Source organism: Aeromonas sp. L_1B5_3, assembly GCF_963866575.1.
In the GTDB taxonomy this organism is placed as follows: Bacteria; Pseudomonadota; Gammaproteobacteria; order Enterobacterales; family Aeromonadaceae; genus Aeromonas; species Aeromonas jandaei.
On sequence record NZ_CAWMDN010000118.1, the window covers coordinates 1 to 107,364 of the forward strand.

The window sequence follows — 107,364 nt, forward strand, 5'->3', positions numbered from 1 at the left end:
GGAGATGTGTATAAGAGACAGGTGTAACCCCGCCCAGCACAAGCTCGCTATGAAAAACCGGCACTTATTGTGCCGGTTTTTTTGTGTCCCATGTTTATGGCGACTGATATGGCTTACGGCTGCCCAGCGATCACAGAGAGCAAGGAGCAAGGAGCAAGGAGCAAGGAGCAAGGAGCAAGGAGCAAGGAGCAAGGCTTGATTATCCCCCTCGCCCACAGATAAAAAAACGGCTCCATCATGGAGCCGTTTTCACTGGATTGAACTGACGATTACTCGACAGTCGCTTCCACGCTGGTGAAGTACTCGATCTTGGCCGCTTTACGCAACTCGTCGATCAGAGACTTGTAATCAACCTGGGCTTTGCCCTGACCCAGCTGACCTTGCAGCATGGTAACCATCTTGGAAGGCTCGGCAGGTATGTTCACCTTGTCCAGCGCCACCACTACGCGGTCACCGTTGCTCTCGGCAACCAGTGCCACGCTCGGCTTGCCATCCTTGGGATGGGGCAGCGTGAAGGCTTCGGTAACCAGATTCTGATCCATCTCGCGATCGAAACGGGACACCCCTTTGTGGGTTTGTACCTTCAGACCCAGCGCAGCCAGATCGCCATCGATGCTCTTGCCAGCCTTGAGCTTGTCCAGCAGGCCCTGAGCCTTGCCACGGGCCACTTCACCGGCCTTGTCATGCTTGATGGCGGCAATCACCTGCTCTTTCACCTCAGCCAGCGGCTTGACCGCTTTGGGCTTGTGACCGGTGATGTGCAGCACCAGCGCCTTGCCGTCAGCCAGCTCGATCACGTCAGAGTTGGTGTTGTCATCACGCAGCTGCTCTGAGAACGCCACGGAGAGAACCTTGGGATCGTTAAGCGGAGCAGGAGCAGAACCCTGGCTGAAGTAGTCGGAGGATTGCACCTTCAGACCCATGGCCTCAGCGGTCATGTCCAGCGAGTCCGGGTTTTCGAAGCTGTTGTCAGCCATCTTCTGCTGCTCGGCAAAGAAGCGCTCTTTGGCCTTGTCGCTCTGCAGACGGTTGATGGTCTCTTCCTTCACATCGGCAAACGGCTTGGTCTGAGCTGGCTCAACACCCAGCAGCTTGATGATGTGGAAACCGAACGGGCTCTTGACGACAGCGGAGAGATCGCCCGCCTTGTTCAGGGTAAAGGCAGCCTTCTCGAAGGACGGATCCATCACCCCTTTCTCGAACCAGTCCAACTCGCCGCCTTTTTTGGCGGAGAAGGTATCGGAGGAGTCTGCCTTGGCCAGCGCGGCGAAATCATCGCCCGCCTTGGCTTTGGCCAACACGGCTTCTGCTTTCTGCTCGGCCGCTTTCTCATCCTTGCCAAACGGGATCAGGATATGGGCAACATGACGACGCTCGGGACGCTGGAACAAGTCCTGATGCTGGTCGTAGTAATCCTGGGCATCCTGTTCGGTGACCTTGATATCCTTGGCGAGGTTGGTCGCATCCAGCAGCAGGTAGTCTACTTTCACCTGCTCGTCATTCATGAAGTGAGCGCCATTGGCCTTGTAGTACTGCTCCAGCTCGTTGTCGGAAACCTGTACGTCAGCCACGTAGTTGGCAGCCGCCAGACGCACCAGACGCAGATCGCGAGTCTGGTTGTAGAGCTTGTCGAGCTGCTCGGCTTCACCCTTGAGGGAGAACTCGGTACCCAGCAACGCACTCATCAGCTGTTGGCGCACCATGTCCTGGCGCAGGGAGTCGCGGAACATTTCGGGAGTCATACCGGCACGACGGATCAGCTGCAGGTAACGATCATTGTTGAACTTGCCGTTCTCGGCAAACTCGGGCATGGCAACGATGGCCTGTTTGATCTGCTCATCGCTGACCCGCAGACCCAGCTCGCGAGCCTTGCTGTCCAGCAGCGCCTGATCGATCAGGCGATCCAGCACACCGCGGCGGAACTGTTTCATATAATCGGGGTTCGCGGCCAGCTGGCTGAATGCCTCTCCCATCTGGGATTCCATGCGGGCGCGCTCGTTGCGGTAGGCGTTCTCCAGTGCGGCTGCACTGATATCTGTGCCGTTGACAGTGGCGGGGGCGGTACGGGCCGGACCATTCAGGTAACTACCTACACCAGCCAAAGCAAAGGAGAGGATGATCAGGCCCAAGATAACCTTGGCTACCTTGCCTTGCGCCCCTTCGCGTAGTTTATCCAACATCATGTTTGTACTTATGCTCCCGAACTCGATGGGCGTAAATAATGAAAAGGCGCACCGATTGCGATGCGCCTTGGTCAATCAGTATGAGAGAGGACTCTCTAACCTGTCTGGTCTGCGACCAAGGACGGTAGCCGACATATCATCGGCGCCCGACTTAGTTGACCGCGTCTTTCAGGGCCTTACCGGCTTTGAAGGCAGGAACTTTACCAGCAGCGATTTCGATGGTCGCGCCAGTTTGCGGGTTACGGCCAGAACGGGCAGCACGCTCGCGTACAGCGAAAGTACCAAAACCAACCAGAGCAACCTGGTCACCCTCTTTCAGAGCTTCACCTACAGCGTCAATGAAGGCATCCAACGCACGGCCGGCAGCAGCCTTGGAGATATCAGCACCGTCTGCAATCTTGTCAATCAGTTGAGATTTATTCACTCTTATATTCCCCTTTTATCGAACACCGCTGCGGCGCTGATTTCCCTGGCCACAACAAGTGGAGGTTTTATAGCAAGCCTCCTGACCAGTTGCAAGTGACAATCTGGCGCAAACCCGCGCCACACAACGCATTGCGACTTATCACGAGAACCCGATCGGTGGTCAAGGCTACTTCCGTTATGGGATGCATGCAAGCCTTAACCACCCCCCGAATGCGCCAAATTTGCGGCGCATCAAAATTTACACGACAGAAACGCGCTCAAACCCTTGCGGATTGTCCTGCAACGCCAGTTCCAGCACCTCGTCTATCCAGCGAACGGGATAGATTTCAAGGTCTTGTTTGACGTTTGCCGGGATCTCCTCGAGGTCACGTTCGTTCTCTTTCGGGATCAGCACACGCTTGATACCACCACGGTGAGCGGCCAGCAGTTTCTCTTTGAGACCACCGATAGGCAGCACTTCACCACGCAAGGTGATTTCACCTGTCATGGCCACATCAGCACGAACCGGATTACCGGTCAAGCTGGAGACCAGCGCAGTACACATGGCGATACCGGCGCTCGGGCCATCTTTCGGGGTTGCCCCTTCCGGTACGTGCACGTGAATGTCACGCTTCTCGTAGAAGTCGGCGTTGATGCGCAGCTTCTCGGCACGGGCACGTACGACAGTCATGGCTGCCTGGATAGACTCCTGCATCACATCACCCAAAGAACCGGTGTAAGTGAGCTTGCCCTTGCCCGGCATGTTGGTGGTCTCGATGGTGAGCAGGTCGCCCCCCACCTCGGTCCACGCCAGACCACACACCTGACCAATCTGGTTCTGGTCGGTGGCCTTGCCGTAATCGAAGCGCTGCACCCCGAGGAACTCCTTGAGGTTCTCCTGATTGACCTGAACATGCTTGATGCTCTTGTCCAGCAGAATGCGCTTGACCGCTTTGCGACAGATCTTGGAGATTTCGCGCTCCAGACTCCGCACCCCGGCTTCACGGGTGTAGTAACGGATCACCCCGACCAGCGCCGAATCCTCGATGGTGATCTCGGAGGCTTTCAGGCCGTTGCGTTGAATCTGTTTGGCAACCAGATGCTGCTTGGCAATGTTGAGCTTCTCATCTTCGGTGTAACCGGAGAGACGGATCACTTCCATCCGGTCCAGCAACGGACCCGGGATGTTCATGGAGTTGGAGGTGGCCACGAACATCACGTCCGACAGGTCATAATCCACTTCCAGGTAGTGATCGTTGAAGCTGTTGTTCTGCTCGGGATCGAGCACTTCCAGCAAGGCAGAGGCGGGATCGCCACGCATGTCCGAGCTCATCTTGTCGATTTCGTCGAGCAGGAACAGCGGGTTCTTCACGCCAACTTTCGCCATCTTCTGGATGAGCTTGCCGGGCATGGAACCGATGTAGGTGCGACGGTGACCGCGGATCTCCGCTTCATCACGTACCCCACCGAGGGCCATCCGCACATATTTGCGACCGGTCGCCTTGGCGATAGATTGGCCCAGCGAGGTCTTGCCCACACCGGGAGGGCCAACCAGACAGAGAATGGGGCCCTTGAGCTTGTTCACCCGCGCCTGCACCGCCAGATATTCGAGAATGCGATCCTTGACCTTCTCAAGACCATAGTGATCGGCATCCAGCACCTCTTGCGCCTTGCCCAGGTCTTTCTTGACCTTGGAGCGCGCCTTCCACGGCACCTGTACCATCCAGTCCACATAGCTGCGAACCACGGTAGCCTCGGCAGACATGGGAGACATCATCTTCAGCTTGGCAAGCTCAGCCTGGGCCTTTTCACGGGCATCTTCCGGCATGCCGGCCTCTTCAATCTTGCGATTGAGGGCTTCAAACTCATCCGGGCTATCTTCCAGCTCACCCAGCTCTTTCTGGATGGCCTTCATCTGCTCGTTGAGGTAATACTCGCGCTGGCTCTTCTCCATCTGCTTCTTGACGCGAGTACGGATGCGCTTCTCGACCTGCAGCAGGTCAATTTCCGACTCCATCATCGCCATCAGGAATTCGATGCGCTCGGAGACAGAGACAATCTCCAGCACCTTCTGCTTGTCTTCCAGCTTGAGCGGCATGTGAGCGGCCATGGTATCGGCCAGACGCGCAGCATCGTCGATCGCCGAAATCGAGGTGAGTACCTCGGGCGGGATCTTCTTGTTGAGCTTGATGTAACCTTCAAACTGGCCGATGGCGGAGCGAACCAGAACTTCCTGATCCTTGTCGTCAATGGCCTTGGAGGAGATGTACTGGGCCTCGCAGACAAAGAAGTCCTTGTCGTCGATCATCCGCTCCAGGCGAGCACGCTGCCCACCCTCTACCAGCACCTTGACGGTGCCATCCGGCAGTTTGAGCATCTGCAGAATATTGGCCACTGTCCCGACGGTGAAGATCTCCTCCACGGTCGGCTCATCGGTTGACGCATCCTTCTGGGCCACCAGCAGAACTTTCTTGTCCTGCTCCATGGCCGCTTCCAGACAGCGAATGGATTTTTCCCGCCCCACAAAGAGTGGAATGACCATGTGGGGATAAACCACCACGTCACGAAGAGGCAGGACGGGAATCTCGATGCGTTCTGAACGCTCTAGGTTCATATATGTCCTCTCGGCTTGTTATACCGTTGGCAAAGCGCTTGGCTGAGTATATGGGGGCGCTCCAACGAGATTCAATCGTCTAAACCGCAAAAAGCATGAAAGGGGCAAAAAGCCCCTTCCATTTGATTAAAAATCAGACTGTTACTCTGATGCGGCAGCTTGAGTCTCGGGATTTTCGTAGATCATCAAGGGCGCGGAGTCCCCTTTGATCACGGTCTCGTCGATCACCACCTTGCTGACCCCTTCCAGAGAAGGCAGGTCATACATGGTATCGAGCAGCACAGCTTCCACGATGGAACGCAGACCACGAGCACCGGTTTTACGCTCCATCGCCTTGCGGGCAATGGCGTGCAGCGCATCCTCACGGAACTCCAGCTCAACCCCTTCCAGATCGAACAACGCAGCATACTGCTTGGTCAGCGCGTTTTTCGGCTCTTGCAGGATCTGGATGAGGGCAGCCTCGTCCAATTCGGTCAGGGTAGCCACCACCGGCAGACGGCCGATGAACTCGGGGATCAGACCATATTTGATCAGATCTTCCGGCTCCACCTTGGCGAAGGTTTCGCTCAAGGAGGCCTTGGCATCCTTGGACTTCACCTCGGCGCCAAAACCGATACCGGTTCCCTTGACGGAACGCTGCTCAATCACCTTGTCCAGACCGGCAAAGGCACCACCACAGATGAAGAGGATCTTGGAGGTATCAACCTGCAAGAACTCCTGCTGCGGATGCTTGCGACCACCTTGCGGCGGCACGGAAGCGATGGTCCCTTCGATCAGCTTGAGCAGGGCCTGCTGTACCCCTTCCCCGGAGACATCGCGGGTAATGGAGGGGTTGTCCGACTTGCGGGAGATCTTGTCGATCTCGTCGATGTAGACGATGCCACGCTGGGCCTTCTCCACGTCGTAGTCGCACTTTTGCAGCAGCTTCTGGATGATGTTCTCCACGTCCTCGCCCACATAACCGGCTTCGGTCAGGGTGGTCGCATCGGCCATGGTGAACGGCACATCCAGCAGGCGAGCCAAGGTCTCGGCCAGCAGGGTCTTGCCGCTACCGGTCGGGCCAATCAGCAGAATGTTGGACTTGCCCAGCTCCACACCACTGTTTTCGCCGCTGTTGCGCAGGCGCTTGTAGTGGTTGTAGACGGCAACGGCCAACACCTTCTTGGCGTACTCCTGCCCGATCACATAGTCATCGAGATGAGCGCGGATCTGATGAGGGGTCGGCAGCTCATTACCATCGCGCTTGGGAGAGATCTCGCGGATCTCCTCGCGGATGATGTCGTTGCACAGCTCGACACACTCATCACATATGTAGACGGAAGGGCCAGCGATCAGCTTACGCACTTCATGCTGGCTTTTGCCGCAAAAAGAGCAGTAGAGCAGCTTATCACCCTCACCCTTGCGTTTTTCTGTCATTCAGCAACCTCGTTTTATCAATAGAGGATGGGTCGGCCTGTTGAGTTTACAACAGACCGGGACACCCTGCTCAGCCACGCTGAGTCAAGACACCGTCGACCAGACCGTAAGCGACTGCCTGCTCGGCAGACATGAAGTTGTCGCGGTCGGTGTCGCGCTCGATGGTAGCCATATCCTGGCCGGTATGGAAAGCCAAACGCTCGTTCAGGGTATTTTTGATCTTCAGGATCTCCTGAGCGTGGATCTGGATATCAGATGCCTGGCCCTGGAAACCGCCCAGCGGCTGGTGGATCATCACGCGGGCATTGGGCAGGCAGAAACGCTTGCCCTTGGCACCGCCAGCCAGCAGAAAGGCGCCCATGGAACAGGCCTGCCCCATGCAGACGGTGCTCACGTCCGGCTTGATGAACTGCATGGTGTCATAGATGGACATGCCCGCAGTCACGGAGCCGCCCGGAGAGTTGATGTAGATGTAGATGTCCTTGTCCGGATTCTCGGACTCGAGGAACAGCAACTGGGCAACCACCAGATTGGCCATGTGATCTTCAACCTGACCGGTCAAGAAGATCACCCGCTCTTTCAGCAGACGGGAGTAAATATCGTAGGAACGCTCACCCTTGGCAGTCTGTTCGACCACGATGGGGACCAGCGCATTGCTGGGAGAATCGGTCACATCGTTATAGTTCTTGTACATAAGGCATTGTCCCTAAAATAAAATGGCCCGAGTGGAGATCACACGAGCCATTATACTTAACAGTCTTGACCTTAAGTCAAATGTTCTTAGGCAGCGGCGCCAGACTTGTTGATCACTTCGTCAAAGGCAACTTCTTTTTCGGTCACTTGCGCTTTGGAGAGGATCAGGTCGATAGCTTGATCTTCGATGGCCAGGTTACGAACGCCGTTCAGCATCTGTTCGTTCTTCTGGTAGTACTCGATCACTTCTTTCGGATCTTCGTACGCAGTGGCCATGGATTCGATGATGCTGGTCACGCGAGCATCGTCAGCCTTGATTTCGTTGGTGCGGATCACGTCGCCCAGCAGCAGACCTACGCGTACACGACGCTCGGCCTGAGCCTGGAACAGCTCAGCCGGCAGCTCCGGAGCGTTGCCGCCCTGGAAACCACCGAAGCGCTGCAGAGCCTGCTGGCGCAGAGCATCGATCTCTTGCGCAACGGCAGCTTTCGGCAGATCGATTTGGTTGGCTTCAACCAGACCGTTCAGAACCTGCTCTTTCACGCTGTTTTTCAGGGCTTGAGCCAGTTCGCGCTCCATGTTCTTGCGCACTTCGGCTTTCAGCTCTTCAACGGAACCGCTCTCGATGCCGAAACGCTTGACGAACTCTTCGGTCAGCTCGGGCAGGATCTGCTCTTCAACCTTGTTCAGCTTGGAAGCGAACTTGGCCGCTTTGCCTTTCAGGTTTTCAGCGTGGTAGTCAGCCGGGAAGGTCACTTCGATGGTGAACTCGTCGCCTGCTTTCTTGCCCAGGATGGCATCTTCGAAGCCAGGGATCATGCGGCCGGCACCCAGTACCAGGTTGAAGCCTTCAGCCTTGCCACCTTCGAACTCTTCACCGTCGATGGAACCGACGAAGTCCATGGTCACACGCATGCCGTTGGCAGCAGCTACGTCAGCTTCAGCCCAGGTAGCGTGCTGCTTGCGCAGGGTGTCGATCATGTTGGCCAGATCTTCGTCCTTCACGGTAGCAACCGGCTTCTCAACCTTGATGCTTTCCAGACCGGCAACTTCGAACTCCGGGTACACTTCGAAAGTGGCAGTGAATTCGAAATCTTCGCCTTCTTTGATCTCTTTCGGATCCATGGTCGGCGCGCCAGCCGGGCTCAGTTTGTTTTCGATGATGGCTTTGATGAAGTTGTTCTGCATCATTTCATCGGCAACACGGGCGTGAGCCATGGCACCAAACATCTTCTTGATGATGGCAACCGGAGCCTTGCCAGGACGGAAACCGTCGATGCGACGGGTTTTGGCCAGGCCGTTCAATTCTTTGCGCACAGCGGCGTCTACGGTAGCAGCCGGTACAGTGATGGTAAGACGGCGTTCCAGACCCTGGGTTGTCTCTACAGAAACTTGCATTCTTCTACCTCGTTCAACTCAGCACTGTGTGCTGACCCTTTATTGCCTCCGGGCAAAGCCGGAGTCTTCCTGTTTATAAAGACAACAATATGTCTTTGTGATGAGAAAATATGACGCGGCATTATAGCGGCGCACTCTGGTCGAGTCGAGCCACACAACCCCCACATTGGGCGCCGCAGAGGCACAATTCGTGCAAAAGTGCTCTTTATATGGGGAGTTGCAGCCCGAACTTCAACTGGCATTGCGCGATATTTTTGCGCTTGCTCACCTTTTTCTGCGCAAATTTGCCTAAAACGCCGATCTATTGGTCAATATCCGGCAACTGAATACCCGATGCCCATAGGTGGTATCACGACCCGGGTTGACCGGCCCGATGCATCCGGGCCAATCAATCGTTGCGTCCCCTGCCCTCCCTCGTTATGGTGGCAACCAACTTGATAAGTCTGGAGTATCCCACATGGCCTTTTTCCGCTTCTTGTTCAATCTGCTCTGGTTTGTACTGGGAGGTGTCTTTATGGGCCTGGCCTGGTGGCTGGCCGGTCTGCTCTGCTTTATCTCGCTGGTCGGCATCCCCTGGGGGCGCGCCTGCTTCGTCATTGGCACCTTCACCTTCTTCCCTTTCGGCAAGCAGGCGGTCAGTCGCAAGGCGATGACGGGTCAAGGTGATATCGGCACCGGTACCCTCGGGCTGATTGGCAACATCATCTGGTTCGTGCTGATCGGGATCTGGCTGGCCATCGGCCACATTGCCTCTGCTCTGGCCTGTTTCATCACCATCGTCGGCATCCCGTTTGGTATCCAGCACCTCAAGCTGGCCATCATCAGTCTGGCCCCCATCGGCCAGATGATCGTGACCAATCAGGAAGCCGAATCAGGCCGCTATATCCGCTGAGCGGGTTAAAAATCGGATGGCAGGCGGTGCCTGTATTGCAAAAAAAGGGCAGACTAGGGTCTGCCCTTTTTCATTGCATCCATTCGAGGCATCCCATGCTCCCCAGCCACTTTTTTGCCAATCTCGCCCGCATGAAGCTCATCTACCGCTGGCCACTGATGCGCAACATCCAACCGGAAAACATCGCCGAGCACAGCCTGCAGGTCGCCATGGTGGCCCATGCCCTCGGCATCATTAAAAACCGGATCTTTGGCGGCAACGTGAATGCCGACCGCGCAGCAGTGATGGCGCTCTACCACGACAGCAGCGAGGTGCTGACCGGCGATCTGCCCACCCCGGTGAAATACTTCAATCCCGAGATCGCCCGCGAGTACAAGAAGATTGAACTGGCCGCCGAGCAGCGCCTGCTTGGCATGCTGCCGCCGGAACTGGTGGAGGACTTTCGCCCACTGCTCGACTCGGCGATGCAGGATGAGGAGCTGGCAAGGCTGGTGAAAGACGCCGACACCCTCTGCGCCTATACCAAGTGTCTGGAGGAGATCAACGCCGGCAACCGGGAGTTTGAACCGGCTCGCAAACGCCTCGAGGCGATGCTGGCTGCGCGAATGAGCGAGGAGATGCGCTACTTTATCGACACCTTCGTAGCGAGCTTCTCCCTGCCGCTCGATGAGCTGAACGCCCACTAAGTCCGCTCGCCATATCGACACACAGACAAAAAACAGAAGAGCCCGCCGGTTTAACACCGGCGGGCTCTTCGTTTTGATTCGCGGATCAGATGCCGCGCATCAGTGACCCAGCTCGCGTGACGGCACCAGACCGCTCGCCCGCCAGGCGGGATAGAGGGTCGCCACCAGACTCATCAGGATGGCCGCCCCCGTCACGATAAGCAGATCCTGCATATGCAACTCGGTCGGCAGGAAGTCGATAAAGTAGATATCCGGATTGAGGAAACGGTGGCCAATGAGCTTCTCGATAACACTCAGGATCTGGGTCAGCTTGCTGGATAGCAGACCCCCCAGCAGCGCACCGAGCAGGGCACCGGCCACGCCGTTGACCATCCCCTGAATGACGAAGGTAAGCCGGATCTGGCCCGGACTCGCCCCCATGGTTTTCAGGATGGCGATCTCGCTGCGTTTCTCGTTCACCGCCATCACCAGGGTGGAGACGATGTTGAAGCAGGCCACTGCCACCACCATCAGCATCACCACATACATGACGGTACGCACCATCTGGATGTCCTGATAGAGGTAACCCTGACTGTTCATCCAGCTGCGGATATAGACGTGATGAGGGAAGCGCTGGGCCGCCGCGACCGTAATGGACTGCGCCTTGAGCACATCACTCACCCGCAGGCTGAAACCTTCCACATCGCTGCCCATACCGGTGATCGCTTGCGCATCGGTCAGGTGCATGAAACCGAGCAGGCCATCGAGCTGGCCACCAATCTCCAGCAACCCGACCACGGTCAGGGTTTCCCGGCGGGGATTTTTGATCCCCGTCTGATCGCCCCCTTGCGGCAACAGCAGAGCAAGGGTGTCGCCAACCTTCACCCCCAGCTTGTCGGCTATGGTCTTGCCGAGGATCACCCCCCGCTCGCCGGGCTGCAGCTCACGCAGGCCACGGCCCGTCATGTATTTGCCGGCATCGGAGAGATTGGCTTCCAGATCGGGCAGCACGGCACGCAGCTGAACCCCCTTGAGGGCGGAGCCGTGCTCCAGCAAACCGTTGAGACGAATGACGGGGGCGGCAGCTTCCACCCCGGGCTGCGCCAGCAGGTAGTCGCGCAGACGCGGCCAATCCGGCAGCGGCTGCTCGACAGCGTCCAGCTCCCCTTGCGGCACCACCGAGAGCACCCGATCTTTGAGCTCCCGCTCGAAGCCGTTCATGGCGGAGAGGCCCAAAATCAGCGCCATCACCCCGAGGGCGATACCGATCAGAGAAGAGGCGGAGATAAAGGCGATAAACCCGTTGCGACGACGGGAGCGGCTATAGCGCAGGCCCAGAAAAAGGGGCAGCGGTTTGAACATCAGGCAACCTCCGCCATCACGCCGCTCACCAGCGTGACCCGACGATGAAGCTTGGCCGCCAGACTCAGATCGTGGGTGACTACCACAAACGCAGTGCCCAGCTCGCGGTTAAGCTCACAGAGCAGCTCGTAGACGGCAGTAGCACTGGCGTGATCCAGGTTACCGGTCGGCTCGTCCGCCAGCACCAGACTCGGTTCGTTGACCAGCGCACGGGCAATCGCCACCCGCTGGCGCTCGCCACCGGAGAGCTCGGACGGTCTGTGGTTGAGACGGTGGGAGAGCCCTACCCGCCCCAGCATCCGGGTCGCCTTCTCGGTAGCGACCGCTACCGATTCACCGGCGATCAGCAGCGGCATGGCCGCATTTTCCAGCGCACTGAACTCGGAGAGCAGGTGGTGGAACTGATAGACGAAACCCAGCTCCTGATTGCGAAAACGGGCCTGGGTACGGCTGTCCCAGTGGTGAATATCCTCTCCCTTGAACAGCACGGCGCCGCTGGAGGGGTTATCAAGCGCCCCCATCAGGTGCAGCAGGGTGGTCTTGCCGGAGCCCGAGCTCCCCACCACCGCCAGCATCTCGCCCGGTGCGACGCTCAAATCGATCCCCTTGAGTACCTGGGTCTCCAGCTCACCCTCTTTGTAGACATGGTTGAGGGCCTGGCAACGCAGCAGAGGCTCACGGGATACGGCTTCATTCATAAAGGGGGCTCCATTTGCTCCAGTAATCGCACCAGAGGTAACAACAGAAGATGAATTATTCATAACGCAGCGCCTCCGCCGGCTTCACCCGCGCCGCACGGGCAGCGGGATAAAGGGTGGCGCTGAAGCTGAGCAGCACGGCGCCCAGCAAAATGGTGACGACCTGGGCTGGCTCGACGATAACCGGCAAGCCGCTCCCGCCCGCAGCCATATAGAGATTGAGCCCCACCGCATTGAGCAGCGGGTTGAGGCCGAGGGTCAGGCCAAGCCCCGCCAGCGCACCAAACAGGGAGCCAATCACCCCGCTGGAAGCGCCGAGCACCATGAAGATTTTGACGATCCCCGACTCGCTCATGCCCATGGTGCGCAGGATGGCCACTTCGCCCTCCTTGTCCGTCACCACCATCACCAGCGCGGAGAGAATGTTGAAGGTCGCAACGGCGATGATCAGTACCAGCATCAGCCCCATCATCCGTTTCTCCATGGCGACCGCCTGGAACAGCTCGCCCCGCTCACGGCGCCAATCCTGCCACAGCAGCCCATCGGGCAGCGGCGTCTTGATCACCTGATCAGCAGCAAACGGATCATCGAGCCAGAGGCGAATGCCACCGACGGTTTCTGTCGGCAGCCGCAGCAGACGCTGGGCATCCCCCAACGCAATGAACGCAATCTGGTTATCCACATCGGCACCCACACCGAAGATACCGGAGACGGTAAAGAGGCGCTGGGCCGGCACCCGGCCAAAGGGGGTAAAACGGGATCCGTCGGTCAGGATCAGACGAACCTGATCGCCGATGGTGACATTGAGGCGACGCGCCACCCCCTGCCCCAGCACGATGCGGTAGTGACCGGCCTGCAAGGTATCGAGGCGCCCCCCCAGCATCTGGGAGTGCAGGATGTCATCCTTGGGCCAGAGGGCGGGATCGATCCCCTGCACGCTGACGCCGGTGAGCTGGCCGGGGCTTTGCAGCATCCCTTCGCTGTCGAGCATGGGGGCCGTTGCCACCACATGAGGCAGCTTGGCCAGGTCCGGCAGCCCTTGCGGCGCGGCATCAATGCGGCCAGCCTCGTTGGTAACCACCACATGGGGGATCACCCCGAGGATGCGCCCCTTGAGCTGGCCTTCGAAACCGTTCATCACCGAAATGACCACCATCAGGGCCGCAACCCCGATAGCAATGCCGAAGGTGGAGAACAGGGAGATAAATGAGACGAAGCGGTTGCTGCGCTTCGAGCCGGCATAACGCAGGCCGATGGCCAGCGAAAGGGGCTGAAAAAGTCCGGTCTTCAAGGATATCTACGTTGCCAACAAAATAAGATACCGGATAATAAAGGGAAACCGTCCATGACAACAAGGGATAGCCTCCATGCAGGAACAGTTCTTCAGCGTTACTCATGCCATGCCGGTCAATGTGATCCCCATGCCGGCAGACTTCCATCTCCCTTCGCTCACGGAGCTGGACGCTGAGCTGCCGGAGCCTTTTCGCATCTCCTCGGCCATCACCTCCATCGACATGGTGACCAGCCGGCTGCTGCGCAATCAGAACGAATCGATGCACGATCTGGTCGAGATCGTCAATCAGCAGTCGCGCAAGATCGACATGATCATGGGCTATGTGCTCTCCATGCAGGATCACCCCGAGCAGCGCTTCCACACCCTGCGCTTTGGCGCTGGTGAGCTCACCTACCTGCACCCCTATCATGGCCACGGGGATGCGCCGCATCCGCACCAGATAGTGCGCCTCAAGATCTTCCTGCGCGAAGAGGCCGCCGCCATCTACTGCTATGGTCAGGTCAGGGAGGTCACCCCGGGTGAGCATGGCCCCCATGTGGTGCTCGACTATGTGCGGATCCGTGAAGATGACCGTGAACTGCTGGTACGCGCCAGCCTCCATGTGCAATCCAAACAGCTCAAACTGCGTGCCCAAGAGCGCCAACAACGTTAAAAGAATCGAACGATGCCAATGACACTCCCCGCCTTGCCCGCCAAAGCGGGCCAAAAGATCACGCTCGGCCAACTGGTCGGCAGCAGCCTCTCGCTCATCGCCGCTCGCCTTATTACACAAAACAAGGGGCCCGTGCTGCTGCTCACCGCAGACACCCCGAGTGCTCTACGCCTCGAGCAGGAACTCCAATACCTGCTGGCCGACAAGGGCTGCCCGGTACTGCTGTTCCCGGATTGGGAGACGCTGCCCTATGACACCTTCTCCCCCCATCAGGACATCATCTCCCAGCGGCTCGAGACCCTCTACAAGCTGCCGCAGATGAGCAGTGGCGTACTGATCGTCCCCGTCTCGACCCTGATGCTGCGTTGTGCACCGCGTGCCTATCTTGACAAATACAGCCTGATGGTGAAAAGCGGCCAGCGTCTCAACCTGCAACAGCTGCGCGGGCGCCTCGCCGAAGCGGGTTACGTGGCGGTGGATCAGGTGCTGGAGCACGGCGAGTTTGCCGCCCGCGGCTCCCTGCTCGATCTCTTTCCCATGGGCAGCAACAGCCCCTATCGCATCGACTTCTTCGACGATGAAGTGGACTCCATCCGCCCGTTCGATCCGGAAACCCAACGCTCCAGCGAGCCGGTCAAGAGCGTCAGCCTGCTTCCTGCCCGGGAGTTTCCGACCGATGAGGGGGCCATCGAGCTGTTTCGCGGCCACTATCGCGAGCAGTTCGAGATCTCCCGCGCCGAGGGCTCCGTCTATCAGGAGGTGAGCAAGGGGCGCTGGCCTGCCGGTATCGAGTATTATCTGCCGCTCTTCTTCGACCAGACTGCCTGCCTGTTTGACTACCTGCCGGCAGAGACCCTGCTGCTCACCGTGGGGGATATCTATCCCGCCGCCCAGCGCTTCTGGAACGACATCGAGCAGCGCTACGAGGACAGGCGCTGGGACAATACCCGCCCCCTGCTCCCCCCGGCCCAGCTCTATTTGCCGGTGGAGCAGCTCTTTGCCGCCCTTGGTAACTACGGCGCCGTCAGGTTGCAGGAGGGGCCGACGGCGGGCGATGCGGGGCAACACGATATGCCGGCCAGCACGCTGCCGGACCTGCAACTCGACCACAGCAAGGAGCAGCCGCTGCTGGCGCTCAACCAGTTCCTGCAAGGCTTTGCCGGTCGCACCCTGTTTGCGGTGGAGTCCGAGGGTCGGCGCGAAGTGTTGGGCGAGCTGCTGACCCGCATCGCCCTGCAACCCAAGGAGTTCCCCTCCCTCGACGCCTTTATGGCAAGCCAGGATCGCCACGGCCTGCTGGTTGCACCGCTCGAGCGCGGTTTCCTGTGGCAGGAAACTGGTCAGGAACCACTAGCCCTGATCACCGAGACCGAGCTGCTGGGTGGCAAGGTTCGCAGCAAGCGGGCACGGGAGAAGAGCAAAAACTTAAGCTCCGATGCGGTGATCAGAAACCTCGGCGAGCTGACCCAGGGCCAGCCGGTGGTGCACCTCGATCACGGGGTCGGCCGCTATCTGGGGCTTGAAACCATCGACGCCGGTGGCCTGCCCACCGAGTTTTTGACCCTCGAATATGCCGGCGGCGACAAGCTGTTCGTGCCGGTTACCAGTTTGCACCTTATCAGCCGCTACACCGGCTCTGACAACCCGCCCAGCCACAAGCTCGGCGGCGAGGCCTGGAGCAAGGCGCGGCGCAAGGCGGCGGAAAAAGTACGCGACGTGGCGGCCGAGCTGCTCGATGTCTACGCCCACCGCGCGGCTCGCGCCGGCTTTGCCTTCAAACATGATCGCGAGGCCTATCGCCAGTTTGCCGCTGGCTTCCCGTTCGAGGAGACCGAGGATCAGCTCAACGCCATCAATGCGGTGCTGGGGGACATGTGTCAGGCCAAGAGCATGGACCGGCTGGTGTGCGGTGACGTGGGCTTCGGCAAGACCGAGGTGGCGATGCGGGCGGCGTTTGTGGCCGTTCATGGCGGCAAACAGGTCGCCGTGCTGGTGCCCACCACACTGCTCGCCCAGCAGCACTACGACAACTTCCGCGACCGCTTCGCCAACTGGCCGGTGCGGGTCGAGGTGCTGAGCCGCTTCCGCTCCGCCAAGGAGCAAAACAGCGTTATGCAGGAGCTGGCCGAGGGCAAGGTGGATATCATCATCGGCACCCACAAGCTGCTCGGCTCCGAGCTCACCTTCAAGGATCTGGGGCTGCTCATCGTCGATGAGGAGCACAGATTCGGGGTACGTCAGAAGGAGAAGATCAAGGCGCTGCGGGCCGACGTGGACATCCTCACCCTCACCGCCACCCCCATTCCTCGCACCCTCAACATGGCGATGTCCGGCATGCGGGATCTCTCCATCATCGCCACCCCGCCCGCCAAGCGGCTCGCCATCAAGACCTTTGTCCGCCAGCACGAACCGGCAGTGGTGCGCGAAGCGGTGCTGCGGGAATTGAAGCGCGGCGGGCAGGTCTACTACCTGCACAATGACGTGGAGAGTATCGAGAAGTGCGCGGCAGACCTTGCCGAACTGGTACCGGAGGCGCGCATCGGCATCGCCCACGGCCAGATGCGCGAGCGCGAGCTTGAGCGAGTGATGTCGGACTTCTACCACCAGCGCTTCAACCTCTTGGTCTGCACCACCATCATCGAGACCGGTATCGACGTGCCGAGCGCCAACACCATCATCATGGATCGGGCAGATCATCTCGGTCTGGCCCAGCTGCACCAGCTGCGGGGCCGGGTTGGCCGCTCCCACCACCAAGCTTATGCCTACCTGCTCACCCCCCATCCCAAGCTGATGACCAAGGATGCGGCCAAGCGGCTGGAGGCGATCGCCTCGCTTGAAGATCTTGGCGCCGGCTTTGCGCTGGCGACCCACGATCTGGAGATCCGCGGCGCGGGAGAGCTGCTCGGCGACGATCAGAGCGGCCAGATCGAATCGGTGGGTTTCACCCTCTACATGGAGATGCTGGAGCAGGCGGTCGAGGCGCTGAAATCGGGCAAGGAGCCATCTCTCGAGCAGCTGATGAGCCAGCACACCGAGGTGGAGCTGCGCCTGCCGGCGCTCTTGCCGGACGACTACATTCCGGATGTCAACATGCGCCTCTCCATGTACAAGCGGATTGCAAGCGCGGCGGACGAACAGGAGCTGCGCGAACTCAAAGTGGAGCTGATCGACCGTTTCGGCCTGTTGCCGGAGGCGACCAAAACCCTGCTGGAGTTGGCGGCCTTCCGTCAGCGCGCTACCGCCCTTGGCATTCGCCGGGTGGAGATGAGCGAGCGCGGTGGCTATCTCGACTTCACCCAGGAGACCAAGGTCAACCCGACCTATCTGGTCAAGCTGCTCTCCGAGCAGCCGCGCATCTACAAGATGGACGGGCCGACCCGGCTGCGCTTCCAGGTGCCGACTCAGGACAGAGCCATGCGCCTCAAGCTGGTGGATGGCTTGCTGGCGGATCTTGCCAGTCACAGCCAGTAACGGCTGCAAGCACCAAAACAAAACGGGAGCCGCAAGGGCTCCCGTTTTTTATTCACTCACGATAAATCAGAGAATTACCCCTGACTGGCCGGATCCTCGTGGGAGGAGAATTCGCGCATAAAGGCCTCTGCCCGCTCCACCATCTTGGTCGAGCCGACGAAGTAGGGGGTGCGCTGGTGCAGCGCAGTGGGCTGGATATCCATGATGCGGTTGAAGCCGTCAGAGGCTTTGCCGCCTGCCTGCTCCACCAGAAACGCCATCGGGTTGCACTCATAGAGCAGGCGCAGCTTGCCGTTCGGCGAGTTGGTGCCGGACGGATAGATGTAGATGCCCCCCTTGAGCAGGTTGCGATGGAAATCGGAAACCAGCGAACCGATATAGCGGGAGGTGTAGGGTCTGTGGGTCGCTTCATCCCGCTCCTGGCAATATTTGAGGTACTTCTTCACCCCGTCCGGGAACTTGATGTAGTTGCCCTCGTTGATGGAGTAGATCTTGCCCTCCTCCGGAATGCGGATGTTTTCGTGGGAAAGGCAGAAGCAGCCGATGGAAGGGTCATAGGTAAAGCCGTTGACGCCAAAACCGGTGGTGTAGACCAGCATGGTGGAGGAGCCGTAAACCACGTAACCGGCCGCGACCTGACGATTGCCCGGCTGCAGGAAATCCTCGAGAGTGACGGGGGAGCCCTGCGGACTGACCCGGCGATAGATGGAGAAGATGGTCCCGACCGAGACGTTGACGTCGATATTGGAAGAGCCGTCGAGGGGATCTATCAGCACCACATATTTGGAGTTTTTGGAAAGCGGCGAGTCAAAGGCAACGAAGTCCTCCTCCTCCTCGGAGGCCATGCCGCACACCTCGCCGCGCGCCTCCAGCGCCGCCTTGAAGCGCTCGTTGGCGTAGACGTCCAGCTTCTGCTGCACCTCGCCCTGCACGTTTTCAGCCCCCATGGAGCCAATAATATCGGCCAGCCCGGCCTTGTTGATCTCCCGGTTCACCACCTTGGCAGCAAGACGGATCGAGCTCAACAGCGAGGTCAGTTCGCCGGTCGCGGTAGGGTAATCAGCCTGCTTTTTGACGATGAACTCGCCCATGGTGATCATGTTTCGCATTTTTGGTCCTTTAAGATCGTTTCCGTTGGCGTTGAAAACGTTTGCAAGCATCGACAAAAAAAGAGCCGATCCTCGGCCGTGTTGTTTTGTAACTTAATGTAACGTCTGTTTTTTGTTTTTGCAGCGAATTAAGCGGGCTAATAAAACGGCAATTTGAACCCGATTTGTACTCGTCCCGGTCATAAAAAGGGGGCCATACGGTAACTTTCAGCCTCTTATTTTGCGCCAAAAAACGGCGCCAAACAGCGACCTTACTGACATTTCCCCCTCTTTGGCCTGTCGTTTCGCCCACCAGATATATGGTGGCCTCTCCCCTATTGAGTTCCAAACGCCAATCACGCACACTCGTTTTCCGTTGGAAGCAAAAACATAAGGATTATCAATGAACAAGACTATCATTGCCGGCACGGTAGCCGGATTGCTCTCTCTGCCCGTCTGGGCTGCCGAAGTGCCGGCCGGCACCAGGCTACTGCCCCCGGAGCAACAGACCTTTGTCACCAATATCGGCACCGAACCCACCACCATAGATCCGCAACTGGTGGAAGAGAGTGCTGGCAGCGCCGTCGTCAACGATCTGTTCGAGGGGCTCTATGTGCTGGATGCCAGTGGCAAAACCCAGCCTGCTGGCGCGCTCAGCTATGAGCTCGACAGCACCGGCACCGTCTACACCTTCAAGCTGAGGCCGGAGGCCAAGTGGTCGAACGGCGAGCCGGTCACCGCCGCCGACTATGTCTACGGTTGGCAGCGGGCGGCCAATCCCAAAACCGCCTCCAACTACGCCTGGTTTATCGAATTGATGGGTATCACCAATGCCAGCGAGGTGATTCAAGGCAAGAAGAGCCCCGATGCATTGGGGGTCAAGGCGCTGGATGAACATACCCTCCAAGTGACCCTGAAAAACCCGGTTCCCTTCTTCCTGAAGACGCTGGCGCACTACACCACCTTCCCCGCCCCCAAAGCCACCATCGAGAAATATGGCAAGGAGTGGGTCAAGCCCGGCAATATCGTCTCCAACGGCGCCTTTGTGCTCAAGGAGTGGACCCCCAACGAGCGGCTGACTGCCGAGCGCAACCCGCACTACTGGGACAACCAGCACACAGTGCTGAACAAGGTGATCTATCTGGAGGTGGTGTCGGAGACCTCCGCCTACAACCGCTACCGCACCGGCGAGTTGCACTACACCACCTATCCGCTGGAGCAGTACCAGCACATCAAGAGCCAGAGTCCGGAGGAGCTGGTCAGCGCCCCCATGCTGGCCACCTACTACTACGTCTTCAACATACAGCGCAAACCGTTCGACAATCCGAAGGTGCGCAAGGCACTGTCGCTCGCCATCGATCGGGAGACCATCACCGACAAGATCCTAGGTCAGGGACAACTGCCCGCCTTCAGCCTGACCCCACCGAGCGTGGATGGCTTTGATCTGAAAAAACCGGCCAGCCAGCTGCAGAGCAAAGAGGAGCGGATCAAGCAGGCCAAGGCGCTGCTCGCCGAAGCGGGTTATGGCCCCGGCAAGCCGCTTGATGTGGATATCCTCTACAACACCAACGAGAGCCACAGGAAGATCGCGCTGGCCATCTCCTCCATGTGGAAACACAACCTGGGGGTTACCGCCACCCTCAACAACATGGAGTGGAAAACCATGGTCTCCACCCTCAACGAGGGGGATTTCGGGGTGAGCCGCTACTCATGGAATGGTGACTACAACGATGCCTCTACCTTCCTCGACATCCTGACCTCCAGCAGCAGCGCCAACAGCGGTCGCTGGTTCAATAAGGAGTACGACGCCCTGCTGGCCAAGGCTCACGATGCGCAGAATGCTGACGAACGCAATCGGCTCTATCAGCAGGCAGAAGCGCTGATCGATGCCGAGGCGCCCATTGCCCCTGTCTACTTCTACGTCAAGTCGCGCCTGCTCAAGCCTTTCGTCAAGGGTTACCCCTATCAGAACCCGCAAGATATCGTCTACAGCCGCGATCTCTATCTGGTTGCCCCGTAGCGCTGATCAGTAGTGCTCTGACCATAAAGAGCCGCCATCAAAAAAGCGCCTGCATTACTGCAGGCGCTTTCATTTTCACTCTGGCGATAGGCGCACTCACTCATCCTGACAGACGGCCATCTCCTGTCGGGCACGGCGTCTCAATACCACCGGCTGCACCAGCAGCTGGGCCAGCAGCACCCCGAGCAGGGTCAGGCCACCGCCGATAAGGTGGTAGGCGGTCAACCGCTCCCCGAGCAGTGAGATGGCGAGCCCAGCCGTCATCACCGGCAACAGGTTCATGAAGATGGCGGTACGGTTGGCACCGATCAGGGTGATCCCCTGCATCCAGAGCCAGGGGCAGAGCGCCGACGCGGGGATCCCCGCATAGAAGATGAGCCAGAGCGCGCGCGCCTCGGGCAGTTGACCATCCACCAGCAGATAGAAGGGGGTCAGCAGCACCACGCTGCAGAGCACCTGACTGTAGAGCAGAGACCAGTTGTCGAGCCCCAGATCCCACTTCTTGAGCAGTACGCTGTAGAGCGCATAGGTGCCGGCCGAGAGCAGCATGTAGACCGAGCCAATCTGGATGCCGTGGGTAAAAAGCCGGGTCGGATCCCCCTGCCCCAGCAAAATAGCCAGCCCCATGATGGAGAGCAGAGCCCCCAGGATGGCGCCCCAGGTGGGACGCTCGCGCAGCAACCAGATGCTGAACAACACGGTGAGCAGCGGCGTCAACCCCATCATCAGCCCCATCTCGGTGGCGCCCATGGTTTGCGCCGCGTAATAGCCGAAGGTCTGGTTTAGCACCATGCCAAGCAGCGCCAGCGCGGCGATCTGCCAGATACCGGCACGCAGGCGGGCACGCTCGCGCCATACCCGGCGAGCCAGAAAAGGGGTCAGGACCAGCGCAGCCACCACCCAGCGGGACCAGGCGAATGCGGCGGGCGACAAGACGCCCACCGCCAGTTTGCTGACGACGCCATTGCCAGCCCAGATGGCAATGCAGGAGAGAGGGAACAGAAAGGCAAGGGGCATCAACGGCTCCGGCATCCCGAACGAGAATTGAGCGAGGCAGTATAGGGGGCAACGGGTGAGAAACAAAGCCGCCATCAAGGCAGACACGAGAGAGAAAAGCGGATCGACAAAAACAAATATGCCCGCATAACGCGGGCATATCCGTGCAGAAACACGCTCAGAAGATTATCACGCCGCATCCATGTGCAGTCTGGAGATCAGCTCATTGACCTCGGTGACTGTCTGACGGTGGGGAATGTCCGCCTGGCTCGGCATGAGCAACAAACCGGACTGAAAATCAAACCGCCCCCGACCATGGATGTAGATCCGACCTTTAAAGAAGGTTTTGACGTGTTTTGCCACCATCAGTGGCAGGTACTTCTTGAACACTCTCATCGTTTGCAACCTCTTGCAGTTGTATCCGTATGACAGCAGCTTCTGCGAATTAACTCCGTAAAATAATCATAAAAATCCGGAAAACTCGCCCATCTCTTCCCAAAAAATTCAATCTATAACTTTTTATTAACTTTTAGCCTATTGTATGCGGCCCTTCGAGCCAGAGCAAGGATCCTTTGCCATTGTGCCACTCGATGCAGGCAATGCCCGAGGTGGCGAACATGGGGGCTCCGGCGGCCGGACAGAGGCTCTGCACCAGATATCCCACCAGCGGCAGATGGCTCACCAGCATGATCTGCTGATGCCGTTCTGCCAGCGCGGTCAGGTAGCTGGAGACAAAGGCAGGATCACCATAAGGGGTGATGTCACCGCTCTCCTCCACCACGACAGCATCGGGTAATTCTTTGCATATGGTCTGCCAGGTTTGGCGGGCGCGCAGATAGTTGCTGTGGATCACCCGATCGATACGACCGGTCAGCTGAGGCGCCAACCAGCGGGCCATCAGAAGGGACTCTTCAATGCCCTGCTCGGTCAATGGACGCTGTTCATCAGTTTTCGCATTCATGCCAGCCTGGCCATGACGCATGATATAGATCTTCATTACAACCTCGCCCTACGGGCCTGTTTTGATAGCCGGGGGATCTTACCCCGCCACGGGTGTTGAAACAATTGCGCTACCTCTCAGAAAAGGGTTTGCCTCACCGGGTAGCGGGGTCGATAATCATGTTTAAATTCAAATAAATCCAACGTGAGTCGCCCACCAATGAGCCCATATGCCAGTCCCAATGACCATCGGCAATACCACTATCTGGAGCTGGCAAACCGGCTCAGGGTCTTGTTGATTTGCGATCCCGATACCGATAAATCCGCCGCATCTCTGGCGGTCAATACCGGCCATTTTGACGATCCGGCCGACCGGCAGGGGATGGCTCACTTTCTCGAACACATGCTCTTTCTCGGTACCGCTACCTACCCCAAGCCAGGTGAGTACCAGCAATTTATGAGCCGTCATGGCGGCAGCAACAACGCCTGGACCGGCACCGAGTTCACCAACTTCTTTTTCGAGATCGACAACGGCTTCTTCGAGGCGGGTCTCGACCGGTTCGCCCAGTTCTTCATCTGCCCCACGTTCGATCCTGAGTGGGTCGACAAGGAGCGCAACGCGGTCGACTCCGAATACCGCCTCAAACTGCAGGATGATGTGCGCCGCAGCTATCAGGTACACAAGGAGACGGTCAATCCCGCTCACCCCTTTGCCAAGTTTTCGGTGGGCAACCTCGATACCCTGGCCGATCTGCCGGGACGGGATCTGCGCTCCGACCTCATCAACTTCTACGAGAGCCACTACAGCGCGGATCGCATGGCACTGGTGATGATGTCACCTGCCGACATCGACACCCAACTGCAGTGGTGCTGTCGCTATTTCGCTCCCATTTTGAATCGCAATTTGGGAACGCCGACTCTCGATATGCCACTCTACCGGCTCGACGATCTTGGCATCCGCATCCAGATCAAGCCGGTGAAAGAGACCCGCAAACTGGCGCTCACCTTCCCGCAGCCCAATGTGGACGCCTTTTATGACAAAAAGCCCCTCACCTTCCTGAGCCACCTTATCGGCTATGAAGGGGATGGCAGCTTGCTCTCCCTGCTTAAAGCGAAAGGCTGGGTGAACCAGCTCTCGGCAGGCGGCGGTATCAGTGGCGCCAACTTCAAGGATTTTGGCGTCAACTTCGGCCTCACCCCGCTCGGTCTTGAACATGTGGATGAGATCGTGGCCTTCCTGTTTGGCTACCTCAAGCTCATCGACCGTGCAGGGCTGGATGCCTGGCGCTACGACGAGAAGCGCACCGTGCTTGAGTCGGCATTCCGTTTTCAGGAGCGCGGCCGCCCGCTCGATACCGTCTCGGGGCTGGTGCTTAACCTCTTTAGCTACCAGCCGGAGGATCTGCTGCACGGTGACTACATGATGCGCGAATATGACGAGGCGCTGATCCGTCGCTTCCTCGCCAAGCTCACCCCGCACAACCTGCGCATGACCATCACGGCGCCGGAGGTGACCACCGACCGGCTGGCCCGCTGGTATCAGACCCCCTACAGCGTGGCGACCATCACCGAGGCGGAGAAGATCCGCTGGCAGCAGAGCGAACCGGACAAGGCGCTGGCGCTGCCCAAGCCCAACCCCTTTATCAGCAGCCGACTCGATCCGCGCACGCCGGAGATCGCCGCCGAGATGCCAGCCTGTCTTATCGATCGCCCCGGCTTTCGCCTCTGGCACCTCCATGAGCACCTGTTCAGTGTGCCCAAGGGCAATCTCTATATCTCCATCGACAGCGAGCACGCGGTCAAAAGCCCGCGCCACATCGCCATGGCGCGCCTCGCGGTGGAGCTTTTGGCCGATCACCTCAACGCCCTCACCTATCCGGCGGAGCTGGCGGGGCTGGGTTACCAGATCTATGCCCATCAGGGGGGCTTTACCATCAACCTGAGCGGCTTTGCCGACAAGCAGCCGCTGCTGCTCGACATGATCCTTGGCAACCGCACCCTGGGTTATCCCGACCCGGGCCGCTTTAGCGAGATCAAAGAGGCGCTCATCCGCAACTGGGACAACCAGTCCAAGGCGCGCCCCATCTCCCAGCTGTTCAACCAGCTCACCAGTTTGCTGCAACCCAATAACCCGCCGTTCGAGCAGCTGCTGCGCCACCTGCGCACCGTCGAGCTCTCCGAGATGCCTGACTTCGTGGCGAACCTCTTTGCCGAGGTGCATATCGAGACGCTGGTGCACGGCGACTGGACGGCGGCCGAGGCGCTGGAGCTGGCGGCGCTGATGGAGCGCCACCTTAGCGATATCAATGGCACCAGCAGCAAACCGAGTGGCGAGACCCGCCGCCCGCTTATCTCGATTCAGGACAGGGGCACCCTTATTCGCGAGCAGGGCTGCGAACACGAAGATTCGGCCCTGCTGGTCTACTACCAGTCCCGCACCACCCGGGCACGGGATCTCGCCTGCTTTACCCTGGCCAACCACATCATGTCCTCCACCTTCTTCCACGAGCTGCGCACCCGCCAGCAGCTCGGTTATGTGGTGGGGGCAGGCAACCTGCCGCTCAATCGCCACCCGGGTCTGATTTTCTATATCCAGTCGCCGGTGGCGGGGCCCCAGCATCTGCTCGATGCGGTGGAGGAGTTTATCGACCTCTTCCCGCTGGCCATGCTCGAATTTACCGAGCAGCAGTGGCAGGAGAGCAAGGCCGGGCTGCAGGCCCAGCTCAGCGAGCGCGACGCCAATCTGCGCAGCCGCGGCCAGCGGCTGTGGGTCAGCATCGGCAACAAGGACTTGGGGTTCGATCAACGGGAACGGGTCTGCGAGGAGGTCGGCAAACTGACGCGCGCCGATCTGGTGCGCTTTATCACCCAGCTGCGTTCACGCACCTCCGATCGGCTGATCCTCTGCAGCTACGGGCAGGGCCACGAGCACGAGGAGCGGATCACCGGCCAGTTTATCGACGATCCACGAGCCTTCCGGCTCAATGCCGCCACCTTCGAGGCCTGATCAGGCCTCGCATCTCCCCGTTTTTCCTGCCCACGGCAAATCGCAGCCAATAAAAAGCCGACCCACGAGGGTCGGCTGGAAAAACCATAACAATTGCGACAAAGCCGCCAAAAGTGAACATGAGCGTGAAAATCAGACACTGAGTTGATGACAGGCAAGCAGGAAACCCCTTGAACTCGCCGTACAATGCCAACAGTGATTGAGAAACAGCCACATCTTAGGCACTCCCCCCGAAAACCACGTTGATCTACGTCAAAGGAGGTAGCGAAGAGTCCACCTGACGACTCATTTGCCCTGCCGGATCACTCTTTGCCGCTCACCTGCCGCCTCTCAGGCGCGGCGGATCAGGCGATAGGCCACTTCGTCGAAATAGGAGAGCTGACCGGAGAGCACCCGCGGGTGATCCACCTCGGCAGCCCGCCCCAGCACCTCGACCCGAAAGTCCCGTTCAAACAGCGCCCGCACCTCCATCTCGCCCACCGAGAAGGGCGGCTGGCTCTGCTGCTCCGGCTGATACTCAAGGGTCACCAGCAAGATCTGGCCCCCCTCCTCCACCAACCGGCTCATCAGCGCCGCATACTGGCGGCGCATGGCGGTCGGCAGGGCGATCAGCGCCGCCCGGTCATAGACCAGCCGATAACGGCGACCCAGCTCCGGCGCGGCAAAGAAATCCCCTTCGAAGATGCGCAGGCTCTCGACCTGATGGCACTGATAGGGGCCCACCTCGCTCACCGCCGCCTTCAGGTGGTTTTCACTGAAAAAGCTGGCAATGGCGACGGAAGAAAGCTCGAAGCCATCGACCGGATGACCCTGCCCGCTCAGCCAGAGCATGTCGCGGGACTTGCCGCACAGGGGCACCAGCACCGGCTCATCCGGCTGCTGCGCCGACCACCAGGATTGCAGCCAGCGGTTGAAATCTGCCTGATGAAAGCCAATCCGGTTCTCTTCCCAACGCTGATGCCAAAACGCAGCTTCCATCATGATTCCCCATTGCTTACGAAAAATTGCTTACTAAAAGATGCCTCAATATCACAACTTAACCGGCACCACGCAACCCTCTGCCCACCCTTTTTATCGGGCAGCCCCTCACCGCCTCTCCCGTGATGGCCAGCGGGGCAATCTGGCCTCTCCCGCAGGCAAACAGGGGCTTAAACCCATGCCAATGTGGCATGAGTTAGTGATGATTGATGAGCAAAAGAGGAGGATTTAACGGACCAAAGAGGCCCGCAAGATCACAACAGTGTGCTGCGCGCCGCCGCAAGCTGACGGCCGATCTCGGCAAAATCGGGGCGCTCGCCGTGCAGTTCAGAGAGGCAGGCCGCGGCGAGCTGATGCAAACCGGCAAGCTGCGCGTCATCAACATCGCCATCGCAGCGTGCCAGCAGCTCCTCCAGCAGGCAGCCAAAGGCGCGCACCTCCAGTCGCTCCAGCCCCTGCGCCAGCTCGCGATCATGCAGGTCATAGAGGGAGGCGGCGCCAAAATCGCCTAGCAGGGCGTGGGCAGAGGGCCCGCGGGTAAACAGAATATTGTGACCGTAGAGATCCCCGTGCATGATGCCGGCCTGGTGCAGATGACCCGCCACCGAGGCAATCCCCCGGGCCAGCGTCAGCGCCTCGGCCAGAGTAAAGCGCAACCCGTCGTCATAGACATCGCGAGTGCAGGAGGCCAGACTCGGCGGCCCCGCCAGATTGGCAAAGGCCGGGTCGATCAGCTCCATCACCAGCGCCGGCATACCGGAGGGGTGATCGGCCACCCGCCCCAAGACGGGGATCAGGTTGGGGTGAGCACCTGCCGCCAGCGACGCCGCCATCTCGCACTGGGGCAAGCCATCGCTGGTCACCGCCCCCTTGAAGATCTTGACCGCCACCTCACTCACGCCAATGCCCTCGCGCGACTCATCGGCCATCCGCTCGGCCACCAGCGGCTCACTGCGCATAACCGCGCGATGGATAACGCCAGAAGCCCCCTGCCCCAGCAGCTCGCCGAGCGCAAGGCGCTGCCACGGCAAGGTGGCAACCTGCTCATCGCTGATGGCGCGCGCCTCCGCCCCCTCGCTAAAGGGGTTGCCGGAGTAGGCAAGCCATGCAAGGCGCGGCAGCGAGAGCAGCCACTCGGGGAAGCGCTCAATACGGTTGGCGGCGATGCGCAGCAGCTCAAGACGGTGGCAATTGGCAAGGCTGGCCGGCAACTCGCGCAGGCGGTTGCCCGCCAGCATCAGCTTTTGCAGGGCGTCGCACTGGCCCAGCTCATCGGGCAGCCGCTCAATTGCGTTATCGGTCAGGATCAGCCAGCGCAAACCGGCGGGCAGTGCTTTGGCCGAGACGGTGGCAATCTGGTTGGCCTTAAAGCCCACCATGGTGAGCGCCGGACAGCGCCCCAACACCTCGGGCAGCTCGGTAAAGCGGTTTTCGGAGCAGAAGATAATGCGCAATTTGCCAAACCCGGCCAGCTCGTCTGGGAGAGAGCTCAGCTGGTTGCCGGTCAGATCCAGCACCTCCAGCGTCTCTTTCAGGCTCAAAATCTCGTGGGGGAACTCCGTCAGATTTTCAGAGAGCTTCAGATGGCGGGCACCGCACAGTTCACCCGCGCGCAGCTGTTCCAGAGTATGCATAACCGTTTCTCAATCCTGATGACCTGCCTGATGGTACAGCAACCATCAGCGCGCGCCGAACCCGGGTCCGGCGATTTTAAAGGGGGGCATTATAAAGAATTCGGGGCGCAGATCGCCCCTTTTGTTGCTTTGGCAAGGCTCAGCGCTCAGCCCCCCCCAGCGGATTAACGAAACAGGTAGGGTGCAATAAGCGCAGCGCATTGCACCAAAATTACAGTTCGGCATTTGCACAAGATATTTAGCGCCGAAAGCGGTGCAATTCACGATGTTCATTGCACCCTACGGTACTAATAGCCACGCACAACGAAAAAGAAGATGCAAATAACCAACATAACTAGAAGATAGAAAATTAATGGACCAATATTACCATTTTTTGCCTCTGACGCTAAGTAAGCATTAAATTCTTTCCTACTCTGCCTTTTTCCGTATTTTGTAGCGTAATTATGTTCACCGGTAGGCGTTGTTCCATCAGATACATATTGTTTTGCTGCCGCCAGTGTTGGCAATGGACCGAAATCATGCTTACCGTCGTTGTTTAATACATACCAACTAGAACCATCTTTAACGATAGTTCTTCCATCTGAAACAGAATATTTGCCTGCTTGAATCCTTTTTACAGTCACGATATTTTCCTCTGGCGCCTAGCACCGCTATATGGGGCGCAAAAAGCTCGACTAAAATTGGGGAGCGAATACACACAACCAAGCTTTCGTACCTTTCATGATGGCTTTGCTAGAGCTTACTTTTTGCCCATAAATTTATGTTTGATATTACTGTAACACCGACTAAAAACAGTAATGCGTAAGAGGTCAACCCTACAAACTCAAGGTTTGTTATTGTATTCGGCTCAGTGAACTTCCATACAATTGGAATCGCAAATAATAGCCCTGAAGCAAGACGATAGATACCCAATGTACTATCACCGACCTCGCCTATATAAATAATTTTTTGCTTTGCCTCTTTCTGCTTTTCAGGACTAAACCTATATCCATATAACCAACAAAGTGTTGTCAACAATAAATGCAGAACGAAAAACGATAAGAAATAATAAAAAATATAATTAGGCACTATAGCGCCAGAAACAAAATCCTTAAGTTTGCCAACACCTTCGTTATATTGAATTAATAATGCAGGAAAGCACCCTGTCAAAGCTACCAATATTATTTCTTTAATGGCTATCTTCATAACACCCCATGTAAGCTCTAACGCCACGTTAAATAGTTAGCTACACTACCACCAAACCTCTATCACCTAATAAATACGAAACCCAACACTGGAATAAAAAATGACAAGCGTTGGGAACCACTCTTAAATGCTTCTTTATAATTATTTTTTTATAAAGCTAAATTTGGTTTTTCCAGCTGCATAGCCTAATTTCAGCATACTCTCGAAACTGCTATCTTCATTGATTTTAAGTTGCATCTCTTGCAGCCTTATCTCTAAGTATTTTCCGAGGTATTCTATAGAAAATCGAATAATTTTGGTCAAACACTTTAAAAACCTCGTGTTATCAGGCGGGTAACTCAAACTTGTTTCAGTCTCAAATATCTTATGCTTTTCCTCACCATCAACATATGTGTTAATCGCAGTTTCCAAAATAAGTAGGTTTACTAAATATGCAGCGATGGGGTCATCCATGTTAGTAATAAGCATCCGAATCTCGGGGTTCCACTCAAGAGCCTTGTTAACTAATTCCTGCTTTAAGTGACCTACAAATTTGTTTCTTAAGTACTTCGCAAAGTCACACTCTTTGGAGAATGATTTATAGTATTCACTCAACTCCGGGTGTTTTTTATACACTTGACGAACTGTAACTTCAAAATCGACGAAATTCGCTACTGATATGAGGCTTTGTTTCAACAAAACCATAGTAGACATATCATCTATGCCCTTTTCCGTAAACTGAGCATCAATAGTTACTAAATCTGCTTTTAGTACATTTGCTTGTAAAAATTGGTCCACTGAATTATCTCTATAGTTATAACAGTGATTAGATGAAAGTCGGTAGAAAAACCATCCATACAACTCCGCTTCATCATCATGATCGCCATAATAAATAATATTAATTCATAACGTTACCAACCAGTTTACTGCTTTTGATCAATGCGATATCTCTGGCCTGATTCATTGGTGGCCCCAAGGAGGCCATATCCAGACGAATATCCTAACGAGCAAAGCTGATAAGAAAAAGAGTGAGATGGCTGTTTCCTGAGTGATATCAACAATTTAATCAATAAGTGCAAATACTGGCCACATATCAGCAGTGCCGGAGCATAGATAAAGAAAAGACGCCCTAAGGCGTCTTTCTTTTATCTGGAGTCTGGAGCAAACCGGTTAGGAGATCTCCCCCTCCCCGCCTTGCCTGCAACCCTATCAGATCGGGGTGATGGAGGTGATATGGGCCGAGCCATCCAGAGACTGGAAGATCTGCACCACGGCTTCGCCATGGATCGGCTGGGCGAGCGGCACAGTGCTCTTGCACTTGAAGCGGTAGTTGGTGCCAGCCACCACCTGGGTGGAGACTTCAAAGGGGGTGTACTGTACCCCGACAAATCCTTTCATCGCCTGGTTGAACACTGCCTGATCTTCGGCGGTCAGCTTGTGATATGCGGTCCATCCACCTACCAACACTGCTTGTTCTGACATATCAAACTCTCCGTGCTCTATGATCCCGACTCGTTTGGCCGATCGGGCTGCGCCCCGTTGATTCAAGTGGTTTCCGGTCTCCACCGGGAGCCGCTGCCGGTTGGCACGCTGACTCCCCTTTGCCGCATCGCGCCCCTGTTGCTGCCCGCCTTGCCTGATAAGGCTTGCTAGCGCTCTATCATCAGGGGCCGGTCGCAATGGGCATGAAAGAGCCTAGTGCCGATGCCAAAAATCGCCTCCTGTTAGATGTGACAGGGGCACGCCCGGGCAAAGCTGCTAGCGGGCAGTAAATTGCGGCGCAAACGATTGGAAAAAGAAAAGACGCCGCAAGGGCGTCTTTTTTGCATTTTTATGCTCGATGGGCAGCAGGGCGAGTGCCGCTTATTCCCATTCGATGGTTGCGGGCGGCTTGCCGGAGACGTCGTACACCACGCGGGAGATACCGTTGATCTCGTTGATGATGCGATTCGATACGTGACCGAGGAAGTCGTACGGCAGGTGAGCCCAGTGGGCGGTCATAAAGTCGATGGTTTCGACGGCGCGCAGGGCAATCACCCAGTCATATTTGCGGCCATCGCCCATGACGCCAACGGAGCGCACCGGCAGGAAGACGGCGAACGCCTGGCTGACCTGGTTGTAGAGGTCAGCTTTGCGCAGCTCTTCGATAAAGACTGCATCGGCGCGGCGCAGAATATCGCAGTACTCTTTCTTCACTTCGCCAAGGACGCGCACGCCCAGACCCGGGCCCGGGAACGGGTGACGGTAGAGCATGTCGTAAGGCAGACCCAGCTCGAGGCCGACGCGGCGCACTTCGTCTTTGAACAGCTCGCGCAGCGGCTCGACCAGACCCATCTTCATCTCTTCCGGCAGGCCGCCGACGTTGTGGTGAGACTTGATGACGTGGGCCTTGCCGGTCTTGCTGGCAGCGGATTCGATAACGTCCGGATAGATGGTGCCTTGCGCCAGCCACTTGGCGTTTTTCAGCTTTTTCGCTTCATCGTCAAACACTTCGACGAAGACGCGGCCGATGATCTTGCGCTTGGCTTCCGGCTCGTCAACACCGGCCAGGGCTGAGAGGAAGCGCTCTTCGGCTTCAACCTTGATGATGTTCAGACCAAAGTGGTCACCAAACATCTCCATCACCTGGGTGCCTTCGTTCAGGCGCAGCAGGCCGTTGTCGACGAAGACGCAGGTGAGGCGATCGCCGATGGCGCGGTGCACCAGCATGGCGACCACGGAGGAGTCGACCCCACCGGAGAGGCCGAGGATCACTTCATCGTCACCCACCTGCTCGCGGATGCGGGCAACGGCGTCGTCGATGATGGTGGCCGGGGTCCAGAGGCACTCGCAGCCGCAGATGTCTTTGACGAAGTGCTCCAGCATGCGGGCACCCTGACGGGTGTGGGTCACTTCCGGGTGGAACTGCACGCCGTAGAAACGCTTGGCTTCGTTGGCCATGGCCGCGTGTGGGCAGGTCGGAGTCCGGGCGATGGTGGTGAAGTCGGCCGGAATGGTGGTGACCTTGTCACCGTGGCTCATCCAGACATCCAGCAGGGCATTACCGTTGTCGGCGATGGCATCTTCGATGTTGCGCAGCAGAGCGCTACTCTTGCCAGCTTCGCCCAGCACTTCCACCTTGGCGTAACCGAATTCACGCTCGGTGGAGGATTGCACCTTGCCACCCAGCTGCTCGGCCATGGTCTGCATGCCGTAGCAGATACCGAACACAGGGACACCGGCGTTGAACACATACTCGGGGGCGCGCGGGCTGCCCGCTTCGGTGACGGACTCGGGGCCGCCGGAGAGAATGATGCCGCTCGGATTGAATTCGCGGATCTGCTCTTCGGTTACGTCCCAGGCCCACAGTTCGCAGTAAACGCCGATTTCGCGCACGCGGCGGGCGATCAGCTGGGTGTACTGGGAACCGAAGTCGAGGATAAGGATACGGTGCTGGTGAATGTCTTTAGTCATTTTATTCCTGCATCAGGCTGATGTTGTCACAAAGGGCACGGGATAAAAAAAGGGTGGAAAAACGGGGCGCAGGGCCCCGTTTTATCAGCCCATCCGATAGTTGGGGGCTTCTTTGGTAATGGTCACATCGTGGACGTGGGACTCTTTCATCCCGGCGCCGGAGATGCGCACGAATTCAGCCTTGGTGCGCATGTCGTCGATGGTGGCGCTGCCGGTCAGGCCCATGGAGGAGCGCAGGCCGCCCATCTGCTGATGGATGATCTCTTTGAGGCGACCTTTATAAGGCACGCGACCTTCGATACCTTCCGGTACCAGCTTGTCGGCGGCGTTGTCGGTCTGGAAGTAGCGGTCGCTGGAGCCTTTGGACATGGCGCCCAGAGAGCCCATGCCACGGTAGGATTTGAAGGAGCGACCCTGATAGAGCTCGATCTCGCCCGGCGCTTCTTCAGTACCGGCGAACATGGAGCCGACCATGACGCAGCTGGCGCCAGCGGCGATGGCCTTGGCGATGTCACCGGAGAAGCGGATGCCGCCGTCGGCGATAACCGGTACACCGGTGCCTTCCAGCGCATCAACGGCGTCGGAGATGGCAGTGATCTGGGGCACGCCCACGCCGGTCACGATACGGGTAGTACAGATGGAGCCCGGGCCGATACCGACCTTGACGGCGTTGACGCCGGCAGCAACCAGCGCCTTGGCGCCAGCGGCGGTCGCGACGTTGCCACCGATGATCTGCAGATCCGGATAGGCTTCGCGGGTGGCTTTGATGCGATCCAGCACGCCCTGGGAGTGGCCGTGGGAGGAGTCGATCAGCAGCACGTCAACACCGGCTTCCACCAGCGCAGCGACGCGCTCTTCGTTACGGGCACCGGCACCAACCGCAGCACCGACCCGCAGACGACCCTTGTCATCTTTACAGGCGTGGGGCTTGCGCTCGGCTTTCTGGAAATCTTTAACGGTGATCATGCCCTTGAGTTTGAAGTCGGCGTTCACCACCAGCACTTTTTCGATACGGTGCTTTTGCATCAGGGTAACCACCTCTTCACGAGGGGCCCCTTCACGCACGGTGACCAGACGATCTTTCTGGGTCATGATCTGTTCAACGGTCTGGGAGAGGTCAATCACGAAGCGCACGTCACGGCCGGTGATGATACCGACCAGCTGATTGCCGTCAGTCACCACGGGGTAACCGGCGAAGCCATTCTTGTGGCTCAGCTCCTTGATTTGGGCGATGGTCATGTCAGGGCGCACGGTGACGGGGTCAGTGACCACGCCGCTCTCGTACTTCTTGACCTTGCGCACTTCGGCAGCCTGCTGCTCGATGGACATGTTCTTGTGGATAAAGCCGATACCGCCTTCCTGGGCCAGTGCGATAGCCAGACGGGCTTCGGTCACTGTGTCCATGGCAGCGGAGATCATCGGGATGTTCAGGCTGATGGCAGAGGTCAGCTTGGTACGCAGATCGGCAGTATTGGGAAGAACTTCGGAGTGGGCGGGAACCAACAGTACATCGTCGAAGGTTAACGCTTCTTTGGCAATCCTGAGCATGGCAATATCTCACCGTTGAGGAAGTGGGGGTGTAAAATATTGCCGACGAAGTTTACTCACGGATTGGTCACTGGTAAAGAAGTTTTTTGAATTTTTTATGGCGTAGCCCTCATTTAGGAGGCCAAAACGCCAAAAAACCAAAATTATCAGTACGAAAAGCGCCATTTCGGGGCAAAAGAGTTGGCAAAGTGGTGTTTTATGCACCCTGCCCGTTTGCCAGATGCCCCTCTCAGCGCGGTCAGAATGGCTCCCCTTCTCCCTGTCAAAACCACCCGAACAGCGGAACAAAACAGCTTATTTTTCCACCACTTTTCCCGGTAAAAAACATCCGCAATCCAGAGCGAAAATCATCGATTCGGAGAGGCAGTCACGTCCCCGTTATTGCCACATTATTGCCACACTTCGGAGGCATAAAACTGCACTGTTGCACCTACGAAACGTTCTCTGCCTTGGTGGTTTCACTGGTGCAAAAATTACCCGTTTTCGTGCTGGCAAGGGCTTTCCCGATAATCCTGTTCCTTTGCATCCGACTCTTGCGTATCATGACTAACACGCTGAATTGAAATGGAATTTCATGATGGGTCGACAACTTCACCAAGGACGGGCGGCGATTACGCTGGCAGCGCTCGGGGTCGTCTACGGCGATCTGGGCACCAGCCCGCTCTATGCCCTCAAGGAGTGCTTTGCCGGCCACATCGGTTTGCAGCCGGGCCCACAGGAGGTTCTCTCCCTCATATCCCTCTTCTTCTGGACCATCATGGTGGTGGTCTCGTTCAAATATGTGCTGCTGGTGCTGAGTGCCGACGACAAGGGCGAAGGGGGTGTACTGACCCTCGCCTCGCTGGCATCGCGCCGCCTCTCGCCCCGCGCTCGCACCATTGCCATGCTGCTTGGCCTGGTCGGGGTAGGACTTTTTGCCGGGGATGCGGTGATCACTCCCGCCATCTCGGTGCTCTCTGCCGTCGAGGGGCTGGAGGTGATCGCCCCGGATCTCGCCCCCTTTGTGCTCCCCGTGACGCTGATCGTGCTGGTGATCCTCTTTGGCGCCCAGCATTACGGCACAGCGGGGATAGGCCAGCTGTTCGGCCCCATCATGCTGCTCTGGTTTGGCGTGCTGGCCCTGCTGGGAGTACTCGAAATCATCCAGAACCCGGTCATTCTGCAGGCCATCAATCCGCTCTATGCCATTGATTTTATTGTCGAGCGACCGGGTGTTGCCTTCATTACCCTGGGCGCCGTGGTGCTCTGCGTGACGGGCACGGAGGCGCTCTACGCCGACATGGGTCACTTTGGCCGCGGTGCCATCCGGCTGGCGTGGGGCTCGCTGGTGATGCCGGCCCTGCTGCTCAACTATTTCGGTCAGGGCGCACTGCTGCTGCGTAATCCCGCCGCCGTCGAGAACCCCTTTTACCTGCTCGCCCCCTCCTGGCTCACCCTGCCACTGCTGGTGCTGGCCACCATGGCGACCGTCATCGCCTCGCAGGCGGTTATCTCCGGCACCTACTCGGTGGTGCGTCAGGCGATCCTGCTCGGCTATCTGCCCCGTCAGGAGATCCGCCACACCTCCGAGCGGGAGATTGGCCAGATCTACCTGCCGCTGGTGAACTGGTTGCTGCTGGCGGGAATTGTCATCGTGATCCTCTGGTTCCAGACCTCCAGCAATCTGGCCGCCGCCTACGGTATCGCCGTCACCGGTACCATGGTGCTCACTACCCTGCTGCTGATGGTGGTAGCCGCCACGCGCTGGAAGTGGCCACGCTGGCTGATTGCGCTGGTGTGTGCGCCGCTGCTGCTGGTAGACGCCACCTTCTTTGCCGCCAACAGCACCAAGCTGCTGGCGGGCGGCTGGCTTCCCATTCTGTTTGCCCTGCTCGCCATTCTGGTGATGACTACCTGGAAGCGGGGGCGCGAGCTGGTGCTCGACAAACTGGAGAACAAGTCGTTTGCCCTGACCCGCTTTGTCGACAACATGCTTGAGCACCCGCCGCTGCGGGTGCCGGGTACAGCCGTGTTCTTGTCGCGCTCGGAGCAGGTGGTGCCCCACGCCATGCTGCACAATCTCAAACACAACAAAATCCTGCACGAACGGATCATTTTCCTCACCGTTCGCATCAAGGATGAACCCTGGCTCGCCTTTAGCGAACGGGTCCAACTCAAACAGCTCGGGGATGGTTTTTGGCAAGTGGTGGCCCATTTTGGCTACAAGGAGACCCCCGACATGGAGGAGATCTTTCAAGCCTGTGCCCAGCACGACCTTAAAGTCGCCATGAGCCAGACTTCCTTCTTCCTTTCGCACGAAAATCTGGTCAGCACCGATATTCCGGGCATGGCCCGCTGGCGAGAGGGTCTGTTTGTCTGGATGAATCGCAACGCCCTCAAGGCGACCGATTTCTTCCATATTCCGGCCAACCGGGTGGTGGAGCTGGGGGTATTGCTAGAGCTTTGACCCGCCCCACCAGCATTGTCGGGAATAGAATCAAAAGCCCTCTTGTAACAGGCAGCAGGCTGACAAGAGGGCTTTTATCACCGACGAAGCGCCGCATTGAGTGTCAATCGGTCTGCCTCTCATCAAGCCAAACCGATTAAAATGCGATTGATAATAGTTATTGTTTGCCAACTATCGAGTGAGGCAAGCTAGCGGCCTTTGCGCCGGGTCAGGCGTCTCATAACTTGCCATTTGAGTATCAATATGACGTTCAGGAAGGGAAAACGGTCATGGCATCCAACTATCTAGGATCGGAGCCAATCTCGCTGCCAATGGATAGTGCTATCGGGCCTGTCAAGCTTATCTGCCTGGCCATGGCCATTGTGCTGCACTCCGCCATCTTCTGGTTTGCCTATGATCGCGCTCCCGCACCTGTTGCCCAGCCCCTGCCGATCACCCTCTCCGCTCGCTGGGCTGGTGAAAGCACGACTGCCAAACAACCGGCCAGAAAGGCAGCGCCAACCGCAAAACCTGCGGCAAAGCAGGTTCAGCCTGCCTCCCCCAAAAAGGCGTTAAACAAGAAGGTCAGCAAACCGATCGTCAAACCGGTTGCCCATGCAGCCGCCAAACCGGCTGGAACAGCGGTAAGCCATCAATCGCAAACGCCTTCCGCGATGCCCGTGAGCCCGGTTACCGACAACAGTTCGAATACAGGCAGCAGCCACTCTACAGCTCAGGCTGGCAGTGGTAGCCAACACGCCACCACGGGCAGCAGCGCCCCCATTGCGCGAGATCCCTCCCTGCACAATCCTGAGCCCCCCTACCCCTACGAGTCGCGCAGTCAGGGGGAAGAGGGTCGGGTCATCCTCAAGGTACGGGTCAACGCCGATGGCACGGCAAGCTCGGTGGAGATCGATCAGAGCAGCGGGTATTACCGACTCGACAGGGAGGCGCGCCGCACCGTCAGCCGCTGGCGCTTTATTCCCGGCAAACAGAACAACGTGGCCGTCGCGGCCTGGGCAAGAGTCACCATCATTTTTCAGATAAGGGGTTAACCATGGATCCGGAGATTGCCAACAACGGGATGGGGCTCGCCCATCTGCTCACGCAAAACAGCGGCGTTGGCCTGTTGCCATTTGTGCTGCTGGTACTGATGTCGCTCGGCACCTGTTACTTTGCTCTGCTCAAGCTCTGGTTTGCCTGGCGCGAGCGACGCCTTGGCAAACAGTTTGTCGAGCAGTTCTGGCAGCACGAGAACGTGCAACAGATGGAGCAGCGACTGGCCAAAGAGATCCCGCAAGACGCCTATAGCCGCTTGACCAATGCGGCGCTGATAGCCATCGGCCAGCTGGAGCGAGCCGGTGCCCGCCCCCGCTCACTGGGTCTGGGATCTCCTGACGAGTATCTGCTGCGCGCCCTGCGTCAGGGGCTCGCTCAGGAGAAGATACGGCTGGAGCAGGGGCTCGCCTTTCTCGCCTCGGTGGGATCTGCCGCCCCCTTTATCGGGCTGTTTGGCACCGTCTGGGGCATCTATCACGCCCTGCTTGCCATCGGCGCCGCCGGTCAGAGCAGTCTCGACAAGGTAGCCGGCCCGGTTGGCGAGGCACTGATCATGACCGGCTTTGGTCTGGCTGTCGCCCTGCCCGCCGTGCTGGTCTACAACTTCTTCGTGCGACGCAACCGCCTGAAGATGGCTGAGCTGGATGCCTTTGCCCACGACCTGTTTGCCCTGCTGCTGACCGGTTTTGAACCGGCTGCCAGCAATGTCACCCGCCTTGCCCGGCGCTCAGCCAAAACGGGAGGCCAATAATGGCATTCGGTTCCCTGCCCGGCGATGAAGATGAGCAGCCCCTAAGCGAAATCAACATGATCCCGATGATCGATGTGATGCTGGTGCTGCTTATCGTCTTTATGATCACCGCGCCCCTGCTCACCAATGCGGTCAAACTCGATCTGCCCAAGGCGAGCAGCCAGCTCAATCAGCCCAAACCGGAGGCGATCACTCTCTCCATCGACAGCGCGGGCAAAACCTACTGGAACGAGCAGGAGGTGGATGAAACGGCGCTACTGGCCCGCATGGAGAGCGCCAGCAAAGCTCCCGGCGAGTTGCCCGAGATCCAGCTGCGCATCGACCGACGGGTCGAATATGGCACCATCGCCAACGTGATGGCAGCGGCGTCTCGCCACGGTCTGCACAAGATCGCGTTTGTCAGCCAACCGCAGAACGAATGAAAACCCTGCAAGGACGATATCGGATGCTCGGGCCGATAGAGGCTCGGCACCTGCCCCGTGCTGGGGTAAGATAGCGGCCATCGTTTTATCCCGGCCCCGCCGGGGCAGACCACAGGTACGCCTTTGAACCGATTTACCCCATCCAGTGCGGCGAGCGGCCGCGAGCAGCAGGTCTTTACCGTCACCCGCCTCAACAGCGCCGTGCGCATGATCCTGGAGCAGGATCTGGGGCTGGTGTGGCTGACCGGCGAACTCTCCAATCTGGCGATGCCAAGCTCCGGCCACTGGTACTTCTCCCTCAAGGACATGTCGGCGCAGGTGCGCTGCGCCATGTTCAAGGGCAACAACCGGCGGGTGGCCTTCCGCCCGCAGGATGGCATGCAGGTGCTGGTGCAGGCGCGGGTCTCCCTCTATGAGCCGCGCGGTGACTACCAGCTGATCATCGAGTCGATGCAGCCTGCAGGCGACGGCGTATTGGCCTTGCGTTTTGAAGAGCTCAAGCGCCGCCTCGGCGCCGAGGGGCTGTTTAACGAAAGCCGCAAGCGGCCGCTGCCCCGTGAACCGCGAGCGGTGGGCCTTGTCACCTCCGCCACCGGCGCCGCCCTGCACGATATGCTGACGGTGCTTAAACGGCGTGCGCCGGATCTGCCGGTCTTTATCTACCCGACTCAGGTGCAGGGGAGCGCCGCCATCAGCCAGATCGTCGCAGCAATCGCCAAAGCGAACCAGCGCGCCGAGGTGGATGTGCTGATCGTCGGCCGTGGCGGCGGGTCGCTTGAAGATCTCTGGTGCTTTAACGAAGAGGCGGTGGCCCGCGCCATTGCCCACTCAGCCATACCTGTGGTGAGCGCAGTGGGCCACGAGGTGGATGTCACCATCAGCGACTTTGCCGCCGACTTGCGCGCCCCTACCCCGTCGGCTGCCGCCGAGCTGGTGGCGCCGGATCAGAGCGCCCGTGCCCAGCGTCTGGTTCACCTCAAGCAGCAACTGCTGCAAGCGATGAGCCGCCAGCAGACCGCCGCCCGCCACGATTTCATCCTGCTGCAAAAACGGCTCGACCATCAGGATCCGAAGCGGCGGCTGGAGCAGCAATCCCAGCGCCTCGACGAGCTCTCCACCCGTTTGCAGCAGCTATTGCGCCAGCGGCTGCATCAGGGTGAGCGGCGCCTCGCCAACCTTGAGCTGCGCCTGCAGGGCAAGAGCCCGGAGCGCCTCTTGGCAGCTGGCAAGCGCCGCCACCAGCTGGCCGAGGAGCGACTCTATGCCCTGATTGCCAAGCGGCAAGACCTTGCCAGTCACCGCCTCGCCATGCTCACCACCCGCCTCGACGGGGTAAGCCCGCTCGCCACTCTGGGGCGCGGCTACTCCATCACCCGCACTCCACGCGGCGAAGTCATCAGCCGTGCCGATCAGGTCAACAGTGGCGATCAGCTCATCACCACCCTGGCACAAGGGAGCCTGCAGGTGCGGGTCGAGGGGATCGTCAAGGACTCTGCGCAGTAGAACGGCTGCGCCAAACCACCAGCCAGCATGCTACCCAGCTCGGCTGTTGGCCCGTTAATCAACCAAACAAAAAGGCCACCACCGCAAACACGGTGGTGGCCTTTTTTATCTCGGGTGCTGCCGCCCGCTCACCCCTTGGCGCGGCGGGCGACCAGGGTGAACTTGTAGTCATCGCTCTTGAAGAAGTTGCGACTGAACTCGAACACGGTGCCATCTTGCAAAAAGCCACGGGAGACCTTCTCGATAATGGGCTTGGCCGGGTCGATACCGAGCGCCTCCACTACCTGCGCCGAGGGGAGCACCGGAATGATCTCCTGCTCGCTGCGGTCGATCACCAGCTGCTTCACCTCTTCGATGTAGTGGTACTTCGAGCCCTGCATCACCGCGTAGCTGAGATCGGGGAAGAGAGCGAGCGGCATCCAGGTCTCCTCCAGCGTTACCGCGATCTGGCGAATAAAGCGCACCCGCTTGACGTAATAGACCAGCGCACCCTCCACCAGATTGAGCCGCTCGGCCAACTCACTGCTCGCCTTGATCACCTCGAAGGCGAGAATATCGCTGTGGGTCTCGGCCGCTGGATCGGTCACCTTCTCATAGAGGCTGGTGAGCTGATAGATGTCGTAGTTCACCTTCTCCTGCCGCACGTAGCTGCCGCTGCCCTGAATGCTCTCGATGACGTTGAGTTCGGTCAGCTGCTTGAGAGCCTGACGCACCGTAACCCGGCTCACCCCGAACTGCTCACGCAGCTCGGCTTCGGTGGGCAGGGCATCGCCGGGGGCCAGCTCCCCTTGCGCAATCCACTGCTGGATGGTGTCGGCTATCTGGCGATACATGGGTTTTTTCGACACGAAAGGCCACCTCGTCGGCTCTGCGCCATGATAAATGGAAGAGGCGCCATTCTACCCCAGTTGCTCGGCAGACAAAACGGCTCGCTCCATTTGACCTAACAAATCACCTTGGTCAAACAATACAAAAACAATACAAATAACGAATTGTATGATACCACTCACAAAAATCAGTCGGCCGGTTTGTTAGCATCGCTGTCACTTTCACCATGACGGCTTGCTGGCAAGCCAACCTGACAGAGGATCATCATGAATCTGACCAGTCTTACCGGCCCCCATCTCATCACGCTGCAAACCCGGTTTGCCGATCGGGATGCGGCCATTCATGCCCTGGCTGATCGGCTCGATCAGGCCGGCAAGCTGCACGACAAGGCCGCCTTTCTGGCCGCGGTCATGTCCCGCGAGGCGCAGGGCCCCACCGCCCTTGGCGAAGGGCTGGCGGTGCCCCACGGCAAGTGCGATGCGGTGCGTGAAGCGGCCTTTGCCGTCGCTACCCTGAGCGAGGAGCTGGGTTGGGAGGGGATCGACGGCCCCGAGCCGGTCAATCTGATCTTCATGCTGGCGATCCCGACCGATCAGGCGGGCTCCACCCATATGCAGCTGCTCACCACCCTCACCACCGCCCTGGTGGATGACGATACCCGCGAGGCGGTGCTGGCAGCCAAAAGTGCCGAGCAACTGATGGCGCTGCTCGATGGTGAAGAGGATAGCGGCAAGCAACCAGCAAAAGAAGACAAATTAGATACAAATCAACCCACAGTGGTCTGTGTCACCGCCTGTCCGGCTGGGATCGCCCACACCTATATGGCTGCCGAGTATCTGGAAAAGGCGGGACGCAAACTGGGCATTCGGGTACTGGTCGAGAAGCAGGGTGCCAACGGCATCGAGGATCGCCTGCCGCAAGAAGCGCTCGATGCTGCGGTGGCCTGCATCTTCGCCGCCGAGGTGGCCATCAAGGAGCAGGAGCGTTTCGCCGGTATCCCCCGGATCGAAACGCCGGTGGCCGAGCCCATTCGCCATGCCGAGCGGATCCTGAATGAGGCGCTGGAAGCGGCCAAGGCCGGTCGCACCGCCCCGACGCCCAACCCCAACCCCAACCAGAGCGACGCGCCAACCGGCAAGAAGGTGGGCCTCAAGACCGAGCTCAAGCAGGCGCTGCTGAGCGGCATCTCCTTTGCCGTGCCGCTGATTGTGGCGGGCGGTACCGTGCTCGCCGTCTCTGTGCTGCTGGCCCAGATCTTCGGCCTGCAACATCTGTTTGATACCGAGAACTCCTGGCTCTGGATGTACCGCAAGCTGGGCGGCGGCATGCTGGGCACCCTGATGGTGCCGGTGCTGGCGGCCTATACCGCCTATTCGCTGGCAGACAAACCGGCGCTGGGCCCGGGCTTTGCGGCGGGACTGTCTGCCAACATGATTGGCTCCGGTTTCCTCGGTGGCGTGGTCGGTGGCCTGATCGCCGGGTATCTGATGCGCTGGGTCAAGCAGCATGTGCGCCTTAGCCCCAACTTCAACGGCTTTCTCACCTTTTACCTCTATCCGGTGATCGGCACCCTGGTGGCGGGCAGCCTGATGCTGTTTGTCATCGGCCAGCCGGTGGCCTGGCTCAACAACAGCCTCACCGAGTGGCTCAACGGCCTCTCCGGCACCAATGCGCTGGTACTGGGCGCCCTGCTCGGCTTTATGTGCTCGTTTGATCTGGGTGGCCCGGTCAACAAGGCGGCCTACGCCTTCTGCCTCGGCGCCATGGCCAACGGGGTCTACGGCCCCTACGCCATCTTCGGCGCGGTCAAGATGGTCTCGGCCTTTACCGTCACCGCCTCCACCCTGCTGGCGCCACGCCTGTTCCAGACCTTCGAGATCGAGACCGGCAAGTCGACCTGGCTGCTGGGGCTGGCAGGGATCACAGAGGGTGCCATTCCGATGGCCATCGAAGATCCGATCCGGGTGATCGGCTCCTTCCTCGCAGGCTCGGTGGTCACCGGCGCCATGGTGGGTGCCATGGGGATTGGTCTCTCCACCCCGGGGGCCGGCATCTTCTCCCTCTTCCTGCTCCACGATGGCGGCCATGGCGCCCTGATGGCTGCCGCCGTCTGGCTCGGTGCGGCGCTGGTGGGCACCCTTATCTCCACTGTGGTGCTGATCGGCTGGCGCCGTCACGCCATGCAGCGCGGCACCTATCAGGTGGTCGCCGCAGAGTAAGGCTCATCTTCACCACCGTTTGTTCAACAGACTATTTTTCCGCACGGCAGACAAGGGCCGCCGTGCGTCAGCAAAGGATCATTGTCATGACAGTTTCACGAGTTCACATCACGCCACACATGCACTGGGATCGGGAGTGGTACTTCACCACCGAGGAGTCCCGCATCCTGCTGGTCAACAACATGGCGGAGATCCTGGCGCGGCTTGAATCCGACCCCGACTACAAGTTCTATGTGCTGGACGGCCAGACCGCGGTGCTGGAGGATTACTTCGCCATCCAGCCCGAGAACAAGGCCCGGGTGAAGGCGCTGGTGGAAGCGGGCAAACTCATCATCGGCCCCTGGTACACCCAGACCGACACCATGCAGGTGAGCGGCGAGTCCATCCTGCGCAACCTGCTCTACGGGATGCGCGACTGCCTCAGCCTTGGCGAGCCGATGAAGATCGGTTACCTGCCCGACTCGTTCGGCATGTCTTCCCAGTTGCCCCACATCTTCAACGGCTTCGGGATTGACCGTGCCATGTTCTGGCGCGGCTGCTCCGAGCGCCACGGTACCGACAAGACCGAGTTCCTGTGGCAGAGCAACGACGGCAGCGAGGTGACCGCCCAGGTACTGCCGCTCGGCTACGCCATCGGCAAGTACCTGCCGGAAGATGAGGCGGGGCTGCGCAAGCGGCTCGAATCCTACTTCGAGGTGCTGGAGAAGGCCTCGGTGACCAAGGATATCCTGCTGCCCAACGGCCACGACCAGATGCCGCTGCAACAGAACATCTTCGCCATCATCGACAAGCTGCGGGAGATCTACCCCCAGCGTGAATTCCACATGAGCCGCTTCGAGCAGGTCTTCGAGCACATCGAGGCGTGCCACGACCAACTGGCCACCCTCAAGGGGGAGTTCAACGACGGCAAATACATGCGGGTACACCGCACCATCTCCTCCACCCGGATGGACATCAAGCTGGCCCATGCCGCCATCGAGAACAAGATCGTCAACATCCTCGAACCGCTGGCGAGCATCGCCTGGGCGCTCGGCTTCGAGTACCACCACGGGCTATTGGAGAAGATGTGGAAGGAGATCATGAAGAACCACGCCCATGACAGCATCGGCTGCTGCTGCAGCGACAAGGTGCATCAGGAGGTGATGACCCGCTTCATTCTGGCCGACGACATGGCCGAGAACCTGATCCGCTTCTACATGCGCAAGATTGTCGACAACATGCCGGTGGCGCTCTGTGAAGACGGGGTACAGGTGGCTGACAAGCTCTGCCTGTTCAACCTGATGCCTTTCCCCCGTCAGGAGGTGATCAACACCAGCATCCGCATTCGCGCCCAATCCTTTGCCCTGCGCGATGAGGCGGGCCAGCCGGTCCCCTACTTCATCCGCGCCAAGCGCGAGATTGATCCAGGTCTGGTGGACAGACAGATCGTGCACTACGGCAACTACGAGCCCTTTATGGAGTACGACATCCAGCTCTGCCATCCCCTGCCGGCCATGGGCTACTGCACCCTCCATATCGAGGGCAACCAGCCGGGACTGGAGCAGCCGGTGACGGCCAGCGGCGAGCTGCTGGAGAACGATTTTTACCGCATCGCCCTCAATGACAACGGCACTTTGCAGATCCTGGACAAGCTGCGCGGCACCACCTTTGATCAGGTACTCACGCTGGAAGAGGGCTCCGATGATGGTGACGAGTATGACTACTCGCCGTCGCGGGACGAGTGGCTGCGCTACTCCACCGAGTTTGCGGTGACCCGTGAGGTCACCCATGAAGCGTGGCAGAGCATCGCCACTCTCAAACTGCGTATGGCATTGCCTGCCAACCTCGCCGAGCGGGCCAACCGCCACTGCAGCGGTCACCTCGATGTCACCTGCCGCATCACGCTGGCACATCAGAGTCCGCGCATCGACATCGAACTGGAGCTCGACAATCAGGCCGACGATCACCGGGTGCGGGTGCTGATCCCCACCCCCTTCCCGAGCGACACCGTGGTCTCCGACAACCAGTTTGGCTGCATCACCCGCCCCACTCGCGACAGCGCCATGGCGAACTGGGAAGCGGAGGGGTGGAAAGAGGCCCCCATTCCGGTCTGGCAGCTGATGAACTTCGTCGCCCTGCAAGATGGCAAACAGGGGCTGGCGGTGCTGAGCGATGGTCTGCGCGAATTTGAAGTGATCGGCGAGCAGTGCGACACCCTGGCTCTCACCCTGCTGCGCGGGGTCGGCGTACTTGGTAAAGAGGAGCTGCTGCTGCGCCCGGGTCGCCCCTCCGGCATCAAGCTGCCGACCCCGGACTCTCAGGTACGCGGCAAGCTCAGCTGCCGTTTCAGCCTGCTGGCGTTTACCGGTGATCACATCAGCGCCAACGTGATGCAGGCGGCGCGCAGTTACCTCACACCGATACGCTGCTACAACAAGATCCCGTTCGATGCCATGAAGCTCAACAAGGCGAGCTTCACCACCCCGCGCCACTTCAGCCTGCTCACCATGGATCCCTCCGGTCCGGTGCTAAGTGCCCTGAAAAAGGCCGAGGATGAAGAGGCGCTGGTGATCCGGGTCTACAACCCGAGCGAGCAGGCTGTGTTGAAGGGTGGCAAAGTGAACTGCGAACACGCCCTGAGCGACTGGCAAGCGGTGCGGATGGATGAGCAGCCCCTGCACCTTGAGCTGGCTGCTGGCGAGTTTGGCGAACTAGCGCCCTGCCACTCCCGCAGCGTGCGCTTTCGGGTGGCTCGCGGCTAACGGCAGGTATACCCACAGGTAGCAACAGGTGAGTGAGGCGCATCCCCTCCCCGCCTGTTTATCCCTTCAAGCTGCCCTATCCCGCTTGATAACGGCATAAAAAAATCCCCGCCAATTGGCGGGGATTTTTATTGGGTCCTGCTTCATCCCGCGAGCGGGAGAGCGCGCTTAGCTGGCCTTGCGCAGGATCTGCTCAAGGTAGCGGGCGAAGTCGTGACCGTGATGCTCCAGCAGTTTCGGGAACATGGAGATGGAGGTCATGCCCGGGAAGGTGTTGATCTCGTTGAGCAGGATCTCGCCCTCCTCAGTCAGGAAGAAGTCGATACGGGAGAGGTGAGTCAGTTTAAGCTGACGGAACGCTTTGAGGGCGTACTCGTGAATAGCGTCAGCCTGCGCCTGGGTCAGCCCTTCGGCACGCAGTGCGGTCTCGGTATGGCTGGCGCTGCTGTACTTCTCTTCATAGGTGTAGAACTTGTCCTGCGGCACGCAGATCTCGCCCGGATAGGTGGCCACCAGCTCGTCACCGTACTGGTAAACCGCCACTTCCAGCTCGCGCGGCTTGACCGCTTTCTCGATCAGTACCTGCTCGGAGTAACCGAAGGCATCGGCAATGCCCTTCACCAGATCCGCTTCGTTGCTGGCGGAGTAGCAGCCAACGGAAGAGCCCTGGGAGGCGGCCTTGATAAAGACCTTGCCCCACTTGGCCAGTGCCGCTTTCGCCTCAGCCAGAGCTGCATCGCCCTGTTCGGTCAGGAACAGATAAGGAGTGTTGGGGATGCCGATGGCGGAGAGCCACAGCTTGGTGGTGATCTTGTTGAAGCAGATCTTGCTCGCTTCGGCGTCACAGCCCAGATAGGGCAGGCCAGCCAGCTCGAGGAAGGATTGCAGATCGCCGGTCTCGCCCGGGTAACCGTGGATGCAGGGCACCACGTAGTCTACCGGACGGGCCACGCTGTCAAACGAGAGCAGCTTGTCGAGCCCCAGTTTGCACTCGCGACCATCGGCGCTGAGCCAGCGGTCGGCAAACATCTCGACGCGGGTCACTTCGACGCCGGGCAGGAGAGCGAGTTGTTTTTCGAGGAAATTGGCGCTGCGCAGAGAGACTTCGTGCTCGGAGCCACCGCCGCCGCACAGCAGCAAGACATGCATGTTCTTCATTAGATGTGATCCCTTGGGAGAAGCGGCTTCGTCATGACCATTCAAAAACCACCGCATTCAAAACCGGACGAAGCCAGATACGAACATAAGTGCGCGCCAGTGTAGCAAGGGAGACAAACCCTTGTCAGCTGATGGCTGCCCTGCCAGCCGCATCTTGCGGTGAAAAAGGGCGCCCTGTGTCAAAAACCGCGCAGCCCCACGGGTCAGCGAGGGGGATCGACCCGTCCCATGCCGCTGCCATTGACGCGAAACCAGCCGGCAATGCTGTAACGCTCCTGATTGGCGGGCAGCACTTCGTGGGGAAACTCTTCGGAGAGGAAGATCACCAGCCGCCCCCCTTTGGGGCTCACATCCATCAAGAACTGCTCGTCGTTGTCATAAAAGCGCAAGACGCCGCCCGCTTCGGGTTGCCAGTCGTTATTGAGGTAGAACACCGTCGTCAGGCGACGGTTGGAGCGACCGGCAAAGGCATCGCGATGGGTCGCGTAGAAGTCGCCGCAGCGATAACGGGCAAAATGTGCTTCATAGTCGAACAATCCCAGCATCAACATCCGGTTGGCAGCCAGACGCAGCGCCTCCATGCGGGCGAGATAATCGGCGACCGGCGCCCCGAGGGACGGCTCCAGCCAGTGGATCTGGTCGCGGCGGATCTCGTTGTTGCCTTGATGGAGCCCTTCACGGCCGATCCCGGCCGGTTGCCACTCCTCTGGCAGACACCCTTTGAGGGCATCCACCTCGGCGGCAGTTAAAAAATCGTCCACTATCACCCAACCTCGGGTATAGATGGCATCCATGACGGCTTGATAGTCCAAGATTGACTCGCAACATGTGGAAAAGAGAGCGCTTTTTAGCGGCTTCCCGCTAAAGGCACAAACCGGTTTGCTTCTCTTGAGAAGTCCCACCATCAATACCCGATTTGGCAGGCCGCGCCCCCCTTTTTCCGGGCCGATTGTGATCCTGCCCTCACCCGGTGCGTAATGGAGGGGAAAAGTGTGAGCCGCCCCCCATTGCATCGGTGCCCGTTAACGTAACGCCTTGCCGTTAAAAGAGCCAAGCGATACCGTAGCGACCATGGGAATAACCCCCTTTCCTCCTGCGAGCACACTGTGCAACTTATGTGCAATCAACGACATGCAATCAACAAAAGGATGATGTGATGCCTCTGCCCGACCTGATGCTGCAACAACTGGATGGCACCCCCTACCCGCTCGCCCAACTGGCCGGCAAGGTGCTCCTGGTGGTCAATGTGGCCAGCCGCTGCGGTTTTACCCCCCAATACGAGGGGCTGGAAGCCCTCTATCGCGAGCTGGGGCCCAAGGGACTGGAGATCCTGGGTTTCCCCTGCAACCAGTTCGGTCAGCAGGAGCCGGGGGATGCCGAGGAGATCGCCCGTTTCTGCTCCCTCGACTACCCGGTCACCTTCCCCATCATGGCCAAGTGCGATGTCAACGGCGAGCAGGCCCACCCGCTCTATCAGTGGCTCAAGAAGGAGAAACCGGGGCTGCTTGGGTTGGAAAACGTCAAGTGGAACTTCACCAAATTCCTGATCGACCGTGACGGTAACGTGGTGGAGCGGTTTGCTCCCACCACCAAGCCGGAGAGTCTGGTCGCACCCATCCGCGACCTGCTCTGATTGCTTTTTGCGGCACATAAAGAGCGGCCGGTGCGACAGCTACTGCGCACCGGCCGCTCTTTTGCTATATTACGCCCCCGTTATCATTTCCATATCGTGGCTGGCGCCCGCGCCGGTCATCCGCTGAGCCAAAGGCTCACCAGAGGAGTTTCTCTCGAACATGTCATTCAACGAACTGGGTCTCTCCCCGCACATCCTGCGGGCCGTCAAGGAGCTGGGTTACGAACAGCCAACCCCCATCCAGCAGCAAGCCATTCCGGCTATTCTGGCTGGTCAGGATGTCCTCGGCGGAGCCCAGACAGGCACAGGCAAGACAGCCGGTTTCACCCTGCCCATGCTGCAGCTACTGCTGGCCAACCATGGCCGCGGTCGCCGTCAGGTGCGCGCCCTGGTACTGACTCCGACCCGCGAACTGGCCGCCCAGGTGGGTGAGAGCATCATCAAATATGCCCACCATCTGCCGTTTCGTACCCTGATCGCCTACGGTGGCGTCAGCATCAAGCCCAATCTGGATGCCATCAAGCTAGGTATCGACATTCTGGTTGCCACCCCGGGTCGTCTGCTGGATCTGCTGACCCAGGGCGCATTGACCCTGAGCGAGCTGGAAGTGCTGGTGCTGGATGAAGCGGATCGCATGCTCGACATGGGCTTCATCGTCGATATTCGCCGCATCATGAAGGCACTGCCCGCCAAACGGCAGAGCCTCCTCTTCTCCGCCACCTTCTCCAGTGAAATCAAGGCACTGGCGGATGATCTGCTGAACGACCCCACCCTCATTGAGGTCGATCCCAGCAACACGGCCGCCGAGCAGGTGACCCAGCGCATCATTCAGGTCGATCGGGAGCGCCGCCGCGAGCTGCTCTCTCACATGATTGGCCGTGGCAACTGGCAGCGGGTGCTGGTGTTTGTCCGTACCAAGCAGATCGCCGATCGCCTCGCGCATCAGATGCAGAAAGATGGTCTCGACACAGTCGCCATTCACGGCGACAAGAGTCAGGGAGCCCGCAACCGGGCACTGGCCGATTTTCGCGAAGGCAAGGTGCGGGTGCTGGTGGCAACCGATATCGCCGCCCGTGGTCTTGACATCGATCAGCTGCCCCACGTGATCAACTTCGAGCTGCCGCAGATGGCGGAGGATTACATCCACCGTATCGGCCGTACCGGTCGTGCCGGTCGCGGTGGCGAGGCCATCTCGCTGGTCAGCCATGATGAGTTGGGTCAGCTCAAGGCGATCGAGGCCCTGATCGGTCAATCTCTCTCCGTGGAGATCCTCGAAGGGTATGAGCCGAGCGGCAAGCCAAGCCGCCAGACCCTGCCTGGCAGCAAGCCGGTGCAGAACCCGCCGCGCGCCCGTGGCGCAGCCAATGCCAAGGGTGGCAAGGGCAAACCGGCAGCAGGCAAAGCCAAGAGTGATGGCAGCAAGAAACCAGCCCCAGCTCGCAAGCGGGAAGTGGTAGGCGAGGATGTCGGGTTTACCCCGATGCGCCGCCTGCCCAGAGCCCAGCGCGACAGCTATCAGGATAGCGACGACGAGTAATTCGTCCCGTGCCTACGCCAGACTGGTTGTCCAAACAGCTGATTGACCAGACAAAGGGAGCCTCGTTGGCTCCCTTTGTGCTTTTGGCGATCGGGTAAAGCCCCTACACCAGCGAGTGGCGTACTCCGGGGTGTTTGCCATCCGGGTGCTTGCCATGCTGCAACGCAGGCTCGCTGCCATCGGCCGGATTGTGCTGCAAAAACTCGAATAACCCGGCCTGCATATTGACGTTCCAGAAGCGCCCCGCCAGCGTCAGAACCAGCTGATCGCCAGCAAGATCGGCCAGCCCGTTTTGCCGCCAGGCATCGAACAGCGGCATTAGATGGCTGCGCAGTGAGGCTGGCAGGCGCGCCAGTGCCAGCACGCCCCTGTCGAAGGCACCGCGCAGCAGACCATCCATCCGCGCATTCGGATTGCGTCCCATCACCATGCCGGGCGCCCGAACTTCCTTTTCCTGTGCTTCGTGCCACTGGGCCAAATCCCGCCCATACATCACGCCATGGCCATGGATAGAGCCTCCGGCGCCGGCACCAAAGGGGAGGATCTCGGCGCCGCGCTTGGCCATCTGGTTATAGCGACTCTGCTCGGCTGGAGTGCGTCGCCAGTGACTGCAGGAGAGCCGCTCCCAACCATGCTGTTCCAGTTGCTGACCGCCGTAAGCGTACATGGCGGCCCGCTGCTGGCCATCGGCAGCCCAACCCAGCTTGCCTTGCTGCCCGGCCCGATCCAGATTGGTGCCCGGCATGGCGATAAGCTGGTAGAGATCAACCCCGTGCACACCGCTCGCCATCACATCCGTGATATCCTGCTGCCACACGGCATCATCCTGACCGGGCAGACCGAAAATGAGATCCGCCACGATCACTGCCGCATCATCGCGAGTCAGCTCGCCAAGGCGGGTCAGCAGGGTCTCCCTGTCATCGAGCCGCGCCGCCTGCTGGCGCACACCGGTATCAAAACTCTGCACCCCGAACGAAAAGCGGTTGAACCCGCCGCCCAGCGCAGCCTGCCACTTGGCATCGTCAAAACCGTTGAGGCGCCCCTCAAGGGTCACCTCGGCATCGGCCGCCAGCGGGAAACGCCGGATCATCCTGGCCAGCATTTCCAGCTCATCAGCACTCATATCGGTGGGGGTTCCGCCCCCGACATAGACGGCCGAGAAGGGGCGGCTTTGTACCAGCGGCGTCTCTGCGGCCCTGGCAAGCGATGCGCACAACCCGTCGATATAGCGGCTGATCCGCGCCGGATTGGCGCCATTTTCGAAGAAATTGCAGAAGCTGCAGCGCTTGCGACAAAAGGGGATATGGAGATAGAGGGCGCGCTCTTCGGCATCGCTCTCTTGCTGCCACCACTGTTGCCATTGGTTCTCATCGAGTGACAAGGGGCGTATCCCTCCCCGACTGGCATGTGCCGAGGTTTTGGCACTGAAGGCAAACTTGAGAGGATCCGGCGAAGCCACGCCGGTCATGGAAGGAGTTAGATGGATCATGGTGATGACTCGCAAATAACAGCAATGATAATTATTATCATTCTCGTGTTTTTGCGCAGGATCAACTCTTGGTGCCACTCAATCTGAAATTGCCCTGTTGGCAACCTCTATTACCGATCTGCTTAACAGATTATTTACTCAAGAGTGACTAAAGTGTGCCGATAGGAAACTGTCTACCCGCCTCTCCTTGTCTACGCTCAAGATGAAACGGGAACCAATAAAAACAGATAAAGGGCATGGGATCGGCCACTATGCATAACCTCTCACTGAACTGGAAAATCTTTCTCCCCCTTGCGCTGGTCATCAGCTCCACCTTTGCCCTCTGCTTCGAGCTCTCTGCCTGGTTGCAACGGGATCTCGCCATCCGCATGGCAGAAGAGAAGGTTGAGAGCGCCGCCAACACCTACATGGATCAGCTCAACGTATTGATGATGACCGGTGGCATGGCCAACCGGCAGATAGTGCAAACCAAGCTCAAGAGCGAGGCAGGGATTGTTGAAGCCCGTCTTATTCGTGCCCCCGCCGTCAGCAACCTGTTTGGCCCGGGCCATCCCGACCAGAAAGCCCAGGATGCCCTCGATGAACGCGCCATTACGAAGGGAGATATCATCCTCGAGCAGCAGGGCAACCAGCTCACCCTAATCAAACCGTTCAAGGCCTACAAAGAGTATCGCGGTACCCAGTGCACCAGCTGCCATCAGGTGGATGAGGGAACCGTCATGGGTGCGGTTAGGATCAGCTATGACCTGACCCATACCTTCGACGATATCCGCCATAACAACTTTATTTTGAGCGGCAGTCTGGCGGCTGTTTTCGGCCTGGGCTTCAGCCTGCTCTGGTGGGTACTGCAGCGCTACGTCAAACGGCCGCTGCGCCAGTTGCAGCTCACCATGATCCAGATGGCGAAAGAGCGTAACCTCGCCCTCCCTCTCGTCAACAACAGTCAGGACGAGCTGGGTCAGATGACCCGCGCCGTCAACGACATGGTGCAGGGCTTCCGCCACAGCTTGCAGGAGGTGGAAGGAGCGACGCACCAGCTCTATCAGGAGTCGAGCCAGATCCGCCAGGTCGCCACCCAGACCGAAAACTCGGCCCGTCAGCAGGAGGGGATGACCACCCAGGTGGCGGCCGCAGTGAGCGAGCTCGCGGCCAGCTCCCATGAAGTGCGCGAGCATGCCCGCCACAGTGCCGAGCTCTCCGCGCTCACCAATCAGGATGCCGCCAATACCAGCCGTCTCGCCCAGCACTCCATCACCGATATGGGCGAGATGTCGACTGAAATCGACAGGGTGGATCAGGTGATCCAGCAGCTCGACAGCCGCTGTCTTGCCGTGGATGGGGTATTGGAAGTGATCAAGGGGATCGCCGATCAGACCAACCTGCTGGCCCTCAACGCCGCCATTGAGGCTGCGCGAGCCGGCGAGCAGGGACGCGGTTTTGCCGTGGTGGCCGACGAGGTGCGCGCCCTCTCCAACCGCAGCCGCACTGCCAGCGAGGAGATCTCCCAGATGATCGCTGCCTTGCAAAAAGAGGCCCAGAGCGCCGTTACGGTGATCGGGGATGCAAAAACCAAGGCGGACGAGAGCATCAGCAAAACCGAGGCGACCCTGGCCGCCATGCAGAACATCATTGAACGCATCGCCCGGATCAATGATCTCAATGCTCAGATGGCCCAGTCAGCCGAAGAGCAGGACAGGGTCTGCAACGAGGTGGACCACTCGGTGAACCAGATCCGCAACACCTCCAACGACACTCTGGGTCAGGCTCATTCTGCCAACCTCGCCAGTATTCAGCTGGTCGAGCAGTGCCAGAAACTGGAAGCCCTGCTCAAGACCTATCGCTGGTAACCCAGCTCCGACAACAAAAAGCGCGCCTGTGGCGCGCTTTTACTTTGTATCAATTCCTAGCTGTATCAGCTCACGGACATATCCGTCTCAGCGGGCATTGCGGGTGGCGACCGCATCCGCCAGATTGCGCAGCAGGGTTTCGGTATCTTCCCAACCGATGCAGGCATCCGTGATGCTCTGGCCGAAGGTAAGCTCGCAGCCATCGACCAAATCCTGACGCCCTTCCACCAGATGGCTCTCCACCATCACGCCAAACACCGCCTTGCTGCCGGCGCGCAGCTGATCAGCCACATCGTCCGCCACGACCATCTGATTCTTGAACTGCTTGCTGCTGTTGGCATGGCTGAAGTCGATCATCACCTTTTGCGGCAGGCCGGCCTTCTCCAGCCCCTTCACCACCTCGCTGACATGGGCTGCGCTGTAGTTAGGCTCACGGCCACCACGCAGGATAATGTGACAATCCGGGTTCCCTTTGGTTGCAACGATGGCGGAGTGGCCATACTTGGTGACCGACAGGAAGTGATGGGGGGCACTGGCAGCACCGATGGCATCGATTGCCACCTTGATGGTGCCGTCGGTACCGTTCTTGAAGCCCACCGGGCAGGAGAGACCGGAGGCCAGCTCGCGGTGTACCTGGGATTCAGTGGTACGGGCGCCGATCGCCCCCCAGCTCATCAGATCCGCCACGTATTGCGGCGTGATCATGTCGAGGAATTCGGACGCGGTCGGCAGCCCCATGTCGTTGAGATCGAGCAGCAGCTTGCGACCCAGGCGCAGACCATCGTTTATCTTGCAGCTGTTATCGAGGTACGGATCGTTGATGAGCCCCTTCCAGCCCACGGTAGTGCGCGGCTTTTCGAAGTAGACCCGCATCACGATCTCCAGCTGACCTTTCAGCTCGTCGCGCAGCGCCTTGAGGCGCTTGCCATATTCGATGGCGGCAACCGGATCATGAATGGAACAGGGGCCAATGACCACCAGCAGACGGTCATCTTCACCATTCAGGATACGGTGGATGGCCTGACGGGAATCAAACACGGTCGATGAGGCGGTCTCGGTCGCCGGAAACTTCTCAAGCACCGCAACCGGAGGGAGTAACTCTTTGATTTCACTGATACGAACGTCGTCGGTTTGATGCTGCATGACAAGGCTTCCTGCTAGATAACTGCGATTAAGAAATCTCAACATAGCCCGCAGTCGAGTCGGTGTAAATAGAAAATTACATCACCAAAGAAAGTTTTTTTAACCTGCATCTTGCAAGTTAATGAAATACTGCTATCTGCGAACGTGCCGGAGATAAAAAGGCCCGCACAAGGCGGGCCCCATCATGTTGGAGGGATTAATCGCGCTGGCTGATGCTGGCCAGTTTTTCGAAGTAGTCCGGGAAGGTCTTCGAGGTGCACTTGGGATCGTTGATAGTCACCGGCGTATCGGACAGTGCCACCAGCGAGAAGCACATGGCGATCCGGTGATCGTTATAGGTATCGATCTCGGCGTGCTTGAGCTGCGTTGGCGGGATCACGGTAATGAAGTCACGCCCCTCCTCCACTTCTACGCCCAGCTTGCGCAGCTCGGTCGCCATGGCATGCAGGCGATCGGTCTCCTTCACACGCCAGTTGTAGATATTGCGAATGGAGGTCGGCCCCTCGGCAAACAGCGCCGCAACCGCGATGGTCATGGCCGCATCGGGAATATGGTTCATATCCATATCGATGCCGTGCAGCGGTGCTTGCTCCGCTTCGATAAAGTCATCACCCCAGGTGATGCGCGCGCCCATCTTCTCCAGTACGTCGGCGAAATGGATATCGCCCTGAATGCTGTGCTTGCCGATGCCGGTGACCCGCACCTTGCCCTTGATGGCGCCAGCCGCAAGGAAGTAGGAGGCGCTGGAGGCATCCCCTTCAACCAGAAAATCACCCGGGCTGATGTAGGTCTGGTTGCCCTTGATGTAAAACAGCTTGTAGTTGTCGTGCTCGATGACCACCCCGAACTGCTTCATGATGTGCAGGGTGATATCGATGTAGGGCTTGGAGACCAGCTCCCCCTTGATATGGATGCGGGTGTCGCCAGCCGCCATGGGCGCAGCCATCAGGAAGGCGGTCAGGAACTGGCTGGAAACGGAACCATCGACGTGCACATCGCCGCCCCACAGCCCCTTGGCATCCACCACCAGCGGCGGAAAACCATCTTTTTTCAGGTACTGGATATGAGCGCCCGCCTCACGCAGGGCATCAACCAGATGGCCGATGGGACGCTCTTCCATGCGCGGCTCACCGCCCAGGGTGTACTCACCGGAGCCCAGACACAGCGCAGCACAGAGCGGGCGCATGGCAGTGCCGGCATTGCCAAGGAACAGATTGATCGGCTCTTTGACGGCAAAACTGCGGCCAAGGCCTTGCACGGTGCACTCGGTCTTGTCGGCAGAGAGTTTGTACTTGACCCCGAGCTGGGTCAGTGCCGCCAGCATGTGACGAATGTCATCGCTGTCGAGCAGGTTGGTCAAACGGGTAGTACCACGGGCCAGTGCCGCCAGCAGCAGCGCCCGGTTAGAGACACTCTTTGAACCGGGCAGATTGACCTCACCGGCCACACGAGAAATGGGTTCCAAACGCAACGAATTCATAGACTTCCTGTGCAATCTCAAATAAATGACCTGACCGGACGTTAACAGTACGCGCCCCGCTCGGCAAGGGCAGCGACAGGGGAAAAACGGGGCTGCACGCTAAGATTCAGTCGTTGTTGAAAAAAAGACGCCGGGCAAGCCCGGCGTCAGGATTAACTACAGACCGGATCAGCCGTGACGCTTGGCAAACTCATCCATAAAGCTGACCAGCGCCTTCACACCCTCCAGTGGCATGGCGTTGTAGATGCTGGCCCGCATGCCACCGACGATGCGGTGACCTTTGAGCGCCAGCAGGCCAGCAGCTTCCGATTCGGCCAGGAACTGCTTGTCCAGTTCGGCATTTTTCAGCTGGAACGGGATGTTCATCCGCGAACGGCAGCTGACATCCACCTGATTGCCGTAGAAGCTCGACTGATCGAGATAGTCGTAAAGGAAATCCGCCTTCTCCTTGTTGCGTGCTTCCATCGCAGCAAGGCCTCCCTGTTCTTTCAGCCATTCGAACACCAGACCGGCCAGATACCAGGCGTAGGTGGGCGGTGTATTGAACATGGAGTCGTTCTTGGCGGTGAGCTTGTAGTCGAAAATCGACGGCACATCAGCTCTGGCCTGATCCAGCAGATCATCGCGCACGATGGCGATGGCGAGCCCGGACGGGCCGATATTTTTCTGGGCACCGGCATAGATGATGCCAAAGCGGCTCACATCGATGGGACGGGAGAGGATGGTCGAGGAGAGATCCGCCACCAGCGGTACATCACCGGTTGCGGGGATATCGAACATCTCGATCCCTTCAATGGTCTCGTTCGGGCAGTAGTGCACATAGGCGGCATCAGAGCGAAACGCCGGTGTCGGCAACAGGTGCGTAATCCCCTGCTCGTTTTTGGCAACCCCTTGCCAGGTCTGGATGTCGCCGTACTTTTGCGCCTCATCCACGGCCCCCTGCGACCAGACACCGGTCAGCAGAAAATCGGCCTTCTTGTTGGCACCACCCAGAAGGTTCATGGGCACCGCGGAGAACTGACCGCGGCCGCCGCCGTGCATGAAGAGCACCTTGTAGTTGTCCGGCACCGCCAGCAACTCCCGCAGATCGGCCTCGGCCTTCTCGGCGACCGCCATGTAGTGCTTGCCGCGGTGGGAAAGCTCCATGACCGAGGCTCCCAGCCCCTGAAAATTACAAAATTCGCGCTGGGCGCGCTCCATGACTTCAACCGGCAACATGGCGGGGCCGGCGCAGAAGTTGTAAACCTGTTTGCTCATGACGCTTTCCGTGAGTGGATGAGTGTGATCGATGACTTGTCAGGTTTTACACAAGAGCAGCCAGCGGATCAAAGGCTTTTTGGGAGCTGGCTCAACCTTTTACCGTCACTCTTGCTCCCCTTTTCAGTAGAAAAAGCCCTGAACGGGTCAGGGCTTGCAGAGAACATGCGCAGAAATGGTCAAGAGACCGCATAAACGGGTTGCCCCTGCCCTTTCCGACAAATTTACACCTTGGCGGTGAGCTCGGGCAGCAGGGTGAAGAGATCGCCCACCAGACCGTAGTCGGCCACCTGAAAAATCGGTGCCTCGCTGTCCTTGTTGATGGCCACAATCACCTTCGACTCCTTCATCCCCGCCAGATGCTGAATGGCACCAGAAATGCCAACCGCGATATAGAGCTCGGGAGCGACCACCTTGCCAGTCTGGCCAACCTGCAGATCGTTGGCGACAAAACCCGCATCAACGGCAGCGCGCGATGCGCCGACCGCCCCCCCCAGCTTGTCGGCCAGCGCCTCAATCAGCGCAAACTGCGCCTTGGAGCCAAGGGCTCGGCCACCGGAGACCACCACGCGCGCAGCGGTCAGCTCGGGCCGGGGCGATCGCACGGCAAGACGCTCCACCAGGCGAGTCCGGCGGGTCAATTCAGGCACCACCAGATTCTCGACGGGAGCGTTGCCTTCCTCCGTTGCCTTGGCAAAAGCCGTCGCCCGTACCGTCATCACCTTGATGGGGGCACTGCTCACCACCCGTGCGATCGCATTGCCCGCATAGATGGGGCGCAGGAAGGTATCGCTGCTTTCGATAGCCGTCACCTCAGAGAGCATCTCGACCCCGAGCCGGGCAGCTATTTGGGGCAGCAGCGCCTTGCCCATGGTGCTCGCCGCCATCAGGCAGTGGCTGTAACCTTCGCACCAGCGCGCCAACAGCTTATCGAGTCCCTCCAGCAGCCCTTCCGCCAGCGCAGGAGAGTCGGCCAACAGCACCTTGCTCACCCCGCTCAGCGCAGCTGCCTGCTGGCCCGCCTCGCTTATCCCCTGCCCCGCCAGCAGCAGATGCACTTCGCCACCCAACTGACTGGCAGCCGTAACCAGGCGGGCGACGTTGTCGGCCAGATGGCCCTGATGATGTTCGGCAATGATCAATACGTTCATAGTACCTTCGCCTCGTGCTTGAGTTTGTCCACCAGCTCATCCACCGAACTCACCTTGATCCCGGCGCTGCGGGCTGGCGGCACCATCACCCCAAGCAGACGGGTCTGGTTGGCAGGTACAACGGCGAGCTCGGCAAAGGGGGCACTCTCCAGCGGCTTGCGCTTGGCCTTCATGATGTTGGGCAGAGAGGCAAAGCGCGGTTCATTCAAACGCAGATCGGCGCTGACCACCGCAGGTAGCGGCATGCCCAGGGTCTCCAGTCCACCATCGATTTCACGGGTCACCCGCAACTCCTCTCCTTCCAACCTGATGGCAGAAGCGCAGGTAGCCAGCGACCAGTCGGTCAGGGCGGCCAGCATCTGGGCCACCTGACCGTTGTCCGAGTCGATGGACTGCTTGCCGAGCAGCACCAGATCCGGCTGCTCCAGCTCACACACCTTTTGCAAAGCGCGGGCGACGGTCAGCGGCGCCAGCGTCTCGTCTGTCACATAGTGGCGCGCCCGATCCGCCCCCAGCGCCAGCGCATGGCGCAGCTGCTCGGCGGCGGCATCCGGGCCAAAGGTCACCACCACCAGCTCGCTGGCGATACCGGCCTCACGCAGCCGGACTCCCTCTTCCACCGCGATTTCACAAAAGGGATTGATCCCCATCTTCACATTGGCCAGCTCCACATCGGAGCCGTCCGCCCTGACCCGGATCTTGACGTTGTAATCCACTACCCGTTTGATTGCGACCAGCAGCTTCATGGGGTCATGCCTCGTCTCTTTGGATTGAATTCATTCACCAGTCCCTGCACTTTTGCGTCGTGTTTCACTTAATTTTTTGCTTACAAGTGCTTTACGTTTACGTAAACTACCAGCACTACCCTAGGTCAACTTCGGTGCAGAGGCAAGATGGAACGAGAAGCAATGGAATTTGATGTCGTCATCGTAGGTGGCGGCCCGGCGGGGCTCAGCGCCGCCATCGCGCTGAAACAGCAGGATGCCAATCTCTCGGTCTGCCTGCTGGAAAAGGGCGCCGAAATTGGCGCTCATCTGCTTTCCGGCGCCCTGCTGGATCCCGTCGCTCTCAAGGAGCTGCTGCCACAAAGCTGGCAGCAAGCACCGCTCGGGGTAGCGGTCAATGACGACCAAGTGCACCTGTTGCAAAGCGAGAACCGCTCCCTGCAGCTGCCAAACTGGGCCGTACCGCCACGGATGCACAATGACGGCTGTCACATCGTCAGCCTTGGCAACCTTTGCCGCTGGCTTGGCCAGCAGGCGGAGCAGCTGGGTGTCGAAATATACCCGGGCTTTACCGCCAGCGACCTTATCATGGAGGCGGGACGGGTCAAGGGGGTGCTCACCGGCGATTTGGGACTTGATCGCGCGGGCAATCCAAAACCGGATCATGTTCCCGGCATGGCGCTCTATGGCCGCTATACCCTCTTTGCCGAGGGAGCCCGCGGCCATCTGGGCAAACAGCTGATCGCCACATTCAATCTGGAAAACATCGCCCAGCCCCAACACTATGCCATCGGTTTCAAGGAGCTGTGGCAACTGCCAGCTGGCCAAGGCAAAGCGGGACAGGTACTCCATGGCAGTGGCTGGCCTCTTGGCAAGGAAGGAGAGAACCACAGTCACGGCGGCTTCTATCTCTATCAGATGGAGGGAGATCAGGTCGCGGTCGGGCTGATCGTCGATCTCAACTACCAGAATCCCTGGCTCAGCCCGTTTGACGAATTCCAGCGCCTCAAGCACCACCCGCTTATCGCCAACCTGCTGCAAGGGGGTGAGCGCATCAGCTATGGTGCACGCGCCATCACCAAGGGAGGCTGGCACTCCCTGCCCCGCATGCACTTCCCCGGCGGCCTATTGATCGGTTGCGATGCAGGCACTCTCGACTTTTCCCGTATCAAGGGGATCCACACCGCCATGAAATCGGGGATGCTGGCGGCAAAAACCGTCGCGATGGCACTGCGAGGTGGCGATGAGGGAGGACGGGATCTGGTTCACTATGCCGACGAACTGCACCAGAGCTGGCTGGCACAAGAGTTGGGCGCGGCCCGCAACTTCGGCGCAGCCCTGCATCGCTGGGGCCCCTGGCTTGGTGGCACCTTTAACTGGCTGGAGCAGCGGCTGTTTGGCGCAAACTCGCCCTTCAAACTTATCGATAAGGAGCCAGATTACCGCCAGCTACGCATGGCCAGCCGCTGCGAGCCCATCCATTACCCCAAACCCGATGGCAAGCTGAGCTTCGACAAACTCTCCTCCGTCTATCTCGCCAACACCAGTCACGACGAGGATCAGCCCTGCCATCTCAAGCTGCAGGATGAGCTGATCCCGGTAAAGGTCAACCTGCCGACCTGGGGAGAACCCGCCCAGCGCTACTGCCCCGCAGGGGTGTTTGAGGTGCTGGAAACGGAGGGGGCGGCCAAACTGCAGATCAACGCCGCCAACTGCATTCACTGCAAGACCTGTGACATTAAAGATCCCAGCCAAAACATCGTCTGGACACCGCCACAAGGGGGCTCCGGGCCCAACTATCCTAATATGTGAGCTGCAGCTCACCTGTTTCTAAGACGAGCCTGCAACAAAGGGCTCGGATAAAGGGGGGCAGGAAGGCAAGGAGAGATGCGCAAGGAGCAGCGCTCAAAACGGGACGAGCTGCTCCGACCTCGCCACCTTGCAGCTGTTTTTTTGAACAAACAGGCTGAATCCCCAATGAATAGCCCCTGACAAGCGCGGCCCGCCCCTGTATAGTTCGCCGCATTCAGGTTTTCCATCGGCCCGATCTGCTCATCCACGGGATCGCCTTCTGCAGCGATCTAAGGCCGCATGACCTGTGCAACCATCCCTGATTACCCATGACTTTTTAAGGGGGGACAGATGATCACCGCCTACATTCTCAATAACAAGGTGCTGGATATAGTCACGCTCGGGCCTGACGACATAGTACCTGACAACACGGTCTGGCTGGATGCCTACAAGCCGGACACGGCAGAGCGAGAATGGTTGACGGGCCTGTTCCTGGAAGAGGTTCCCGACAAGGAAGAGCTCGACGACATCGAAGCATCAGCCCGTTTCTACTGGGATACCGATGGTCTGCACATTCACTCCCTGTTTCCCCAGCGGATCGGTCGTGACACCAAGGGTGTCCACGTCTCCTTTACCCTGCGCAACAACCTGCTGATCAGCATTCGTGAAGATGACATCGGGCTGGTTCGCCTGCTGCGCCACTATATGCGCCAGGATCGGCTGGAGGTGGAGGATGCCCTCGACATCCTGCTTGAGGTGCAAAACCTCAAGGTAGAGTACCTCTCCGACCTTATCGAAGATGGTTACAAGACCTTGGAAAACACCGCCGATCAGATCTTCGAGCCGGATCAGATCAACCCCATGCTCAAGGAGTTGATGGCTCAGGAAGAGGCCAATGGCCAGATCCGTCTCTCCCTGCACGATACCCGCCGTGCCTTGCGCTTCCTCAAGCGCAGCCTGCGCCAGCGCATGAGCCTTGAGCAGAACAAGTGGATCGACGAGATGCTGCACGACGTGGAGTCACTGTTGCCCCACACCCAGTTCCTGTTCGACAAGATCAACTTCCAGCTGGAGGCCTCCATGGGGGTCACCAATCTGGAGCAGAACAAGGTGATCAAGATCTTCTCGGTAGCCGCCGTAATATTCCTGCCGCCGACCCTGATCGCCAGTATCTATGGCATGAACTTTGGCCGCATGCCGGAGCTCGCCTGGGAGTATGGTTACCCCCTCTCGCTGGTGCTGATGGTGATGTCATCGCTCGGCACGGGTCTCTTCTTCAAACGCAAAGGCTGGCTGTAACGTCTGCTGCCCGGCACAAAAAGATTCTCGCGCATTGGGGGGCATGGCCCCCCGATTAATTCCCGCCCCCTCCCTCGCCTTGCAAAGGGCTCGCCTTCGCCCCATATCCCTTGCATCACTTGCACTCTATGAATGGATATCGGGCAACCATGACCCTCTACCCCGAACACCGCTATGACGATCACGGCCAGCTTCGTCCCCCTCTCTGGTTCTGGCCCATAGCCCTGCTACTGACCCGCTCGGTCTGGCTCTTTCTGATGGCTGGCGTCACCCGCCAAAGCGGCAGCGAGATCCTTGAGCTCTTCTACCCCGACAAGCTCACTCTCTATATCAGCCTGCTGACCGATGTGCCCGCCATGCTGGCACTGCTCGCCTGTGGCGGCACCTATCAGCAGACCCGCGGCATTCGCGCCAGACTCAGGCGCCACAGTCCCTTGCTGCTGCTCTGCTCTGCCACCAGCGGCCTGCTGATGCAGCTGCACAGCCTCAACTTGCAGAAGTGGTCGTTCAGCTGGCCCACCGCGCTGGTGCTGGTCGCCAGCCTCTGGGCGCTCTGGTATCTGCTGCGCAGTCGCCAGTTGCGCGAATATGCAGCCGATGAGCCCCACTAACGGGGCTCCGGACACGGTTTGCGAGGTATTCAGTCCTATTGAGGAGTAACCCGGATCTGCAGGGTCTGGCGATCGCTCTGGCTGCCACGCCCGCCCTGCAACTGCGTACCAAGGGTGCTGCCCTGCTGCGCCGAGCTGGTGGATAGCTCCCCCACCGTCAGCCACTGACCCGGGGCTCCACTGACCTCGGTGGCACTCTGCCCACGATTGATAGTTCCCTGCTCCAGCCTCGCCTGCTCGCTGCTGAGTGCTACCTGAACCCTGTCCCCTATCAGGGTTGCGGTGGCATAGAGGCCATTCACCAGCGGCATCATCCCCACTACCGCGCCCCCGTTCCACTGATAGAAGGTGACCGGCTGATAGGAGCCCATTTGCAACAGCACGGGTCGGCCCGACAACCCGCGTACCTGCCAGCTGTCATTCTGGCTGCGCTGGTACTGCTGGGCATTGCCATCAAGCAGCCACTGCCGCTTGGCCTCGTCACGGCTTACTGAAGCGCCCAGTTGTTCACTGTTGGAAAGCCCATCCACCCGCCACTCGATAAGCAGGCTTTGCGGTGGCTGGTTGATTTGCGCCAGAGTCGCCTCGGCTTCCTGCAATTGGGCCGGCGTCCCGCTCAGCACCAGCTGATTGCCCATGGCGCTTACTCCGAGCCGGGGATAGATCTCCTTGAGGGTCTGCACCGCGGCCTGCGCCTCGAATACCGGGATCACCTTCACCTCGGCCCACGACGGTGAGCTCCATATCCCCGCCATACAGCAGAGACACAGCAGCCACCTGCATCCATATCTCGTCAGACTGCTCATCACATCTCCTCCTGGACCCGAACCAGCTGTTCGATGATGAACCCCGTCACAGGCAAAAGACAACCTCCGAGATGCCCCTCACAACAACCTCGTCACCAGACTCCCGCCCTGGGCGGGTTATCGCGTAAGATACGACCCATTATGTTGACCAACCGGAACCTCTCATGCTGAAACAGCTGTTGTTACTCCCCCTCGCCCTGCTGCTGGCTGCCTGCTCGCTGACCCAGTACAACGTCAGCGAAGCCGAAATCAACCAGTACCTCAAAAAGCAGGTCTCTTTTGAAAAACAGCTGGGGATCCCCGGCATCATGTCGAGCAAGATCCGTCTTGACGAGATGCAAAGCCGTATCGGCCGCAAGCAACCGGATCGCATCGAACTCGATGCAGCTGGCGACCTGCAGGTAAGCAGCCCCCTTGGCAGCCAGCAGATGAAGGTTCGTTTTGCCCTGAGCGCCCGCCCGGAATATGTCGCCGATCAAGGGGCTATCTATCTGCGTGACCTCGAACTGGTCTCGGTGCAGACCGATCCGGCCAACATAGGTGCCGCATTGACCCCTATCCTGCCTACCTTCAATCAGTCGCTCTCCCTCTTCCTGTCGCAGACGCCGGTCTATCGCCTCGACAGCAGCCGCAAGAACGAAGCGAGGATCAAGGAGAAGGTCGAAGATCTCAAGGTGGAGCCGGGTCGTCTGGTGATCCCCTTCAAGGTGCTCTGATCAGGCAATTTCTCCCCCCTCACCTTGGTTGTGCAAACCGCCCGGCCTCTTGTCCTGTTCCCCAGACAAGCTGCCGGGCGGTTTTTTGCTTCTCAACCCGGCGCGAACAGAGCATAATGCACACCATTCTCATTTAGATTCGTCATGAGAAGCGTCAATAATAAAACCAATGGTGAAAAGGGACATGAGAAAAACCGTTCTGGTACAGGCCGTTGCCTGTGCTCTGGTGAGTGGCATCGCACACGCAGCCGTCAAGGTTGAAGACAAGACTTTCAACACCGCCGCCAACATGCTGGCCTATACCGAATTTGAACTCTCCGGCGAGCCGCTGGCCGAAGCGCTGGGGCTGGATCTGGACGTGCTGGATGCCAATCGCGCCGATGAGCCGACCCCGTTCGACTTCGCCGCCGGCATCGAATCCTATGAATACTCCGAAGAGGCGATGTACGCCCTCAACTATCAGTCCGGCATGGGCCCCCATCTGGTGAATGGGCCGCAAAACCTGGCCCGTGGCGGCACCATGGCCGATCTCGGCAAACGGGTCATGGCCATGGCGGAGGCAGTTGGCTTCCCGGCTGACGAGATCCCGCAAGGCATGTATCCCCTCTCCCTGCCCTACGCCTCCGCTAACCCGGAGTTTGCCGAGGCTGTGAATACCACTCCGGTCAATGGTGACCAGATCACCATCAAGACCGCAAAAGGCGTCGAGAAAACCGTCAAGACCCAGGTTCCGGCCTACTTCCGCGACTACACCACCCTGCGCTGGAGCGGCAGCGACAACCTGCTGGTGCCAGCGGCTGTGGGCGGCATCCTGCTCAAAGAGGTGATGTGGTCCCAGGACTTCCTCGGCGGCATGCATGTGGCCGAGAGCGATGAAGAGGTTGAAGCCGCCTCCGCCACCATGGATCAGGATGGCAAGCACAAGCTCGGCGTCTCCGCTGCAGATGGCTTCAACGGCATGATGCTGACCGAACAATCCATCGACAAGCTGACCATCATGCAGAACCAGCTCGGCTTCGATGGCAAGCAACTGGGTGCCAAAATCACCCCGCAGTATGATCCGGCCAAGGGCGTTATCTACTTCCCCCATCAGGTGAAAGTGAACGAGACTCGCAACAACGATGCGGGCGCCATCGGCAAGCTCGACGTAGTGGATGGCTCAGCCCAGCTGCGCGATGCCTGGATGATGCTGTGGCCACTCTCCGAGTTCTACGCTTTCAGCGACCAGCGCACGGCCAACACCAACCAGAATCCGGCCTTCCACGCCGTGTTTGACGGTGAGCCGTTTGCTGCAACACCCAAGGCCAACCAGACCAATGATCTGGGCAAGGCGGTGGCGGGCAGCGACGCCTTCTCGCTGGCACTCAACCTCTCCAGCTTCACCTTCAAAAACCTGACTGCCCTGCACTTTGATGGCAAGGCCGGCACTCTGGTAGATAGCTGGCAGGCAGGCAAACAGAGCAAGCACGTCACCACCTTTGACGCCGCTTACGCACTGGTCGCTCTGCAGATCTTCCAGCGCGCTCAGGATGCATTGCCGGTCGGTTACGCCGCTGGCGACAACGGCGAGCTGAACCTCAAGACCAAGCAGGGTCAGCAGGCGCTTGAGCTTATCCGCAAGCAGGCCGATTTCATCCTTGCCAATCTCAAGGGGAACAACGGGCTGGTATACGATGGTCTGACACTGGGTGGCAAGGTAGACAAGGCGCAATCCGTTGATGCCCAGTTTGCCGCTATCCGCGGCCTGACCGCTGCGTTCCTCGCGACTTCCGATGCCAAGTACCGCACTGCCGCCCGCGAGCTGTTCATCGCTGCCGACAAGGCCTACTTCAATGCCAAGGCGGGCACCTGGCTGGCGGGTAAACAGGGTGAATACACCCCCTGGACCCAGGCAGCCATCTCCGGCGCGCTGCGTTCTGCCATGCTGAACCTGCGCAACGAAGGGGCCGAGAAGGCGCCCGAACTGGAGCTGGCCAAGTTGACCGGTCAGTACGTCAGCTGGTTCCGCGGCACCGTCAACGGCGGTATGCAGATGGCCGAGTGGGTCGGCGACTCCGGCGAGAACGTCATCGAAGGCGCCGGTGGTGACACCGACGAAGATGGCGTCCCGCAAGTGACCGCCGCCGGTGGCAAGCACGGCACCGCCATGGTGATGGCCGCCAAAGCGGTGGTTAGCGAGTAATTCGCACCATTCACCCCGTATGAAAAAGGGAGCCTTGATGGCTCCCTTTGCATTACAGCGTCTGACTCTTCATTTCAGGGCACTTCAATTAATTCCCTTGGGTTAACCCAGCTTGTCCAGCATCTCCTTGGTCACCAGCACAATGCCCTGCTCGGAGCGATAGAAGCGGCGCGCATCCTCATCGGCATTCTCACCCACCACCAGCCCGTCGGGGACCTTGCAGCCCTTGTCCACCACCACCCGGCGCAGACGGCAGCCGGTACCGATCTCGACCCCCGGGAAGATGACTGCCTGATCCAGAGTACAGAAGGAGTGCACCCGCACGTTGGTAAAGAGCACCGAGTTGAGCACGAACGAACCACTGACGATGGTTCCGCCGGCAAACATGGAGTTGATGGTCATGCCGTGCTGGCCATTTCTGTCCTGCACGAACTTGGCGGGCGGCGTCAGGGTCTGGCTGGTCCAGATAGGCCAGTTTTGATCGTAAATATCGAGCTCGGGCAACACAGAGGCGAGGTCCATGTTCGCTTCCCAGAATGAATCCAGGGTACCAACATCACGCCAGTAAGGTTTTTGTCCCTCGCGCGCCCCGACACAGGACATGTTGAAGGGGTGAGCAAAGGCCAGCCCCTCCTCCACGATGCGGGGGATCACATCCATCCCGAAATCGTGTTTGGAGTCCTGGTTGAGAATGTCTTCTTCCAGCAGCTGGTAGAGGTACTCCGCCTCGAAAATGTAGATCCCCATGGAGGCAAGAGAGCGATCATCACACCCCGGCATGGCGGGCGGGTTGGCCGGTTTTTCCACGAAGGCGCGGATCTTGCGCTGCTCGTCGATATCCATGATGCCGAAGGCTGACGCCTCGGCGCGCGGCACCTCGATACAGGCTACCGTGACCTTGGCACCGAGACGCACGTGATCGAGCAGCATGGCGGCATAGTCCATCTTGTAGATGTGATCCCCCGCCAGCACCACTATGTATTTGGGACCGTAGTCGCGAATGATGTCGACGTTCTGATAGATGGCATCGGCAGTACCGCGATACCAGTGCACCTCGTCCACCCGCTGCTGGGCAGGCAGCAGATCGATGAACTCGTTCATCTGGTAGCGCAGGAAAGACCAGCCTGATTGCAGATGGCGCAGCAGGCTGTGGGATTTGTACTGGGTCACCACCCCCACACGGCGGATCCCCGAGTTGATACAGTTGGAGAGTACAAAATCGATGATGCGGAACTTGCCGCCGAAATGGACGGCCGGCTTGGCGCGGTTGTCGGTCAACTGCTTCAGGCGACTGCCACGTCCTCCCGCCAACACCAGTGCCATACTCTGGTTCAACAACTGACGTGCTTTGGCACTATTTTCGGGCTCTAACAACATGATTTACCTCTGCCTTGTTTGATCTATTTTCAACCCATCTTCGCCTGTTTCAGTAGCACTGAAAGTGGTTTCACTCACATTTAACCGATCTCAATTGGCCCTTTTATCCGAGTTGCGAGTCATAACATGTTTTGCTTGGTAAGCTTGGTTAAAATTTCCTCATAAAGCAGCCACTTCAAGGATGACAAGATGGTTCACAAGCTCGGACGCCCTCTCGTTTTGATCGCCATCATAGTGGCCATACCTCTATTGCTTCTGCAAGGGGTTTGGCTGGCTATGCAGAGCACTCCGCTGACGCTCGCTCTGATTTTGGGCACCACGCTAATCGGCATGGCCCTACTGCTGATGCTGGCTCTGCGCACCCTAGGCGGCATTCAGCAACATCAGGAACAGCTCTGGATAAAAGCACTGCGCAGCCGGGATCCTCAGTTACTGGAAGCTCCCCGGTCGCAAGAAGCGCTGCAACAGTTGCTGGAGCAGTTTGAAAGCGCCGAGCAGCATGTCCATCGCCAACTCACCGAGCTGAGCAATCTGGCCACCACCGACGAGCTGACCCAGCTGCTCAACCGCCACGCCTTTCGCCGCGACATGACCGAGTTGCTGCAGCGGGATCAGGATACCCAGACCGCGACGCTGGTGCTGGTGCGTGCCACCGAGCTTGGCAAGATCAACGCCCAGCGGGGTTTTCAATCGGGGGATGCCTATATCAAGGATATGGCTGCGCTCATCAAGCGGGTGGTCAGCCGGTTTCCCGGCAATCAGGTCTATCGCATCTCGGGGGCAGACTTCGCGGTGCTGGTGCAACCGGCCGCCAATATCCCCCCTCACCTGTTGGGGCAGGACCTGAAAATCGCGTTCGATCACTATCAGGAGCAACATGAGCTGGAGAGCACCGGTTACTCCGGGCTGACCAAGCTCAGCAGCGGCCAGAAAATCGAGGCCGTGCTGGCCCGGGCCGATCTGGCACTGGCCCGCGCCCAGACCGAAACCATCAATGGCTGGGCCATTCAGCAGGATGACAATGTCTCCGACATGCAGGGCCAGCAACACTGGCGCGACGTACTGACCGAGGTGCTGGCGCAGGAGCGGCTCGGCTTTACCTATCAGCCGATCCAGCCGCTGCATCGCAGCATGCCGGCCTACAACGAGATCTATACCCGCTTTGCTGGCAGCGATGGCACAGCGCTGCCCACCGATACCCTCTTTGCCATGGCACAGCGGCTGGATATGGTGATGCGACTGGAGCAGCTGGTCATCACCCACATCATGCGTCAGTATCGGGCGTTTGGCTCCAACCAGAGTCGCTGGGGGATCAATCTCTCATCCAACCTGCTTCAAAACAGCGCTTTTCTGATCTGGCTGGACAGACAGCTGCTCAAGGATCCCAACACCAGTGCCAATCTGGTGTTTGAACTCGACGAGGAGCATCTGGAGCGCAACCTGACCGGTGCCAAGCGGGTGTTTGAACTGCTCAGGCGCAATGGCAGCCGCTCGGCCATCGCCAACTTCGGCAAGGGGATCGGCTCCTTCACCCTGTTTCGAGAACTGAAACCTGACTACATCAAGCTCGACCCCGCGCTCATCACCGGGCTGGAGCAGGATCAGACCAACCAGCAATTTGTGAGGATGATTGTCGACGTGTCACACCGGATGGGTTGTCAGGTAATTGCCGAGGGGGTTGAGCAGCTGGGCCAGAAGCAGCTGCTGCAGGGAATGTATGTCGATGGACTGCAAGGCTACCTGATCGCCCGGCCGCAACCTTTGCGACCGGATATCAGCCAGCTTGGTCTCTTTACTGAGGATGTTTCAACTTCAACAGAGTCAGAATGATCTCGTTGAGCTGGCGGTAACGCTCCAGCTCTTTCTGATCGTAACGGGTAGCCAGCGTGGTGGGGTTGTGGCGGTTCTTGAGGTAACGATTGATCTGCAGGCGATTGAACCCCGCCACCTGATAAACCTGTGCCAGCAGGGTATTCAACTCCTCATTATCCAGACCGGCTCTTGCCAGATAGTGGCTGTCGGCCGGGCTTTCGGTCTGGAAACTCCACTTGCCGATACGGCCACTCTCTTGCAGATAGGCAAGCCACTGCTCGACATAGAGCGGTTTGCAGCCAGCCAGCAGATTGAAGAAGCCGACCGAATCGCAGCGACAGCCGCTCAGCAGCACGACCGCCAGTGCATCATCGTCACACTGGAAAATGACCGGCCCGGATTGTGCCCAGTCCAGCGCCTGAATGCGGATGCTGGCCCGTCCTCCCGTCGCACCTGCGACATCGAATAGAAACATGGCGCCCCCCATGGCAAAAGGTTGATGATGGACCATCCCCCGACGAGGTGCAAAGGCAAATTGGCATTTAACTCATCAATGCAGCCATTCGACCATAAAAAAAGACCGGTATTCTCACGAATACCGGTCTCTAGCTTGCTGCCCTGAACACTCAGTGCATCAGTGGAGGCGCTTTCAGGCGTCCAGTTCAACCAGCGCTTTGGCCAGCTCAATCGGTTCGAGCTCCTGGCCTTCCAGATCGGCGTTCCAGTTCGGGCCGACCAGCACATCGTCTTCATCCAGATCGTTGATCCAGATATCGAGAAACTCTTCCAGATCGATCACTTCCGGCTCGTAATCGGCCCACTCGTCCACGCAGTGCAGACGGGCATCTTCTTCGGCAGACCAGAGCGGCATGACGTCGGCATCTTCAAACTCGGCAGAGCGGCAGACCACCCAGTCCTCACCATAGCGCAGGCCCCACACCTGACCCGACTCGCGGACTTGTTCGATAAAAAGTTGGAAATTGGCGTCAAGGTTCTCGGTAAGCATGCTCATGGGGCTCTCTCATTTTCTCAGGTGCGGCGGCATTGCCGGCCGGCAATGCGGTGGCCAAATGGTGTCGCAAAAGCGACATGGACTCAAGCATATTGGGGTTATTGATGGAAAAAAGGGGCCTGAAGGCCCCTTTTCACGTCAAAACGTCTGCAAATGGCGGTGTTTTGCAACAATTCGGGATCAACGCTCCCAGTAAACCTCTTCCAGACTGTCCTCTTTCTCCGGCAGACCGCGAGAGAGACGCGGGCTGCTCTGGGCCAGCACCTCATAACTCACCCGGTTGGCGTACTTGCACACCTGAGAGAGTGAAGAGTAGGTGAGGAACTCGGAGATGTGCTTGGCAGAGTTGGGCACATTCATCCGGTGATAGGAGTTGGCTACCATGTCGTGCAGCACGGCGGAAAGCGCGCCATCCCCTGCCCCGTTGGTGTTCTTGATCTTCTCCGGCCCACCCATGTAGGGAGAGATATGAGAATAAATCCGTACCGGCTTGCGGCACTTGGCGCGCGCCATGGGGCGGCTGAACTCGTACATGTTGAACTCGGGAATAACCCCGGGCAGCAGCGGCAAGGTGGTCTCGCGCTTGAAGTCATCTTCGGTGTAGGCTGCCATATAGAGCCCCACCGGACCGGCGGTACAGAGCACCATGTCAGCCCAGTCAAGCGCCTTGTCGGCTGCGGCCAGCGGATCGGAGAAACCGGTCAGGGCCTCGCCCTCCTCCTCGTTCATGGCGAGCACGGTGACGTTTTCGCTGATGAAGTCACGCCACCACTGGGGGTCAGACTCGATGACGAAACGGGTACCCAAGGTAAGCACCACTGGCACACCGGCCTCTCGGGCATAACGCACAGCGGCCATGGCGGCCTCTTTCATGGGAGTGCCATCTTCACCGCGCACCAGATAGGCCGTGATGACCAGAGCGGAGGACTCCTTGATGATCTCTTCAGGGATGTGCTCTACATCCAGATGATCCATCTTGCCGGCGTTGATGCCAAAGCTGCGCTCGCCCCCTTCGGTGATGAAGGTAAAGCAGCGACCAACCGGGCCGTCTACCGGCTGCAGGTAGTCGAGGTTGACGCGAGAGGAGGTATTGCAGAGGTAACGATAGGCGTAGCTGCCGATGCGGATATCCTGGCTCATGACGCCAAGCAGGATGGAGTGGGAATCAGCCAGCACCGAGTAGTTGTGCATGGTGTTGCCGATGGTGCCGCCGGCAAATTCGCTCACTACCATGTTGTTGCTCTTGAGCTCGTCGTAGATCTGCTCGGCCACTTCATCGGAGATGAGCATGGAGTGGCCACGGCTCAGGCCATAACGCTCGAGAAACGCCAGATCGACATGGGCTTCGATGTCGACCAGCGTCTGGTCAATCCCGACCACATAGGCCTTGCCCCGCTCCGAAAGCACCGCACTCTGGGAGATGAGGGGATCACGACGATCCACAGGAAAGTAGTGTTTGGACTTGCGCTGACCGGGAAATTTCATGGCAATGTTCTTGTGCTCTGGGGGAAAGAGGGGCGGGATTTTAACACAATCTGTCGCACCGAAAAGTCGCTCTGTTTAAATAATGGAGTCAGTATAGACAAGGGTTGCGAGGAAAAACGTTTGCCCTTTAACCACAAAAAAACCACCCGAAAGCGGATGGTTTTTGACACGCGATCCAGAGGGATGATTCACCCATTGAGCAAGCCGTGAAAAAGGGCCAACCCGGAGAACAGCCCGAGGGATAGCCAGAACAACAAGGTGCCAACGAAACGGGGCACATTGGGTGCTCGCGGGATCTGGATGCCAATGGCATGCAGTACGCGACCAACCAGCAGCATGATGCCGCCGGCATGCAGCAAGAGTGCGCTGGCACCGGCCATTTCACTCAGGGCCATCAGCAACAGGGTCAGCGGTACGTACTCGGCAAAGTTGCCGTGAGCCCGGATTGCCGCCAACAACTCAGGGGCCTCCCCCTGCCCTATCATCACCCCGAACTGGGCGCGGCGTCTGACCACCCAGGCGGAGAGCCCCAGAAACAGCAGCCCCAGCAAGCCTGCGTAGATCAGCGTGATATGTACCATGACTCGACTCCTTGTTTAACTGACTGTCGGTCACTCATGCCAATTCACGGCAAATGAGCGAGACCATCATCCTGATATGGGCCTGATCGCTGTTGAGCGCCGGAATATAGCCAAACTCCTCGCCACCGGCAGTCAGGAAGATCTCCTTGTTCTGCACCTGGATCTCCTCCAGCGTTTCGAGGCAATCGGCGGCAAAGGCCGGGCAGATCACATCGAGCCGCTTGATGCCTCGGGCAGGCATACCGCCCACCGTCTCATCGGTATAGGGCTTGAGCCACTCCTCCTTGCCAAAGCGCGACTGGAAACTGGCGGTCCACTGTCCCGCCTCCAGCCCGAGCGCATCGGCCAGCAGGGACGCGGTATGACGGCACTGATGACCGTAGGGATCGCCCTCCTGCTCGTAGCGCTCGGGGATACCGTGAAACGACATCAACAGATGTTCACCCCGGCCATGCTGCTCCCAGTGACGGCGCACGCTCATCGCCAGCGCCTGAATGTATTCGGGGTGGGCATGGTAATCGCGAATGAGCCGCACCACGGGCAGATTGCGCTCATGCTTCATCGCCCGACCCCAGGCATCGAACACGGATGCCGTGGTACTGACCGAATATTGCGGATAGAGCGGCAACAGGATCACCCGGTTGACCCCCTTGGCCTTGAGTGCCTGCCACCCCTCCTCCAGCGAAGGAGAACCATAGGTCATGGCAAGCTCGACCGGTACATCGACCCCTTCACGCTTGAGCTCCTGCTCGAGCGCTGCCCGCTGCTGTTTACTGATCACCATCAGTGGCGAACCCTGCTCGGTCCACACCTGCTGATAGAGCTTGGCCACCTTGGGCGAGCGGGTTGGCAGAATGATGAAGTGGAGCAACGGGCACCAGAGGTAGCGTGGCAGATCGACGACCCGGGGATCGTGCAGAAACTGGCTGAGAAACGCTTTGACGGCGGCGGTGGTGGGGGCGGCTGGGGTACCCAGATTGACCAGCAAGATTCCGGTTTTCGTGGTCACATTGGCTTCCTGTCTATCTGTCATGATGCAAAAAAGGGCCCGCTGGGCCCTTTTTATCATTTGCCTGATGGCCCAGGGGACTGTGCCGGCAGTAACGCTTAGCCCAGAATGGTGGCAAGCTGCTTGCTGACCAGATCAACCGGCTGGGTGCCATCGATCTTGACGTAACGGGTATTGCCCGCCTCCGCCTCTTTGCCATAGAAGCCGATGAGCGGAGCAGTCTGCTGATGGTATACATCCAGACGCTTACGCACTGTGGTCTCTTCGTCGTCGGCACGGATCACCAGATCTTCGCCAGTCACGTCATCTTTGCCTTCCACTTTCGGCGGGTTGAACACCACGTGGTAGGTACGGCCAGAACCGGAATGAACGCGACGGCCGCTCATGCGCTTGACGATCTCTTCGTCCGGCACATCGAACTCCAGCACGAAATCAACCTTGACGCCGGCATCCTTCATGGCTTGCGCCTGAGGAATAGTGCGCGGGAAACCGTCCAACAGGAAGCCTTTGGCACAATCCGGCTGAGCGATGCGCTCCTTGACCAGACCGATGATGATGTCGTCAGAGACCAGCTGACCTGCGTCCATCACGGCTTTGGCCTTCAGACCGAGCTCGGTGCCCGCTTTGATCGCAGCACGCAGCATGTCGCCGGTGGAGATCTGGGGAATACCGTGTTTTTCCATGATGAACTGAGCCTGGGTACCTTTGCCGGCGCCCGGAGCCCCCAACAGAACAATGCGCATACACGCTCCTATTGATTGGTTATTCAAATCTTGCGAAGGCAAAAAAGTACACGGTTTCGCCCGTTTCTACAAGCTCGCGCCGCCTGAATGGCCACTTTATCGCCATAAAAAACGGTGGCACGACGCCACACAAATTGGCAGGCACACGGGAAAAGTGAGTGAAAATTCAACAGAAGTGCTGACAACAAGCTGACGGCAGGGATAAAAAAATCCCGGCTCAAAGCCGGGAATTGCGCTCAAAAGTAACTACTTGTCGCTCGTAGTAGGAACAGCGCAATAGTAGTTGGCCCCCAGTACGTCAACAACTGTCAGATGTGACAGGGAGGCCGCTATGAAACCGGAACTGGGGGTCTGGCGACGAGATAAGCTCGGCTTCCAGCTTGCCAAAGTAGGCAACCCGCTCGCTGATATCCTCCCCCGCATACTGCTCGGCCAGCGCGAGGTAATCCTGATAGTGGCGCGCCTCGGAGCGCAGCAGGGAGACGTAGAAGCGCCCCAGCTCCTCATCCAGATGGGGGGCCAGCTTGGCAAAACGCTCGCAGGAGCGCGCCTCGATATAGGCACCGACGATCATCTTGTCGACGATGGTGGCAGGCTCATGGGTGCGCACATGCTGCATCAGTTGCCGGGCATAACGAGAAGCGGTGACCGGACCATATTCGATGCCGCGGGCCTGCATGATCTCCAGCACCTGCTCGAAGTGGTGCAACTCCTCCTGAATGAGGCGCACCATGGGAAACAGCAGCGGATTGCGCTCCAGCTCGGCAAAGACCGAGCGATCAGACTCGCCCATGGTGCGCTTGCCCAGGATCTCGGCCTTCTCCGGGATAGCGTCCAGCTCGCGATAGAACTCCAGTTTAGGCAGCAGATGACGCTTGCCCTTGGGCAGGCAGTAGCGACGCACCAGACTGTGGGCGGTGAGTGCCGCCTTGGTTTCACAGTTGGCGTGATCAATAAGCAGGGTTGGCAAACGGGCCGGATCCCGCGCCATTTCCACCCACTCGTCAGGGGTTTCGCACTGCAAGAACTGGCGCACGGGGGCTAGCAGGTCATCCATCTGAACTCTCGTTAAATGCGTATGAGAAAAGTGGCCCTATGCTAGCGGATCAACCGTTGCATGCCCATATCTGGCAAAATAAGCGCTGTTTTTTCAAACAGATGCCATCTCTCCCCTTTCGCCATCTCCCAGCAAAAACAACAATGGGAGCCAAGGCTCCCATTGCGTTATGCAAACCAGTTAGAAGGAAAACGTTTAACTGCCTTCGTTAAAAATTTCCAGATTGCTGGTCCCTTCCTGCCACTCGCGCACTGCCTTGCTGTCGTCGCTGCGCAGAGCATTGAGGTGATCAAGGTAGGATTGATCCACATCGGAAGTGACATAGTGGCCATTGAATACCGAGGTCTCGAAGTGGCGCAGCTCGGGGTTGATCTCCCGCACCGCCGCTTCCAGATCTTCCAGATCCTGGAAGATGAGGCCGTCAGCGCCAATAAGCTTGCACACCTCTTCCACTTCGCGGCCGTGGGCAATCAACTCGTTGGCGGTGGGCATGTCGATGCCATAAACGTTGGGGAAGCGAATTTCCGGCGCAGCCGAGGCAAAGTAAACCTTGGCAGCCCCTGCTTCACGGGCCATCTGGATAATCTGCTCCGAGGTGGTACCCCGAACGATGGAGTCATCCACCAGCAACACCTTCTTGCCCTTGAACTCGGAGCTGATGGCGTTGAGCTTGCGGCGTACCGACTTCTTGCGCTGGGTCTGGCCCGGCATGATGAAGGTGCGGCCGATATAGCGGTTTTTCACGAAACCCTGACGGTATGGCAAATCCAGGGTATGGGCGATCTCCAGCGCCACGTCGCAGGAGGTCTCGGGGATGGGGATGACCACGTCAACATCGAGATCTTCCCACTCGCGTGCAATCTTCTGACCCAGCTTGCGACCCATATTGAGACGGGCGGCGTAGACCGACACCTTGTCGATGCACGAATCGGGACGGGCAAAATAGACATATTCGAAGATGCAGGAGCTCATCTGCGGGTTCTCCGCGCACTGCTCGGAGAAGAGCTGGCCCTGCTCGGTGATATAGATGGCCTCACCCGGCGCGATGTCACGCACCGTCTCGAAACCGATGGCATCGAGCGCCACGCTCTCGGAGGCGAGCATGTATTCCACCTGCCCCTGCTCATCCTGACGACGGCCGAGGACCAGCGGGCGAATGCCGTTGGGATCACGGAACCCGATGAGGCCGTGGCCTATCACCAGCGCCACCACGGCATAGGCACCGCGGATCTGCTGATGGGTCTTGCGCACCGCAGCGAAGATGTCCGCGGGCGCCAGCGCCATCTTGTCACAGCGGTCCAGCTCGTGAGCCAGCACGTTCAGCAGCACTTCGGAGTCCGAAGTGGTGTTGATGTGACGGCGCGCGACACGGAACTGTTGCTCCTTGAGCTCCTTGGCGTTGGTCAGGTTGCCGTTGTGGGCAAGCACGATCCCGTAAGGAGAGTTGACATAAAAAGGTTGGGCTTCTGCGGCACTGGAGCTGCCTGCGGTGGGATATCTGACATGACCGATGCCGATGTTCCCTTGCAGGCGCTGCATGTGGCGCACTTCAAACACGTCCTTGACCAAGCCATTGGCCTTGCGTTGCCGGAAGTTCCCACTGTCAATGGTCACAATCCCGGCGGCATCCTGTCCCCTGTGCTGCAACACCGTCAAGGCGTCGTAGAGGGCCTGATTGACGGGAGTGGTGCCTACTATACCGACAATACCACACATGTATTTGCTACCTCGAAGTCGCTATACCTGTTTAAGAAAACTCGAAGAGTTCAGCATGAACCCGAAAAACCACTGGATCACCGGCTTGAACTCCGGCACCAGCTTGGATGCCGCCCACCAGTCGCTCTGGGAGAGGCTGGTGAAGGTATCCATGAAAAAAAGCAGGGCACTGACGATCAGTACCCCGCGAATTGCGCCGAAGCAGACCCCGAGCACCCGATCGGTACCGGAGAGCCCCGTCTTGTCCACCAGCAGACCCACCACGTAGTTCACCACGCTGCCCAGGATCAGGGTTGCCACGAACAGGGCCGCAATGGCCAGACCGTTGCGCACCAGCGCATCGGAGAAAGAGGTAAAATAGGCGGCGAGATCAGGATAGAAGTGGCTGGCAATAAAGAAGGCAACGAACCAGGTGACGAGAGACATGGCCTCTTTGACGAAGCCGCGCACCAGGCTGATGAGTGCAGAAAAACCGACGATGCCGATGATGGCGTAATCAATCCAGACCATAGAAAAAGATGTCCTGCGAAATTGCGGCGCAGTCTAACAAAAACGATTGCGCAATGCTTGATAAAATTGTGTTACATGTTCAAAGAGGCGCCGGAAACGCAGATTTATTCACGATAAAAACGGTTGACCGGCGCCAGAATGCACAACGCCATGGCATGGCCATGGCGTTGTCGTCTGCAACGAGCGCTTACCCGATGTGGGTCAGGCCACCCATGTAGGATTGCAGCGCAGCCGGGATGGCGATACGGCCATCCGCCTGCTGGTAGTTCTCGATCACGGCGACCAGAGTACGGCCTACAGCCAGACCGGAGCCATTCAGGGTGTGAATGAGCTGCGGCTTGCCATCGACACGCACGCGAGCCTGCATGCGGCGCGCCTGGAAGTCGGTGCAGTTGGAGACAGAGGAGATCTCGCGGTAGGTGTTCTGGGCCGGCAGCCACACTTCCAGATCGTAGGTCTTGGCTGCACAGAAGCCCATGTCACCGGTAGAGAGCGCCATCACGCGATACGGCAGCTCCAGCAGTTGCAGCACCTTCTCGGCATGACCCACCATCTCTTCCAGCGCTTCCCAGGATTTCTCCGGGTGAACCAGCTGCACCATTTCGACCTTGTCGAACTGGTGCATACGGATGAGGCCACGGGTATCACGACCGTAAGAGCCCGCTTCGGAACGGAAGCACGGGCTGTGAGCGGTCATCTTGATCGGCAGTTCCTGCTCTTCGAAGATCTCGTCGCGAGCCATGTTGGTGAGCGGCACTTCAGAAGTCGGGATCAGGGAGAACTTGCGCACCTTGCCCTCTTCTTCCCCTTCGCCGTCAATACCGGTATTGAACAGATCCTGGGAGAACTTCGGCAGCTGGCCGGTACCGTACAGGCTGTCCGGATTGACCAGATAAGGCACGTAGCACTCGGTGTAACCGTGCTGCAGGGTGTGCAGATCCAGCATGAACTGGGCCAGGGCGCGGTGCAGACGGGCAATCTGGCCCTTCATCACCACGAAACGGGAACCGGAGAGCTTGACGCCGTTTTTGAAATCTACGCCCTTGGCCGCTTCACCGAGATCGATGTGATCGCGTACCGGGAAGTCGAAGTGACGCGGGGTACCCCAGCGGCGCACTTCCACGTTGTCGTTTTCGTCACGACCAACCGGGGTGGTTTCGCTCGGCAGGTTGGGGATGGCATCGGCAATGGTTTTCAGCTCCGCCAGCAGGGCATCCAGCTCAACCTTGCTGGTCTCCAGCTCGTCGTTGATCTTGGTCACTTCAGCCTTCAGCGGAGCAACATCTTCACCGCGACGGGCAGCCTCACCGATGGACTTGGAGCGGGCGTTGCGCTCGGCCTGCAGCTCCTGAGTACGGGACTGCAGATCCTTGCGCTTCTCTTCCAGAGCATTGACAGCCGCTACGTCAAGAGCGTAGCCACGTGTCGCCAGACGAGCGGCAGCTTCGTCGATGTCGCTGCGCAGATATTTGGGATCCAGCATGGGTTACCTACTTTTTGTAAAAGGGATCTGGGCCTGAGTCATCATGACGGGCGGGAAAACAGATCCGGAAGTTAACATCGGTTGGCGCCCCCGTCGTTTTGAGAGTCAGGCCTTCGAAATCAAGAAGATGGTATCAGGCCGAAACCAACGGGGTCAGAGGGGCAGTGTAGCAGACCGCCCCCCTGCCCGAACAGGGACTATTTGGGTCGTTTTTGCCAACTTGTGGGGTCAAACACCCCAATTATTCCGGTGTCTGACCAATTTTCATTCTGCTGGCCAAAGTGGGGGACTATCGGCCCCGTTTTTGCGGGCTCTGTCGATCGAGCTCATGCAGATAATCGAGCTTCTGGCCGATCTGCTTTTCAAGGCCACGATCAGTCGGCTGATAGTACTGCTTGCCGGCAAGCTCGGGCGGGAAATACTCCTCGCCTGCGGCATAAGCACCCGGTTCGTCGTGGGCGTAACGGTACTCGGCGCCATAGCCCAGATCGCTCATCAGCCGGGTCGGTGCGTTACGCAGGTGCACCGGCACCTCGAAGTCAGGCAGGTTTTTGGCATCATTGAGCGCAGCCTTCCAGGCGGTGTAGACCGCATTGCTCTTGGGCGCACAGGCAAGGTAGACGATCGCCTGGGCGATGGCCCGCTCCCCTTCCGCCGGCCCGATGCGGTGGAAACAATCCCAGGCAGATAGCGCCACCTGCATGGCACGCGGATCGGCATTGCCCACATCTTCCGAGGCAATCGCCAGCAAGCGGCGGGCAATATAGAGCGGATCGCAGCCGGCACTCACCATACGGGCATACCAGTAAAGCGCCGCATCCGGCGCCGAGCCGCGAATGGATTTGTGTACTGCCGAGATGAGGTCGTAGAAGTGATCCCCCCCCTTGTCGAAGCGGGCCACATGTTCCCCCGCCACGGCGGCAAGCAGCGCGCTGTCGATAAGCTTGTGGCCGCTGCCATCGAGCTCGGCCATGTCAGCCAGCAGCTCCAGATAGTTGAGGGACTTGCGCCCGTCGCCATCTACCGCCTTGGCCAGTGCCTCCTTGACGCCGGGGGCAAAGGCAAGGGCCGGATCATTGAGACCGCGGGGATCCTGCATCGCCTGATCGATCATGGCGAGGATATCCTCCTCCTCCAGTCGCTTGAGCAGATAGATCCGGGCCCGGGAGAGCAGCGCGTTGTTGAGTTCGAACGAAGGGTTCTCGGTAGTAGCACCGATGAAGGTGATGGTGCCATCTTCGATGTGGGGCAGAAACACATCCTGCTGGCTCTTGTTGAAACGGTGTACTTCATCCACGAAGAGGATGGTGCGCACTCCGCGCCAGCTGTTCTCTTTGGCCTTGTCGATGGCGGCGCGGATCTCCTTGATGCCGGAGGTCACCGCCGAGAGTCGCTCCACTTCCGCCTGACAGTAGTGAGCCATCAGCTCCGCCAACGTGGTCTTGCCGGTCCCGGGTGGTCCCCACAGGATCATCGAGTGGCAGTGACCCGCCAGGATCGCTTTGCGCAGGGGCTTGTCAGGCCCCAGAATATGCTGCTGACCTATGTACTGATCGAGGTTTTGCGGCCGCATTCGGGCCGCCAGCGGACGAAAGTCCGACGAGAAATCCAGCGAGAGATTGCTCATCAGCGCTGATCATCCAGCTCGACCCCCTTCGGGATCTTGAAGACAAATTCGTTACCCTTGAGCACCGGCTTGCGGTTGAAGTTATTGAGGGTAAATTCGGTCCACTGCCCCTGTGCCTCTTTCACATCGAAGCGGCTGATGTTGTTGTCGCGATCGAAGGTGACGCGGAAGGAGGCGATAAGCTCGCTCGGATCACGGCTGGTGACTGTGTAGACATCACCCTGCTGGGTCACGTCATAGTTCTTCCACAGCTTGTCGTCATTGCCGGTGATGAGCACGAAGGGAGTGTTGAGCACCGCATCCTTCAATTTAAGGGCGGTCACCTGCTCGACGAAGGGGTCATATACCCAGACATCCTTGCCATCGGCCACGATCAGGCTCTCGTCAGGCGCCGTGGTATGCCAGTTGAAATGGTTGGGACGCTGTACCACCAGATCGCCGCTGGCGCGCTGCAGCTCCTTGCCCTTGCTGTCGTAGACAGTCTGGGAAAACTTGGCGGAGAAGAGGCTGACACTGGCCAGCTTCTGCTTGAGATCGCTGGCCGCGTCAGCCCACACCTGGCTGCTGGCAACCAGCAGCATGGATCCGATCAACAGCTGTTTTTTCATCATGCTTTTCATAACGACCATCTCGATAAAAGGCCACGCCCGTGAGGGGCATGGCCAGGATAACAGTAAAAGGGTGGGCCTTAGTCCCGCACCGGCGGCGGCGCCAGCACATCGCGCTGACCGTTGCCACCCGGGGCGCTCACAATGCCCTGATTTTCCATCTGCTCGATGAGACGAGCTGCCCGGTTGTAACCAATCTTGAACTTGCGCTGCACACTGGAGGTCGAGCCACGGCGCGACTCCACCACGAAGGCGACCGCTTCGTCAAACAGGGGGTCGAGCTCTTCATCGTCACTACCGCCATATTCGCCGCTGCCACCTTCACCGCCAGATTCGCCGGAAAGGATCTCGTCGATGTAGTTCGGCTCGCCGCGCAGTTTCCAGTCCGCCACCACCTTGTGTACCTCGTGGTCATCGACAAAGGCGCCGTGCACCCGGGTCGGGTTGGAAGTACCGGCCGGCATGTAGAGCATGTCACCCATGCCGAGCAGAGATTCGGCGCCGCCCTGATCGATGATGGTACGGGAGTCGATCTTGCTCGACACCTGGAACGAGATACGGGTCGGGATGTTGGCCTTGATAAGACCGGTGATGACATCCACCGACGGACGCTGGGTCGCAAGGATAAGGTGAATACCGGCCGCCCGCGCTTTCTGGGCGATACGGGCAATGAGCTCTTCCACCTTCTTGCCGACGATCATCATCATGTCGGCAAACTCGTCCACCACCACCACGATATGGGGCAGCTTCTCCAGCTCCGGCGGCGTCTGATCCATGGAGTCGCCCGGACGCCACAGCGGATCCAGCAGGGGATCCCCCTCCTCGATAGCCGCCAGCACTTTGTCGTTGTAGCCCTTGAGGTTGCGCACCCCGACCGCCGACATCAGTTTGTAGCGACGCTCCATCTCGCCCACACACCAGCGCAGGGCGTTGGCGGCATCCTTCATGTCGGTCACTACCTCGGTCAGGAGGTGCGGGATCCCTTCGTAGACCGACAATTCCAGCATCTTGGGGTCGATCATGATGAAGCGCAGATCGTCCGGCGAAGATTTGTAGAGCATGGAGATGATCATGGTGTTCACCCCCACCGACTTACCGGAACCCGTGGTACCGGCCACCAGGAGGTGCGGCATCTTGGCGAGGTTCACCACCACCGGCTCACCGGCGATATCCTGACCCAGGCCCATGGTGAGTGGGTTGCGGCTATCGCGGAACGCATCGCAGTCGAGGGTCTCGCGCAGGTAGACGGTCTGGCGCACCCGGTTGGGCAGCTCGATACCGACATAGGTTTTGCCCGGGATCACCTCGACCACCCGCACGCTGCTGGCCGACAGAGAGCGTGCCAGATCGCGCGAAAGGTTGGTGATCTTGCTCGCCTTCATGCCAGGCGCCAGATCCAGTTCAAAACGGGTGATAACCGGGCCCGGATAGACGCCGACCACCTTGGCCTGCACGTTGTAATCGGCAAGCTTGGCCTCCACCAGACGACCCATCCGGTCCAGCTCATCCTTGCTCATCATCTGGGTCTTGGCAGGCGGACGATCCAGCAGCTCAAGGCTCGGCAGCGGCGGCAGGTTGGCCTGAACGCGGCGTTTGGGCTTGGTCGGCATGGCGACGACTGGGGCAACCGGTGCATCCTCGCCCTCAGCCCACGGTAGGTCGAGATCTTCGTCGTCCTCATCATCGGCGACGGCAAGGGCGCTCTGGCGACGAGTGCTGGCAGGGGCTGGCCGTTTGGCCTTGACCACTGGCGCGGGTTCGTCGTCCTCATCATCAAACTGCGGGTCAAACTCGAAGGTGTCATCGTCCAGTTCAGGCAACCACTCCTCCTTGGAGCCTTTCTGGTTTTTGCCCTTGGCGCGGCGACCCCAGTTACTGTGGGGATCGTCCTCATCCTCTTCATCGAGTTCGATGGCGCCCACGCCCCCTTCAAGCAGGGGATCCGGTCCCTCAACGCGAGGCTGACGCCAGCCGCCGGTCAACCAGCGACCCAGAGTGCCCGGGAAGTGGTAGATGGCACTGACGGAGCCGGTGCAGGCGGCACCGATGCGCTCGACGATGGTGAGCCAAGACCAACCGGTAAACAGGGTGATGCCGGTCGCCACGAAGCAGAGCAACATCAGGTTGGCACCCACCCCGCCAAACAGCGGTACCACAGCGGAGGCGATGACATCCCCCACCAGGCCACCGGCGGAGAAGTTCTGCAGATCATTGAAGTTCATGCTGGCGATGGCCGACATGCCGAGCACGGTCAGGATAAAGCCGATGATCCGCACCCCGAGGGTGAGGTAATCCACATCGAGCAGACGGCTTGGCCGCCAGAAGAGACTCCAGCCCAACAGCACCACCAGCGGCGGAACCAGATAGGAGAAGGCACCAAAGGTAAACATGGTGATATCGGCAAGCCAGGCGCCTGCGCTGCCGGCGAGGTTCTTGACCTCCCCTTCCCACGAGGTCTGGGACCAACCGGGATCGGCGGGATGATAGGACAACAGGGCAAGCAGAAGATAAGCGGCCATCAGGGTGATGGCGATCAAGACGGCTTCGAAGATCCGTTGTGTACCTGATAAAGGAGTAAACAGCTTTTTATCGGCCAAACTCCGGCTCCTTTCTGAAAACATGTAATGCAGGAAATAAGGGGGCCTAGTATCCCCGAAAAGCCCATCGATTGTCAGCCTGTGCCTGATGGGACGGGGCCATATTTGCAATCATCTTTACAAGAAGAAACGAGCGGACCGGCCGCTCGTTTCTGACTGTCGCAGTGTCTCATATGGAAAAGATACCACGGCATAATCTGCTTTATCGGGTGCTGATCACCAGACGGCTGCTCTGCTTGACCTCCTCCATCACCACATAGGTGCGGGTGTCATTGACCCCCGGCAAGCGCAGCAGGGTCTCACCCAGCAGGCGGCGATAAGCCGACATGTCGCTTACCCGGGTCTTGAGCAGATAGTCGAAATCACCCGAGACCAGATGGCACTCCTGGATCTCCTCAAGCACCTGAACAGCCTTGTTGAACTGTTCAAACACATCGGGGGCTCCACGGTTGAGGGTAATTTCCACAAAGACCAGCAGAGACGCATCCAGATAATGAGGGTTCAGAATCGCGGCATACCCTTCGATATAGCCTTGTCGCTCGAGGCGACGAACCCGTTCCAGACACGGTGTAGGACTCAGGCCAACTCGTTTGGACAACTCAACATTCGAGATCCTGCCATCCTTTTGCAGTTCATTGAGAATGTTGCGGTCAATCCTGTCCAAATCCTTTAGCCGACTCTTAGCTTCCATCATTTTATTCCATCCTTTGGCTATTTTTTGGTAAGAATCACCATTCATTTTATAATTATGGTCACAAATCCTGTCAATACCTGAATATACTAGGCGCAAATGTTGGTTAACATTTTGGCAACATGAAACACCAATCGATAGACGAGGGATAGCATGATTATCGGTGTACCTAAAGAGATAAAAAACCATGAATATCGCGTAGGCATGGTTCCGGCCAGTGTACGTGAACTGACAGCACGAAACCATACTGTTTTCGTCCAAAGCGGTGCCGGAAACGGGATTGGCTTTAGCGATGCAGATTATACGGCTGCTGGTGCCGAAATTTTGGCCTCTGCCGCCGAGGTTTTCGCCAAGGCAGAGATGATCGTCAAGGTCAAGGAGCCCCAGCCTGTCGAGTGTGCCATGTTGCGACCGGGTCAGACCCTGTTTACCTACCTCCATCTGGCACCTGATCTGCCACAAACCGAGGCCTTGCTGAAAAGTGGTGCCATCTGTATCGCCTACGAGACCGTCACCGACGGCCGTGGTGGTCTGCCCCTGCTGGCCCCAATGTCAGAAGTTGCGGGTCGCATGTCCATTCAGGCGGGCGCCCAGGCGCTGGAGAAATCCCGTGGCGGTAGCGGCATGCTGCTGGGCGGCGTACCCGGTGTCGAACCGGCCAAGGTGGTGATCATCGGTGGTGGCGTGGTTGGCTCCAACGCAGCCCGCATGGCCATCGGCATGCGCGCCGACGTGACCATCCTCGACAACAACGTCGATACCCTGCGCCGTCTCGACAACGAGTTTCAGGGGGCGGCCAAAGTGGTCTACTCCAACAGCGAAAGTCTGGAACGCCATCTGCTGGCGGCCGATCTGGTCATCGGCGGCGTGCTGGTACCGGGCGCCACTGCGCCAAAACTTGTCAGCCGTGACCACATTGCGCGCATGAAGCCGGGCTCGGCTATCGTCGATGTGGCTATCGATCAGGGTGGCTGCGTGGCGACCTCGCACCCCACTACCCACGAAGATCCCACCTTCATCGTCGATGACGTGGTGCACTACTGCGTGGCCAACATGCCGGGGGCAGTGGCACGTACCTCGACCGTGGCACTCAATAACGCCACCCTCCCCTTCATCATCAAGCTGGCCCAACAAGGGTATCGTCAGGCACTGCTGAGCGATACCAACCTGCTGCACGGTCTCAACGTGATGGGGGGCAAGCTCACCTGCAAGGAGGTCGCCGTGGCTCATGGCCTTGCCTACACGGATCCCCTGACCCTGCTGAACTGATCTGCTCTGGCCTGCGCCAGTTGAAGATGAGTGAAAATCCGCCCGCGATGGGCGGTTTTTTTATCTCTTTTTTAGTGCTCGGCAAAACCGTGCGCTGATGCGGGAAGGCGATTGAAACAATCGACTCACTGGCCTTTGACCCCGGATCACGAATTACCTACAATCGCGCAAACTCATCACGTCTCGGAAATCACATCATGAGCCAAGTCACTCACAGCAAACTGCTGATCCTGGGCTCCGGCCCGGCCGGTTACACCGCAGCCGTCTACGCCGCCCGCGCCAACCTCAATCCCCTGCTCATTACCGGTATGCAACAAGGTGGCCAACTGACCACCACCACCGAGGTAGAGAACTGGCCCGGCGATCCGGAAGGCCTGACCGGCCCGGCCCTGATGGAGCGCATGAAAACTCATGCAGAGAAGTTCGATACGCGCATTCTGTTTGATCACATCAACAGCGTCGAACTGACCCAGCGCCCGTTCCGCCTCAAGGGCGACAACGGCGAATACACCTGCGATGCCCTGATCATCGCGACCGGCGCCTCCGCCAAATATCTGGGCCTGCCTTCTGAAGAAGCCTTCAAGGGTCGCGGCGTCTCCGCCTGCGCCACCTGCGACGGTTTCTTCTACCGCAATCAGGAAGTGGCCGTGATCGGCGGCGGCAACACTGCCGTGGAAGAGGCGCTCTATCTGGCCAACATCGCCAAAAAGGTGCACCTCATTCACCGCCGCGACGAGTTCCGCGCCGAGAAAATCCTGATCAAGCGTCTGCACGACAAGGTCGAGAGCGGCAACATCGTGCTGCACACTCACCAGACCTTGGACGAAGTGCTGGGCGATCAGATGGGAGTCACCGGTGTGCGCCTGCGTAACACCCAGGACAACAGCACCAGCGAGCTGCCGTTGATGGGCGTCTTCATTGCCATCGGCCATCAGCCCAACACCCAGATCTTTGATGGCCAGCTGGAGATGCAAAACGGCTATCTGAAAGTACGTGGCGGCCTCGACGGTTTTGCCACCCAGACCAGCATTGAAGGTGTCTTCGCGGCCGGCGATGTGGCTGACCACAACTACCGCCAGGCCATCACCTCTGCCGGTACCGGCTGCATGGCTGCCCTCGATGCAGAACGCTATCTTGATGCGCAATAAATAAGCGCATATGTGATATAAGGCATACCAGTCGGTATGCCTTTTTTATTTGAAGGAGTCTAATGAAACAGAAGATATTGATTGTCGAAGATAGCCTGACGATCCGCCGTATGCTGACCCAGGCGATAGCCCAGCAGACCGGCCTTGAGATTGACGCCTTTGATACCCTCGAAGGTGCCCGTCACTGTCGGGGAGATGAGTATGTGGTCGCCCTGGTGGATCTGACCTTGCCGGACGCACCTCGCGGAGAAGCGGTCAGCGTGCTGCTGGAGCGCGGCTTGCCGGTGGTGATCCTCACCGCCGATATCAGCGAGGATAAACGTGCGGCCTGGCTGGAAACCGGCGTACTGGACTATGTGATGAAGGATTCGCGCCACTCGCTGCAATATGCGGTCAGCCTGGTGCACCGCCTCTATCTCAACCAGTCCATCGAAGTGCTGGTCGTCGATGATTCGCGCACCTCCCGCCACCGCACCATGGCCCAGTTGCGCAAGCAATTGCTGCAGGTGCACGAGGCGAGTCACGCGCGCGAAGCGATGGCGATGCTGGAGCAATACCCCGGCATCCGGCTGGCACTGGTCGACTACTATATGCCGGAAATCGATGGCATCAGTCTGGTGCGGATGCTGAGAGAGCGTTACAGCAAACAGCAGCTGGCGATTATCGGGATCTCGGTCTCGGACAAGCGCGGTCTCTCCGCTCGCTACCTGAAACAGGGGGCCAACGACTTTCTCAACCAGCCGTTCGAGCCGGAAGAGCTGCAGTGTCGGGTCAGCCACAATCTGGAGGCGCTCGAGCAGTTCAACAGCATTCAGGAGTCGGCCAATCGCGACTACCTGACCGGTCTTTACAACCGGCGCTACTGGTTCAACGAAGGGCAGAAATGGTTCGAGGAGCATCAGCGGCTGCAGAGTACGCTTTCACTCTGCGTGCTCGATGTGGATCACTTCAAGCAGGTCAATGATCACTGGGGCCATGCCATCGGCGATCAGCTGCTCTGCCATCTGACCCGCCAACTGACCCAGTTCTTCCCCGATGCCATGATCGCCCGCTTTGGCGGCGAGGAGTTTGCCCTGATGGTGCCCCACTGCACCGTCCCCGTGCTGCTCAAACGGCTGGAAGGGTTGCGTCAGCAGTTGCGCCAGCACCCCTTGTCACCGGATGTTCCGCTCTTTGTTCGCGACAGCTATGGTGTGGTCAGTGTCGGGCGGGTATCCATGGACGAGGCGCTGAGCGAAGCGGATCGGCTCCTGTATCAGGCCAAGAACACCGGCCGTGACAAGATAGTCTCGCAAGAGAACGACATCTAGTTTCCTGCGCAGTCCCGTGTATTACCGCCCGCAAGACTTTCTGCCAACCGGAAAGTCTGCGGGTTATCTCCCTCTCTACATCTCTTCCAGCTGTCGGCTTAAAACGTCTTGTCAACTCGCACACCGTCATCAAAATAGAGAATGCGTACTTTATCGCCGCTGCTGAATACCATGGCGGGGTCATAATCCTGGATCACATTGACCAGCCCGTTCTGCTCGTTGCGAATAAGCAGCTCGACCAGCTTGTTCTCCACTACCGTGTCGCCTGACTGATACTGCTGAGCCGCAGCGGCCCCGGCAAGCGCCCCGACGGCGGTGGCAATTTCACGGCCATGGCCGCCACCAAACTGGTTGCCAAGCAAGCCGCCCAGTACTGCCCCACCCAGTGTTTTCCAGCCGGAACGCTCCGACTCCAGGATCTGGCGCTGAGTAATATTGCGCACCGTTTCGACCTGGCCAAACACCACCTGATTGACCGGGCGAGCCGTGTTGCGCTGGTAAACCTCGGCCCCTGCGGGCGCAGTGACAAAGCAGAGCAAGCTGGATACTATCAGGATAATGGCCTTCATCTACGAACCTCGTTGCCTTATGTCTCGCTATCTCACTCAACTGGATGATGAGCTCTGCTGGTTTCCCGACCCCTCGCATGCCCTGGAAGAGCCCAACGGTTTGCTGGCGATCGGCGGGGATCTCTCCCCTGCCAGATTACTGGCAGCTTACCACAAGGGGATCTTCCCGTGGAACGAACCCCACCAGCCGACCCTGTGGTGGTCACCGGATCCGCGCGGTGTGATCCGCCCTGATGAGCTGCATGTTGGGCGCACCTTGCAGAAGATTATCCGCCGAACCCCATTCGATATTTCCGTCAATCGCGCCTTTAATGAGGTAATCAATGCCTGCGCCGCGCCTCGTCGCACAACCGATGGCACCTGGATCAGTCAACCCATGATCGAAGCCTACCAACGGCTGCACCGTCTGGGCCACGCTCATTCGGTCGAGATCTGGCAAGAGGGAAAACTGCAAGCGGGCCTTTACGGTCTGTCGATTGGCCGGTTGTTCTGTGGCGAGTCCATGTTCAGCCATATCGATAACGGCGCCAAGCTGGCCATGGTGGCACTTTGTCGCCACTTTGCCCGGCACGGAGGCGCCCTTGTCGACTGCCAGATGCAGAATCCGTTTCTGGCCACGCTGGGCATTGAGGAGTGGCCAAGAGCGCGCTTTTTGGCAGAACTGGCGCAACTGAGCCGCCAATCGCTATTGGATTCATGCTGGCAAGAGGGAGAGATCCGCTTATGACCGAAGAAGTGATCCTCAAGGTTGGGCTAACCCCCAAGCATCCCTGCAGTTATCTGGATCATGAGCAGGAGCAGTTGCTGGTTCTGATGGATCACAACTTGCTCAACGCCCACGGTTACGAACGCCTGCTGACCGCCGGATTTCGCCGCAGTGGCAACGACATCTATCGTCCTCACTGCCCCGCCTGTCATGCCTGTCAATCCCTGCGTATTCACAGCGAGCACTTCAGGCAAAGCCGGGGACAAAAGCGCATCCGCCAGCTCAACAGGGATATCGATATCGTCCTGAGCTACGATGACAAGCCCGAGTATTACCAGCTATATGAACGCTATATCAGTGAGCGTCATCAGGATGGCAGCATGTATCCCCCCAACCGCAAACAGTACCGCGGTTTTCTCCATTGCGACTGGATGCCGCCCCTCTATCTGGAAATGAGAAAGGAGGGTCGCCTTATTGGCGTAGCTACTACGGATCTGCTGCCCCACTCCCTCAGCGCCATGTATACCTTCTTCGACCCCGATTATGCCGACCGCTCGCTCGGCACCTTTGCCATTCTGAGTCAGCTTGATCTGGCTAGGCGTACCGGACGAAGCTGGCTCTATCTCGGCTATCTGGTTGAGGCGTGCCGCAAGATGAATTACAAGCGCAATTACCTCCCTCACGAGGTGCTCATTCATGGAGAATGGAAAAATATCGACGGCAAGCCCGAGTAAACTTTACACATAGCCTTAAATCCGGCATGATCCAGCGGTTTTTTGTTGTGGCTTATCAAGAGGATTCAATGGCTAAAGAAGACAGTATTGAGATGCAGGGCACTATTCTCGAAACCCTGCCCAATACCATGTTCCGTGTGGAACTGGAGAATGGTCACGTGGTTATCGCTCATATTTCCGGCAAGATGCGCAAAAACTACATTCGTATCCTGACTGGAGACAAAGTAACGGTAGCACTGACTCCCTACGATCTCTCCAAGGGACGTATTGTTTTCCGCTCTCGCTAAGCCAGGAATTCAGCAAAAAACCCCAACCTTTCGGTTGGGGTTTTTTGTCGTTTTCTAATTACGGTTACTTAGTGGGAAACAGCTTCAACATTGACCTGAAAATCAAAGCTGAGGCTGTCATTTACCAACTCAACCTTCACAATTCCCCCATCAACCAGTGAGCCGAACAGGATCTCGTTAGCCAACGGTTTCTTGAGGTGCTCCTGAATAACCCGGCCCATAGGTCTGGCTCCCATGGCTCTGTCATACCCCTTCTCGGCCAACCAGTGACGGGCACGCTCGGATACTTCCAGAGATACCCCTTTCGCATCCAGCTGCACCTGCAACTCAACGATGAACTTGTCGACCACCTGGTGGATCACTGTCATGTCGAGATGGTTGAACCAGATGGTGTGATCAAGCCGGTTACGGAACTCTGGACTGAAGGTCTTGTTGATCACCGCCATGGCATCGTGACTCAGATCCTGCTGCTGAAAACCAATCGACTTACGCTGGGTCTCCTGCACACCGGCGTTGGTAGTCATTACCAGAATGACATTGCGAAAATCCGCCTTGCGCCCGTTATTGTCAGTCAAGGTACCGTTGTCCATCACCTGCAACAGCAGGTTGAATACGTCCGGGTGCGCCTTCTCAATTTCGTCAAGCAACACGACGGAATGAGGGTGCTTGATCACCGCATCAGTCAGTAAACCACCCTGCTCGAAACCAACATATCCGGGAGGCGCACCAATCAGACGGGAGACGGTGTGACGCTCCATATACTCGGACATGTCAAAGCGCAGCATCTCCACACCCAGCGCCTTGCCAAGCTGCTGGGTAACTTCGGTCTTGCCCACCCCGGTCGGGCCGGCAAAGAGGAAGCAACCTACCGGGCGACGCTCGTTACCCAAACCTGAGCGCGATAGGCGGATGGCATCTGTCAGCACCTCGATGGCCTTGTCCTGACCAAAGACCACCATCTTCAGATTGCGCTCCAGGTTCTTCAGTACCTCTTTGTCAGAAGAGGAGACCGATTTTTCCGGAATGCGGGCGATCTTGGCGACGATTGCTTCAATCTCCTGCACGTTGATCACTTTCTTGCGCTTGCTCGCCGGCAGCAACCGCTGGCCAGCCCCCGCCTCATCGATCACGTCGATTGCCTTGTCCGGCAAGTGACGATCGTTTATGTACTTGGCGGACAGCTCTGCCGCTGCGCGAATCGCCTTGGCGGTATAACGCACTCCATGGTGAGCCTCGTAGCGGCTCTTGAGGCCCATCAGGATACGAGTAGTGTCATCCACGGTCGGCTCGGTGATATCGATCTTCTGGAAACGACGAGCCAAAGCGCGGTCTTTTTCAAAGATCTGGGCATATTCCTGATAGGTAGTGGAGCCGACACAACGGAGCAAACCATTGGAGAGCAGCGGTTTGATAAGGTTTGCTGCATCCAGCTGGCCACCTGACGCAGCACCTGCACCGATGATAGTGTGGATCTCGTCGATAAAGAGGATGGCCCCTTCCTGACGCTCAATCTGCTTGAGCAATACCTTAAGGCGTTTCTCGAAATCGCCGCGGTATTTGGTTCCTGCCAGCAGAGAGCCCATATCCAGCGAGTAGATGGTGCTACCGGCAATCACCTCGGGCACATCGCCTTTGACGATACGGTAAGCCAGACCTTCCGCAATGGCAGTCTTGCCCACACCCGCCTCACCCACCAGCAGCGGATTGTTCTTGCGGCGGCGGCAGAGTACCTGGATGGTACGATTAAGCTCCTGATCACGACCAATAAGCGGGTCGATGCGCCCTTCCAGCACCAGCTGGTTCAGGTTGGTTGCAAAGCTCTCGATCTGGGCCGCTGAAACATCATCGTCAGATTCCGGATTGTTATTGCTGACATCCGGTTTGCTGTCCTTGCGCACCCCGTGGGAGAGGAAGTTAACCACATCGAGGCGGCTGATCTCGGCTTTTTTCAAGAAGTAAGCGGCCTGAGACTCCTGCTCGCTGAAGATGGCGACCAGTACATTGGCACCACTGACTTCGGTATTGCCGGAGGATTGCACATGAAAGACGGCACGTTGCAGTACGCGCTGGAAGCCCAAGGTCGGCTGGGTTTCACGATCTTCGTCATCGCGCGGAATAAGCGGGGTTGTTTGAGTGATGAATGCGCGGATCTCCTTGCGCATCTGCTCGACATCGGCACCACAGGAGCTCAGCGCCTCATGGGCTGAGCTGTTATCCAGAAGGGCTAACAACAGGTGCTCGACAGTCATGAATTCGTGGCGCTCGTCACGAGCCAGTTTGAAAGCCTCGTTCAGCGTCTTTTCCAGATCTTTATTCAACATAGGCACCTCCCCTAGTACAGCTACAATGTGGTGTCACACTCGCCATCAAGTCATCAGATTCAAGCCTTTTCCATAGTGCATAGCAGTGGATGTTCGTTGTTACGTGCATAGGTGTTGACCTGGACAACCTTGGTTTCGGCGATCTCTGCGGTAAACATGCCGCAGACACCCTTACCACTATAATGCACACTCAGCATGACCTGAGTCGCCTTGTCCAAATCCATACCAAAGAACTTTTGCAGCACCTCCACCACGAACTCCATCGGGGTGTAGTCATCGTTGTTCAACACAACTTTATACATGGGTGGCGGCTGCAGCTTTGTTTTCTCTGCTTCTGCAATCTCTTCATTAGCAAAGAGTTCTTTCTGCTTGCTCATAATCGCGCTTTGGTACCTCTAGATTACTACCGTCTCACACAAGCTTGTCAATAGACTTGTTAACCAGATCACATCAGTTGTTAACAACTCCTTGACTCGCTCAAAAGTTAGACTAGATTGGTTACTTGCTAATCTGCGCCCGTCTGCTATGGGCTCATGTCCCTAGTTATAATGGGCTGGCGCAGGTTACTCAACGACTTCTGGGTAATCAATAAAAGGATGTAGAAGTATGGCAACCGGCACAGTTAAGTGGTTTAACAACGCAAAAGGATTTGGGTTTATCTGTCCGGAAGGGGGTGGTGAAGATATCTTTGCTCACTACTCCACCATTCAAATGGAGGGCTACAAGACCCTGAAAGCGGGTCAGGCTGTCCACTTTGAACTGCAACAGGGGCCGAAAGGAAATCACGCCTCCGTCATTGTGCCGAACGAAGCACAAAATATATAAACGAAAACCCGTTGGATAAATAAAAAACCGGTTCCTCTCTGAGCAACCGGTTTTTTATTTTCATTTATGTGACTCGCCTGGCATTAGCCACGCACGCACCATTGTCACGCTTTAGTCATGGTACTCATTACAGGCTATCAGGGTATTTTCCATCAGACTGGCCACCGTCATGGGGCCAACACCACCGGGAACCGGAGTGATGAAAGAGGCATGACTGCGCGCCGTTTCAAACTCCACGTCCCCGACCAGCGAACCATCCGCAAGACGGTTGATACCCACATCGATAACCAGCGCCCCCGGCTTGATCCACTCTCCGGGAATAAAATTGGGTTTGCCGACCGCCACTACCAGCAAATCTGCACGGCGAACCTGATCCTCAAGATCCCGGGTAAAACGGTGACAAGTCGTTGTAGTGCAGCCCGCCAGCAGCAATTCGAGGGTCATGGGACGCCCGACGATATTGGAAGCACCGACCACAACGGCATGCAAACCATGGGTTTTAACACCGGTGGTTTCAATCAGCGTCATGATCCCTTTCGGGGTGCAGGGACGCAGCGCCGGAATACGCTGTGCAAGACGGCCAACGTTGTACGGATGAAAACCGTCTACGTCCTTGTCAGGGAGGATCCGCTCCAGCACCAGAGTGGTATCGAAGTGATCCGGCAGCGGCAATTGAACGAGGATCCCGTCGACGGTCGGGTCATCATTCAGCTGATCGATCAGCGCCAACAACTCATCCTGACTTGCAGTAGCACTCAGGTCATATGAGCGAGAGTGAAAACCGACCTCTTCACAAGCCCGACGCTTGCTGCCGACATAAACCTGAGAGGCAGGATCTGCCCCCACCAGAATGACTGCCAGCCCTGGAGCCCGTTTCCCTGCTGCCAACCGCTGTTGGACCTGTGCCGCGACCTGGCTGCGAATCGTTTGCGCAACCTGTTTTCCATCTATGATTTTGGCAGACATCGTTCTCCACTCACCATGTGTTCAACTGCCGCGCATTGTCGCATTTTTTTAGCCGGGATGTTAGCGTCCAAGAGAGGTCTGGCCTGCAACGGGCAATAAGTAGGCACTTGAATTTACTGGGGGAAAAATACGTTGACGCTGGCTCTTTTGCTTGGTTATGATGCCGCCCCGTTGCCCAGTACGGCTCATGTCGTTATGCTGGCAAGTTGAAAGCAACAATTTCGGTGATTAGCGCAGTCCGGTAGCGCATCTGGTTTGGGACCAGAGGGTCAAAGGTTCGAATCCTTTATCACCGACCAAGTTTATCGATCTGCCATTCAGGCGAGTCGAGAAAAGCGCCCTTAGCTCAGTCGGATAGAGCAACGGCCTTCTAAGCCGTGGGTCGCAGGTTCGAATCCTGCAGGGCGCGCCATTGATTCTCAATTTGTTGAAGAATCAATGCTGTTTTCAGTGGTGGCTGTAGCTCAGTTGGTAGAGTCCCGGATTGTGATTCCGGTTGTCGTGGGTTCGAGCCCCATCAGCCACCCCATTATTCCGTCGTTTGGCGCAACGCTGCCAATACGGCAAGATACAAGCCTTCTGGCTTGTCAAAAAACCGGCCTAGGCCGGTTTTTTTGTTTCTACACCGCCATTTTCTGCGTTTATATCCCCGCATGTCTCATCGCACAATGCCCTGAGTGGCTGAAATGCTAATGGCCCAGAGCCTCATGATTGCTCCGCCACCCGGCTATCACTCTTATTCATCGCGCGTCCCATATAACCCTCCCTCGTTCTTTTTCTGTATTTCCCAAGCGGCATTGATATGCTGACAGCTCCTCTTTTCTCCTGCTTCCGGTTGGAGCTTTTCTATGCAACGCATTCTTTTTGTTGAAGATGATCCCGAGATTGGCCAGCTCATCAGCAGCTGGCTCGGCCGCCACGATATGGAAGTGATCCTCGAACCCAGAGGCGATATGGCGCTGGCCAGGGTCGAAGCCGAACAACCGGATCTGGTGCTGCTCGATATCATGCTGCCGGGACAGGATGGTATGTCCCTCTGTCGGGATCTGCGGCCACGCTTTGATGGCCCCATCGTGATGCTCACTTCGCTCGACAGCGACATGAACCAGATCCTGAGCCTGGAGCTGGGTGCCAACGACTACATCCTTAAAACCACGCCTCCCCCCGTGCTGCTGGCCAGATTGCGGGTGCAGTTCCGCCAGCATCAGCAAACTGCCGCGCAACCGATCGCCGCCGCCGGCAGTGTGCCGCAGCAGTTGCAATTTGGCCGTCTGCTGGTCGATGGGCCGGGGCGGGATGTTCGCCTCGATGGCGAGAGCATTGCCCTCTCGACTGCCGACTTTGATCTGTTGTGGGAGCTTGCCAGCCACGCCGGCCAGATCCTGGGGCGGGAAGCCCTGTTCCGCAGCCTGCGCGGCCGAGAGTATGACGGTCAGGATCGCAGCATGGATGTGGCCATCTCCCGCCTGCGCCGCAAACTGGGCGATAACCCTGACAACCCGACCCGGATCAAGACGGTGCGCCAGAAGGGCTACCTTTTCGTCCCCCACGCCTGGGAATAGCCTTAATCAGGGAGCACAACCATGCGCCGTCTCTTTATCCAGTTCTATCTGTTGCTGATCGGCTGTTTCACCCTGGCGATTCTGCTGGTTGGCGTGGTCTATCAGGTCACCGCCGAGCGAGCCGGCGACCGTTATCTCGAGCGGATGATGCAAGGCACCCTTGGCCTGCTGACCGACGAGCTGGCCAGAATTCCTCCCGAGCGCTGGCCAGATCGGCTGGCCGAGCAGAGCAGCCAGTTCACCCTCCCCCTCAAGGTTGGCGAGCTGGCCCATCAGCCCCTTGCCAGCGAGGATCAGGCATTTCTTGCCGCCGGCAATATCGTCATCGTCGAGGAGGATGACACCTTCCTCCAACGGATCCCCGATACCGATCAGGTGCTTATCGTTGGCCCGGTGCCCTATCTCTCCTACCTGCACGAACTGCACTGGGTCGATGTGGGACTGCTGCTGATCATTGGCCTCTCCCTCGGGCTGCCCATCCTGCTCTGGCTGCGTCCGCACTGGCGCGGCTTGCTGCAACTGGAGCAGACGGCCCGCCGGGTAGGCGATGGCGATCTCTCCTGCCGCACCAACCTGCCGCCGGGCAGCAGTCTGGCCCGGGTGGGGCGAACCTTCGATCAGATGACCGCCCAGTTGCAAGCCATGCTCACCAGCCGCAAGCAGCTGACAGATGCCATCGCCCATGAGCTGCGTACCCCGCTGGTCAGATTGCGTTATCGGCTTGCCATGCTCGATCCTGCCCCTGCCGCAGAAGAGCAGCAGGCACTGGAGCGGGATCTGGGGGCACTGGACTCCCTTATCGAAGAGATGCTGACCTACGCCAAGCTGGATCGACCCGAGCTGCCACTGCAGCGGGATGAGCTGGAGCTGGGCAGCTGGGCAGAGCATCACCTCGGCGACTGGCAAGCGTTGCGGCCGGAGAAACACCTGACCCTCGCTCTGCCACCCATCAAGATGCCCTGGTGCGGCGATCATCGTCTGCTGACACGCGCCGTCGAGAACCTCATCGGCAACGCCCTGCGTTACGCCGAAAGCGAGGTTACCCTCTCCATCTCGCGGCTGCAGGAGAACTATCTGCTGGAAGTCAGCGACGACGGGCCGGGTATCGACCCCGCACTGGCGCACCAGATCTTCGAGCCGTTCGTGCGTCTTGATCAGAGTCGGGATCGCCGCACCGGCGGCACCGGGCTGGGGCTTGCCATTGTGCGCAGCATAGCGCTCCACCACGGCGGTGATGTGGCATTGCTTCCCACCGGCAAGGGGGCCCGCTTCTGCCTCACCCTCCCTGTACATTTGGATACAAACCGTCACCAAGTGCTCACTGAAGTACCGCGCTCAGCGTCATAGGATGAAGCCATGGAGAAACGCTCCATACCACCAATCCGAATAAGGAAATTGACCATGAAAAAAATCATTCCCCTGACTCTGGCCGCCGTTTTCGCCCTGACTTCCGGTTTCACCATGGCTGCCACCCCGACCAAAACTGCCGCCCCGCAAGCGACCCAGACCAAGGTTGTGAAAAAGCACCATAAAACTGCGCACAAAGCGCCGTCCGTCAAAGTCGCGCCGAAAACCAAGTAATCGCCTCTGACCCTTGAGTGACGACCAGACCGTCAATCTGTACATAACAGAACAAGAGTAGAGCGGAGAGATAAAAGGGAGGCCGGTTGCCTCCCTTTTCATCTGGTCATGATGAAAACTGCCTCTGCCAAGCAGGTTCCACATGACAAGATCATTGCTGTTCCATCATGCCGACTATCGTAATAACCTCATGACACTGCCGCACATTATTCAGGCTATCGCGCATCATCCAACCCATTACCGTAACCTCATCAACGCTCATCGTTTGAACTGACAATAGGAACATGGAATGTGGCGTCATCTCATTAAATGGCTAGGCCCGCTCTGCAGCTTGCTGCTGCTGGGCGCCGCCCTGACCGTACTCTATCATCTGACCCATTCATGGCACTGGCACGATATTCGTATCGCCATCTGGTCACAACCGCTGCCCACGCTGGCTGGCGCCCTGCTGCTGACCCTGCTCAGTTATGGCCTGCTCTGTGGCTATGACATGCTGGCATTGCATGCGCTGGGCAAGCGGCTCCCCTGGCAACAGGTGGGAGTCACCTCCTTTATCGCCTACACCTTCTCCAACACGCTGGGCTTCGCCCTGCTGACGGGCGCCTCGGTGCGCTACCGGATCTACTCGGCCCTCGGACTGGCGACCGGCGAGGTGGCACGGGTGGTACTCTTCTGCTCCATCACCTTCTTCCTCGGGCTGCTCGGCTGGGGCGGCAGTGCCTTGCTGTTCGGCAGCACGGCGGCCCAGCTGCTACCCGATTGGCCAAGCTGGATCTACAGCCTGCTCCATCTGGCCGGTGCCGGCGCCCTGCTGCTGGTGCTGGGCTATCTGCTCTGGCCCCGTCCCAGCTTCTCCTGGCGCGAACACAGCCTGATCCTGCCCGGGATAAAGGTACGCCTGCTGCAACTGCTGGTCGCGCTGGCGGACTGGATGGCCGCCGCCGCCGTGCTGTTTGTGCTGTTACCCACCGATAGCGTCCCCTACCCCGTGCTGCTCAGTGCCTTCGTGCTGGCCAGCTTCCTCGGGGTGCTGGCCCACGTGCCGGGCGGGATCGGGGTGTTCGAAGCGAGCATGAGCCTGCTGCTGGCCCACTACCTGCCGGCCGACAAGCTGCTCGCCTCGCTGCTGCTCTACCGCTGCATCTATTACGTACTGCCATTCCTCTGCGCCCTGCTGCTCTTTACCAGTCAGGAGATGTTGCACCAGAAGGCTCGCTGGCAGCGGTTGCAGGGGATCATGAGCGCCATTCAGGAGTTTCTGCCTGCCCTGATCAGCGTGGGCACCTTCGCCGCCGGCAGCCTGCTGCTCTGCTCGGGCATGATCCCGACCATGCGCAGCCACATCGAAGTGTGGCTGCAGGTGCTGCCGCTCCACCTGCTCGAGCTCTCCCACGTGCTCGGCAGCGTGAGCGGTATCCTCCTGATCCTGCTGGCACGCAGCCTCTATCGCCGTCACGACGCCGCGTTTCGCATCACCCAGCTGCTGCTGGTACTGGGGATCGCCTTCTCCCTGCTCAAGGGGGGTGACTGGGAGTCAGCCCTGCTGCTCGGCAGCTTCCTGCTCATCATGACCCCCTGCCGTTCTCTCTTCTATCGCAAAGGGTCGCTGCTCTATCCCCAGTACACCCCGGGCTGGCTCATTTCAGTCGGCGCCGTGCTGCTGGGGGCGCTGTGGCTGCTGCTCTTCTCCTACCGTCAGGTGGAGTATGACCACGCCCTCTGGTTCCACTTCTCGCCCCACGGCGGGGCTGCCCGCGGCCTGCGCGCCATGGGGAGCGTGGTGGCCGTGCTGGCCATTGCCGGGGTTGCCCAGCTGCTTGCACCGCTGCGCGTAGTCGGCGAAAAGCCGGACAAGGAGACGCTGGCGCGCGCTCACGAGCTGGTGGTGCGCGAAGGGGGGATCCACGGCTATCTGGCCCAGTTGCAGGACAAGTCCCTGCTGTTCCACCCCGCCGGCGACGCCTTCCTGATGTATGGTATCGAGGGCAACAGCTGGATTGTGATGGGGGATCCCGTCGGTCGCCCCGAGCAGATCGAAGAGCTGCTCTGGCAATTTCGCGAGCGGTGCGACGAGCACGACGCCAACCCGGTCTTTTATCAGGTCTCGGCCCGCTATCTGCCGCTCTATCTGGAGCTGGGGCTGATCCCCTTCAAGCTCGGTGAAGAGGCGATGGTCGATCTGGCTAGCTTCGATCTGGCGGGCAGCCGGCTGCGCAACCTGCGCCAGAGCCACGCCAAAGGCAAACGGGAAGGGTTGACCTTCGAGGTGGTCGAGGCAAGCGCCGTGGCCCCCCTGCTGCCCAGATTGCAGACCGTCTCAGATACCTGGCTGCAGAGCAAGATGGGCAAGGAGAAGGGCTTCTCGGTCGGCCGCTTCGAGCCTGACTACCTGACCTTGAGCCCGGCTGCGCTGGTGTGGCACGAGGGGCAGATCGTCGGCTTTGCCAACCTCTGGGTGAGTGATAACAAGGAGATGCTCTCCATCGATCTGATGCGCTACAGCCTGGATACCGGTACTGCCCCCATCATGGATTTTCTCTTTGTCGAACTGCTGCTGTGGGGCAAGGCGCAAGGGTACGCCAGCTTCAATCTGGGGATGGCCCCCATGTCCGGCTTCAACGATCACCCGCTCAACAGCTACTGGGCCCGTCTTGGCAATACCCTGTTTGTGCGTGGCAGCCGTTTTTACAACTTTCAGGGGCTCAGACGCTACAAGGAGAAATTTTCGCCCCGCTGGGAACCCCGCTACCTGCTCTGCAGCAGCAAGCTGGTACTGCCCAGAACCCTGACTCACCTGATCACCCTGATTAGCCGCGGCCCGCTGGGGCTGATCAAGAAATAGGAGCATGGCCAATGAGAGCCTTGATATTGCTGTTACTCAGTCTCGTACTGCCCGTTTCGTCTTTTGCGGCGCACGCCGCCCCGGTCAAGGATGACCTGAGCCTGATTGAGCTGCCGGTCAAGCAGCCATCCGACGCCCCTTTGGTGATTTTTCTCAGCGGCGATGGTGGCTGGGCGGCCCTCGACAAGGGGTTGAGCGCCCAATTTCAGCTGCACGGCATGCCGGTCGTGGGCTGGAGCTCCCTCACCTACTACTGGAAGAAGAAAACCCCGGAGCAGGTGACCGCCGATCTGGAGCGGATCCTCGATGATTACCAGACTCGCTGGCAGCGTCCCCGCTGGCTGCTGGTGGGCTTCTCGTTTGGTGCCGAGATTGTCCCCTTCGTCATCAACCGGTTGCCGGAGCACTATCGTCAGGGACTGGTCGGGGCCGTGATGCTCTCCCCCTCCACCAGCTCGGACTTCGAGATCCACGTCAGCGACATGCTGACCCACAAGGCGCGCAGCTATCCGACCGAGCCGCAGGTAAAAACCATACGGGATCTGCCGATGGTCTGCCTGCAAGGTGCCGATGACGATGACGACGACCGCCTCTGCCCCCGTCTCAACCAGCCCAACGTCACCACCGTCACTCTGCCGGGCGGCCACCACTTTGAGGATGATTACCCGGTGCTCTATCAGGCCATCACCAAGCACATGACCCTCACCACACCCTGAGCGGCGATGAAAACAGAGAGGGCGACCACAGGGTCGCCCTCTCTTTTTGTATTCGGGGTCTCGTCAACTACGGCTGATCACCACCAGCCCAGCAGATTGCGGCCGGTCAGCGCCCCCCACACCAGCACGTTGAGCGCCAGCGCGATAAAGACGGCGGCAGAGCCCATGTCCTTGGCCCGACCGGAAAGCTCGTGATGTTCGGAGCCAATTCGGTCCACCACCGCCTCGACGGCGGAGTTGAGGATCTCCACGATCACCACCAGCCAGCTGATGACCATCAGCAGCAGGATCTGGGTCAGCCCATCCCCCACCAGAAAGGCCAGCGGCATCAGCAATATGATCAGCAGCAGCTCCTGACGAAAGGCAGCCTCATGCAGCCAGGCGGACGAAAGCCCCTTCATGCTGTAACGGGTGGCATGGATAATCCGGGTGATCCCTGTAGCGCCAGGTTTGGCCATTTTCGCTTCCTCTTTTGATGGCAACCCGCTCCATTTCGTACATAGCATCTAAACAAATGGAGAAAGTCATATATAAAAACTGAACAATTTTGGGGATAAAAAAGGGGCGCTCTGGCGCCCCGAGTCGGCCCTCACCTTACTGCACGGTGCGGCACTGGCTGAAAATATCGAGCTGCTTGTCGTACACCGCCGTGCTGACATCCCAGATCCCGAGCACAGAAGAGAAAAGGTTGTCATGGGAGTAGCGATTGTCTGCCGCTTTTTGCTGCAGGCAGTTCAGATCCATCCCCTTCTCTTTGGCAAAGCCCGGCGACATCCAGACCTGCATCGGCACCCGGGTCTGGTCGTCAGGGGCAAACTTGTAGGGCGTGCCATGCAGGTAGAGCCCCATCGCCCCCAGCGACTCGCCGTGATCAGAGAGGTAGATCAACGCCGTGTTGTACTTATCTTCGTAGGTTTTCAACTTGGCAATCATCTCTGCAATCACGAAATCGGTGTAGCGGATGGTGTTGTCATAGGTGTTGGTGAGCTCTTCATCGCTGCAGTTCTCGATGTCGCTGCGCGGGCAGTCCGGTACGAACTGGCGATGGTTATCCGGATAGCGCTTGTAGTAGGTCGGGCCGTGGCTGCCGATCAGATGGAAACCGACCAGCTTGTCGCCCTTCATCTGCGCCACCTCGTCGTCGAGATTTTGCAGTACGACCTCGTCATAGCAGGTGTTCTTGTCGCAGAACTGCGGGTGATCTTTTGGCTTGATCTCGATGTTGGGCACCCGATCGCACACCCCTTTGCAACCGCCGTCGTTCTCCTTCCAGAAGATGGAGACCCCGCTTCTTTGCAGCACATCGAGCAGGCCTTCGCTGTTGCGGGCCCGGTTGTCATCAAACTCCTTGCGCCCCATGTTGGAGAACATGCAGGGCACCGACACCGCCGTAGCCGTCCCGCATGAGCGCACGTCCTTGAAGGAGATCACGCCCCCGGCCTGACTGGTAAAGGGGTTGGTCTCTTTCTCGTAGCCGTTCATCGAGAAGTTCTTGCCGCGGGCTGTCTCCCCCACCACCAGGAACATCAGGGTCGGTTTATCCTCTTTCGCGACTAGCTTGGCATCATCACCCAGGGTGGTGAACGGAATGGGTTCGGCGACGTAGCGCTTGTAGAGATACTTGGTGGTGCTGTAGACATAGTTGGCCGGCACGATCTCGCGATTGAGCGTCTGGTTGTTGCGCCCGACCGAAACGTAATCCTGATAGTAAAACGCCGCTATGATGCCCACGATAGCCAGGGATGCAGCCATGGAGATGGCGCGCTGGAACAGCCCCAGATACCACTTTTTCGGGTACTCGATTTTGACAAAGAAGAGCAGCACGGCGGGCAATACACCGGCCAGCGCCACCCAGAGCACGATGGGCAGACTGATATAGGAGTAGGCCTCGCTCTGGTTGGTCTCGAAGATGTTCTGGATCATCTCCTGATCGAACATGACCCGATACTTCAGCATGGTGTAACTGACGATGGCGCCGGTCACAAAGAGAAACGCAAAGAAGGGTTTCAGGAAGTAGCGCTGGGAGAAGGGCATGAAAACGAAGTTGAGCGCCGCCACCAGCAGCACCGGGATCGAGATGGCGAATCCGATCTTGAAGTGCTCCAGATTGCTGAGGATATCGTAGAAGTGAAGCAACACGGGCCAGTTAAGCAGGAAGGCAAATATCAGTGCCAACAGGAAGATAAAGGGTACAACTCTGATTTTTACCACCGAAACACCACCTCTTGAACCAAATGCCGGAAAATTGAACGCAACCTGAACCAAGGCTGCACCGGGATACTAACAGCGCCAGTTGATAGCCCTCTCAATTAATCAGTAACACCTTGTTACAATGTGAGCTTTATCAACTATTGAATTGCTGGCGGACAATAAAACTTGAACCTTAAGGAATAATTAAGATCCCGCTGATACCCGCAAAGTTTGCAGCTGGTCAAAAATGATCTTTTCTTGCCATCCCCTCTGTGACCTTAAGCCTCTCTTAAGAGATCCCCGACATGCTCATTGCTGACGGCTCTTCGTCAAACCACAGGATGGTGCATTATGCATAACAGCGTCGCTCACTCAGTCAGCAAGGTGCCGGAGATCATCCTGGCATTCTGGTTCACCAAAATATTGGCAACGACTCTGGGAGAAACCGGAGGAGATGCGGTATCCATGTCGATGGATCTCGGCTATCTGGTCAGTACCGGCATCTTTGCCGTGATCTTCTTTATTGCCGTCGGCGCCCAGATTTCTGCCAAGCGCTATAACCCGGCGCTCTACTGGACAACCATTATCGCCACCACAACCGTGGGCACCACGTTGGCAGACTTTGCCGATCGTTCACTGGGGATGGGCTATGCAGGCGGGTCAACCCTGCTGTTCCTGCTGCTGATGGGCTCTTTTCTGGTGTGGTACAAATTTCAGGGCAGCATAGCGACCAGTGACATCAGTTCATCCAGAACCGAGATGTTCTACTGGATCACCATCATGTTCTCCCAGACGCTGGGTACTGCGCTGGGGGACTGGGTGGCCGATGATGGCGGCTTTGGCTATACCGGCAGCATGGTGCTCTTTGGCGGTATCTTGCTGGCCATTGTCGCAACCTACCTGCTGACCCGGGTCTCACGCACCCTGCTCTTCTGGGCCGCTTTCATCATCACTCGTCCGCTAGGGGCAGTGGTGGGGGATTTCCTCGACAAGCCGCTTGGCAAAGGGGGGCTGGAGCTCAGCAGATACTCCGCCTCGGCAGCCTTATTGGCCGCCATTGCCCTGCTGGTCTATCTCTCCACCCTGAAAAAGCGCGAGGTGATCCCGCAGGAGCTGGATCCTGAGTAAGGCGACAGAGTTATAGCCAGAGGCCAACCGGTGAAAAAGCAGAAAAGCAAAAAGCCCTGATGTCTCCATCAGGGCTTTGCAATTTGGCGGTGAGGGAGACCGCCTGAATCAAGTCCAGCCAAAGCCAGCCACATCCAACAAACCCATATAAAATCAACATCTTACAAATAAATTAGTCCAGTGTGGTCCAACTAAAAATGACTCTATCCCGTACTAAATGGCACAATGGATGGCATAGTCCATGGCATGCCACATTCTCAAGGAATCTTCCCTATGGCACTTCTTACCGATACTAAAGCACGTAATCTCAAGCCAGATGACAAAGCTATTGCACATGGTGGCGTAACAGGCCTTGCACTTCATCCATCAACAGCGAAAGGCCGTGGCAACTGGGTGCTTCGTTATGTCAGCCCAGTGACCGGCAAACGCAGAAATGCGGGGCTTGGTTCTTACCCAGAGATATCAATCGCCGATGCCACCAAGCAAGGACAGAAGATGCGAGAGCAACTCGCCAATGGCCTTGACCCACTCGAACTCAAACGTGCAGAAGAGAGCAAACCCTCTATCCCAACTTTTGAGGCTGCGGCTCGAGAAGTTCACTCCAAACTGCTGCCTGGATGGAAAAACCCCAAACACGGCAAACAGTGGATCTCGACGCTCGAGCAGTATGCATTCCCCATGATTGGCCAGTACTCAATCTCTGCCATCACCCCTGCACAGATCGCTGAGGTCTTAATGCCGATCTGGTTGGAGATCCCTGAAACTGCCAGCCGTGTGAAACAACGGCTGCATGCGGTCATGGCTTGGGCCTGGGCGCATGGTCACTGCCAAGCAAATCCGGTCGATGTGGTAAATCACTTGCTCCCGCTGCAACCCAGTAAAGCCGTTCGTACAGAGCATCAGCCAGCGATGCCCTGGCGTGATATTCCAGCCTTTGTTCAGCAGCATCTGAGGACAATACAACGTTACGATGTTACTCGCTTAATGCTGGAGTTCTTGATCCTGACCGCTTGCCGCTCAGGTGAAGTCCGAGCGATGAAATGGTCAGAGGTAGATCTGGAAGCAAAGATCTGGACCTTGCCAGCAGAACGAATGAAGGCCAAACAAATGCATCGCGTCCCGTTATCTCTTCGAGCTGTTGAGATCCTGATGGGATTACAGGGGTTGCATGATGAATTGGTCTTCCCTTCTCCACGCGATCAAGTCCCCCTATCAGATATGGTACTAACGACATTTTTGCGACGGGTAAAAGCGCCAAGCTCTACTCCTGGCCGTCTGGCAACGGCACATGGCTTTCGTTCCAGCTTTCGCGACTGGTGCAGCGAGCAGGGTTATGCGCGGGATCTTGCTGAACGAGCGTTAGCCCACACAGTACAAAACAAGGTAGAGGCAGCGTACCATCGCACCGACTTGCTGGACCAGCGGCGGCCCATGATGGATGCATGGGCTGCATTTATTTCCGGTTGCCAAACAACTGAATAAAAAAATGAATCGGCCGAATAGGCCGCTTCATTTTTACCGCGATGATGAACCCACTGTAGTAACCGTTCACCGGGACG

The 107,364-nt window shown here is 58.4% G+C and carries 88 protein-coding genes and 3 tRNA genes; 39 read left to right on the plus strand and 52 right to left on the minus strand.

Annotated features, from left to right (window positions below):
• Positions 1-269: 269 nt before the first annotated feature.
• The 6 genes from ppiD to tig form a co-directional block, all read right to left on the minus strand.
• The gene (gene ppiD / locus AACR93_RS13815) at positions 270-2,183 is read right to left on the minus strand and encodes a peptidylprolyl isomerase (protein ID WP_043851037.1); all 1,914 of its coding nucleotides are present in this window, start codon (positions 2,181-2,183) and stop codon (positions 270-272) included.
• 151 nt (positions 2,184-2,334) lie between these two features.
• Positions 2,335-2,607: a nucleoid-associated protein HU-beta gene (hupB, locus tag AACR93_RS13820; RefSeq protein WP_005315375.1), complete on the minus strand. Its 273-nt coding sequence runs from the start codon at positions 2,605-2,607 to the stop codon at positions 2,335-2,337.
• 240 nt (positions 2,608-2,847) lie between these two features.
• Positions 2,848-5,202 (minus strand): endopeptidase La, encoded by a 2,355-nt coding sequence (lon, locus tag AACR93_RS13825; RefSeq protein ID WP_041207531.1) that lies wholly within the window; start codon positions 5,200-5,202, stop codon positions 2,848-2,850.
• 141 nt (positions 5,203-5,343) lie between these two features.
• Positions 5,344-6,618, minus strand: coding sequence for an ATP-dependent protease ATP-binding subunit ClpX (clpX, locus tag AACR93_RS13830; protein WP_033113123.1), 1,275 nt, complete (start codon positions 6,616-6,618; stop codon positions 5,344-5,346).
• Positions 6,619-6,688: 70 nt separating this feature from the next.
• Positions 6,689-7,312 (minus strand): ATP-dependent Clp endopeptidase proteolytic subunit ClpP, encoded by a 624-nt coding sequence (gene clpP / locus AACR93_RS13835; protein ID WP_033113124.1) that lies wholly within the window; start codon positions 7,310-7,312, stop codon positions 6,689-6,691.
• Positions 7,313-7,398: 86 nt separating this feature from the next.
• Positions 7,399-8,709 carry a trigger factor gene (tig, locus tag AACR93_RS13840; protein ID WP_041207530.1) on the minus strand — a complete coding sequence of 437 codons (1,311 nt, stop codon included), beginning with the start codon at positions 8,707-8,709 and terminating at the stop codon, positions 7,399-7,401.
• A 457-nt stretch (positions 8,710-9,166) separates the two neighbouring features.
• Here tig and AACR93_RS13845 point away from each other — a divergent pair, with 457 nt between their 5' ends.
• Both AACR93_RS13845 and yfbR read left to right on the plus strand, forming a co-directional pair.
• On the plus strand, positions 9,167-9,601 hold the full coding sequence (locus AACR93_RS13845; RefSeq protein WP_042032366.1) for a YccF domain-containing protein: 435 nt from the start codon (positions 9,167-9,169) through the stop codon (positions 9,599-9,601).
• Positions 9,602-9,696: 95 nt separating this feature from the next.
• A complete protein-coding gene (gene yfbR, locus AACR93_RS13850) occupies positions 9,697-10,287 on the plus strand; it encodes a 5'-deoxynucleotidase (protein WP_043851038.1) in 591 nt (196 codons plus the stop codon).
• A gap of 99 nt (positions 10,288-10,386) precedes the next feature.
• On the opposite strand, the gene lolE is transcribed toward yfbR, so the two are convergent.
• From lolE to AACR93_RS13865, 3 genes are read right to left on the minus strand one after another with little or no spacing between them, the layout of a single operon-like run.
• Entirely contained in the window at positions 10,387-11,628 is a 1,242-nt protein-coding gene (gene lolE / locus AACR93_RS13855; protein ID WP_043851039.1) for a lipoprotein-releasing ABC transporter permease subunit LolE, read from the minus strand.
• Entirely contained in the window at positions 11,628-12,326 is a 699-nt protein-coding gene (lolD, locus tag AACR93_RS13860) for a lipoprotein-releasing ABC transporter ATP-binding protein LolD (protein WP_033113129.1), read from the minus strand. The genes lolE and lolD overlap by 1 nt, the downstream gene beginning before the upstream one ends.
• A gap of 55 nt (positions 12,327-12,381) precedes the next feature.
• A complete protein-coding gene (locus tag AACR93_RS13865; protein ID WP_043851040.1) occupies positions 12,382-13,617 on the minus strand; it encodes a lipoprotein-releasing ABC transporter permease subunit in 1,236 nt (411 codons plus the stop codon).
• A 76-nt stretch (positions 13,618-13,693) separates the two neighbouring features.
• On the opposite strand from AACR93_RS13865, the gene AACR93_RS13870 reads away from it, so the two are divergent.
• Both AACR93_RS13870 and mfd read left to right on the plus strand, forming a co-directional pair.
• On the plus strand, positions 13,694-14,272 hold the full coding sequence (locus tag AACR93_RS13870; protein WP_043851041.1) for a PilZ domain-containing protein: 579 nt from the start codon (positions 13,694-13,696) through the stop codon (positions 14,270-14,272).
• A gap of 18 nt (positions 14,273-14,290) precedes the next feature.
• Positions 14,291-17,743 (plus strand): transcription-repair coupling factor, encoded by a 3,453-nt coding sequence (gene mfd / locus AACR93_RS13875; protein WP_043851042.1) that lies wholly within the window; start codon positions 14,291-14,293, stop codon positions 17,741-17,743.
• A 74-nt stretch (positions 17,744-17,817) separates the two neighbouring features.
• Here the strand turns inward: mfd and fbp are convergent, their stop codons facing one another.
• Positions 17,818-18,852, minus strand: coding sequence for a class 1 fructose-bisphosphatase (gene fbp / locus AACR93_RS13880; RefSeq protein WP_041207524.1), 1,035 nt, complete (start codon positions 18,850-18,852; stop codon positions 17,818-17,820).
• A gap of 382 nt (positions 18,853-19,234) precedes the next feature.
• On the opposite strand from fbp, the gene AACR93_RS13885 reads away from it, so the two are divergent.
• A complete protein-coding gene (locus AACR93_RS13885) occupies positions 19,235-20,851 on the plus strand; it encodes a peptide ABC transporter substrate-binding protein (RefSeq protein ID WP_043851043.1) in 1,617 nt (538 codons plus the stop codon).
• Between the two features lie 96 nt (positions 20,852-20,947).
• On the opposite strand, the gene AACR93_RS13890 is transcribed toward AACR93_RS13885, so the two are convergent.
• From AACR93_RS13890 to sixA, 3 genes are all read right to left on the minus strand, one after another.
• Positions 20,948-21,868 (minus strand): DMT family transporter, encoded by a 921-nt coding sequence (locus tag AACR93_RS13890; RefSeq protein WP_042032361.1) that lies wholly within the window; start codon positions 21,866-21,868, stop codon positions 20,948-20,950.
• Positions 21,869-22,036: 168 nt separating this feature from the next.
• Complete coding sequence (locus tag AACR93_RS13895) at positions 22,037-22,243, minus strand: DUF1107 domain-containing protein (RefSeq protein ID WP_026457339.1); 207 nt, start codon at positions 22,241-22,243, stop codon at positions 22,037-22,039.
• A gap of 133 nt (positions 22,244-22,376) precedes the next feature.
• A complete protein-coding gene (sixA, locus tag AACR93_RS13900; RefSeq protein ID WP_041207521.1) occupies positions 22,377-22,844 on the minus strand; it encodes a phosphohistidine phosphatase SixA in 468 nt (155 codons plus the stop codon).
• 162 nt (positions 22,845-23,006) lie between these two features.
• Here sixA and AACR93_RS13905 point away from each other — a divergent pair, with 162 nt between their 5' ends.
• Positions 23,007-25,793 carry an insulinase family protein gene (locus tag AACR93_RS13905; protein WP_043851044.1) on the plus strand — a complete coding sequence of 929 codons (2,787 nt, stop codon included), beginning with the start codon at positions 23,007-23,009 and terminating at the stop codon, positions 25,791-25,793.
• A 330-nt stretch (positions 25,794-26,123) separates the two neighbouring features.
• Here the strand turns inward: AACR93_RS13905 and AACR93_RS13910 are convergent, their stop codons facing one another.
• From AACR93_RS13910 to guaB, 8 genes are all read right to left on the minus strand, one after another.
• Positions 26,124-26,771 carry a thiopurine S-methyltransferase gene (locus tag AACR93_RS13910; protein WP_043851089.1) on the minus strand — a complete coding sequence of 216 codons (648 nt, stop codon included), beginning with the start codon at positions 26,769-26,771 and terminating at the stop codon, positions 26,124-26,126.
• Positions 26,772-27,025: 254 nt separating this feature from the next.
• On the minus strand, positions 27,026-28,405 hold the full coding sequence (locus AACR93_RS13915; protein WP_043851045.1) for a leucine-rich repeat-containing protein kinase family protein: 1,380 nt from the start codon (positions 28,403-28,405) through the stop codon (positions 27,026-27,028).
• 287 nt (positions 28,406-28,692) lie between these two features.
• The gene (locus AACR93_RS13920; RefSeq protein WP_231556938.1) at positions 28,693-29,028 is read right to left on the minus strand and encodes a hypothetical protein; all 336 of its coding nucleotides are present in this window, start codon (positions 29,026-29,028) and stop codon (positions 28,693-28,695) included.
• 109 nt (positions 29,029-29,137) lie between these two features.
• The gene (locus AACR93_RS13925; protein WP_156152968.1) at positions 29,138-29,590 is read right to left on the minus strand and encodes a hypothetical protein; all 453 of its coding nucleotides are present in this window, start codon (positions 29,588-29,590) and stop codon (positions 29,138-29,140) included.
• Between the two features lie 141 nt (positions 29,591-29,731).
• A complete protein-coding gene (locus tag AACR93_RS13930) occupies positions 29,732-30,367 on the minus strand; it encodes a hypothetical protein (protein WP_043851046.1) in 636 nt (211 codons plus the stop codon).
• Between the two features lie 411 nt (positions 30,368-30,778).
• The gene (locus AACR93_RS13935) at positions 30,779-31,051 is read right to left on the minus strand and encodes a hypothetical protein (protein WP_033115211.1); all 273 of its coding nucleotides are present in this window, start codon (positions 31,049-31,051) and stop codon (positions 30,779-30,781) included.
• Positions 31,052-31,432: 381 nt separating this feature from the next.
• Positions 31,433-33,022, minus strand: coding sequence for a glutamine-hydrolyzing GMP synthase (guaA, locus tag AACR93_RS13940; RefSeq protein ID WP_043851047.1), 1,590 nt, complete (start codon positions 33,020-33,022; stop codon positions 31,433-31,435).
• A gap of 84 nt (positions 33,023-33,106) precedes the next feature.
• The gene (guaB, locus tag AACR93_RS13945; RefSeq protein WP_043851048.1) at positions 33,107-34,570 is read right to left on the minus strand and encodes an IMP dehydrogenase; all 1,464 of its coding nucleotides are present in this window, start codon (positions 34,568-34,570) and stop codon (positions 33,107-33,109) included.
• Positions 34,571-35,129: 559 nt separating this feature from the next.
• Here guaB and AACR93_RS13950 point away from each other — a divergent pair.
• The 5 genes from AACR93_RS13950 to xseA all read left to right on the plus strand — a co-directional run bounded on the left by AACR93_RS13950 (position 35,130) and on the right by xseA (position 40,730).
• Positions 35,130-37,016, plus strand: coding sequence for a potassium transporter Kup (locus AACR93_RS13950; RefSeq protein WP_082044113.1), 1,887 nt, complete (start codon positions 35,130-35,132; stop codon positions 37,014-37,016).
• Positions 37,017-37,285: 269 nt separating this feature from the next.
• Positions 37,286-38,050 (plus strand): energy transducer TonB, encoded by a 765-nt coding sequence (locus AACR93_RS13955; protein ID WP_331428980.1) that lies wholly within the window; start codon positions 37,286-37,288, stop codon positions 38,048-38,050.
• A gap of 2 nt (positions 38,051-38,052) precedes the next feature.
• The gene (locus AACR93_RS13960; RefSeq protein WP_043851051.1) at positions 38,053-38,805 is read left to right on the plus strand and encodes a MotA/TolQ/ExbB proton channel family protein; all 753 of its coding nucleotides are present in this window, start codon (positions 38,053-38,055) and stop codon (positions 38,803-38,805) included.
• Positions 38,805-39,227: an ExbD/TolR family protein gene (locus tag AACR93_RS13965; RefSeq protein ID WP_043851052.1), complete on the plus strand. Its 423-nt coding sequence runs from the start codon at positions 38,805-38,807 to the stop codon at positions 39,225-39,227. Before AACR93_RS13960 ends, AACR93_RS13965 begins: the two co-directional genes overlap by 1 nt.
• 123 nt (positions 39,228-39,350) lie before the next feature.
• On the plus strand, positions 39,351-40,730 hold the full coding sequence (gene xseA, locus AACR93_RS13970; RefSeq protein WP_043851053.1) for an exodeoxyribonuclease VII large subunit: 1,380 nt from the start codon (positions 39,351-39,353) through the stop codon (positions 40,728-40,730).
• A 128-nt stretch (positions 40,731-40,858) separates the two neighbouring features.
• Here xseA and AACR93_RS13975 read toward each other — a convergent pair whose 3' ends face one another.
• Positions 40,859-41,578, minus strand: coding sequence for a GntR family transcriptional regulator (locus tag AACR93_RS13975; protein ID WP_043851054.1), 720 nt, complete (start codon positions 41,576-41,578; stop codon positions 40,859-40,861).
• Positions 41,579-41,824: 246 nt separating this feature from the next.
• Here AACR93_RS13975 and mngA point away from each other — a divergent pair, with 246 nt between their 5' ends.
• Both mngA and mngB read left to right on the plus strand, forming a co-directional pair.
• Complete coding sequence (mngA, locus tag AACR93_RS13980) at positions 41,825-43,777, plus strand: PTS 2-O-a-mannosyl-D-glycerate transporter subunit IIABC (protein ID WP_043851055.1); 1,953 nt, start codon at positions 41,825-41,827, stop codon at positions 43,775-43,777.
• A gap of 86 nt (positions 43,778-43,863) precedes the next feature.
• Positions 43,864-46,518 carry a mannosylglycerate hydrolase gene (gene mngB, locus AACR93_RS13985; RefSeq protein ID WP_043851056.1) on the plus strand — a complete coding sequence of 885 codons (2,655 nt, stop codon included), beginning with the start codon at positions 43,864-43,866 and terminating at the stop codon, positions 46,516-46,518.
• Between the two features lie 168 nt (positions 46,519-46,686).
• On the opposite strand, the gene AACR93_RS13990 is transcribed toward mngB, so the two are convergent.
• Together AACR93_RS13990 and AACR93_RS13995 are read right to left on the minus strand one after the other, a co-directional pair.
• Entirely contained in the window at positions 46,687-47,676 is a 990-nt protein-coding gene (locus tag AACR93_RS13990) for a D-alanine--D-alanine ligase (RefSeq protein ID WP_043851057.1), read from the minus strand.
• Between the two features lie 203 nt (positions 47,677-47,879).
• A complete protein-coding gene (locus AACR93_RS13995) occupies positions 47,880-48,488 on the minus strand; it encodes a 2OG-Fe(II) oxygenase (protein ID WP_043851058.1) in 609 nt (202 codons plus the stop codon).
• Between the two features lie 344 nt (positions 48,489-48,832).
• On the opposite strand from AACR93_RS13995, the gene AACR93_RS14000 reads away from it, so the two are divergent.
• Both AACR93_RS14000 and AACR93_RS14005 read left to right on the plus strand, forming a co-directional pair.
• A complete protein-coding gene (locus AACR93_RS14000) occupies positions 48,833-49,309 on the plus strand; it encodes a glutathione peroxidase (protein ID WP_043851059.1) in 477 nt (158 codons plus the stop codon).
• Positions 49,310-49,469: 160 nt separating this feature from the next.
• Positions 49,470-50,846 (plus strand): DEAD/DEAH box helicase, encoded by a 1,377-nt coding sequence (locus AACR93_RS14005; RefSeq protein WP_043851060.1) that lies wholly within the window; start codon positions 49,470-49,472, stop codon positions 50,844-50,846.
• 103 nt (positions 50,847-50,949) lie between these two features.
• On the opposite strand, the gene hutW is transcribed toward AACR93_RS14005, so the two are convergent.
• Positions 50,950-52,335: a heme anaerobic degradation radical SAM methyltransferase ChuW/HutW gene (hutW, locus tag AACR93_RS14010; RefSeq protein WP_043851090.1), complete on the minus strand. Its 1,386-nt coding sequence runs from the start codon at positions 52,333-52,335 to the stop codon at positions 50,950-50,952.
• A gap of 251 nt (positions 52,336-52,586) precedes the next feature.
• Here hutW and AACR93_RS14015 point away from each other — a divergent pair, with 251 nt between their 5' ends.
• Entirely contained in the window at positions 52,587-54,182 is a 1,596-nt protein-coding gene (locus tag AACR93_RS14015; protein WP_043851091.1) for a methyl-accepting chemotaxis protein, read from the plus strand.
• An 87-nt stretch (positions 54,183-54,269) separates the two neighbouring features.
• Here AACR93_RS14015 and aroG read toward each other — a convergent pair whose 3' ends face one another.
• From aroG to AACR93_RS14040, 5 genes are all read right to left on the minus strand, one after another.
• The gene (gene aroG, locus AACR93_RS14020) at positions 54,270-55,325 is read right to left on the minus strand and encodes a 3-deoxy-7-phosphoheptulonate synthase AroG (protein WP_043851061.1); all 1,056 of its coding nucleotides are present in this window, start codon (positions 55,323-55,325) and stop codon (positions 54,270-54,272) included.
• Positions 55,326-55,521: 196 nt separating this feature from the next.
• Positions 55,522-56,805, minus strand: a complete 1,284-nt coding sequence (gene aroA / locus AACR93_RS14025; RefSeq protein ID WP_043851062.1) for a 3-phosphoshikimate 1-carboxyvinyltransferase — start codon at positions 56,803-56,805, stop codon at positions 55,522-55,524.
• Between the two features lie 168 nt (positions 56,806-56,973).
• Positions 56,974-58,062 carry a 3-phosphoserine/phosphohydroxythreonine transaminase gene (serC, locus tag AACR93_RS14030; RefSeq protein WP_042657901.1) on the minus strand — a complete coding sequence of 363 codons (1,089 nt, stop codon included), beginning with the start codon at positions 58,060-58,062 and terminating at the stop codon, positions 56,974-56,976.
• Between the two features lie 224 nt (positions 58,063-58,286).
• Complete coding sequence (locus AACR93_RS14035) at positions 58,287-59,213, minus strand: electron transfer flavoprotein subunit alpha/FixB family protein (protein WP_043851063.1); 927 nt, start codon at positions 59,211-59,213, stop codon at positions 58,287-58,289.
• Positions 59,210-59,959 (minus strand): electron transfer flavoprotein subunit beta/FixA family protein, encoded by a 750-nt coding sequence (locus AACR93_RS14040; protein WP_043851064.1) that lies wholly within the window; start codon positions 59,957-59,959, stop codon positions 59,210-59,212. Before AACR93_RS14040 ends, AACR93_RS14035 begins: the two co-directional genes overlap by 4 nt.
• Positions 59,960-60,106: 147 nt before the next feature.
• Between AACR93_RS14040 and AACR93_RS14045 the strand changes: the two genes are divergently transcribed.
• The 3 genes from AACR93_RS14045 to AACR93_RS14055 all read left to right on the plus strand — a co-directional run bounded on the left by AACR93_RS14045 (position 60,107) and on the right by AACR93_RS14055 (position 63,639).
• Positions 60,107-61,750: an electron transfer flavoprotein-ubiquinone oxidoreductase gene (locus AACR93_RS14045; protein WP_043851065.1), complete on the plus strand. Its 1,644-nt coding sequence runs from the start codon at positions 60,107-60,109 to the stop codon at positions 61,748-61,750.
• A gap of 330 nt (positions 61,751-62,080) precedes the next feature.
• Entirely contained in the window at positions 62,081-63,028 is a 948-nt protein-coding gene (gene corA, locus AACR93_RS14050; RefSeq protein ID WP_026456618.1) for a magnesium/cobalt transporter CorA, read from the plus strand.
• 149 nt (positions 63,029-63,177) lie between these two features.
• Complete coding sequence (locus AACR93_RS14055) at positions 63,178-63,639, plus strand: DUF2919 domain-containing protein (protein ID WP_043851066.1); 462 nt, start codon at positions 63,178-63,180, stop codon at positions 63,637-63,639.
• 35 nt (positions 63,640-63,674) lie between these two features.
• On the opposite strand, the gene AACR93_RS14060 is transcribed toward AACR93_RS14055, so the two are convergent.
• Entirely contained in the window at positions 63,675-64,394 is a 720-nt protein-coding gene (locus AACR93_RS14060) for a hypothetical protein (protein WP_231556939.1), read from the minus strand.
• A 215-nt stretch (positions 64,395-64,609) separates the two neighbouring features.
• Between AACR93_RS14060 and AACR93_RS14065 the strand changes: the two genes are divergently transcribed.
• Positions 64,610-65,161, plus strand: coding sequence for a lipoprotein (locus tag AACR93_RS14065; protein WP_043851068.1), 552 nt, complete (start codon positions 64,610-64,612; stop codon positions 65,159-65,161).
• A gap of 184 nt (positions 65,162-65,345) precedes the next feature.
• Positions 65,346-67,343 carry a hypothetical protein gene (locus AACR93_RS14070; protein ID WP_043851069.1) on the plus strand — a complete coding sequence of 666 codons (1,998 nt, stop codon included), beginning with the start codon at positions 65,346-65,348 and terminating at the stop codon, positions 67,341-67,343.
• 102 nt (positions 67,344-67,445) lie between these two features.
• Here the strand turns inward: AACR93_RS14070 and glgC are convergent, their stop codons facing one another.
• The gene (gene glgC / locus AACR93_RS14075) at positions 67,446-68,720 is read right to left on the minus strand and encodes a glucose-1-phosphate adenylyltransferase (protein ID WP_041207494.1); all 1,275 of its coding nucleotides are present in this window, start codon (positions 68,718-68,720) and stop codon (positions 67,446-67,448) included.
• 189 nt (positions 68,721-68,909) lie between these two features.
• Here glgC and AACR93_RS14080 point away from each other — a divergent pair, with 189 nt between their 5' ends.
• Positions 68,910-70,550: an EAL domain-containing protein gene (locus AACR93_RS14080; protein WP_043851070.1), complete on the plus strand. Its 1,641-nt coding sequence runs from the start codon at positions 68,910-68,912 to the stop codon at positions 70,548-70,550.
• On the opposite strand, the gene AACR93_RS14085 is transcribed toward AACR93_RS14080, so the two are convergent.
• The 14 genes from AACR93_RS14085 to lrp all read right to left on the minus strand — a co-directional run bounded on the left by AACR93_RS14085 (position 70,513) and on the right by lrp (position 85,654).
• Positions 70,513-71,007, minus strand: coding sequence for a hypothetical protein (locus AACR93_RS14085; protein ID WP_033115182.1), 495 nt, complete (start codon positions 71,005-71,007; stop codon positions 70,513-70,515). The two genes, AACR93_RS14080 and AACR93_RS14085, sit on opposite strands and share 38 nt — an antisense overlap.
• 174 nt (positions 71,008-71,181) lie before the next feature.
• Positions 71,182-71,544: a DUF2750 domain-containing protein gene (locus tag AACR93_RS14090; protein WP_033115181.1), complete on the minus strand. Its 363-nt coding sequence runs from the start codon at positions 71,542-71,544 to the stop codon at positions 71,182-71,184.
• A gap of 180 nt (positions 71,545-71,724) precedes the next feature.
• A complete protein-coding gene (locus AACR93_RS14095) occupies positions 71,725-73,029 on the minus strand; it encodes an inosine/guanosine kinase (protein WP_041207491.1) in 1,305 nt (434 codons plus the stop codon).
• A gap of 188 nt (positions 73,030-73,217) precedes the next feature.
• A complete protein-coding gene (locus tag AACR93_RS14100; protein ID WP_043851071.1) occupies positions 73,218-73,610 on the minus strand; it encodes an MAPEG family protein in 393 nt (130 codons plus the stop codon).
• Between the two features lie 34 nt (positions 73,611-73,644).
• Positions 73,645-74,619 (minus strand): ferrochelatase, encoded by a 975-nt coding sequence (gene hemH / locus AACR93_RS14105; protein WP_043851072.1) that lies wholly within the window; start codon positions 74,617-74,619, stop codon positions 73,645-73,647.
• Positions 74,620-74,717: 98 nt separating this feature from the next.
• A complete protein-coding gene (adk, locus tag AACR93_RS14110) occupies positions 74,718-75,362 on the minus strand; it encodes an adenylate kinase (RefSeq protein WP_043851073.1) in 645 nt (214 codons plus the stop codon).
• Positions 75,363-75,660: 298 nt separating this feature from the next.
• Entirely contained in the window at positions 75,661-76,419 is a 759-nt protein-coding gene (miaE, locus tag AACR93_RS14115) for a tRNA isopentenyl-2-thiomethyl-A-37 hydroxylase MiaE (RefSeq protein WP_043851074.1), read from the minus strand.
• A gap of 195 nt (positions 76,420-76,614) precedes the next feature.
• Positions 76,615-78,135: an amidophosphoribosyltransferase gene (purF, locus tag AACR93_RS14120; RefSeq protein WP_033115175.1), complete on the minus strand. Its 1,521-nt coding sequence runs from the start codon at positions 78,133-78,135 to the stop codon at positions 76,615-76,617.
• Positions 78,136-78,156: 21 nt separating this feature from the next.
• Entirely contained in the window at positions 78,157-78,645 is a 489-nt protein-coding gene (locus tag AACR93_RS14125; protein WP_033115174.1) for a CvpA family protein, read from the minus strand.
• A gap of 187 nt (positions 78,646-78,832) precedes the next feature.
• Complete coding sequence (serS, locus tag AACR93_RS14130; RefSeq protein ID WP_017785405.1) at positions 78,833-80,128, minus strand: serine--tRNA ligase; 1,296 nt, start codon at positions 80,126-80,128, stop codon at positions 78,833-78,835.
• A gap of 289 nt (positions 80,129-80,417) precedes the next feature.
• Positions 80,418-81,755: a replication-associated recombination protein A gene (locus AACR93_RS14135; protein WP_043851075.1), complete on the minus strand. Its 1,338-nt coding sequence runs from the start codon at positions 81,753-81,755 to the stop codon at positions 80,418-80,420.
• The gene (lolA, locus tag AACR93_RS14140; RefSeq protein WP_033115213.1) at positions 81,755-82,363 is read right to left on the minus strand and encodes an outer membrane lipoprotein chaperone LolA; all 609 of its coding nucleotides are present in this window, start codon (positions 82,361-82,363) and stop codon (positions 81,755-81,757) included. Before lolA ends, AACR93_RS14135 begins: the two co-directional genes overlap by 1 nt.
• Before the next feature lie 80 nt (positions 82,364-82,443).
• Entirely contained in the window at positions 82,444-84,960 is a 2,517-nt protein-coding gene (locus AACR93_RS14145) for a DNA translocase FtsK (RefSeq protein WP_043851076.1), read from the minus strand.
• Between the two features lie 202 nt (positions 84,961-85,162).
• Positions 85,163-85,654: a leucine-responsive transcriptional regulator Lrp gene (gene lrp, locus AACR93_RS14150; RefSeq protein ID WP_005300047.1), complete on the minus strand. Its 492-nt coding sequence runs from the start codon at positions 85,652-85,654 to the stop codon at positions 85,163-85,165.
• 150 nt (positions 85,655-85,804) lie between these two features.
• On the opposite strand from lrp, the gene ald reads away from it, so the two are divergent.
• From ald to AACR93_RS14165, 3 genes are all read left to right on the plus strand, one after another.
• Entirely contained in the window at positions 85,805-86,920 is a 1,116-nt protein-coding gene (gene ald, locus AACR93_RS14155) for an alanine dehydrogenase (protein WP_043851077.1), read from the plus strand.
• A gap of 197 nt (positions 86,921-87,117) precedes the next feature.
• On the plus strand, positions 87,118-88,068 hold the full coding sequence (gene trxB, locus AACR93_RS14160; RefSeq protein WP_041207482.1) for a thioredoxin-disulfide reductase: 951 nt from the start codon (positions 87,118-87,120) through the stop codon (positions 88,066-88,068).
• Positions 88,069-88,130: 62 nt separating this feature from the next.
• Positions 88,131-89,378 (plus strand): diguanylate cyclase, encoded by a 1,248-nt coding sequence (locus AACR93_RS14165; protein WP_043851078.1) that lies wholly within the window; start codon positions 88,131-88,133, stop codon positions 89,376-89,378.
• Positions 89,379-89,476: 98 nt separating this feature from the next.
• Here AACR93_RS14165 and AACR93_RS14170 read toward each other — a convergent pair whose 3' ends face one another.
• Positions 89,477-89,947: an outer membrane lipoprotein gene (locus tag AACR93_RS14170; RefSeq protein WP_043851079.1), complete on the minus strand. Its 471-nt coding sequence runs from the start codon at positions 89,945-89,947 to the stop codon at positions 89,477-89,479.
• A 19-nt stretch (positions 89,948-89,966) separates the two neighbouring features.
• Here AACR93_RS14170 and aat point away from each other — a divergent pair, with 19 nt between their 5' ends.
• From aat to infA, 3 genes are all read left to right on the plus strand, one after another.
• Positions 89,967-90,674, plus strand: a complete 708-nt coding sequence (aat, locus tag AACR93_RS14175) for a leucyl/phenylalanyl-tRNA--protein transferase (protein ID WP_043851080.1) — start codon at positions 89,967-89,969, stop codon at positions 90,672-90,674.
• Positions 90,671-91,387, plus strand: coding sequence for an arginyltransferase (locus tag AACR93_RS14180; protein ID WP_043851081.1), 717 nt, complete (start codon positions 90,671-90,673; stop codon positions 91,385-91,387). The genes aat and AACR93_RS14180 overlap by 4 nt, the downstream gene beginning before the upstream one ends.
• Positions 91,388-91,455: 68 nt before the next feature.
• Complete coding sequence (gene infA / locus AACR93_RS14185; protein WP_005300033.1) at positions 91,456-91,674, plus strand: translation initiation factor IF-1; 219 nt, start codon at positions 91,456-91,458, stop codon at positions 91,672-91,674.
• A 68-nt stretch (positions 91,675-91,742) separates the two neighbouring features.
• Here infA and clpA read toward each other — a convergent pair whose 3' ends face one another.
• Both clpA and clpS read right to left on the minus strand, forming a co-directional pair.
• Complete coding sequence (clpA, locus tag AACR93_RS14190) at positions 91,743-93,995, minus strand: ATP-dependent Clp protease ATP-binding subunit ClpA (RefSeq protein ID WP_033115165.1); 2,253 nt, start codon at positions 93,993-93,995, stop codon at positions 91,743-91,745.
• Positions 93,996-94,054: 59 nt separating this feature from the next.
• Positions 94,055-94,372, minus strand: coding sequence for an ATP-dependent Clp protease adapter ClpS (gene clpS, locus AACR93_RS14195; protein ID WP_005337111.1), 318 nt, complete (start codon positions 94,370-94,372; stop codon positions 94,055-94,057).
• Between the two features lie 229 nt (positions 94,373-94,601).
• Between clpS and cspD the strand changes: the two genes are divergently transcribed.
• A complete protein-coding gene (gene cspD / locus AACR93_RS14200) occupies positions 94,602-94,820 on the plus strand; it encodes a cold shock-like protein CspD (RefSeq protein WP_033115164.1) in 219 nt (72 codons plus the stop codon).
• A gap of 111 nt (positions 94,821-94,931) precedes the next feature.
• On the opposite strand, the gene folD is transcribed toward cspD, so the two are convergent.
• Positions 94,932-95,786: a bifunctional methylenetetrahydrofolate dehydrogenase/methenyltetrahydrofolate cyclohydrolase FolD gene (folD, locus tag AACR93_RS14205; protein ID WP_043851082.1), complete on the minus strand. Its 855-nt coding sequence runs from the start codon at positions 95,784-95,786 to the stop codon at positions 94,932-94,934.
• Between the two features lie 222 nt (positions 95,787-96,008).
• Between folD and AACR93_RS14210 the strand changes: the two genes are divergently transcribed.
• The 8 genes from AACR93_RS14210 (at position 96,009) to AACR93_RS14245 (ending at position 102,487) form a co-directional block, all read left to right on the plus strand.
• Positions 96,009-96,085 (plus strand) — tRNA-Pro (locus AACR93_RS14210).
• A gap of 36 nt (positions 96,086-96,121) precedes the next feature.
• Positions 96,122-96,198 (plus strand) — tRNA-Arg (locus AACR93_RS14215).
• 41 nt (positions 96,199-96,239) lie between these two features.
• Positions 96,240-96,315, plus strand: a tRNA-His gene (locus AACR93_RS14220).
• Between the two features lie 319 nt (positions 96,316-96,634).
• Positions 96,635-97,348 (plus strand): two-component system response regulator RstA, encoded by a 714-nt coding sequence (gene rstA / locus AACR93_RS14225; protein ID WP_042032315.1) that lies wholly within the window; start codon positions 96,635-96,637, stop codon positions 97,346-97,348.
• Between the two features lie 21 nt (positions 97,349-97,369).
• Positions 97,370-98,695 (plus strand): two-component system sensor histidine kinase RstB, encoded by a 1,326-nt coding sequence (gene rstB / locus AACR93_RS14230; protein ID WP_043851083.1) that lies wholly within the window; start codon positions 97,370-97,372, stop codon positions 98,693-98,695.
• Positions 98,696-98,749: 54 nt separating this feature from the next.
• Positions 98,750-98,929, plus strand: coding sequence for a hypothetical protein (locus AACR93_RS14235; protein WP_033115160.1), 180 nt, complete (start codon positions 98,750-98,752; stop codon positions 98,927-98,929).
• 289 nt (positions 98,930-99,218) lie between these two features.
• The gene (gene mprF / locus AACR93_RS14240) at positions 99,219-101,771 is read left to right on the plus strand and encodes a bifunctional lysylphosphatidylglycerol flippase/synthetase MprF (RefSeq protein ID WP_043851084.1); all 2,553 of its coding nucleotides are present in this window, start codon (positions 99,219-99,221) and stop codon (positions 101,769-101,771) included.
• Between the two features lie 11 nt (positions 101,772-101,782).
• Complete coding sequence (locus AACR93_RS14245) at positions 101,783-102,487, plus strand: AcvB/VirJ family lysyl-phosphatidylglycerol hydrolase (RefSeq protein ID WP_043851085.1); 705 nt, start codon at positions 101,783-101,785, stop codon at positions 102,485-102,487.
• Positions 102,488-102,564: 77 nt separating this feature from the next.
• Here AACR93_RS14245 and AACR93_RS14250 read toward each other — a convergent pair whose 3' ends face one another.
• Both AACR93_RS14250 and AACR93_RS14255 read right to left on the minus strand, forming a co-directional pair.
• Complete coding sequence (locus tag AACR93_RS14250) at positions 102,565-102,945, minus strand: diacylglycerol kinase (RefSeq protein WP_033115157.1); 381 nt, start codon at positions 102,943-102,945, stop codon at positions 102,565-102,567.
• A gap of 136 nt (positions 102,946-103,081) precedes the next feature.
• Positions 103,082-104,698 (minus strand): MCR-3-related phosphoethanolamine--lipid A transferase, encoded by a 1,617-nt coding sequence (locus AACR93_RS14255; protein ID WP_043851086.1) that lies wholly within the window; start codon positions 104,696-104,698, stop codon positions 103,082-103,084.
• A 330-nt stretch (positions 104,699-105,028) separates the two neighbouring features.
• Between AACR93_RS14255 and AACR93_RS14260 the strand changes: the two genes are divergently transcribed.
• Both AACR93_RS14260 and AACR93_RS14265 read left to right on the plus strand, forming a co-directional pair.
• Positions 105,029-105,805, plus strand: coding sequence for a COG4705 family protein (locus tag AACR93_RS14260; RefSeq protein WP_043851087.1), 777 nt, complete (start codon positions 105,029-105,031; stop codon positions 105,803-105,805).
• A gap of 273 nt (positions 105,806-106,078) precedes the next feature.
• Positions 106,079-107,287, plus strand: coding sequence for a tyrosine-type recombinase/integrase (locus tag AACR93_RS14265; protein ID WP_043851088.1), 1,209 nt, complete (start codon positions 106,079-106,081; stop codon positions 107,285-107,287).
• The last annotated feature ends 77 nt before the right edge of the window (positions 107,288-107,364 follow it).

What these genes read in the sequence shown, in the direction of transcription:
- AACR93_RS13990 (WP_043851057.1), bottom strand. Translation starts at nt 47,676, where the DNA reads ATGAAGAACATGCATGTCTTGCTGCTGTGCGGCGGCGGTGGCTCCGAG.
- sixA (WP_041207521.1), bottom strand. Translation starts at nt 22,844, where the DNA reads ATGAAGATCTATATCATGCGTCATGGCCAGGCTGGCATGAATGCGAAA.
- corA (WP_026456618.1), top strand. Translation starts at nt 62,081, where the DNA reads ATGATCACCGCCTACATTCTCAATAACAAGGTGCTGGATATAGTCACG.
- lon (WP_041207531.1), bottom strand. Translation starts at nt 5,202, where the DNA reads ATGAACCTAGAGCGTTCAGAACGCATCGAGATTCCCGTCCTGCCTCTT.
- AACR93_RS14250 (WP_033115157.1), bottom strand. Translation starts at nt 102,945, where the DNA reads ATGGCCAAACCTGGCGCTACAGGGATCACCCGGATTATCCATGCCACC.
- AACR93_RS14265 (WP_043851088.1), top strand. Translation starts at nt 106,079, where the DNA reads ATGGCACTTCTTACCGATACTAAAGCACGTAATCTCAAGCCAGATGAC.
- AACR93_RS13895 (WP_026457339.1), bottom strand. Translation starts at nt 22,243, where the DNA reads ATGAGAGTGTTCAAGAAGTACCTGCCACTGATGGTGGCAAAACACGTC.
- clpS (WP_005337111.1), bottom strand. Translation starts at nt 94,372, where the DNA reads ATGAGCAAGCAGAAAGAACTCTTTGCTAATGAAGAGATTGCAGAAGCA.
- AACR93_RS14245 (WP_043851085.1), top strand. Translation starts at nt 101,783, where the DNA reads ATGAGAGCCTTGATATTGCTGTTACTCAGTCTCGTACTGCCCGTTTCG.
- miaE (WP_043851074.1), bottom strand. Translation starts at nt 76,419, where the DNA reads ATGGATGACCTGCTAGCCCCCGTGCGCCAGTTCTTGCAGTGCGAAACC.
- mfd (WP_043851042.1), top strand. Translation starts at nt 14,291, where the DNA reads ATGACACTCCCCGCCTTGCCCGCCAAAGCGGGCCAAAAGATCACGCTC.
- AACR93_RS14055 (WP_043851066.1), top strand. Translation starts at nt 63,178, where the DNA reads ATGACCCTCTACCCCGAACACCGCTATGACGATCACGGCCAGCTTCGT.
- AACR93_RS14125 (WP_033115174.1), bottom strand. Translation starts at nt 78,645, where the DNA reads ATGGTCTGGATTGATTACGCCATCATCGGCATCGTCGGTTTTTCTGCA.
- AACR93_RS13885 (WP_043851043.1), top strand. Translation starts at nt 19,235, where the DNA reads ATGAACAAGACTATCATTGCCGGCACGGTAGCCGGATTGCTCTCTCTG.
- AACR93_RS14170 (WP_043851079.1), bottom strand. Translation starts at nt 89,947, where the DNA reads ATGAAGGCCATTATCCTGATAGTATCCAGCTTGCTCTGCTTTGTCACT.
- tig (WP_041207530.1), bottom strand. Translation starts at nt 8,709, where the DNA reads ATGCAAGTTTCTGTAGAGACAACCCAGGGTCTGGAACGCCGTCTTACC.
- lolD (WP_033113129.1), bottom strand. Translation starts at nt 12,326, where the DNA reads ATGAATGAAGCCGTATCCCGTGAGCCTCTGCTGCGTTGCCAGGCCCTC.
- AACR93_RS13905 (WP_043851044.1), top strand. Translation starts at nt 23,007, where the DNA reads ATGAGCCCATATGCCAGTCCCAATGACCATCGGCAATACCACTATCTG.
- AACR93_RS14085 (WP_033115182.1), bottom strand. Translation starts at nt 71,007, where the DNA reads ATGTTTCTATTCGATGTCGCAGGTGCGACGGGAGGACGGGCCAGCATC.
- lolE (WP_043851039.1), bottom strand. Translation starts at nt 11,628, where the DNA reads ATGTTCAAACCGCTGCCCCTTTTTCTGGGCCTGCGCTATAGCCGCTCC.
- AACR93_RS14005 (WP_043851060.1), top strand. Translation starts at nt 49,470, where the DNA reads ATGTCATTCAACGAACTGGGTCTCTCCCCGCACATCCTGCGGGCCGTC.
- serC (WP_042657901.1), bottom strand. Translation starts at nt 58,062, where the DNA reads ATGAGCAAACAGGTTTACAACTTCTGCGCCGGCCCCGCCATGTTGCCG.
- AACR93_RS14100 (WP_043851071.1), bottom strand. Translation starts at nt 73,610, where the DNA reads ATGGTACATATCACGCTGATCTACGCAGGCTTGCTGGGGCTGCTGTTT.
- lolA (WP_033115213.1), bottom strand. Translation starts at nt 82,363, where the DNA reads ATGAAAAAACAGCTGTTGATCGGATCCATGCTGCTGGTTGCCAGCAGC.
- infA (WP_005300033.1), top strand. Translation starts at nt 91,456, where the DNA reads ATGGCTAAAGAAGACAGTATTGAGATGCAGGGCACTATTCTCGAAACC.
- AACR93_RS14040 (WP_043851064.1), bottom strand. Translation starts at nt 59,959, where the DNA reads ATGAAGCTGCTGGTCGCAATCAAACGGGTAGTGGATTACAACGTCAAG.
- glgC (WP_041207494.1), bottom strand. Translation starts at nt 68,720, where the DNA reads ATGTTGTTAGAGCCCGAAAATAGTGCCAAAGCACGTCAGTTGTTGAAC.
- AACR93_RS13870 (WP_043851041.1), top strand. Translation starts at nt 13,694, where the DNA reads ATGCAGGAACAGTTCTTCAGCGTTACTCATGCCATGCCGGTCAATGTG.
- clpP (WP_033113124.1), bottom strand. Translation starts at nt 7,312, where the DNA reads ATGTACAAGAACTATAACGATGTGACCGATTCTCCCAGCAATGCGCTG.
- guaB (WP_043851048.1), bottom strand. Translation starts at nt 34,570, where the DNA reads ATGCTCAGGATTGCCAAAGAAGCGTTAACCTTCGACGATGTACTGTTG.
- clpA (WP_033115165.1), bottom strand. Translation starts at nt 93,995, where the DNA reads ATGTTGAATAAAGATCTGGAAAAGACGCTGAACGAGGCTTTCAAACTG.
- hutW (WP_043851090.1), bottom strand. Translation starts at nt 52,335, where the DNA reads ATGATCCATCTAACTCCTTCCATGACCGGCGTGGCTTCGCCGGATCCT.
- rstB (WP_043851083.1), top strand. Translation starts at nt 97,370, where the DNA reads ATGCGCCGTCTCTTTATCCAGTTCTATCTGTTGCTGATCGGCTGTTTC.
- AACR93_RS13935 (WP_033115211.1), bottom strand. Translation starts at nt 31,051, where the DNA reads ATGTCAGAACAAGCAGTGTTGGTAGGTGGATGGACCGCATATCACAAG.
- mprF (WP_043851084.1), top strand. Translation starts at nt 99,219, where the DNA reads ATGTGGCGTCATCTCATTAAATGGCTAGGCCCGCTCTGCAGCTTGCTG.
- AACR93_RS13915 (WP_043851045.1), bottom strand. Translation starts at nt 28,405, where the DNA reads ATGCATACTCTGGAACAGCTGCGCGCGGGTGAACTGTGCGGTGCCCGC.
- AACR93_RS13965 (WP_043851052.1), top strand. Translation starts at nt 38,805, where the DNA reads ATGGCATTCGGTTCCCTGCCCGGCGATGAAGATGAGCAGCCCCTAAGC.
- AACR93_RS14235 (WP_033115160.1), top strand. Translation starts at nt 98,750, where the DNA reads ATGAAAAAAATCATTCCCCTGACTCTGGCCGCCGTTTTCGCCCTGACT.
- AACR93_RS13960 (WP_043851051.1), top strand. Translation starts at nt 38,053, where the DNA reads ATGGATCCGGAGATTGCCAACAACGGGATGGGGCTCGCCCATCTGCTC.
- AACR93_RS14135 (WP_043851075.1), bottom strand. Translation starts at nt 81,755, where the DNA reads ATGAGCAATCTCTCGCTGGATTTCTCGTCGGACTTTCGTCCGCTGGCG.
- AACR93_RS14060 (WP_231556939.1), bottom strand. Translation starts at nt 64,394, where the DNA reads ATGGCGGGGATATGGAGCTCACCGTCGTGGGCCGAGGTGAAGGTGATC.
- aat (WP_043851080.1), top strand. Translation starts at nt 89,967, where the DNA reads ATGTCTCGCTATCTCACTCAACTGGATGATGAGCTCTGCTGGTTTCCC.
- cspD (WP_033115164.1), top strand. Translation starts at nt 94,602, where the DNA reads ATGGCAACCGGCACAGTTAAGTGGTTTAACAACGCAAAAGGATTTGGG.
- serS (WP_017785405.1), bottom strand. Translation starts at nt 80,128, where the DNA reads ATGCTGGATCCCAAATATCTGCGCAGCGACATCGACGAAGCTGCCGCT.
- AACR93_RS14165 (WP_043851078.1), top strand. Translation starts at nt 88,131, where the DNA reads ATGAAACAGAAGATATTGATTGTCGAAGATAGCCTGACGATCCGCCGT.
- aroA (WP_043851062.1), bottom strand. Translation starts at nt 56,805, where the DNA reads ATGAATTCGTTGCGTTTGGAACCCATTTCTCGTGTGGCCGGTGAGGTC.
- fbp (WP_041207524.1), bottom strand. Translation starts at nt 18,852, where the DNA reads ATGCGAAACATGATCACCATGGGCGAGTTCATCGTCAAAAAGCAGGCT.
- AACR93_RS13955 (WP_331428980.1), top strand. Translation starts at nt 37,286, where the DNA reads ATGGCATCCAACTATCTAGGATCGGAGCCAATCTCGCTGCCAATGGAT.
- mngB (WP_043851056.1), top strand. Translation starts at nt 43,864, where the DNA reads ATGACAGTTTCACGAGTTCACATCACGCCACACATGCACTGGGATCGG.
- adk (WP_043851073.1), bottom strand. Translation starts at nt 75,362, where the DNA reads ATGCGCATTGTTCTGTTGGGGGCTCCGGGCGCCGGCAAAGGTACCCAG.
- AACR93_RS14260 (WP_043851087.1), top strand. Translation starts at nt 105,029, where the DNA reads ATGCATAACAGCGTCGCTCACTCAGTCAGCAAGGTGCCGGAGATCATC.
- AACR93_RS14070 (WP_043851069.1), top strand. Translation starts at nt 65,346, where the DNA reads ATGAGAAAAACCGTTCTGGTACAGGCCGTTGCCTGTGCTCTGGTGAGT.
- AACR93_RS14095 (WP_041207491.1), bottom strand. Translation starts at nt 73,029, where the DNA reads ATGAAATTTCCCGGTCAGCGCAAGTCCAAACACTACTTTCCTGTGGAT.
- AACR93_RS13890 (WP_042032361.1), bottom strand. Translation starts at nt 21,868, where the DNA reads ATGCCCCTTGCCTTTCTGTTCCCTCTCTCCTGCATTGCCATCTGGGCT.
- folD (WP_043851082.1), bottom strand. Translation starts at nt 95,786, where the DNA reads ATGTCTGCCAAAATCATAGATGGAAAACAGGTTGCGCAAACGATTCGC.
- AACR93_RS13845 (WP_042032366.1), top strand. Translation starts at nt 9,167, where the DNA reads ATGGCCTTTTTCCGCTTCTTGTTCAATCTGCTCTGGTTTGTACTGGGA.
- AACR93_RS14080 (WP_043851070.1), top strand. Translation starts at nt 68,910, where the DNA reads ATGGTTCACAAGCTCGGACGCCCTCTCGTTTTGATCGCCATCATAGTG.
- guaA (WP_043851047.1), bottom strand. Translation starts at nt 33,022, where the DNA reads ATGACTAAAGACATTCACCAGCACCGTATCCTTATCCTCGACTTCGGT.
- aroG (WP_043851061.1), bottom strand. Translation starts at nt 55,325, where the DNA reads ATGCAGCATCAAACCGACGACGTTCGTATCAGTGAAATCAAAGAGTTA.
- ald (WP_043851077.1), top strand. Translation starts at nt 85,805, where the DNA reads ATGATTATCGGTGTACCTAAAGAGATAAAAAACCATGAATATCGCGTA.
- mngA (WP_043851055.1), top strand. Translation starts at nt 41,825, where the DNA reads ATGAATCTGACCAGTCTTACCGGCCCCCATCTCATCACGCTGCAAACC.
- AACR93_RS14015 (WP_043851091.1), top strand. Translation starts at nt 52,587, where the DNA reads ATGCATAACCTCTCACTGAACTGGAAAATCTTTCTCCCCCTTGCGCTG.
- purF (WP_033115175.1), bottom strand. Translation starts at nt 78,135, where the DNA reads ATGTGTGGTATTGTCGGTATAGTAGGCACCACTCCCGTCAATCAGGCC.
- AACR93_RS13910 (WP_043851089.1), bottom strand. Translation starts at nt 26,771, where the DNA reads ATGGAAGCTGCGTTTTGGCATCAGCGTTGGGAAGAGAACCGGATTGGC.
- yfbR (WP_043851038.1), top strand. Translation starts at nt 9,697, where the DNA reads ATGCTCCCCAGCCACTTTTTTGCCAATCTCGCCCGCATGAAGCTCATC.
- AACR93_RS14000 (WP_043851059.1), top strand. Translation starts at nt 48,833, where the DNA reads ATGCCTCTGCCCGACCTGATGCTGCAACAACTGGATGGCACCCCCTAC.
- AACR93_RS14065 (WP_043851068.1), top strand. Translation starts at nt 64,610, where the DNA reads ATGCTGAAACAGCTGTTGTTACTCCCCCTCGCCCTGCTGCTGGCTGCC.
- rstA (WP_042032315.1), top strand. Translation starts at nt 96,635, where the DNA reads ATGCAACGCATTCTTTTTGTTGAAGATGATCCCGAGATTGGCCAGCTC.
- AACR93_RS13925 (WP_156152968.1), bottom strand. Translation starts at nt 29,590, where the DNA reads ATGAAGATAGCCATTAAAGAAATAATATTGGTAGCTTTGACAGGGTGC.
- lrp (WP_005300047.1), bottom strand. Translation starts at nt 85,654, where the DNA reads ATGATGGAAGCTAAGAGTCGGCTAAAGGATTTGGACAGGATTGACCGC.
- ppiD (WP_043851037.1), bottom strand. Translation starts at nt 2,183, where the DNA reads ATGATGTTGGATAAACTACGCGAAGGGGCGCAAGGCAAGGTAGCCAAG.
- trxB (WP_041207482.1), top strand. Translation starts at nt 87,118, where the DNA reads ATGAGCCAAGTCACTCACAGCAAACTGCTGATCCTGGGCTCCGGCCCG.
- AACR93_RS14180 (WP_043851081.1), top strand. Translation starts at nt 90,671, where the DNA reads ATGACCGAAGAAGTGATCCTCAAGGTTGGGCTAACCCCCAAGCATCCC.
- AACR93_RS14035 (WP_043851063.1), bottom strand. Translation starts at nt 59,213, where the DNA reads ATGAACGTATTGATCATTGCCGAACATCATCAGGGCCATCTGGCCGAC.
- clpX (WP_033113123.1), bottom strand. Translation starts at nt 6,618, where the DNA reads ATGACAGAAAAACGCAAGGGTGAGGGTGATAAGCTGCTCTACTGCTCT.
- AACR93_RS14045 (WP_043851065.1), top strand. Translation starts at nt 60,107, where the DNA reads ATGGAACGAGAAGCAATGGAATTTGATGTCGTCATCGTAGGTGGCGGC.
- AACR93_RS14090 (WP_033115181.1), bottom strand. Translation starts at nt 71,544, where the DNA reads ATGAGCATGCTTACCGAGAACCTTGACGCCAATTTCCAACTTTTTATC.